Consider the following 82,769-nt stretch of genomic DNA (forward strand, 5'->3'; position numbering starts at 1 on the left):
AGGGCACATCCGCTGTCCCATCATCGTGTGCAGATCGCTTTCTGGGATCTGGAGGAAGCCGGCCTGCTGGGTTCGCACGCCTACGTCACCACGCCTGGCCGCGAGAAACCCGCGCTGTATGTCAACTTCGACGTGTTCGGTTGGGGCGACACGCTGTGGATGATGTCGCCGCAGGCGGACACCCCGCTGATCGCCGCACTGCGCAAGGGCAGCGAAGCCCGGCAACTCGGTTTCCAGCCGGGCGAGCACTATCCGCCGACCGATCACCTTGCCTTCCTGAAGCAGGAATGGCCCGCCGTGTCCTTTTCGCTGGTGGGTGGCGGCGAGATTGATCCGATTCTCGCCGTGTTCGCCGGCAAGGCGCCGGCAACCCCGCCGAAGGTGATGCAGGTAATCCACAGCCCCCGCGATACGGTGGCCGAACTCGACGACGAACGCGTGGACGATGCCCTGGACGTCATCGAACAGGGCCTGCGCGATTGGGATGCGAAGGCGCACTGAAACAGGCGGCATCGAACCCGGACATGGCCGGGGCGGAATGCGAGAACCGCCCTGGCTTTCCGGACGGCGACGGTGTCGGGCTCGCGACTGACCGCCAGGCACCTGCGTTGCCGCAGGCGTTGGGCTCTCTCGTGGCTTCCAGGTCATCAACCGGTCCGGAAAACGTGCCGGGATGGTCGGCACGAGCCACTGTCTGGAAGTTATACGCAGCCTGACGCGAAGGAGGCGTGTAGAGAAGCCCCGCCACACATCGTGGGAACTGCTACCAAAGGCCAAGGCGTTTCTTTGCACGGAGATGACATGGCTGTCGCTAGCCTGTCGGCAACCGATGCTGCCCAGCCGCACCATGATGACGCTCGACCTCCCCCACTCGCCCGGTCATGACGGCAGCTTCCTGCTGTCGATCAACGAATCCGAACCACTGCACTTCCCCTCCCGCATCTCGGCGCTCACCTATGCCAGCAAACTGGCATGGCAACGCGAGCAGCAAGGCCTGGACTACGCGATCAACGTCGAAGGCGGAGACGGCAAATGGCGCCTGTTTCATGGCTTCCGCAGATTGCGGGCCTGATACGGGTCGCGGGATATCGGATTTTTCCTACAGCAGGTCGGGCGGTGCACCGACTGACGTATCGCCTTGGGCCCGGCATTCTGGACGCGTTCCCGGAAGCACGCCCTGCGACGGTCAGGATGACCGCTCTGCAAAGGAAACGGGCGCCGCCTTGAGCAAGCGGAAGCGGCCCGGGAACCTCCCCCTTCAAGGTCCGGCCTGGATGGTGCCGGACCTTTCTTTTTTTGGCTGTCCCTTTCGAGGTTCGGCCGCGTAGACGTCCGAAAACGGTGAGTCGGCCGTTGCCTGACATGGCAGCATCTCCCTGACCCCGCCAGGACTTCCAGCATGCCCACCTTCCCCGAACGCACCGCCCTGTTTCGCCAGTTGCATGCCAATGACCTGCTGCTTCTTGCCAATGCGTGGGATGCTGGTACCGCGCGACTGATCGAGTCGCTGGGCGCATCCGCCAGCGCCACCACCAGTGCCGGCCTGGCTTGGGCGCAAGGCTATCCGGATGGCGATCGGCTGCCGGTATCGCGTCTGTTCGAAAGCATCACCGCGATCACCCGCGTCCTGCATACACCGCTGACCGTCGACATCGAAGGGGGGTATTCGGACGAACCCGACACCGTCGCCGACACCGTTCTTCAACTGGTGCAACAGGGCGTCTCCGGCATCAACCTCGAAGATGGCGGCGACGATCCCGGCCTGCTGTGCGCCAAGATCTCACGCATCCGCGAACGCTGCCGGGATGCGGGCGTGGACGTATTCATCAACGCACGCACCGACGTCTACCTGCGCCGGCTTGCGCCCGCGGGCGCGGACAGTGTGCGGGAAACGCTGCAACGGGCCGGGCGCTATCGCCAGGCGGGCACAGATGGCCTGTTCGTGCCCGGCGTGGTCGAAGAATCCGAGATTGCGGCCATTGCCGAGGCCGCCGGGTTGCCATTGAACATCCTGTGGCGGGCATCGTTGCCGGATCGCGGCCGCCTGCGCCAACTGGGCGTACGCCGGCTCAGCGCAGGCTCGTTCCTGGCCGAATCAACGGCCGGACATCTGCGACATCACGCGCAGGCATTCCTCGGCGAGGGGCCAGGCCTGCCGGCGGATCCCCGGGCGATGAGCTACGGCGAACTCAACGCGCTGTTCGCTTCCGTCTGAATCCGGCGCCGTCAGCCACCGCCCAGGCACTCCACCAGGAAGTCGACGGTGGCGCGCACGCCCGGCAGCTGTCCACGCCGGTGCGGCATCACCAGCGTGGTGGTGACGCGACCCGCATGCCATCCGGGCAGCACCCGGCGAAGCCGGCCATCGGCCTGTTCCTGCCGGCACAGTGATTCCGGCAGGCAGGCGATGCCCAGGCCCGCGATCGCAGCGGCCTTCAGTACCTGCGATTCGTTGGCGACCAGGCGCGGCGGCGGCGGTGCGACCTGCGCGACATCGGCCTCCGCGTCTTCCCGCGCCAGCGTCCAGCGCGTGATGCCGGATCCGGTCCAAAGGCCGGCATGCTGCTCGAGCACCTGCGGCGCGGCAGGCTCACCGGCGCTTTCCAGATAGCCGGGAGATGCCACCAGCACGATGCTTTCCTGGCGCACCCGCCGCTGCACCAGCTCCGAATCGGGCAAGGGCGCGAAGTGGCTGCGCACGGCGATGTCATAGCCTTCCTGGAGGACGTCGACGAACCGGTCGGTCACATCCAATTGCACGCGCAGGCGCGGAAATCGTTGCGCCAGACGCGGCAGGTGGGGCGCCAGTTGGTCCTGCGCCACCGGCACCGAGGCGGTGACGCGCACAGCGCCGCTGGGCTCGGCGACCCGTTGGCGCACCGCATCCTGCGCCGCCTCCGCCTCGATGATGGAGGCACGCGCATGTTCGTAGAAATCACGACCCACGTCGGTCAGGGTGAAACTGCGTGAACTGCGATGAATCAACCGCGCCTGCAGCGCTTCCTCCAGTTCGGCCACCCGCTTGCTCAGGGTCGATTTGGGCAGGCCCAACCGACGCGATGCCGGCGCGAAGCCACCGTGCTCCACGGCGGCGACAAAGAACACGAGGTCGTTGAGGTTGATCACACAAAAGTCCATGAATGTGGACGATGAGTCGCCATTTTGCCGACTACACGAACAAAGTCCACAGATTTACTGTTTCTCCACCGGCCGGTTTCCTCCCTTTCGACTTCCACAGGACTTTTCGATGAACACCACCACCCTGCTGTACGGCGTCCCCTCCGGCTGTTCCTTCGGCTCCATCGTCGCCCTGGAATGGCTCGGCCTGCCCTATCGGCTGAGTCGCATCGCCATGCCCGAAGCGGTGACCAGCGACGACTATCGCCGTCTCAATCCCGTCGCCGAGACGCCGACCCTGATCACCGGGGGCGGGGAAACCATCAGCGAGAGCATGGCCATCCTCAATCATCTGGGCGCGCGTGGCGTCGGCACCGGATTGGCGTTTGCCCAGGGCACGCCCGATTTCGATCGTCTCAACCAGATGCTGGCCTTCCTCAACACCACCTTCTTCAATGCCTTCAGCCCCCTGTGGCACGCCCTGGAACACGGCAGCGAGGGCACCGAAAAGCAGGTACTCACCGAATACGGGCGCGGCAAGGTCGAACGCGCGCACGCCGTGCTGGAACAATTGCTCGGTGATCATCCGTGGCTGCTGGGTGAGCAGCGCACGCTGGCCGACGCCTACTTCATCGGCATCGCCCGCTGGACCCGCTACCACGACGTGGCCGACCGCCGCGACTATCCGAACCTGCAACGCCTGTTCGAAAAACTGGAGACGGATCCGGCGGTGATCTTCGCGCACGCCATCGAAGCCGAACGCCCGGCCGTATCCGCGGGGGGGTTCCTTGGGCACGTCTCCTTGCAGGATGTACTGGCCCCCTTCCGCACAGCCGCCTGAGGCGGCGCAAGAACCGGAGAGTCCGGACGGGGCGCCATGGACACACTGGCGCCTCTTCCCCACCAGGACGATCCATGAAGATTCTGCAAGACAAGATCGCCATCGTCACCGGCGCCAGTTCCGGCATCGGCCAGGCCAGTGCACGGCTGTTCGCGCAGGAGGGTGCCCGGCTCGTCGTGGTTGCGCGCGGCGAAGAACGACTGCACGCGCTGGCGGCGGAGCTCAACCGGAACGGGGGCGAAGCCGTCGCCATCGTTGGCGATGTGCGTGACGAGGATTGCGCGCGGCTGGCGGTGCAGGCGGCCATCGAACACTTCGGGGGTCTGGACATCGCCTTCAACAACGCCGGCACGCTCGGTGAAATGGGCCCCACGCCGGAAGTTTCCACCGCGGGGTGGCGGGAGACCCTGGACGTCAACCTGACCAGTGCCTTCCTCGCCGCCAAGCATCAGTTGCCGGCCATGCGTGCCCGCGGCGGCGGTTCGCTCATTTTCACATCCACCTTCGTCGGACATACCGTCGGCCTGCCCGGTGCCGCCGCCTACGCCGCCAGCAAGGCCGGTCTGCTCGGCTTGACCCGGGCACTGGCCGCGGAATTCGGTGCCGAAGGCATCCGGGTCAACGCCCTGCTTCCAGGTGGGACCGACACCCCCCTGGCGCGGGCGATGAACGGCACGCCCGATGCCTGGGCCTTCGTCGAAAACCTGCATGCGCTCAAGCGCATTGCAACGCCGGAGGAACAGGCGCGCTCGGCGCTGTATCTGGCGTCGGACGCCTCTTCCTTCACCACCGGCACCGCGTTGCTGGTCGATGGCGGCGTGTCGATCACCCGCATGTAACCACGACACGCTCGTATGCCCTCGCCTCCCCGCATGCCGCGCGCTACAGTGGCGGCGGGGAATTCACCGCCGGCTCGCCGGCAGATTCGAGGGGACTACGATGAAGACGATCATCGCCTGCGGTGCGGGCGTGGCACTGTGTCTGGCATGCCTGTCCGCACCGGCGCAGGAAGTGGAACTGACGCCGGAGCAGCAGACCCTGATGCGGGCGGCCCAGAACGTCACCACCCGGACGGAAACCGTCACCCGGATCCTCGAATACTGCATGCGCCAGGATGACGGTTTCGCCCAGTCCGGGCTGGACAGCCTGCGCGCCTGGCGGGCACGCAACCAGGCCTACGTGGATCTGGGCCCGGCGCTGCGCGAGGAGGTCTACACGCTGGGCATCCGCCAGTTCGGCATGAGTCGCCAGGAAACCGAAGACGCGCTGATGAGCGCCGTGCAGGAAGTCGCCGGCACGTTCGCCGAGGAACTCGACAAGGTGGATGATGCCGCCCGCCGCCGTCACGCCTGCGACACCTATGCGGCGAAGATACGCGATGGTGAACTGGACATCGGTTTCGAGCGCCCCGAGGTCAAGGCGATGCTTGACGCCCGCCTGGACCAGGCGCGCATACGCTAGCCAACGACCGCGTCCGCGGACGGTGACGCCAGCCACGCGCCCAGCTTGTCCAATCCGACTTCGGTGCCCTCGCGGCGCTCGCCGTGATCGGCGTAGCCGTCCAGGAACACCACCTGCTCGGTAAACGACATCAGGGTGCCGCCGGCATCCGGCTGGAACGCCACCGTGACCAGCGATACCGAGATGCGCCGTTCTCCCAGCAGCAATTCGTACGCGTAAACGATGCGCCGTTCCGGCACGATGTCGAGGAAGTGCGCACGGAACACATGTGCGAGGCCATCGCCATCGCTGACTTCGTTGTACTCGCTGCCACCGACCCGGAAATCCAGCGTGTAGCCGGCATTGCGCCAGTCGTCATGGCAGGAGAACCAGGCCTGCTTGGCCTCGGCCCGCGACCAGGCGGCGAAAACCCGCGCGGGGGCGGCCTGCAGTTTGCGGTCGATGCGGAAGCTGGTGTGGACTTCGGAAGGCGTGGAAACGGCATTCATGGACCTTGCTTCTTGAAGGGGATCACGCGCTGCCCTCCCGCTCGCCGCCGTCGCTGGCGGCCAGGAAGGCTTCAAGATGATCGAAGCGTCGTCGCCAGGTGCGTTCGCGTTCGGCAGCCCAGGCCTCGACCCGGGCAAGCGCGCCGGGCACCAGTTGGAACGTACGTACCCGTCCCTGCTTCTCCGAGTTCACCAGTCCGCCACGCTCCAGCACCGCCAGATGCTTGACCACCGACGGCATCGCCAATTCCAGCGGCCGCGCCAGCTCCGACACCGACGCCGGGCCCTGGCTGAGCTGGTCGATCATGCGCCTCCGGCTGCCGTCCGAAAGCGCATGGAACAAGGCGTCCAGGCGCGCCTGTTGCGAGTCGCGCATGGTCAACCCTCCGCAGGCGCGAGCAGATGTTCGGGCATCGCGTCGCGGTACGGGAAGAGATGGAAATAGGGCCGCGCCTCGTCATAGGTGCGCCGCACCGACGGGCACGCCATCAAGCGATCGAAGTAGCGGATCAGATGGCCGTATTCGCGCGGGAAGGGCCGCACGATGCCCGCGTAGAACAGGGCCGGTGCCGCCGCGCAATCAGCCAGCGAGAACATGTCCGCCACTACCCATTCACGGCCGGCCAGCCGGGTTTCCAGCATCGCGTAGGCGGTATCGAGCGTGGCCGCGGCTTCGGCGACGCCACGCGGGTCGCGCTCATGCTCGCCGCGCAGCCGGTCGCCGACGAACTTCTGCATCGGCTGCTGCACGTACAGATCGAAGAAGCGATCCCACAGGCGGGTTTCCCGCGCGGCGTCCGGATCCGCGGGAACCAGCCGGGCCTGACCGGGATAGTGCTGGTCCAGGTACTCGATGATGATGGTCGACTCGGGCACCACCGCACCGCGCCGCACATCATGGAGCACCGGCATTTTCCCGACCGGCCAGATGTCCAGCAGCGGCTCGCGCGAAGCGGAGTTGCCCGGCTCGACCAGTTCACCGCGAAAACCGTTTCCCTGCTGGTACAGGGCGATGAGGACCTTGTGGCAGAACGAAGCGAGCGGGTGGTAGTACAGCAGCAGATCCATCGGTTTTCTCCCTGACCTGACGGGCACAATAGTTTCCCGAATGGATAAGTATTAGATCGCCCGCGCGACCGGCGCAAGTGCCCGCTCCCCGCACCGTCCGGTTGGTCATCGTGGCGGTGCCCTTTGTCCCACCCCCGTTGCCCGGCAATGCGCCGCCACCGATCGTCATCGGCATCCTCCGTACTGGCCCGGACCACCTCATGCGCACGCTGCTGAACGGCTATCCCTGGATTCACCCGGAAACCTCGCTGCACGTCCTGCGCATGCTGACGGCGGTGTTGTTCATGGCCCATGCGGCCGTGCGCATCACCAACGGCACCATCCCGCGCTTCGCCGAGTTCATGGAACTCCAGGGCTTTCCACACGGCGCCGTCTGGGTGTGGACCATCACCCTCTACGAACTCACCGCCGGAACCCTGTTGATACTCAACATCGGCGTGCGCTGGGCGGCTTCGGGCCTGGCGCTGATCGCCGCCGTCGGCATCCTCCTCATCCACTGGAGGAACGGCTGGTTCGTCGGCGAACACGGCGTGGGCGGCAGCGAATACAGCGTGGCCCTGCTGGCGATGCTGCTCGTGGTGGCGGCACACGATGCGCACCGGCGGTTCGCCAAGCCGGCGACAGGGCCACAGATGGCGAATACGGCTGCCCCCGCCTTCGTCCGCCTGGAGGGCACCGATTGAATCCGGTCCCCGCCGCGATAGCGCGCTAGCCCGCGGTCGGGATGCCGCGCCGGATCAGGGCATGAACCTGATCGCGGTAGTTGCGCCCGCTGACCAAGCGGCGCCCGGTATGCAGATCCAGGCGATAGCGGCCCGAGCCCATCGACATGATTTCGCGGATCGCGCCGGTGCGCACGATGGTGGAACGATGCACGCGCAGGAACGCCGTCGTGTCCAGTTCCGCCTCGAAGGAAGCGAGGGTGCGCCGCAAGGTATAGCGTCCCTGCTGGCAATCGACATCCAGATAGTTGCCTTGGGCCTCGACGACATTGATCTGGCTTTCCGGCACCAGTTGCACCCTCTGCCCGACCTGCAGCGGTATGCGACGCACGCCCTCGTCAGCGGCTGCGGTCTGCAGGCCCTGCAACGCCAACCGTTCACGCAGCCGCTCCACGGTCTGCTGCAGGCGCTCGGCCGACAATGGCTTCAGCAGGTAGTCCACCGCCCGCGCGTCGAACGCACGGGCGCCGTGCTCGTGGTAGGCGGTGACGAACACCACCAGCGGCACCGGGCCACGCCATTGCGCGAGCGCGGAAAATCCGTCGCCGCCCGGCATTTCGATGTCGAGGAACAGCACATCGAGCGCATCGCCACGGGCCGCCTCGAGCAGTTCCTCCACGTCCACGCATTCGGCGACCACGGTGATGCCGGTTCCGGCGACCTTTTCGAGCAGCCGGCGCAAGCGCGCGCGCGACAGCGGCTCGTCATCCACGATGGCGGCCTTCAGGCTCACGCCACCCGCTCCAGCGGCCGCGTCACCGATGGAGACACGGGTACCGGCAACGGAATCTCCAGCTCCACGACATAGCGATCCGCCGTGACCTCCGGTTGCAGCAGTCGTGCCCGCGGGCCATGCAGCAGTTGCAACCGGCCGGATACGCTGCGCAGGCCCACGCCGTTGCCCGCCACGGTACCCGCGCCCGGCTCGGCGCTGTTCTCCACCGCCAACCGCAGCAGACCGTCGGCCAGCCGCGCCCGTATCAGCAGCCAGCCCGGCGACTTGCGACGGGCGATGCCATGGACGATCGCGTTCTCCACCAGCGGCTGCAGGATGAGTACGGGCACCGGGACATCCAGGCATCCGGCGTCGATTTCGCGGCGTACCTGCAGGCGGCTGGTCAGACGGATCTTCTCGATCATCAGGTAGTGATCGACCACCGCCAATTCGTCCCGCAACGAACGCTCCTGCACTTCATCCTGTTTCAATCCATCGCGCAGCAAAGCCGACAGGGAAACCAGCATGCGGTCGGCCAGATCGCGATCCACATGGACCATTTCAGCCACCGAGTTCAGTGCATTGAACAGGAAGTGCGGATTGACCTGGGCGCGGAGCGCTTCGAGCCGGGTGGACACCAGGCTCTTCTCGATGTCGGCGATGCGCTTCTCGCGTTCGCGCGCACGCTCGTAGTAGACGAAGGCGTGCGCCACGCCGATCACGGTCCATGCCGTCATCAGGTTGTTGCGGATGCTGGTGATCACGACTTCCCCGAAACCCGGCAGGACGTCGTACCACTGGAAAACGGGATCGGTCAGGTAAACATAGGCGGCTTTCAGCACGATGATCGCCGCGACGCCCAGCGACTGGACGCCCAGCGCCCGCAGCACCGAACCACGCTCGATCGGGAACCGCCGGACCAGCCACAGGATGCCCAGGCTGAAAGGCACCCAGGTCATCCAGCCACCGAAACTGAAATGCAGTGCGCGCGACCAGGCGATGGGTTTGCCGTCGGTATCGCCCATGGCCACGACCTGGCTGGCGAACATCACCGAGTAGGCGGTCCACCAAAGGAGGACCATCCAGACGATCAGGGGAATCTTGAAGGGGCGCTTGTCCACGGGCGCCACCCTACCGCTCCTCCGCGATGCCGTACAGGCATCCAGCGGCTTTTTTTCCAGTCGTGGCGCGGCCGTGGCGTTCGTCACGCGCCCGGTGCCGTTCGTCACAGCCTAATGGCGGTCATGTGCCGGCGACGAAAAAGATGTGTGCGCTCCCGCCGGGCGGACAAGGCCAGGAAGCCTAGGCTTCCGCGCACGGACGACGGCTTCCACCACGAGAGGATCCCATGGCACACAGACTTCTTTCCCTGCTTCCCCTGGCCCTGGCGGGCGCGACCTCGGTCGCGTGGGCCGGCGAATGCGAGGATAATTTCAGCAAGTCCGGCAGCGTGTTCTCCGGGGCCGACTTCTCCAGCAAGGTGACGGTATCCGATCTGTCCGTGGCCGATGCGATGGGCCAGATCCGCGGCATCATGATCGCCGAGAAGATGGACGTGATCACCGAGGACGCGGGCACCGGCACCATGCTGGTGGAACAGCGCTCGACCAACTTCACCCGCGCCGTCCCCACCCTGATCAACGTCAGCCAGGAAGGCAACGCGGCAGTGGTGGAGATGACAGTCAAGACCGAGAAGGGGCAGTTCGCCAAGGCCGATTCGATGCGCCCGTACATGTGCCAGCTCATGGCCAAGATCAAGGGCGGCAAGGAAGGCAGGACCGCCGGCGCGCAGGGCGCACGCACGCAGAACGTGGCGGATACCACGTTCAAGGATGTGTACGTCTTCTCCCGCGAGATCGCCCGCGAAGCCAAGGGCAATTCGCTGGTGGTGAACGCCCGCCACAAGGGCCGCAAATACAGCCTGAAGGGACGTGTCGACTACATCCAGGAAGATGGGGCCGAGTACAACGTTTCCTTCGATATTCCCGACGAGAGCGAAGTGCTGATCAAGGTCCCCGGTGACGACCAGCCGCGCGTGGGCGTGGCCTGTCTGTTCAACGCCAACCAGCTCGCCAACGTATTGACCTTCCGCAAGGGCGACTACGCGACCTTCACCGGCAGCTTTCATCGCTACGATGATTTCAAGCGGATGCTGTGGCTGGAGAACTGCGTACAGAGCAAGAAGAAAAAGTAGGCGCCGGCGGCTCCATGCGATGGCCCACCTTCGTGGGGTGGCTCGGGGATGGCTGTGTGAGACGTTCCCGTGAACACCCCACCTGCGCGGTGACCTTGCATGCCGCCGGATTGTGTCGATTTCTCAGCGCTCTTCCCAGGCAAAGTCGTAGAACACCCTGAACCCGTTCCCGTCGATGTCCTGGGCGTGGAACTCGTAGAGCTTGAAAGGCATCGCCTCGGGAGGAGCCGCGATCCTGGCGCCGGCCGCGACCCATTCCCCGTACAGCGCGTCGACTTCGGCGCGGTCGGCAAGATTCAGCCAGAGGACCACCGGTCCACTGGCACCGCGGCCAGACCGGTACTCGGCGCTCGCCATGAACACGCGGGCGGCGCCACGTGAAAGGCCCGCCAGGCCGAGTTGCTCATCCGACCAGTCGATCATGAAGCCGAGCTGGTCCCGATAGTAGGCCAAAGCCCGCGTCAAATCGGCGACGGGAATTTCAGGACAGACGGGTGGAAACTGCATGGTTCGAGCCTCCCTGACGGTGGCATCGCGTGACCCCCTGGAGACGGCGTTCGGCACTGCGGTGCCCACTGCCACAGGGTGGGAAAAACATCGGCCAAAGCGCGGGAGCGATGCCTGCCCCGCGATGCCGTTGCGGACCATGGTTGGCGGAGAGAGTGGGATTCGAACCCACGGAAGGTTTGACCCTTCGCCGGTTTTCAAGACCGGTGCCTTAAACCGCTCGGCCATCTCTCCATTGTGTTTTCATACCGCGCCGACGTCGCGCGTTGATTCGATCGTCGACCTGCGGGCAATGCGCGGACGCGGGATCGTCCGGCGCGCATTTTCGCATGAAGCCGACCCGCGTGCTTACGAGGCCTTCTTGACCCTGGCGGCCTTGGCGTTGTCCAGGGCCAGTTCCAACGCTTTTTCCGCGGCCTCGGTGCACTTGCCGCCACAGTCCAGGCGCGAGGCTTCGATCTGCTGGGGCAGGTGTTCGGCCAGGAAATCGATGAACACCCGCACCGCCGGCAACAGGCCACGGCGGGAGGCGAACACCGCGTGGCAGATGCCCTGCGGCAGCGACCATTCCGGCAGCACCACTTCCAGTTCGCCCTTGCGCACGGCTTCGGCGCAGACGGTTTCCGGCAACAGAGTGATGCCGTAACCGTCCTTTGCCATTGCCTGCAGCAGCGGGAAGTCGAACCCGGCCAGGCGCGGCTGCAGTTCGACACGGCGCACTTCGCCGTTGGGACCGTGCAGTTCCCAGCGCTGGCGCGCCTCGTCCTCGCTGATGCTCAGGGTGACGTGTTCGGCCAGATCTTCCGGCGCCTGCGGGCGGCCGGCGCGATTGAGGTACTTGGGGCTGGCGACCAGCAACTCCTGGATCTGGCCGAAGCTGCGCATCACCAGACTGCCGTCGTCGTCGAGCTTCGCGCGCACGCGCAGGGCCACGTCGTAACCTTCGTTGATGATGTCGACGCGCCGGTTGTTGACGTGCAGTTGCAGGCGCACCTTCGGATACTTGTCGAGGAACTTCGGCAGGATCTTCGGCAACTGCATCTGCGCCACCGCCACCGGCACGCTCACCCGCACCACGCCGCGCGGTTCGGCGCTGAGGCGATCGACCACTTCGCGCGCGGCCTGCGCTTCGGCCAGCATCGTCTGCGCGTGCCGGTGCACGCTCATGCCGACATCGGTGACCGCGAAACGGCGGGTGGAGCGTTGCAGCAGGCGCACGCCCAGATCGGTTTCCAGCTGGCTGATGCGCCGGCTCAGGCGCGACTTGGGAATGCCCAGCGCGCGTTCGGCCGCGGCGAAGCCGCCATGGTCGACCACCATGGCGAAGTAATAGAGGTCGTTGAGGTCGTGCTGCATGACTATAGTTCCATTATCAGAACAATCAGTGATATTAGACCAGCTTTATCCTATTTACGCAACAACCCAAGATGGCACCCAACGCGGCACGGCCGCATTTGCCGGACAAGGCCATCATGAAACTATTGCACATCGACAGCAGCGCGCTGGCCGACAACTCGGTCACCCGCCAACTCACCGCCGCCATCGTAGCCCGTTGGCAGGACGAGGTGCCCGGTCTGAAGGTCACCTACCGGGATCTGGACGCCGAACCCCTGCCCCATCTGACCGGGCCGGTGCTGGCCAAGGTCGATCCCGCGGTCGCCGAGGCCTCCGAGGAGACCCTGCGGCAGTTCCTGGACGCCGACGTCGTGGTGATCGGAGCGCCGATGTACAACTTCGGCATCCCCTCCACCCTCAAGTCCTGGATTGACCGGGTCGCGGTGGCCGGACGCACGTTCCGCTACACCGAAAAGGGCCCGGAAGGACTGGCCGGCAACAAGCAGGTGATCATCGCCAGCGGTCGCGGCGGCATCCATTCCGGCGCCGCCAGCGACTTCCAGGAGCCCTATCTCAAGTTCGTACTGGGCTTCATGGGCATCACCGACGTTGAGTTCGTCCGTGCCGAAGGCGTGAACTACTCACCGCAGCATCGCGTCGATGCGATGGCCAGCGCGTTGGCTTCGATCCCGGTTCCGCAGCGCCTTGCGGCGTAAGCGCGCAGTCTTTCTTGCATTCCCGCAGTTCCTTCCCGGGGCCCGCGCAAGCGGGCCCTTTTTGTCCGTGTCTGCCGGTCCGCGACGCCGGCGCCATCGCGTAGCTATGCTTGAGTGCTCCTGACAGCCACTTTGACCATGCCTGCCACCCAGAAGCCCGCGCGCCGCGTTTCCCGCCCGGCCACCATCCCCGCACCGGTCGATATCGAACAGGCGCTGGCGATGCTTCGGCAACAGGCCAGTCCGGCCCATCGCGATGGGCTCGCCCGCTTCGGCATTCCCGACGATCACGCCCTCGGCGTGCCGATGGCGAAGATCCAGGCGATCGGCAAACACATCGGCCGCCAGCCTGCGCTGGCTCCCGCCCTGTGGGACAGCGGCGTGTACGAGGCGCGTCAGCTGGTCGCTTTCGTCGCGGATCCTTCGCAATTGAGCGCCGCGCAGATGGATCGCTGGTGCCGGGACTTTGACAACTGGGCACTCTGCGACACTCTGTGCTTCCACCTGTTCGATCGCACGCCGCATGCCTGGCGCAAGGTGACGCAGTGGAGTGGCCGGCGCGGCGAATTCGAAAAACGGGCGGCGTTTGCCGTGCTCGCCGGCCTGGCGGTCCATGACAAACGGGCGCCCGACGGGGTATTCGCCGAGGGACTGCACCTGGTCGAGGCCGCCGCCGCCGATCCGCGCAACTTCGTCAGGAAAGCGGTCAGCTGGGCGTTGCGGGCCATCGGCCAGCGTCGCGTGGGACTGCACGCCACGGCGGTGGCGCTGGCACGCCGGTTGGCGGCGTCCGAAAACGCCACGGAGCGCTGGGTCGGCAAGGACGCACTGCGTGATCTGACACGTCCGCAGGTGGTGGAGCGGTTGGCGCGGCACTGAGTGGCGGTGTGCAGGCCAGCCGGCCAGAAGCAAATCCCCTCGGTCCCCCTTCTCCGGAAGGGGAGGCGTGGAGCCGGGCTTGCCCGGTCACGGCAGCACGGCCGATCGGGACGAATCCGGACGACTCGGATGGCCGAAATCGGACAGGAGACAGCGGAGCAAACTCCGCTCTATGGGATGGCGCCGCGCGCGCCGATCAGGCGATGCGGTCGACGCCGCCCATGTAGGGACGCAGCACTTCGGGCACGGTGATCGAACCGTCGGCGTTCTGGTAGTTCTCCATCACCGCGATCAGCGCGCGGCCCACGGCGGTGCCGGAACCGTTGAGGGTATGCACCGGCTCCGGCTTGCCGGTCGCCGGGTTGCGCCAGCGCGCCTGCATGCGGCGGGCCTGGAAATCCTCGCAGTTGGAGCACGAGGAAATCTCGCGGTAGGTCTGCTGCGACGGCAGCCAGACTTCCAGGTCGTAGGTCTTGGTGGCGGAAAACCCCATGTCGCCCGAGCACAGCAACATGCGGCGATACGGCAGGCCCAGCTTCTCCAGCACCACTTCGGCGCTGCGGGTCATGCGCTCGTGCTCGTCGTAGCTTTCCGCCGGGCGCGCGATCGAGACCAGTTCAACCTTCTCGAACTGGTGCTGGCGGATGAAGCCGCGCACGTCGCGGCCGCTGCTGCCGGCCTCGGAGCGGAAGCACGGCGAATGCGCGGTCATGCGCAGCGGCAGGCGCGCGTCGTCGACGATTTCGTCGCGGACGATGTTGGTCAGCGAGATCTCCGAGGTGGAGATCAGGTAGCGCTTGTGCTCGCCCAGTTGGGTGCTGAACATGTCCTCTTCGAACTTGGGCAGCTGGCCGGTGCCGTACAGGCTCTCGGCGTTGACGAGCAGCGGCACATTGGTTTCTTCGTAACCGTGTTCGCCGGTATGCAGGTCGAGCATGAACTGCGCCAGCGCGCGATGCAGGCGGGCCAGTTGGCCGCGCAGCACGGTGAAGCGCGCGCCGGAGATCTTCGCGGCGGTGTCGCCGTCCAGCCAACCATGACGGGCGCCGAGTTCGACGTGGTCCTTGACCGGGAAATCGAACACCGGCTGGTCGCCCCAGCGGTGTTGCTCGACGTTCTGGCTCTCGTCGCTGCCGTTCGGGACGCTGGCATGCGGGAGATTGGGAATGCCCAGCGCGATCGCCTCGATCTCGCCGCGGATTTCCTCCAGTTTCACTTCCGAAGCCTTGAGCTCGTCGCCGAAACCGGCCACTTCGGCCATCAGCGCGGACACGTCCTCGCCCTTGGCCTTGGCCTTGGCCTGGCCAATCGCCTTGGAGCGGGTATTGCGCAGGTTCTGCAGTTCCTCGGTGCGCTTCTGGATCTGCTTGCGCGCCGACTCCAGTTCGGCCAGCCGGGACACGTCCAGGTCGAAACCCCGGCTGTCCTTGAGGCGTTGGGCGAGTTCGGCGGTCTGGGTGCGAAGCAGGGCGGGATCGAGCATGGGATTCGGAGCGGATATGCGGCAGGACGCCGATTATCGCCTTTTATGCGCCGCGATGCCTCGCGGCATTCACCCCGGGCGTGTCAGAATCGGCGCAGCCACCACGGTGCCCTCCATGTCCGCCTCCCGCGAATCCCCGGATTCCGAACTCGTGTTCCGCCTGCCCCGTCGCACTCTGCGCATTGCCGGCATCGCCTTCGGTGCCGGGCTGCTGCTGTTCGCAATCGTCTGGCTGGCCGGCCGCGGTGACGATGGTTTCTACCAGCCAGAAGCCTCGGTCGAGGGCAACAAGCCGGTGGTGGAGGCATTGCCCGAGCCCCTGCCCGCGCGCGGCGGCGCCAGCGGCCTGGAGGAGCCCAGCCAGGCGGGCAACGAGCGTCCGCAACTGGTGGAACAGGCGCCGATGCCGGCGCCGATCGAAGAAGTTCCGGCCCCCGCGGCCCCCACCGCGCCCGATGCGCCGGCGGCGGCTCCCGCTGCCGGCGTCGCCCTGGCGCCCGGTGACCAGCCGGTGCCAATCGCCGGCCAGACACCGCCTCCCGACTACCCCGCCGCCGCCCTGCGTCGCGGCGACGCGGGCACGGTCATGGTGCGGGTCCAGGTCGGTGCGGACGGCGTGCCGACCGACGTGTCCATCGAGGCCCGCAGCGGTTCGCGTGATCTTGATCGCGCGGCGCTCGACGCGGTCCGCCGTTGGCGTTTCAATCCGGCCCAGCGCGATGGCCAGCCGGTGGCGTCCAGCGTGGTCGTGCCCATCGATTTCAATCTGCAACAATGAGCCCGCAACTGGCGCGCAGCTGAACCGGCGGCGCGCCAGCTGAATCGCGACTTTCCCGCTCCGTGCGCTTTTACCGGCCACTCACGCGATGCCAACAAACCTCCGTGCAAGACTCGATGCCAACGCAGCAACGCGTGGACGAGGAGGTTTTCCATGGCGCAGACACATCCCCAGCCCGAATGGAGTCCTGCCGATACGGCCGATGCATCGCCGCCGCGGGAGAAGAACGCATCCCTGCTCCTGCTCTGGTTGATCGCCCTGATCGCGGTGGTCGCGGCAGGACTGGCCTGGTACAAGCAGCACCAGCCCTCATCATTGCCGTTGGAAAGCGCGGCGCCGCCAGTGACCGCACCGGTGGTCACGCCTGAGGAGAGCGGGCAGGTCACGGCAACGCGTGCCGAGAAAGCGCGTGCCGAGACCCGTCGCACCCCGACCGCCTCGGCGCAACGCCAGGTCCGTTCGCAGGCACCGCGCCTGCTGGCCGGCAACCGGTCACCGCAATACCCGGCCACCGCGCTGCGTGCCGGCATCGGTGGCACGGTCATGGTTCGCGCCGAACTGGATGCCAGCGGCCAGCCGATCGATGTGGACGTGATTCGCCGCAGCGGCAACCGCGATCTGGATCGCGCCGCCGTGCAGGCCGTGCGCAAATGGCGCTTCGAGCCGGCGATGCGCAACGGCAAGGGTGTCGCCAGCACGGTGCAGGTGCCGGTGGATTTCAAGCCGATTTAAGTCCAGCCTGAAACCGGAATCGAAAAAGGGAGGCCGGGGACGGCTTCCCTTTTTTGTTCTTCCTTCCTTGTGGGAGCGACGTCAGTCGCGACCGTCGTCCATCAGGCTCGGGGATGATTTCAATCGCGACTCACGTCGCTCCCACAGGTATCGCTCATGCGGACCGCAAGGCGAAGCCGGCGCCGGTGGCCAGGGTGTCGAAGCCGGGGAACGAGGTGGCGACGTTGGCGATGTCGCCGACGCGCACTTCGCCGCCGCTGCGCTGGCCGGCGACCGCGAAGGACATGGCGATACGGTGATCGCCGTGGCTGTCGATGCGGCCGCTCTGCATTGCGCCCGGATGGATCGTGCCGCCGTCCGGTGTTTCATCCACCTGCAGACCCAGGGTGCGCAGGCCAGCGGCCATCGTGGCGAGTCGATCGGATTCCTTCACCCGCAGTTCGGCGGCGCCGCGCACCACGGTAGGACCTTCGGCGCAGGCCGCGGCCACGAACAGCGCCGGGAACTCGTCGATCATGTCCGGCACCAGCGCTTCGGGCACCTCGATGCCGCGCAGGGGCGCATGCCTGACCACCAGATCGGCGACCGGTTCGCCGCCCTGCTCCGCCCGGTTCTCCTCGCGGATGTCCGCGCCCATCAGGCGCAGCGCGGCCAGCAGGCCGGTACGGCGTGGATTGAGTCCGACCGCGCGCAGACGCAGTTCCGAACCGGGCACGATGCTGGCGGCGACCAGGAAGAACGCCGCGGAGGAGAAATCCGCCGGCACCACGACATCGGTCGCGCGCAGGCGCTGGCCACCGCGCAGGCGGGCGTGACCGGGGGAGAACTCGATGTCGGCGCCGAAGGCGGCCAGCATGCGCTCGGTGTAGTCGCGGGTGGGATGCGGTTCGTGGACGATGGTCTCACCCTGCGCGTACAGGCCCGCCAGCAACACCGCCGATTTCACCTGCGCGCTGGCGACTTCCAGTGTGTAGTCGATGCCGTGCAGCGGTTGGCCGCCGTGGATGCGCAATGGCGGCAGGCCACCTTCCTGCGTATCGATGCGCGCGCCCATCCGCGCCAGCGGCCCGGTGATGCGGCGCATCGGCCGGCGCGACAGCGATTCATCGCCGATCAGCATGCTGTCGAACGGCTGCGCCGCCAGCAGGCCGGCCAGCAGGCGCATGCCGGTGCCGGCGTTGCCGCAATCGAGTTCACCGGTCGCGGCCTTCAGTCCGTCCACGCCCACGCCATGCACGATGCGGCGCGACGGCGACGGGGTTTCGATGTGCACGCCGAGTTTCTGGAAGATCGCGGCGGTGGCGCGGGTGTCCTCGCCCTCCAGGAAACCGTCAATCTGCGAGACGCCGTCGGCCAACGCGGCGAACATCACCGCGCGATGCGATACCGACTTGTCGCCGGGAATGGTCAGCTCGCCGCGCAGCGGCTGTCCGGGGGAAGCAATCCAGTCGTTCATTTGCAGGGAATGGGGAATGGGGAATGGAGAATCGAAAGAGCGACATCACGTGGAACGAAGGGCACCCGGCAAAGGTGAATCTGTCAGCTTGGACGATTCCCCATTCCCGATTCCCCATTCCCGTATCAGGGCACCGCCACCGGGTAGGAGCCGAGGACCTTGATCTGGGCGGAATGCGCCTTGAGCTCGGCCAGTGCCTGTTTCATGCCTTCATCGTCGACGTGGCCGGCCAGATCGATGAAGAAGCCGTACTCCCACTTCGCGTGGTGCGACGGGCGCGATTCGATCCGGTTCATGCTGATGCCGTGGCGCGCGAACGGGCTGAGCACGTCGAACAACGCGCCCGGCTTGTCGTGGATGAAGACCAGCACCGAGGTGCGGTCATGGCCGGACGGCGGGAAGATGCTGCGGCCGATGACCAGGAACCGGGTGGTGTTGTCCTTGTCGTCCTGGATCGAGCTCATCACGACCTTCTTCAGGCCGTAGACATGACCGGCGCTTTCGCCGGCGATGCAGGCGGCGTCATCGGAGTTGCGCGCGCGGCGCGCGCCCTCGGCGTTGCTGGACACCGGAATCTTCTCGACCTTGGGCAGGTTGGCACGCAGCCAGCCGGCGGTCTGGGCGAAGGATTGCGGATGTCCGTAGATGCGCTCGATGTCGTCGATGCGGCCGGTGCGCGAAAGCAGGAACTGATGCACGCGCAACTCGACTTCGCCGCAGATCTTCAGGTTGGACGTAAGGAACATGTCCAGGGTCACCTGGATGGTGCCCTGCCCCGAGTTCTCCACCGGCACCACGCCGAAATCGGCGTTGCCGCTCTCCACTTCCTGGAACACTTCCTCGATGCTCGCCAGCGGCAGGCCATGCGCCGAACGGCCGAAGTGCTTGAGCACGGCCTGCTGGCTGAAGGTGCCTTCCGGTCCGAGGAAGCCGATCTTCAACGGCTCCTGCTGGGCCAGGCAGGCGGACATGATTTCGCGGAACACATGCACCAGCACTTCGTCGCTGAGCGGGCCCTCGTTGCGATCCACCACCATGCGCAACACCTGCGCCTCGCGCTCGGGGCGGTAGTAGTCCACCGCCGCGGCCAGCTTGCCCTTGGCCTTGCCGACCTGGTGGGCGAAGCGCGCGCGCTCGGCGATCAATTCCTGGATATGACGATCGATCCCGTCGATCTTGGCGCGCACATCGGCTAGCACCGGCGCGGCGATGGCGGGCGCGGCGGCCTTGCCGCGGGCGGGCGGCTTGGCGGTTTTGCCGGTGGTTTTCCTGGGCTTTTCGGCCATTTGTCTGTTCCTTGAAATTCCTGGCAGGAGCGACGTCAGTCGCGACTGACGTCGCTCCTGCCTTGATGTCATTCAACCATTGCGCTGCTGGAAGTCGCGCATGAAATCCGCCAACGCCTGCGCGCCGGCCAGCGGCATGGCGTTGTACAGCGAGGCGCGGATGCCGCCGACCGCCTTGTGCCCCTTCAGCGCCAGCAGGCCGGCCTGTTTCGACTCGCTGACGAAGCGCGCGGTCAGTTCCTCGTCCGGCAGGAAGAACGGGATGTTCATCCGCGAACGCACCGCCTTCGCCACCTCGTTGCGGTAGAAGCCGCCGGAGCCGTCGATGGCCTGATAGACCAGCGTCGACTTGGCCGCGTTGCGGCGGGCGAACTCGGCGACGCCGCCTTCGTCCAGCATCCACTTCACGGTCAGGCCCAGCAGGTACCAGTTCCAGGTCGGCGGCGTGTTGAGCATCGAATCGCGGGCGGCATGCGAGCGGTAGTCGAAGATGTCGGCGCGTGGCTGGCCGGCGCGTTCCAGCAGATCGCGGCGGACGATGACCACCGAGATGCCGACCGGGCCAAGATTCTTCTGGGCGCCGGCGTAGATGAGGCCGAACTTCGAGACATCGAGCGGCTCGGCGGCGATGTTGGAGCTGAAGTCGGCGAACAGCGGCACTGCGCCCACGTCCGGCACGTCGCGGAATTCGAGGCCGTGGATGGTCTCGTTGGCGGTGATGTGCACGTAGGCGGCATCGGCGCTCAGGCGCCACTCACCGCGTGCCGGGATATCGCGGAATCCGCCCGGCTCGCCGTCGGCGGCGACGTTGGCGGCCACGTACGGTTTGGCCTGCTTGATCGCGGTCTTGCCCCAGTGGCCGCTGACCACGTAGTCGGCGGCCTGCCCCGGGGCGGCGAAGTTCAGCGGCAGCAGCGCCTGCTGGGTGGTGGCGCCGCCGGACAGGAACAGCACCGCGTACTCGTCTGGGATGGACAGCAAGGTCCGCAGATCCGCCTCGGCCCGTGCGGCCACGGCGATGAAATCCGCGCTGCGGTGGCTGATCTCGACGATGGACGCGCCGACGCCGTTCCATTCCAGCATCTCGGCCTGGGCCTGCCGCAATACCGGTTCGGGAAGGGTGGCGGGACCGGCACTGAAGTTGTACGCGCGCGTCATAAGGCACCTGAACGGGGAATCCGTAGTATGCCGCAGTGCATCAGTTGCAGGGGCAACCTTTGCCGCCGTTTTCCGGTGGCTTCATGCCGTTCGCGGCTGTCCGGCGTATAAACGGAGCGCGCGGTCGCGGGGAGCGGCACCCGATCACGCGAAACCTTCCGACCGGTCCGCGCCTCTGTCTTGTATCCACGACTGCCGCTTGGAGTCTCCCATGTCCCTCCGGGATGCCCTCAGGATTCCCGCCTCCCAGATCACCGACGAGGCGGTCTACCGCCAGCGCCGCGACCTCCTGCGCGCCCTCGCGCTCGGGCCGGCCATCGCCCTGGCCGGCTGTGCCGACGCGGAGCCGCCGGCCCCTCCCCGGGCCGCGATCACCCCCGAACAGGCCCGGTCCGGCTTCCGGACCGACGAACCGCTGACCCGCTATGACGACGTCACCACCTACAACAACTTCTACGAGTTCGGCACCGGCAAGGCCGACCCGTCCACCGCCCGCAAGACCCTGCGCACCTCGCCCTGGTCGGTGGTGGTCGGCGGCGAGTGCGAGCGTCCGGGCAAGCTGGCACTGGACGATCTGCTCAAGGGCCTGACACCGGAGGAGCGCGTCTACCGGCTGCGCTGCGTGGAAGGCTGGTCGATGGTGATCCCGTGGCTGGGCGTACCCCTCGGCGCGGTGCTGAAGAAATTCGCGCCGACCTCCAAGGCGCGCTACGTCGCCTTCACCACCCTGGCCGATCCGGTGCAGATGCCCGGCATCCGTTATCGCTCCATCGAATGGCCGTACAAGGAAGGCCTGCGCATCGACGAGGCGATGCACCCGCTGACCCTGCTCGCCACCGGCCTGTACGGCAAGCCGCTGCCGCAGCAGAACGGCGCGCCGCTGCGGCTGGTGGTGCCGTGGAAATACGGCTTCAAGAGCATCAAGTCGATCGTGGCGATCACCTTCGTGGAGAAGATGCCGGAGACGGCCTGGCATGAACTGCAGCCTTCGGAATATGGCTTCTTCTCCAACGTCAATCCGGCCGTCGATCACCCGCGCTGGAGCCAGAAAACCGAACGCCGCATCGCCGGCTCGACCAACCGGGTGTTCGCCGAACGCATTCCTACCCGGTTGTTCAACGGCTATGGTCCCCAGGTCGCCTCGATGTACGCGGGGCTGGATCTGAAGAAGTGGTATTGAATTGATATGCGGCTGAAAGACGCCAGACGGATTGGCGACGGTTCCGGTTCTCCCCTCCCGCGGAGCCGGCCGGCGCGGGTGTTCGCGCTGGCGGTACGAACGCGGGCCGGAACCCGTCGCGCGGCATGAACCGGGCCAGGCGTGCTTCCAATCCGCGGATGGCCAAGGCGCTGGTGCATGCGCTGGCGCTGACCCCGCTGGCGATTCTGGCCTGGCAGTTCTGGTCGGTGCTGCACACCGGCAGCGACGCGCTCGGCGCGGATCCGGTCGCGGAGGTCGAGCACCGCACGGGACTGTGGGCACTGCGGATGCTGATGATCACCCTGGCCATCACCCCGCTGCGCCAACTGACCGGGCAATCGGTGCTGATCCGGTTCCGGCGCATGCTGGGCCTGTATGCGTTTTTCTACGCCTGCCTGCACCTGGCCAGCTATCTGGTGCTCGACCTGCAGGGCTACTGGACGCAGATATTCGAGGAGATCGCCAAGCGTCCGTACATCACCGTGGGATTCACCGCCTGGCTGCTGCTGGTTCCGCTGGCGGTGACGTCCACCCAGGGCTGGATCCGGCGCCTGGGCCGGCGTTGGGGCCAGCTGCACAAGGCGATCTACGCGGTCGGCGTGCTGGCCGTGCTGCATTTCTGGTGGCTGGTGAAATCGGACATCCGCGAACCGCTGCTCTACGCCGCCATCCTGGCCGTGCTGCTGGGCTGGCGGCTCGCCAGGCGCCTCAACCGGAACCGAACAGCAGCAACGCGCTGAGCGCTGCCGCCAGCAGCAGCGCCGCCAGCAGCAGCCAGGGCCAGCGCCGCACATTGCCCGCGCGCCGGGGCTCGGGTGATTCGGATTCGGTAGGAGCCATCGGTTCGCCACCGGCTTCGCCCAGCAGGGCATCCGCGCGGGTCCAGGGCACTTCGACCACGAAACGATGCTGCGCGTCGAACACCAGTTGATCGCCGGCCACCAACAGGGCATCGCGCGTCGCCACACCGTTCACCAGGCTGCCTTCGGTCGAACCGAGGTCACGCAGCGAGACCCGGTCGCCCTGGATCTCCAGTTGCGCATGGCGCTCGGCAAAGACGGGCTCGTCCACCCGGATCGCCGCCTCGCGGGCGCGCCCGACCAGCACCGGCCGCAGCAGCGGAATGCTGCGGCCGTGGTACTTGCCGCCCACGCCGCGCAGGATGATGCGTGGATCCGGGGGCGCCGGTACTGGTTCAGGCCCGCGTTCGGGCGGCAGGTGCTCGGCCTGGACCAGCAGCTCCACGCCATCCACGTAGATGCTGTCACCGGCGCGCAGCAGCGCCATCCGCAGGATCGGGCGCCCGTTCACATGCACGCCGCGCATGCCGGTCGGAACCTGCAGCCAGAGGCCGCGGCGATCCACGCAGATGCGCACCAGCAGCGCGCCCTGCAGTTGATCGCCGACGCCGACGTGACCGGAAGCCTCGCGCACGATCCGGTGCACGCCCATCGAAAGGGGGCGATCCGGTTGCGCGCGGTTTGAAAAATGAAGTCGCAGGTTTTCCACCGGCGGCAGACTAGCGCAGCCGGGGCCACGACATCCAGCCTGATCAGCATCGACCTGCTTGCGAATGTGAACGGCTTGCGGACAATAGGTGGCCTTTCCGGAGAGAACGCCATGGCCACCATCGACATCGTCCACGACCACAGCAAGACCCCGGCGCAGGCGAGGAAGGCGGTCGAGGACGTGGCGCGCAAACTGGCCGAGCGCTTCGACATGGACTACGCCTGGGATGGCGACACCATGAACTTCCGCCGCTCCGGCGTCGATGGTCATATCGCGCTGCTGCCGAGCCAGTTGCGGGTCACCGCGGATCTGGGCTTCCTGCTGTCGGCGATGAGGGGACCGATCGAATCGGAGATCCGGCGCGTGCTGGGCGAGAAGTTCGCCTGAGGCAAGCGCGCTTTTCCCTGTGGGAGCGACGCAAGTCGCGAACGCACGATTTCCGCACGTATCAGGTACGAAAAGCCTCGCGACTTGCGTCGCTCCCACAAGTCGGGTCCTGGGCAAACGGCGTGGGGTCGTCGGCGAACAGCCGCCGCGAGACTTCGCGTTCGGCCTGTTCGATGTCACGGACAAACGCCTTTCCGTCTCCCAGTGCCGAGAACGCGGCGAAGCCGCGTTCCAGGAAACCCTGCAGTTCGCCCAGCCCGGTCGCCTTGGCCGGGCCCCGCGAGAGTTTGAGCAGGGTCAGCACACCCGGCATCTTCACCGCCCGCGCCAGCCCCACGCCCAGTTCCGCGATCAGATCGATCTGGCGGGCGCGCAGGCGCCGGTGCCCGACCTGCCGGTAGGCCTGTCCGTACAGGGCTTCGTCCAGCCGCTTGCGGCGTGGCGCGAGCGAGGCCAGTGCCTCGGCCATGCGCAGATCCAGGGCATGGGTCAGCGCCCCCAGTTCGATGGCGTCGTCGACCGTCTCCAGCACCGCGGCGGGCAGCAGCCGCTGCATCATCGGGACCACCTTGGCGACATTGGCGTCGCGGCGGCTGAAGTCCTGATCGCCGTAGACGTCGGTGAGGAAGAACATCGCCGCGCCCCGGCGGCGCGGATCGGCGAGGAAATGGCCGAAGCTCTGCTCCAGCCGCGCCGCCTGCCAGCGCCGCAGCTCCGGGAGCCAGGCCAGCCGGTTGCGCGGCTCGCCAAGGGGATCGTGCAGGGCCTGGTGGCAGGCCAGGCGACGGCCAAGCCGATCGCCGATGGAAGAAGGACGGGCCATGAACCGGATGATCCGGGGCCGCCCGGCCCGCCGCAAGCGCCCCCGCCGGTCGGCTACACTCGGCGCATCGTCCTGTGCGGGAACCGCATGCTCTCCATCCACAGTGCCCGCAAGCGCGGTGATGGCGGCCGGATCGGCCTGGCCATCGCCGGTGGCGGCCCCATCGGCGGCATGTACGAACTGGGCGCCCTGCGCGCCATGGACGAGGCCCTGGACGGACTGGATCTGACCCGGCTGGATTGCTACGTGGGCGTAAGCTCCGGCGCGTTCCTGGCCGCCGGGCTGGCCAACCGGATGAGTACCGCGGAGATCTGCCGGATCTTCATCACCGGCACCAGCGACGACGCCGAATTCCGGCCCGAGACTTTCCTGCGCCCCAACGTCAACGAGTATCTGCGTCGGCTGGCCAGCCTGCCCGGCCTGTACGCGCAATGGGCCCAGCGCCTGCTGCGCAATCCCGGCAAGGCGGTGCGCTGGTCGGATCTGATCCTGCGTTTCGGCGGGCTGGTGCCCACCGGCCTGTTCGACAACGCCGGCGTCGAGGACTTCCTCCGCGACGTGTTCAGTCGGCGCGGCCGCAGCAATGATTTCCGCACCCTGGGGGCGGATCTGTTCGTGGTGGCGGTGGACCTGGACACCGGCGAGGCGGTCCGTTTCGGCGAACGCGGTTGGGACGACGTGCCGATCTCGCAGGCCGTACAGGCCAGCGCGGCGCTACCCGGCCTGTACCCGCCGGTGGAAATCCGTGGTCGTCATTTCCTCGACGGCGCGCTGCGCCGGACCATGCATGCCTCGACGGTGCTGGATCGCGACATCGACCTGATGATCGGCATCAACCCGCTGGTGCCGTTCGACGCCACCCGCGCGGCCCCGCAGGCCGACGAGGCCGAGCAGGTCGGACTGGTCAGCGGCGGCCTGCCGGCGGTGTTGTCGCAGACGCTGCGCACCCTGTTGCAGTCGCGCATGCAGATCGGCCTAGAAAAATACCCGCTGCGCTACCCGGACATCGATCAACTGGTGTTCGAACCCAATGCCAGCGACAGCGAACTGTTCTTCACCAACTTGTTCAGTTTTTCCTCGCGCCACCGGGTCTGCCAGTTGGCCTACCGCAACACCCTGGCGGACCTGCGCCGGCGCGCGCCGGTGCTGGGCCCGATGCTGGCCGCGCACGGCATCCGCCTGCGCCACGACATCATCGATGATCCGCAACGCTCCATCCTGGATGGCCTGGACATCACGCCGCGCATGACCGACGCCACGGCGCGGTTGCGGCGTGCGCTGGACGATGTGGATCAGTGGATCGCCACGCACCGCGCCGCACGCGTCTGAACCCCGCTGCCGCGCTGGTGTGAAAACTCTAGACGTGGCCGCGATTCTGGACCACGTCCCTTTCCTCCCTTGACGGAATCCCATGGCTACCCTGAAGAAATCCGCCCGCAAGAAGTCCGCCCCGTCCGCCCAGCAGGACAATCTGCAGGCGCAGGCGCAACGCCTCTCGAAGAATCTCAGCGAGTCCGCGCAGCAGGTCTGGCTGGCGGGTGTCGGCGCGTTCGGCCGCGCGCAGGCCGAAGGCAGCAAGTTGTTCGAGACCCTGGTCAAGGAAGGGCTGTCGCTGGAGCAGACCACCCGCAAGCTGGCCGGCGGCCGGGTCGAAGCGGTGCGCGACGCGGTCGAAAGCACGGTCGGTCAGGCCCGTGAACGCGCGTCCGATACCTGGGACCGGCTGGAGAAGGTGTTCGAGGATCGCGTGCAGCGCGCACTGCGTCGGCTGGAAGTGCCGAGCCGCGAGGATCTCGGTGCATTGATCGACCGTGTCGATGCGCTCAATGCCGAACTGCGCCGTCTGGGGGGCGTGCCTTCCGCGCGCACGCCGGCCCGCACGAAGGCCGCGCCCGCGGTGAAGAAAGCCTCCGCGAAGAAAGCGCCCGCCAAGCGCGCCGCCACCGCCGCCAAGCGCACCACGACGAAGCGCGCGACAAAGAAAAACAGCGACTGAACGCACCTCGCCGGTGCAACCGGAATTCGATCGAATTTCTTGTTGCAAGGCAACATGGATCGCGCAACAATCAGTCCGGGCCCGCCAGTCCACACGAAGTACGTATGCTCCCCTCCCCTTACGACTTCGGACTGGCGGGCCTTTTCGTGTCCGGCGACCGCCGAAGTTCCCGCGTTCTTCCCGCGCCCCCGCCATGCCGTGCCGCGCTGTACTGGTTTTCCTGACAGCGAATTGCCCACCGCTTGGTTAGAATCCGCGAACTCCAAAAACCTATTACGCGGTACTCATGCTCTTCTGGCTGTCTGGACTGGCCGTTGCCCTGCTGACCGGCGTGGCCGTCAGTGCCTATCTATGGTGGATCCGCCGCCGCAACGATGAAATCGCGGCGGGCCTGCATGCCCTGTCCGGCTTGCGCTGGCGTGAATTTTCCCGGCTGGTGCTCAGCGCGCTCGAACGCCGCGGCATGGTCGTGGTCGCCGCCGCGCCGGACGAAACCCGGGATCCGCGCGGCATCTTTCCGCTGACCCGGGATGGCCAGCGATGGCTGCTGTCGTGCAAGCACGGTTCGGCCTACCGCATCGGCGCGGCCCCGGTGGAGGAACTGGCCGCCAGTGTCCGCCTGGGCAATGCCACCGGCGGCATCCTCGCCACCGAGGGGCAACTGGAGCAGGAAGGCCGCGTCGCGGCCCAGGGACACAACATCGAGGTGCTGGACGGCCCGCGCCTGTGGACCGAGCTGGCGCCGCTGGTCGAGACCGACCTGCGCGAGCAGATCGTCGGACAGGCCGCCGCCCGCGCCAAGCGCCATATCGCCATCGGCTGGCTGGGCAGCATCACGCTCGGCGCCCTGATGGCGACCACCCTGGCCAATTCCGGGTTCGGCGCGGCCGACTCGACCGCGACCATCGCCCCGCCACCGCTGAAACCGGCCGGCGCGTCCGCCAGCGCCGACGTGGTGGCCTACCGCGAGCCCACGGAAGCCGAACTCCAGGAACAGCGCCTGGCGGTATCACGCGCGCTCTCGGGCACGCCGGGCGTGGTCCGCGGCGTCTGGCAGACCCGGCTGACCCTGTCCGTGGACTACCAGGGCGATGAAACCGCGATCTGGCCGCGGATCTGCCAGCAGGTCGAACTGTATCCGGCCCTGCGCACGGTCCGCGTGCAGCTCAATCCTCCGGCCGGCAGCAAGGAGCCGGTACGCTGGCGGCAATGCAAGACGATCTGACGCCCTACCAGCGCATCGGCGGCGAAGCGGGCGTACGCCGGTTGACCCGGCGGATGTATGCGCTGATGGACACCCTGCCGGAAGCCAAGGCGGTGCGCGCGATCCATCCGCCGGAACTGGCGGACAGTGAGCAGAAGCTGTTCGAGTTCCTGAGTGGCTGGCTGGGTGGCCCGCCGCTGTTCACCGAACGCCGGGGCGCACCGATGCTGCGCGCCCGTCATCTGCCGTTCGCGATCGGGATGGACGAGGCCAGCGGTTGGCTGGCGTGTTTCCAGCAGGCGATGCAGGAGACGGTGGAGGATGCGGAGCTGCAGGAGTTCCTGTGGAGCCGGATCGAGCCGCTGGCGTTGCATATGCGGAATCGGCAGATGTTGCCGACGGGGTGGACGGGGGCCTGAACATGGCTTGCCGTGTGTAGATCTCGGTTTGCTCCTCTGCTGTTGTCTTTCTCTTCTGGGCGCTGACGCGCGGGTCGCTGTCGGTTCTTACCGATGGCGCGCCAGCGCCTACTACCTCTCAAACCCCAAGAGATATCAGGAGTAGCGGAGCAAACTCCGCTCTACCAATGCACACCCCGCATCAGCGCCGCGAAAGCGATCTGTTCCTGGCTCGGCGCCGCCTCCTTGAGCGCCTGCCTATCCCCCTTGGCCGCCGCCGAATCCGGGAACAGCTCGAACGCCGTGCTCATGATCACCTCGTACGCCTTCGGTGCCACCGCATTGACCAGCGCGGCGAAAATGCCCAGGCGGGTCGCGATGCGGCTGGGTTTCTCGATGATGCCCTTCACCACCAGATCCGCCGCCTCGTCGGGGGTCAGCGTCGGCACGCTGTCATACATCTTGGTCGGGGCGATCATCGGGGTCTTCACCAGTGGCATGTTGATCGTGGTGAAGCTGATGCCCTTGCCCGACAGCTCGCCCTGCGTGCAGCGGCTGAACGCATCCAGCGCCGCCTTGGAGGCGACGTAGGCCGAGAAGCGCGGCGAATTGGCCAGCACGCCGATCGAACTGATGTTGATGATGTGGCCCTTGCGGCGATGGGTCATGCCCGGCAGGAAGCCCATGATCAGGCGCAGGCTGCCGAAGTAATTCAGCTGCATGGTCCGTTCGAAATCGTGGAAGCGGTCGTAGCTGAGCTCGATCGAGCGGCGGATGGAACGCCCTGCGTTGTTGATCAGCACGTCAACGTGGCCATGTTCGTCCAGCACCTGCCGGATCAGGCGGTCGCAGTCGGCCATGTCCGCCAGATCCGCGGTATAGGCGAACACCTTGCCGCCCTTGGCTTTCATGTCGTCGCGCGCCTTGAACAGTTCCTCCTCGCCGCGGGCCACGATCACCGTCACCGCGCCGGCCTCGGCCACGCGCTGGGCGGTGGACAGACCGATGCCGGAGGAACCGCCGGTGATGACCACGACCTTGTTGCGCACCTTGCCCTTGAGCGAGCGGTCCACGAACAGGTCCGGGTCCAGATGCCGTTCCCAGTAGTCCCAAAGTCGCCAGGCGTACTCGTCCAGGCGCGGCACCGCGATGTTCGTGCCCTTGAGCGCACGCTCGGTCTCGCGGCTGTCGAAACGGGTCGGATAGGTGATGAACTTGAGGACTTCCTTCGGAATCTTGAAGTCGCGCAGCAGCATGCCGATGAAGCGCCGCACCGGCGGCAGGTTGCCGACCGCCGCGCGGATGCCGCTGGGCACGAAGGCGAACATGCGCGCGTCCAGCCGCATGGTCATCTCCGGCGCGTGGCCGGCGCGGCAGAAGGTGTTGAGCACCTCGCCCACCCGCATCGGCTCCGGGTCGGTCAGGTGGAAAGTGTGGCCGTCCAGCTTGGGCTTGTGGGCGATGTGGTCCATCGCGTCGGCCACGAAATCCACCGGCACGATGTTGATGCGGCCGCCTTCGATGCCGAGCACCGGCACCCATTGCGGCAGCAGCTCCCGCAGTTTCTTGATCAGGGTGAAGAAGTAGTACGGGCCGTCGATCTTGTCGATTTCGCCGGTTTTCGAGTGCCCGACCACCATGCCCGGCCGGTAGATGCGCCATTTGAAGCGGGTTTCCCGCCGCACCATCGCCTCGGAATCGTGTTTGGTCCGCAGGTAGGGATCGTCCAGGCCCTCGGCTTCCTCGAACATGTCCTCGCGGAAGATGCCGGGATACAGGCCAGCCGCGGCGATCGAACTGGTGTGGTGGAACAGCGGCGCCTTCAGCGCGGCCGCCAGGTCCAGCGCATGCCGGGTACCGTCGATGTTGGCAGCCTGCTGGGCCTCCACGCCTGCGGTCAGATCATAGACCGCGGCCAGGTGGAAGAAATGCTTGATCTTGCCGCTCAGGTTGCGCAGCTGGGCGGGGGTCAACCCGCAGCGCGGCTTGGTCATGTCGCCCGCCACCGCCACCACCCGCTTCGGATCCCAGCCGGATTTCCTGGCGATGGCGTCGTATTTCTTCTGCGAATCCTTGCGCACCAGCACGTACACCGTGCCGCTCCGCTTGAGCAGGTTGGAAACCAGATAGCGGCCGATGAATCCGGTGGCGCCGGTGACGAAGTAGCTCATGGATACCGTCCCGTGTAGGCGGGCAGGCCCTCCGCCTGCCCTGCGCGCTAACTTGCCAGAGCCGTTTGGGTTCCACAATCCCGCCCCGATTGACCGGTCATGCCCCGCGTGGTGTGATGCCGGCACTATTGGGAGGTAGTCCTCATGTCCGATCTGAATTCCGCTTTCGAACAGGCTTCCCGCGACATCCAGGGCCTGGCCGAACGCCCCGACAACGAAACCCTGCTGCGCCTGTACGCGCTGTACAAGCAGGGTTCGGAGGGCGATGTGAAGGGCGACAAGCCCGGTTTCTTCGATTTCGTGGGCACCGCCAAGTACGAAGCGTGGGCCAAGCTCAAGGGCACCGCCCCCGGGGACGCGCAGAAGAAGTACGTGGACCTGGTGAAGAAGCTGACCGCCTGAAGCCGTGGCGCGCGACACCCGCCAGCGCATCCTGGATGCGTCTCTCGCGATGTTCAACGTGCAGGGCGAGCCGCACGTCACCACCAACCACATCGCCGATGAGCTGGAGATCAGCCCGGGCAACCTGTACTACCACTTCCGCAACAAGGACGACATCATCGAGCAGCTGTTCGCCCGCTACGAGGAGCGGATGGACGTCGCCCTCACCGCGCCGGTGGACCGGTTGCCGGGACTGGAGGACATCTGGCTGCAGTTGCATCTGGTGTTCGAGTGCATCTGGGACTACCGCTTCCTGTACCGGGATCTGGTCGAGATCCTGAGCCGCAACCGGCGCCTGCGAATCCGCTTCGCGCGTTTGCTCAAGCGCGCCGACGACAGCGCGCACGCGGTGATGCGGGGACTCGGCCAGGCCGGGGTGATGCGTGCGTCGGCGGCGGAACTGGCGGCGACGGCGACCAACATCCTGGTGGTGGCGACGTTCTGGCTGAATTACGCGGCGGCGCGGGGGGACAAGGATGAGCAGGTCGCGATCCGGCACGGCATCGTGCAGGTGATGATGCTGGTGGCGCCGTTCCTGCGGGATGCGGAGCGGGTGCATCTGAATACGTTGACGACGGCTTACGTCGATTGAGTGTTTAGCGGGGTTGGTTTCGCTGCGTTCGGCTTTTTTACCGAATTAGCTGTTGGGCGCTGACGCGGGGTTGCCATCGGTGAAAACCAATAACCCCACCGCGCAAGCGCCCGAAGAGACGAGGTCATGGCGTCGGCTCTTCACCTGCGGACCACATCCGCACCGGTGGCGCCTGTAGGCAAACCCGCAGGCGCCGCGCAGGACGCTCGGCATTTTGGCAAGCGCCCATAGATCAAAGACAATGCAATGAGCCGCGAAGCAAGACCCGCCTTACTGAATCAAGCCCGCTTGCGCCCCGCAGCCTTTCGCGCAACACCCACCCGCTTCCGCGGCGCCGGTCGAGCCTGCTTCGCGGCCGCCGGCTTGCGGCGTCCCTTCGGCGCCAGCTTGGAACCCAATCCCAACTTGTCCAATACCGGCGCCAACCGCGTTTCGACATCCGCGCCGAACCGGCCAACCCCCGCCTCGCCCTGCGCCCGCACATCCCGCAACGTGGCCTGTGCCCGCTGCACGATGCGTTCAATGTCCTGCTTCGCCGTCGTCAGACGCTGGGCGCCGCGGCGGCGCGCGATCGCGATCACGCCGAGGCCGGCGAGCCAGACATGGCGGAGGTTCGGTTCCGGGGCCTTGGCCCGCGGGGTGGTCTTCTTCCTGGCAGTCATGGGGACTCCTCGACGCCGGCCACGGTGGCAGGCTTCCGGCAACGATGCTGAAGCCGCGGCATCGAGCAAACACACTAGCGGCGCGGGGCTTGTCAGCGGCAATGGCTGCGGCCATGCTCATTCGAACCAACCAGGGAGGTATGGCATGGCAGGCAAACAGGCGAAATGGGCAGCGTTTCCGTTGGACGCCAAGGCGTTCGGCTACGCCGGTGATGCGCTGAAGAAGGCCTGGCCCGCGCTGCACGCCGGCGATGCCGAGCCCTACCCCGACGCCAAGCGCACCCAGGCGCTGATCGAAGCGGCCGGAAAGGCGGCCAAAGGCCAGGATGCCGCGGGGCTGGCGACCACATTGCAGGACGCCTGGCGAGCCTTCCATCGCGGCGACTTCCAGGCGGCGTTCGAGGCTGGCCAGGCGCTCGGGCCGCTGGGCGCCTCGGTGGCGGTCAAGGCGCTGGGTATCCATGCGACCTATCTGGTTGATGACGAGGACGAGAAACTCAAACGCTTCGAGCACGCCGCCAAACTGGCCGAGGCCGCGGTCAAGGCATTGCCGGACGAGGCCAACAGCCACTACCGCCATGCCTTCGCGCTGGGCCGCTACAGCCAGGGCCTGAGCATCGTCAAGGCGCTCAAGCAGGGCATCGCCGGCAAGGTGCGCGAAGCGCTGGAGGCCACCCTGGAACTGGCGCCCAAGCATGCCGAGGCGCATACCGCGCTGGCGCTGTACCACGCCGAGATCATCGACAAGATCGGCGCGATGATTGGTGGATTGACCTATGGCGCCAAGGCCGCCGAGGCCGAATCGCACATCAAGACCGCGTTGAAGCTGACGCCCGATTCGCCCATCGCCCATGTCGAGCACGCCAACGTGCTTTTGTTGCTGTACGGCGACAAGAAGGAAGACGCGGCGGCGGCGGCATTCGAGAAGGCCGGCAAGCTGAAACCGCGCGACGCCATGGAGGCCCTCGATGCCCGACATGCGAACGAGCAGCTCGAATAAGTTTCTGGCGCTGGCGCTGCTGCTGGCTTGCACCAGCGAAGCGGCGCGGGCGCAACAGCATCCCGCCACGCCTGTGCCGCCCTCACCCGCGGTCGCGCCGACCGTGGCGCCGGCCACGGATGCTGCCCGGGACTCCCGCGCCGATGGCGACGATCCGCTGTTCGATGCCCTCACCTGCCGGAGCGGTCCGGAGGTCGCGCGCCTGCTGGCGCGTCTTCGCCGCGATCGTCCCGATGATTTCGTGCAGACCGAGCGGCAATATTCAGATCCGCCAATGGATCTGTATCGGCTGGAAGTTCCGGTGCAGGCCTGGGGCCAGCAGAGCGATGCGGTGGTCATCACCGCCAACCGCGTGCTGATGGTGGTGGACGGCAGCGCCGACGAGGTCGCCCGCGCACTCGAAGCCAGCCTCGCCGGCAGCGAGGCGCCCCTGTCCGGGCCGCTTGACGATCAACACGCACTGGTCCTGTACACCGAGGAACGCCCGGGGCTGCAGCAGCGCGTGCTGATCGGCTGCGAGTATCGGCTGCCGGAACTGTCGCTGCTGGACGATCCGGACGACGCCTGGCGCAAGGCGCCCATTCCCGGAGCTCCGTAGAGCCGGGCTTGCCCGGCTGCGGCCGCTTCCATACCGATACATCCCGCGGCGAAGCGAACTCCGCGCTACGCGCTGCGCGCGGTTCCGCGGATATCGATATCCCTCCGCAAAGCCGGGCTTGCCCGGCTGCGGGGCTTCCACACCTGGAATTTCCCGACGACGGAGCGGGTTCCGCCCTAGGGCGGAGACGGATGGTTTCCGCCCCTAAAGTTCCGCCGAGACCTGCCGAATAAGGCGCGCGCCGCGCGCCAGGGCCTGGCCTTTTCCACACGGAATTTCAATCCCGGGACTAAAGGTTTCCGGGGCAACGCCGTTATCCCTTTCGCAAGCAGAGGGCGACTAGCCAACAAACCAACAAACCGGCAGCACCCTCTTTCCATCAACGCCGGGACCCAAATAAGAGGAGACGACCCATGGCACAGGTAATCAACACCAATACGATGTCGCTGAACGCTCAGCGCAATCTGAGCACCAGCGGTACTTCACTGGCCACCACCATCCAGCGGCTTTCTTCCGGCCTGCGCATCAACAGCGCCAAGGACGACGCCGCCGGTCTGGCCATCTCGGAACGCTTCAGCACCCAGATCCGGGGCCTGGACGTGGCCGTGCGCAATGCCAACGACGGCATCTCGCTGGCCCAGGTCGCGGAAGGTTCGCTGAGCGAAATCGGCAACAACCTGCAGCGCATCCGCGAGCTGGCCGTGCAGTCGGCCAACGCCTCCAACTCCTCGACCGACCGCGCCGCGCTGAATGCGGAAGTCAAGCAGCTGACCGCGGAAATCGATCGCGTCGCCAAGCAGGCCGACTTCAACGGCACCAAGCTGCTGGACGGCACCTTCACCAGCCAGTTGTTCCAGGTCGGCGCCAACGCCGGCCAGGCCATCGCCATCGACAAGGTGGTCGACGCCCGCTCGCAGACGCTGGGCGGCGTGCAGTTCGCCAACGTCTACGTGGGTACCGCGCTGGACAACGCCGGCACCGCGGCGGTCAATGAGGACCTGGCCACCGCCGACACCGTGTTCTCGCAGTTGCAGCTGACGGTGACCCCGCCGGGCGGCGGCGCCGCCAGCACGGTCAACATCGGTGCGTTCGAAGTGAAGGCCGGCCAATCCATCTCCCAGGCGACGGCCGCGGCCGTCAACGCCAAGCTGGGCGAAACCGGCGTCTACGCCGACGTGAAGTCCGGCGTGCTGAACCTGACCTCGGTCGAGGCCGGCCAGACCTTCGCCCTGGGCTTCGCCGGCCCGGCGGTGACCGGCGCCACCCCGGCGACCCTGGCCAACATCGGCCTGACCCAGACCAGCACCAACGGCGGCGCCCTGACCGGCGTCACCGGCAGCTTCGTCAAGGATCTGGACATCACCTCCTTCGCCGGCGCCCAGCAGGCACTGGAGATCGTCGACAAGGCGCTGACCGCGGTGAACGGCGCGCGCGCCGACCTGGGTGCCATCCAGAACCGCTTCACCTCGGTGGTCGCCAACCTGCAGACCAGCTCGGAAAACCTGGCCGCTTCGCGCAGCCGCATCCGCGACACGGACTTCGCCAAGGAAACCGCCGAACTGACCCGCACCCAGATCCTGCAGCAGGCCGGCACGGCCATGCTGGCCCAGGCCAACCAGGTGCCGCAGAACGTCCTGAGCCTGTTGCAACGTTAACCCTCGCGTCCCCGATGGCACGGCGGGGAATCGTTGAAAACTCGTTCCCCGTGCAGAGAACGCCCAAGGAGTCGAACTCATGGCACAAGTGATCAACACCAACACGATTTCGCTGAACGCCCAGCGCAACCTGGGCACCAGCGGATCCTCGTTGGCCACCACCATCCAGCGCCTGTCTTCCGGCCTGCGCATCAACAGCGCCAAGGACGACGCCGCCGGTCTGGCCATCTCGGAACGCTTCAGCACCCAGATCCGGGGCCTGGACGTGGCCGTGCGCAATGCCAACGACGGCATCTCGCTGGCCCAGGTCGCGGAAGGTTCGCTGACCGAAATCGGCAACAACCTGCAGCGCATCCGCGAACTGGCCGTGCAGTCCGCCAACGCGACCAACTCGTCGTCGGATCGCGCCGCGCTGAATGCGGAAGTCAAGCAGCTGACCTCGGAAATCGACCGCGTCGCCAAGCAGGCCGACTTCAACGGCAGCAAGCTGCTGGACGGTTCGTTCTCCAGCCAGCTGTTCCAGGTCGGCGCCAACGCCGGCCAGGCCATCGCCATCGACAAGGTCGTCAACGCCAAGGCCGAAGCGCTGGGCGGTTCGATGTTCGCCCAGGCCAGCTTCACCGCCACCGCCAGCGCCACCGCCGGCGCCGGCCCGTACAGCTATGACGCCGGCACCATCGCCGCGTTCACCGTGACCAACGGCGGCACCACCACCAGCTTCGCGGCCATCGACATCGCCGCCTCCGGCGCCACCTACGCGACCGCGGCCGAAGCGGCCACGGCCAGCCAGGTCGCCAAGGGCTCCGCGATCGCGGCCGCCGTGAACGCCAAGACCGGCGACACCGGCATCACCGCGGAAGTGAACACCACCACCGGTGCGGTTGCGTTCTCGTCCTGGAAGGAAGGCAAGGTGGGTGATCAGATCACCAGCACGCTGGCCGGCGGCACGCTGACCAACACCGCCATCGCCGCGACCGACTCCAAGTTCGTGGACGACCTGGACATCTCCACCTTCTCGGGTGCGCAGAAGGCGCTGCAGATCGTCGACAAGGCGCTGACCTCGGTCAACAGCGCGCGCGCCGACCTCGGTGCCATCCAGAACCGCTTCACCTCGGTGGTCGCCAACCTGCAGACCAGTTCGGAGAACCTGGCCGCCTCGCGCAGCCGCATCCGCGATACGGACTTCGCCAAGGAAACCGCCGAACTGACCCGCACCCAGATCCTGCAGCAGGCCGGCACGGCCATGCTGGCCCAGGCCAACCAGGTGCCGCAGAACGTCCTCAGCCTGCTCCGCTAATCACGGAGAACAAAGCCGGGGCGGACTCTTTCCCCGTCCGCCCCGGCCAGGCACCACTTTCGCCCTTCGCATCAACGCCAAAGGAAACCTCTCATGGCACAAGTCATCAACACCAATACGATCTCGTTGAACGCCCAGCGCAACCTGGGCACCAGCGGGTCCTCCCTGGCCACCACCATCCAGCGCCTGTCCTCCGGTCTGCGCATCAACAGCGCGCGCGACGACGCCGCCGGCCTGGCCATCTCGGAACGCTTCAGCACCCAGATCCGGGGCCTGGACGTGGCCGTGCGCAATGCCAACGACGGCATCTCGCTGGCCCAGGTCGCGGAAGGTTCGCTGACGGAAATCGGCAACAACCTGCAGCGCATCCGCGAACTGGCCGTGCAGTCGGCCAACGCGTCGAACTCCGGTTCCGACCGCGCGGCGCTGAACGCGGAAGTCAAGCAGCTGAGCGCGGAAATCGACCGCGTCGCCAAGCAGGCCGACTTCAACGGCACCAAGCTGCTGGACGGTTCGTTCTCCAGCCAGCTGTTCCAGGTCGGCGCCAACGCCGGCCAGGCCATCGCCATCGACAAGGTCGTCAACGCCAAGGCCGATGCGCTGGGCGGCGCCAAGTTCGACGCCAACGCCCTGACCCTGGCTGACCTGACCGCCAATGCCGCGGTCAAGATCACCGGCCTGAAGGTCAACGGTGTGAGCATCGACGAGGTCAACGTGGCCCAGGGCGCCAGCGGTGCGGAAACCGCCGCCTCCGCGCGCAGCGCGCTGGTCACCGCGATCAACGCCAAGATGGGCGAGACCGGCGTCTATGCCGAAGTCAACGGCACCACCGGCGTCACCCTGACCTCGGTCAAGGACAGCACCAACACCGACGGTTCGTTCAAGGCGATCACCGCCACGGTCGGCACCTGGACGGGCGTGAACGCGGCCGACTCGGGCCAGACCTACACGGCCAAGACCGCCGCGACCACCGCCGCCACCAACACCTTCGTGTCGGCCCTGGACATCTCGGGCTTCAAGGGTGCGCAGCAGGCGCTGGAAATCGTCGACAAGGCGCTGACCTCGGTCAACAGCGCGCGCGCCGACCTGGGTGCCATCCAGAACCGCTTCACCTCGGTGGTCGCCAACCTGCAGACCAGCTCGGAAAACCTGGCCGCTTCGCGCAGCCGCATCCGCGACACGGACTTCGCCAAGGAAACCGCCGAACTGACCCGCACCCAGATCCTGCAGCAGGCCGGCACGGCCATGCTGGCCCAGGCCAACCAGGTGCCGCAGAACGTCCTCAGCCTGCTGCGCTGATCGGTTTCGTCCGTTCCACTGTTTCAGCTTCCTGTCGCATACGGACGGATTCGTCTCCCTCCGTCTTGGCAGTACTCAAACCCCTTCCGGAAACGGGAGGGGTTTCTTTTTTTGGGGATTCGGGATTGGGGATTGGTTTGTGGGCGCTGGCGCGGGTTGCTGTCGGTGGTCACCGATGGTGCGCTCGCCGCGGGGCATTCTTTCTTTGCTTGTGCAAAGAAAGAATCCAAGAAAGCACACCCCGGTCCTCGCGCCCCAGCCGCTGCGCGGCCGGGGTCCGTGTCGCCGGCGGGAATTTTGGGACGGCACATCCTGTGCCGACCCAAAACGCCGCACATCCTTGTGCGGCGCCCTTCGGGTTTGCCCACCGCCGCCACCGCTGCGGAAGGGGGCCTCAAAAGCAAGGCAAAAGCTACAACGCCAGTCTGCTCAACGCAGAGCTCTTGCTGTTGTTCGTGCCTTTGCGTTTGCTCTTCGGGACCCCGTTCAGGCGTGGCAAGCGGGCCGGGTAAAACCCGCAGGGCGGCGCACAGGACGTGCGCCGTTTTCGGCAGGGGCAGGAGGCCCCTTCCGAAAATTCCCGGACCGATTGCGGACCCGGAGCGCACAGCGCGCAGGGCACGCCGCCCAGGGGTGTGCTTTCTTTTGGTTACTTTTCTTTGCACAAGCAAAGAAAAGTGACTCCCGCGGAAGGCGCACCATCGGTGACCACCGATAGCAATCCCGCGCCAGCGCCCAGAATCAGACCAGCCCGCCTCCGCGGGAGACCGATTCCGGCATGTGGCGAAGACGGAGCAGTCCACACCACGGCCCCAGTGGCACAAATCCTGCACTACACCGATCGTCCCGCATTTCTCGCCGACCAGGGCCCAAGCCCCGGCGGCGGGAGACGGAGAAATGCGGGCTAAAGATCGGCCTCCGGAGGCCGCTACCACTACACGGGCGACACCGCCATCCATCAGGGATGCCAGGGTCGCCCCGACGCCCGTTCCGGAACGGGCACGACAGGAGACCCTCGATGGCAGACTACTCGCTCGGTTATGGTGGCGTCGGCTCCGGCCTGGACATCACCGGCATGGTGGAGAAACTGGTGGCCGCGGACCGCAAGCCCGCCGACGCCCGTCTCAACCGCATCGAGTCGAGCGCCAAGTTCAAGATCTCCGCGCTGGGTACGGTCAGCTCCGCCTTCAGCACCCTGGAAACCGCGCTGAAGGCGCTCAAGGCCGCCGACGCCTTCGACAGCCGGACCAGCAAGGTCGGCACCGATACCGTGCTGGGCGCGACCGCCGGCAAGGGCACGCCCAGCGGCGAATACCGGATCGAAGTGCTGGACCTGGCGACCGCCAACAAATGGACCGCCAACCAGCCCGTCTCGGCCGAACAGACCTTCGGCGCCGGCAAACTGACGCTGACGGTCGGCGGCGAGACGCTCGACATCACCATCGCCGAGGGTTCCCGGCTCGTCGACGTGCGCAGCGCGATCAACGACGCCGCGCGCAGCAAGGGCGTGCAGGCCAGCGTGATCACCTCCAACGACGGTCTGTTCCTGTCGGTGGCCTCGGACAAGCCCGGTGCCGCCAACGGCATCTCGCTGGCCTTCAGCGAAGGCGGCGCGGATCTGCAGAACCTCGCCAGCAGCATGGTCGAACGGGTTGTCGCCGCGGATGCGCGGGTTTCCATCGACGGCCTGACCGTGACCGCCAGCAGCAACAAGATCACCGACGCCGTGCCCGGCCTGACCCTGGATCTGAAGACCAAGGGCACCAGTACCGTCACCATCTCCAGCGACGTGGCGGCCAGCCGCAAGCTGGTGCAGGACTTCGTGACCGCGTACAACGCGACGATCACCGCCATCAACAGTTCGACCAAGTACGACGCCGGCACCGACACCCCGTCGGCGCTGACCGGCGACGCGCAGATGCGCGGCATCGCCGGACAGATGCGCGGCGTGCTGGGCGATCTGCTCGGCAATCTCGCCCAGCAGGGCCTGGATGCCAAGACGCTGGGGCTGCAGACCAAGGGCTACCCGGCCTCGGACGGCAGCCTGACCCTGGACACCGCCAAGTTCGACGCGCTGATGACGTCGAATCCGGAAAAGGTGCGCGCGGCGTTCACCGGCGACAACGGGTTCGCCGGCAAGCTGCAGGCGACCGTCGCCACCTACATCGGCAAGGAAGGCTCGCTCACCCGCCGCACCGATGGCCTGACCGCCCAGATCAAGGACATCGGCAACCAGCGCAAGGCGCTGGACGCCCGCATGGAATCGGTCGGCAACCGCTACAAGGCGCAGTTCGTGGCGCTGGACAACATGATGTCGCGCATGAACAGCACCAGTTCTTACCTTTCGCAGCAACTTGCTTCCCTGGCCTCGCAGTGAGGCCACATCCGCGGAGGGATTTTCCGCGGAAGACCAGGAGATAGAAGGAATGTCAGCCCATTCTTACGCCGCGCAGTACCGCAACACGGGCCTCAGCAGCGCCGTGATGGAAGCCGATCCGCACCGCCTGGTGGCGTTGCTGCTGGCCGGCGCCTGCGATCGCATCCGGCTGGCGGAAGCCTGCATGGAGCACGGCGATCTGGCCCGCAAGGGCAAGGCGATCGGCGAGGTCTGCGCGATCATCGGCCACCTCAACGGTTCGCTGGATCACGAAGCGGGCGGCGAAATCGCCGGCAGCCTGTCGGCCCTGTACGACTATCTGCAGGGCCGCCTGATCGAGGCCAACCTGCACAACGACACCGACGCGCTGCGCGAGTCGCTGGAGCTGCTGGGTGAAATCGAGTCGGCCTGGAACGCCATCCCCGCCGAACAGCGACAGCGCCCGGCCGCGGTCCAGGGGGCCTGACATGCCGACGGTGTCGGTGGACACGTTGTTCGCGCAGTTGCAGGCCATGCACGACAGCCTGCAGAACGGCGATCTGGACACCGTGCAGGGCCTGCTGGAGCAGCACGACCAGGACGTCCGCGGCTTCATGCAGGGCCATGGCAGCCGCGACGCCGGCGCCGACACCCTCTCCAACCTGCTGTACGCGCAACTTCAGCTGCAGGATCGCCTGCGCGACGCGCGCGATGCCGCCGCCCGCAAGCTGCGCGAATCGCAGCAGGCCGAGCGCGCCGCGCGCGCCTATCTGTCGACACCGGGAGGTTGAGCCATGCCCACGCGCGTGCCCGTATTGAACCATCCGGCGGAAACCGAACTGTTCGGCGACGCGCTCACCTGCGAAGCCTGGCTGCCCGCCGGTTTCAACCCCGTCGAGCCGCAGCAACCGCCGGCCGCCGCCGAATCCCTGCTGCATGCACTGGCCGTGGCCGAAGACGCGCGCGGCGATGACGTCGATGATCGCAAGGGCGAACCGCCGGTGTCGTTCCAGCGCCTGGAAGCCAAGGTCGATCTGCTGATGAACCTGGTCGGCAAACTGGCCCGCCAGCGCGACGGCGCCCTGCCCCTGCGCGGCCTGCGCTGGTCGCACCTGGGCCTGCGCCTGGACGCCGCGCAATCGTTCGGCGTTTCGCAGGGTGATGCCGGCGTGGCGTTGCTCGAACCGGCCAGCTGGCTAAGCGATCACATCGAACTGCCGGCCCGGGTCCTGGCGATGTCCGCCACCGCCGATGGCCAGCATCACCTGTGGCTGCGCTTCGCGCCGCTCGGCGCCGGCCTGGCCGATGCGCTGGAACGGCATCTGTTCCGGCTGCACCGCCGCCAGATCGCCGAGGCGCGGCTGATGGCGCGTCAGGCCGACTGAACCTCATCACCGTCGCTCTCGTCCACTGGCCCGGAAGTCGGACGGGCCGCCACGACGCGGGACGAGGACGCTGACGGAAATCCGTCACCTTGGGACAAGCTTGTGTGACGAACTTCAAGCTTTGACGGCTTCGACACTTAAGTAACATTGGCGGGATCCCGGCGTGCCGCTATCGTGGCGCGACTCCTCCGAACGAGCCCTCCCCGTCCCGTGCGTGTCCTGATCGTTGATGACCATACCCTGGTGCGCGCCGGCATCGGCCGCCTGCTCCAGTCGATCGCGGATGTGGACGTGGTGGCCGAGGCCTCGGACGCGCAGCAGGCGCTGGACATGGCGGCGATCCACCGGCCCGACGTGATCCTGCTGGACCTGTCCCTGCCCGACCGCAGTGGCCTGGATCTGCTCAAGCCGCTGAAGGAATCGCTGCCGCAGACCAAGGTCGTGATCATGTCGATGCACAACGATCCCGGCCAGGTGCGCAGCGCGCTGGATCGCGGTTGCGCGGGCTTCGTGGTCAAGGAAGCCGCGCCGATGGAACTGGAACTGGCCCTGCGCGCCGCCGCCGCCGGCCAGGTGTTCCTGAGTCCGCAGGTGTCGTCGAAGATGCTGGCGCCGATGCTGGGCCAGGCCCGGCCTACCGGCATCGATGCGCTTTCGCCGCGCCAGCGCCAGATCCTGCGCAAGCTCGGCGGCGGCATGAGCAGCAAGGAAATCGCCGCCCACCTGGGCATCAGCGTCAAGACGGTGGAAACCCATCGCGCGCGCATGATGGAGTCGCTGGGCTGCCGGCGCGCCAACGACTTGCTGTTGCTGGCCGCGCGCCACCAGAACGATTTGGCCTGAGCCTTGCAGGACAGGGGGACGCCCGCCGTCCCCGCGGCGGCGTACCGTCACCGCCCTTCCCCGGATCCGCCCGCAACGCCTCCCCCGCCACCCACCTGACACCTTCCAGCGTCCAAAGTCCGGCGATGTCGGGGAAACCCCGACAGCGCGCTCGGGCATGCCCCGACCACAACCAGAAACGCCCTGATTCTTTTTCCGCCACGCGCGGCGCAAAGTTTCCCCACGACGTGAAATCCACGTGAACGTCGCATCGGGGCAACGGGGCAAATGGGGATTTAGGGATGAAGACGGGACTCACCACGCAGCTTGGTCAACAACTGCACCTGACGCCGCAGTTGCTGCAATCGATCCGGCTGCTGCAACTGGATGGCCTGCAACTGGAAATGGAAGTCCGCCGCGCGCTGGACGCCAACCCGCTGCTGGAACTGGAAGAGGAATCCACCACCGCCGAAGACCGCACCGACGCGGACGGCGCCCGCCTGGAAACCGCCGCCTTCGACGAACTGCCCGAAGCCTCGATGTGGGACGTGCATGGCGGCAGCTGGCAGGACGGTGACGAAGACCGCCTGCAACGCCTGGAAGACGCCGGCAGCACCGATCCGCAACTGCGCGCCCTGCAGGCGCTGGCGCTGGAACTGGATCCGGCCACGCTGGAAGTGGCCGCCTTCTGGCTGGAACACACCGATGAAGCCGGCTACCTGACCGCCGACGCGCAGGCGCTAGCCGCGCAGGCCGCCGAACGCTTCGCGGTGGACGCCGCCGACGCCGAAACCATCCGCCAGCGCATCCTGCACGGCGAATGCGCCGGTCTGGCCGCGCGGGATCTGCGCGAATGCCTGCGCGTGCAACTGGCCACCCTGCCCGGTCGCGTGCCGGCCCGCCACATCGCCGCCCGCATCCTCGACGAAGCGCTGGATCTGCTGGCCGCGCACGACGAAAACGCGCTGGCCGCGCGCCTGCACCTGGATCCGGAACAGATCCGCGAAGGCATCCGCGTGATCCTGTCGCTGCAGCCGCGTCCGGCCGAGGTCCTGCTGCCGGTGCCGGCCAGCCACATCGTGCCGGACGTGGTGGCCTGGCACGCCGACTGCGCCTGGCGAGTCGCGCTGAACCCGGCCACCACCCCGCGCCTGTCGGTGTCGCCGCTGCACGAACGCGCGCTGGATCAGCTGGACCCGAAGGCCGAACAGAACGAGGGCGCCCGCCGCCTGCGTGAACTGCTGCAGGAAGCCCGCTGGCTGACCCGCGGCCTGTCGATGCGCTACGAGACCCTGCTGCGCACCGCCCGCGCCATCGTCGAACGCCAGGCCGGCTTCCTTACCCAGGGCGACGAGGCGATGGCGCCACTGACCCTGAAGGAAATCGCCGACGAAATCGGCATGCACGAATCCACCATCTCGCGCATCACCACCGGCAAGTACATGCAGACCCCGCGCGGGACTTTCGAGCTGAAGCATTTCTTCGCGGTGCGGCTGGAAGGCGCCAGCGTGTCCGGTCCGGCCGTGCGCGCGATGGTGCGTCGGCTGATCGAGAACGAGCCGGCGCACAAGCCGCTGGCCGACGAGGCCATCGCCGGCCTGCTGGCCCGCCAGGGCATCCACATCGCCCGCCGCACCGTGGCCAAGTACCGCGAACAGCTGGACATCGCCTCCGCGCGCGACCGTCGGCGCGGTAACGTGTCGACCTTGGCCAGGGCCGGATAAGGAAGCACGCGCATGAACAAGATCACCGTACTGCTGGTCGACGACCACGAAGGCTTCATCAACGCGGCCATCCGCCACCTGCGCAAGCTGGATTGGCTGGAAGTCGTCGGCCGGGCCGGCAACGGCCTGGAGGCCATCGAGCGCTCCGAGACGCTGCGCCCGGACGTGGTGCTGATGGACCTGGCCATGCCCGAGATGGGCGGCCTGCAGGCCACCCGCCTGATCAAGACCCAGGACCAGGCCCCGTTCGTGGTCATCGCCAGCCATTTCGACGACGCCGAGCACCGCGAGCACGCCGCCCGCGCCGGCGCCGATGAATTCGTCAGCAAGCTTTCCTACATCCAGGAAGTGCTGCCCATCCTGGAAAAGTTCAGAGACAACCGCCATGAGTGAATCCCGAATCCTCGTCCTCGACGCCGACGCCGCCCGCGCGGTGCGGGTGACCGATCTGCTGGAGTTCATGGATCTGACCCCGCGCTGGGCCGCCGAGACCGGCGATGTCGACATCAACCGGCACCGCCCGCACGACTTCATGGCCGTGATCGTCGGCCGGATCGAGGAGAGCGCGGCGACCCGGGCGTTCTTCGCCTGGCTGGGCAACGTGCCGCTGCCGCCGCCGGTGCTGCTGCTGGACGGCGAACCGGCCACCTTCGCCAACGCCCACGGCCTGCATGAAGCCGGGGTCTGGCCGCTGGACACGCCGATCCGCCACAACCAGCTGGAAAGCTGCCTGCGCCGCGCCAGCCTCAAGCGCCTGGACACCGAGCACCAGGCCCAGACCGCGCAGGGCAACGGCCCGACCGGCAACAGCCAGGCGGTGGTGCGCCTGCGCCGGCTGATCGATCAGGTCGCGGCCTTCGACACCACCGTGCTGGTGCTGGGCGAATCCGGCACCGGCAAGGAAGTGGTGGCGCGCGCGGTCCACGAATACTCCCCGCGCCGCGATGGTCCGTTCGTGGCCATCAACTGCGGCGCGATTCCGCCGGATCTGCTGGAAAGCGAACTGTTCGGCCACGAGAAAGGCGCCTTCACCGGTGCGCTGAGCGCGCGCAAGGGCCGCTTCGAAATGGCCGAGGGCGGCACTCTGCTGCTGGACGAAATCGGCGACATGAGCCTGCCGATGCAGGTCAAGCTGCTGCGGGTGCTGCAGGAACGCAGCTTCGAACGCGTCGGCGGCAACCAGACCATCCGCTGCAACGTGCGGGTGATCGCCGCGACCCACCGCAACCTGGAAGATCGCATCGCCGAGGGCCACTTCCGCGAGGATCTGTTCTACCGCCTCAATGTGTTCCCGATCGAGATGCCCGCCCTGCGCGAGCGCCTGGACGATTTGCCGGCCCTGGTCACCACCCTGGCGATGCAGCTGGCGCGCACCGGCCGCGGCGAGGTGCGCTTCGCCGACGAGACCCTGCAGGCGCTGCGCGCCTACCCCTGGCCGGGCAACGTGCGCGAGCTGACCAACCTGGTCGAGCGCATGGCGGTGCTGCATCCCGGCGGCCTGGTCCGGGTCCAGGATCTGCCGCGCCGCTACCAGCCGGAAGACGGCGCCATCCCGGCGATGCCCGCGAGCGAGGCGCAGGCCGCGGCCGCGTCGAGCGCGCCCTCCCTCGCGACGGCCGCTGATGCTCCCGCCACGTTGGCGCAGGCTTCGGCCGACCGCCTGCCGGAAGACGGCATCGACCTGCGCGAGCACATCGCCCGGATCGAACTGAACCTGATCCGCGACGCCCTGGATCGCGCCGGCGGCGTGGTCGCCCACGCCGCCCAGCTGCTCGGCCTGCGCCGCACCACCCTGGTGGAAAAGCTGCGCAAGTACGGGGTGGAACGCGAGGACGCGCTGGCGACGGAAAACTGACAGGCCAGGCGCGGCGGTTGCGGCACGCATCTTGCACCGATAACCCCAGACACTCCGTCGAACGCCCGCGCCCATGTCCGATTCCGTCGCTTCCATCCTCTCCCAGATCCGCAGTTACCAGCACCAGCTGGGCACGCGCACGCTGGAGCCGGTGCAGAACCCGAACGCGGTCCAGTTCGGCCAGCCGGCGGTCAAGGCACCCAGCTTCGGCGAAACCCTGCAGAACGCCCTGCAGGGCGTGAACGATGCGCAGAAGACCGCGGGCGCGCTGTCGCAGGCGTTCGAACTCGGCGACCCGCGTGCGGATCTGGCGCGGGTGATGGTCGCCGCCCAGCAGTCGCAGGTCGCGTTCCGCGCCACCGTCGAAGTCCGCAACCGTCTCGTCCAGGCCTACCAGGACGTGATGAACATGCCGCTGTAACCCACTCGCCTCGCCTGAGCCCGAACGCACCGGAACCGCACGCCCATGGCCCTGACCCTGTCCAAGGAATCGCTGAAGGAATCGCTGAACGCCGAGAAGGCGGGCGCGGCGCTGTCGAAAATCCAGGACTTCCCGGTGTTCCGCCAGTTCGGCACGCTGCTGATGATCGCCGGCGCGGTCGCGGTCGGCCTGATGGTGTTCTTTTGGTCGCAGAAGCCCGACTTCACCCCGCTCTACACCGGCCTGGACGCCAAGGCCACCGCCGAAGCCACCGACCTGCTGCGCGCCGCGCAGATTCCGTTCCAGCTCGATCAGGCCAGCGGCGGCATTTCGGTGCCGGCGGAAAACCTGCACGACGCCCGCCTGAAGCTGGCGGGCTCCGGCCTGGCCGAGAACGGTCGCCTGGGTTTCGAGCTGATGGAACGCGATCCCGGTTTCGGCGTCAGCCAGTTCGTCGAGAACGCGCGCTACCAGCACGCGCTGGAGACCGAGCTGGTGCGCACCATCACCACCCTGCGCCCGGTCCGCGACGCGCGCGTGCACCTGGCCATTCCCAAGCCCTCCGCGTTCACCCGCCAGCGCGAGGTCGCCAGCGCCTCGGTGGTGCTGGACCTGCGCTCGGGCGCGATGCTGGAACGCAATCAGGTCGACGCCATCGTGCACCTGGTGTCCTCCAGCATTCCGGATCTGGCGCCGGAGCGGGTGACCGTGGTCGACCAGAGCGGCCGCATGCTGACCATCAGCGATCCCAACAGCGAGGCCGCGCTCAACGCCGCCCAGTTCGAGCGCGTGCGCAAGCTGGAGACCTCGCTCAACCAGCGCATCAAGGAATTGCTGGAACCGCTGACCGGCCCCGGCCGGGTCAACGCCGAAGTCGCGGTGGACATGGACTTCTCGGTGGTCGAGGAAGCGCGCGAGACCTTCGCCAACGATCCGGCCAAGGTGCGCAGCGAGCAGGTCAGCCAGAACACCGTCGCCCAGCCCGGTCCGGAAGGCGTGCCCGGCGCGACCAGCAATACCCCGCCCGGGCCGAACGCGGCCGCCGCGCCGAATCCCGCCGCGCCGGTGGAAACGGCCAGCAGCGCCACCCGCAATTTCGAGATGGACCGCACCCTGCAGCACACCCGCCAGCCCGCCGGCCGGGTCCGCCGGGTCACCGCCGCGGTGCTGGTCGATCACGTGCCGCGCGCCGGCGCCAACGGCAAGACCACGATGGTGCCGCTGGACGCGGCCACCCTCGCCCGGGTCGAATCACTGGTGAAGGAAGCGGTGGGTTTCGACACCACCCGTGGCGACTCGGTGTCGGTGATGAACGCGCCCTTCGTGCGCGAGCCGGTGCCGGTCGAGGACGTGCCGTTCTGGGACAGCCCGTGGCTGCAGAACCCGATGGTGCGCGACATCGCACGCTATGGCCTGGGCGCAATCGTGGTGCTGGCGCTGCTGTTCGGCGTGCTGCGTCCGGCGATGCGCCAGATCATCCACCCCCGCGCGAAGCGGGCCGCGCCCGACGCGGTCGACGTGAGCCTGGTCGACGACGGCGACGAGGATGCCCGCATCGTCGCCGCGCTGCGCCAGGATCACGCCGAGATCAGCGTGCCGCGCGCGCTGGCCTCGGACGCCTACGAGGATCGCCTGCGCCACGCCCGCGAGGCGGTGAAGAACGACTCCAAGCAGGTCGCGCAGGTGGTCAAGGACTGGGTGGCCAGCGATGACTAATCCGAACGTCTCCGACCTGACCGGCGTGCAGCGCGCCGCCGTCCTGCTGCTCTCGCTCGGCGAGCAGGACGCCGCCGAAGTGCTCAAGCACATGAACGCCAAGGAAGTGCAGAAGCTGGGCATCGCCATGGCCACCATCAGCGGCATCAGCCGCGAGCAGGTGCTGCAGGTGATGGACACCTTCAACCACTCGCTGGAAAAGCAGACCTCGCTGGGCATGGGCGCCGACGACTACGTGCGCAAGGTGCTGGTGCAGGCGCTGGGCGAGGACAAGGCTGGCAGCCTGATCGACCGCATCCTGCTGGGCCGCAACACCACCGGTCTGGATACCCTGAAGTGGATGGATCCGCGCGCCATCGCCGATCTGGTCCGCAACGAACATCCGCAGATCATCGCCATCGTGCTCTCGCACCTTGACGGCGACCAGGCGGCCGAAACCCTGAAGATGCTGCCCGAGCGCGCGCGCTCGGACGTGCTGCTGCGCATCGCCACCCTGGACGGCATCCCGCCCAACGCGCTCAACGAACTCAACGAGATCATGGAGCGCCAGTTCTCCGGCAACCAGAACCTCAAGTCCTCCACCATCGGCGGCATCAAGGTGGCGGCCAACATCCTCAACTTCATGGACAGCGGCCAGGACCAGACCATCCTGGGCGCGATCAACCAGATCGATTCCGAACTGGGCGCGCGCATCCAGGACCTGATGTTCGTGTTCGACAATCTGATCGACCTGGACGACCGCGAGCTGCAGGCCATGCTGCGCGAAGTGCCCAACGACCGCCTGGGCCTGGCCCTGCGCGGCGCCGACGCCAAGGTGCGCGAGAAGATCACCCGCAACATGTCCCAGCGCGCGGCCCAGATCCTGATGGAGGACATGGAAGCGCGCGGCCCGGTGCGGCTGTCCGACGTGGAAGGCGCACAGAAGGAAATCCTCGCCATCGTCCGCCGCCTCGCCGACCAGGGCGTCATTTCGCTCAACGCCAGCAGTGAGGAGATGGTATGAGCGATCCCGTGCGCTGGATGGCCCCGCCGCTGGACTTCGTGGCCCGCCGCGAACCCGCGACCGATGTGCCGGTGCTGCGTCCGCCGAGCCTGGAGGAAATCCAGGCCATCGAGGAAGCCGCCTACCGCGAGGGACTGGAACGCGGCCGCGCCGAAGGGCACGCCGAGGGTTTCGCCCAGGGCCAGACCGACGTGCGCCGGTTGACCGCGCAGATCGAGGGCATCCTGGACAACTTCTCGCGCCCGCTGGACCGGCTGGAGAACGAAGTGATGGGCGCGCTGTCGGAACTGGCGGTGCGCATCGCCGGCAGCCTGGTCGGCCGCGCTTACCAGGCCGACCCGATGCTGCTGTCTGAACTGGCCAGCGCCGCGCTCGACGCGGTCGGCGGCGCCAGCCGCGAGGTGGAACTGCGCCTGCATCCGGACGACATCGCCGCGCTGACGCCGGTGCTGTCGATGATGCCGTCCACCCGCCTGACCGCCGACACCTCGCTCAGCCGCGGCGACCTGCGCGTGCATGCCGAGAGCGTGCGCATCGACGGCACCCTGGAAGCGCGCCTGCGCGGCGCGCTGGAAAACGTGCTGCAACGCGGAGGCGCCCTCGGATGAGCGCGCAACCGCTGGAATGGCTGAATGCGCGCGACCTGCGGCTGGCCGCGCGACTGTCGCAGATCCGCCCCAACCTGGGCAGCCACGGCCTGATCCGCGAAGGCATCCTGCGCCGCGCGGTCGGCCTGACCCTGGAAGCCATCGGCTGCGAGGCGCCGCTGGGCGCCACCTGCAAGGTCGAAGTGGTCGACGGCGGCTGGGTCGATGCGGAGGTGGTCGGCTTCGCCGGCGAACGCACCTACCTGATGCCCAGCGCCGAACTGCACGGCCTGCTGCCGAATGCGCGGGTGGTGCCGTTGCGCCGCCGTGGCGGCGTGGAAGTCGGCGAAGGCCTGCTCGGCCGGGTCATCGATTCGGACGGCGTGCCGCTGGACGGACGCGGCCCGATCCGCGCCGAATCCACCGTGAGCCTGTCGGGCGTGGCGATCAATCCGCTCTCCCGCGAGCCCATCACCCAACCGCTGGACGTGGGCGTGCGCGCGATCAACGCGCTGCTGCCGATCGGCCGCGGCCAGCGCGTCGGCCTGTTCGCCGGCTCGGGCGTCGGCAAGTCGACCCTGCTGGGCATGATGACCCGCTACACCGCCGCCGACGTGATCGTGGTCGGCCTGATCGGCGAACGCGGCCGCGAAGTGCGCGACTTCGTCGAGAGCACGCTCGGCCCGGTGGGCCTGGCGCGCGCGGTGGTGGTCGCCAGTCCGGCCGACCGGCCGCCTCTGGCGCGCCTGCAGGGCGCCTATCGCGCCACCGCGATCGCCGAGTGGTTCCGCGATCAGGGACTGAACGTGCTGCTGCTGATGGATTCGCTGACCCGCTTCGCCCAGGCCCAGCGCGAAATCGGTCTGTCGGTGGGCGAGCCGCCGACGACCCGCGGTTACCCGCCCTCGGTGTTCGCGCGCCTGCCGGCGCTGGTCGAACGCGCCGGCAACGGTTCGGCCGGGCGCGGTTCCATCACCGCCTTCTACACGGTGCTGACCGAAGGCGACGATCCGCAGGATCCGATCGCCGACGCCGCCCGCGCGATCCTCGACGGCCACATCCTGCTCTCGCGCCGGGTCGCCGACAGCGGCCTGTACCCGGCCATCGATGTGGAATCCTCGGTCAGCCGCGTGGTCACCGAGATCGCCGACGAGACCTGGCGCGATCGCATCCGCAAACTCAAGCGACTGCTGTCGGCCTACACCAGCAACCGCGATCTGATCGCCATCGGCGCCTACCAGCGCGGCAGCGATCCGACCGTCGACGAGGCCCTGGAACGGTGGCCGGAGATCGTCGAGTTCCTCGGCCAGGACGTGGCCCGCTCGGCGGATCTGCGGGACAGCCGCGACGCGCTGGAGCAACTGGTCGAACGCAATGCGCAAGCCCGCAAGGAACCCTAAGCCATGATGCAATCCCGTCGAATCGATCCGCTGCTGCGCCGCGCCCAGGAGAAGGAAGACGCGGTCGCCCGCGATCTGGCCGAGCGCCAGCGCACCCTGGCGATGCACGAATCGCGGCTGGAGGAACTGCGTCGCTACGCCGACGAATACGCCGGCAGCCAGATGGCCGCGACCAGCCCCGCGCAGCTGGCCAACCGGCGGGCCTTCCTGGATCGCCTGGACAATGCGGTGCAGCAGCAGGCGCAGACCGTGGACCGCAGCCGCGCCAGCGTGGACATCGAGCGCGACCGCCTGCTGCTGGCCAGCCGCGACAAGCAGGTGCTGGAGCAGCTGGCCGCCAGCTACCGGGTGCAGGAACACCAGGTGGTCGAGCGCCGCAACCAGCGCGAGATGGATGACCTGGGCGCGCGCCGCGCCCGCCTGGCGGCGACGGCCGCCGCCGAGGAAACCGAGGAGAGCAAGTGAAGGCGGACGCTTCCGGATGGCTGTCCGGCATCGCGGGCAATCCGCCCGCCGGTGCTTCGGCGGCGAACGGTGCCCGCCCCGCCGGCGCGGAAGACCCGGCGCCCGCCTTCGATCGCCTGCTGCGGCGCGCATCATCGCCGCCGCGTTCCGAACGCACCACCGGTACCGAAACGCGTGACCGTGATGCCGCGCCCGCGCGGGAACGCGCGAAACCCGCCTCGACCGACACTTCCGCCACGCGCTCCCGCGATACGCGCACCGACGCCTCCAGGCGCGGCGATGTCGCCGCCAGCGACACCGCCGTCGACGAATCCCCCGTCGAACACGCATCGAAGCGGGAACCCGGCGAGAAAGCCGACGCCGCGGCGTGGCCGCCGGCGGGTCTCGTCCTGCCGATGATTCCGCCGCTTCCCGAAAACATGCCCGGGTCATCCGCCATTCCAGCCGTGGACGCCGCCGACGGCCTGTCCGCGTTGCCGCTGACGCTTTCCACCGGACCGCGCACGGCCGGCGGCGGCACGGCGCCGATCGGATTCACGCGCCTCGGGGAAGGCGTCTCCGGCGATGCCGCGACGCAGATGGACGCGACGCCCGCCGGTCCGCCGCCTTTCGGCGAAATCGTCGCCACCGCCGGCAACGCGTCGCGCGACGCCGCGCAACCGGCGCTCCCGGCCGCTACGGCGCCCGCCGCGCTCCCGCTGGCCGAGCTCGCGAACATCAGTGAACCGTTGCCGCCCGCCCTCGCCGCCGGTCTGGCCGCGCTCAAGGATCTGAGCGGCGACGCCGGCAACGACGCCGACGCGCCGACGCCCGTCTCCGCCTCGTTGCTCGGCGCGCCCGCGCCGGTGTCCGATCACGGCCTGGCCCGCACCGCCACGGTCAATCCGCTGGCGTCGATGACGCCGGATCTGCGCGGCGACCGCTTCGGTGACACCCTCGGCGCCCAGATGACCTGGATGGCCGAGCAGAAGATCGGCCATGCCCACATCCGGGTCAGTCCCGGCGATCTGGGCGCCATCGAGGTCAGCCTGCGGCTGGACGGCGATCGCGTGCATGCGGATTTCAGCAGCGCGCAGCCGGAAGTCCGGCAGGCGCTGCAGGACAGTCTGCCGCGCCTGCGCGAGATGCTGGGGCAGCAGGGATTCCAGTTGGCGCAGGCCGATGTGGGGCATCGCCAGCAGTCCTCTTCGCAGTCGTCGACGCCTTCGTCTTCGTCCGCGGGCGGACGGAGTGACGGGGGGGCGGCGGAGTCCGGACAGGGGGCGGTGACGACGACGGTGCGGACGTTGCGGGGGCTGGTGGACGCCTACGCGTGATCTGTTGGCTGGATCTTGGTTCAACCATTGCCGCGTGATCGTGTTGTCTTGGGGATGTTTTGTTTTCGGGCGCTGTCGCGGGAGTTTTCGTTGGTAGCCACCGATGGTGCGCTCGCCGCGGGGCGTCCCTTTCTTTGCTTGTGCAAAGAAAGGAACCAAAGAAACACACCCCTGGCGGCGTGCCCTGCGCTGCGCTCCGGGTCCGCAATCGGTCCGGGAATTTTCGGAAGGGGCCTCCTGCCCCTGCCGAAAACGGCGCACGTCCTGTGCGCCGCCCTGCGGGTTTTACCCGGCCCGCTTGCCACGCCTGAACGGGGCCCCGAAAAGCAAAGGCAAGGGCGAAGACAAGAACAACAACAACGGCTCAGCGGGCAATTGTCTGCTCCTGCTCTTCGCTTTGGCATTTGCTCTCGGGGCCCCTTCCGCAGCGGTGGCGACGGTGGGCAAACCCGCAGGGCGCCGCACAAGGATGTGCGGCGTTTTGGGTCGGCACAGGAGGTGCCGTCCCAAAATTCCCGCCGGCGACACGAACCCCGGCCGCGCAGCGGCTGGGGCGCGAAGGCCGGGGTGTGCTTTCTTTGGTTACTTTCTTTGCACAAGCAAAGAAAGTGACGCCTCGCGGCGAGCGCACCATGGCCGGCGGCCGATAGCGACGACGCGCACCAGCGCCCATTCGCCGTACCCAAACGAATCAACCGCCGGACAAATGGCGCGGTGGGCCAATGCCCATGAGGCCCTGTGGCACCCCGCCGGATTTCCGGCGCCCACGCGCCAGCCCCACGGCACACCCCTTGCATCCCCTCCCCCGTCCACCCAGGAGATGCCCCGCGTGCCCCCCGCCGAGAAACCCGACCCCAAGCTGCTCAAACCCGCGCCCAAGGCGGGCAAGCCCTGGCTGATCATCGGCCTGGTCGCGCTCATCGCCGCCGGCGCGGCCGGTGGCGGCGCCTGGTTCTTCGCCTCCCGCAACGCCACGCCCGCCAAGCCCGCAGCCAAGGCCGCGCCCGAAGCCTCCAAGGTCCCCGCCCCCGCGCAGTACTTCGCCCTGGAACCGCCCTTCGTGGTCAACCTGATCGGCTCGGCCGGCGGCGCCCGTTACCTGCAGGTCGAGGTGCAGCTGATGACCCGGGATCCGGAATCGCTCAAGGCCATCGAACTGCACGCCCCGGCCCTGCGCGCCAAGCTGCTGATGCTGTTCGCCCAGCAGAACGCCGAAGAGCTGATCACCCGCGCCGGCAAGGAGAAGCTGCAGGCGCAGGCGCTGGCCGAGGTGCGCAAGCTGATGAAGGCCGAGACCGGCAAGCCCGGCGCCGAGCAATTGCTGTTCACCAGTTTCGTGATGCAGTGAGGGAAAGCCCGCGATGATGAGCGACCTGCTTTCGCAAGACGAAATCGACGCCCTGCTGCATGGCGTCGATTCCGGCGCGATCGGCACCGACGAGCCGCCGCCGGATCCCGGCGTCGCCCGCCTGTACGACTTCGCCAGCCAGGACCGCATCGTCCGCGGCCGCCTGCCCACGCTGGAGATGATCAACGAGCGCTTCATCCGCACCTGGCGCATCGGCCTGTTCAACCTGCTGCGCCGCTCGGCCGACCTGTCGGTGCGCGGCATCGAGATGATCAAGTTCGGCGAGTACCTGCATTCGCTCTACGTGCCGACCAACCTCAACCTGATCCGGCTCAAGCCGCTGCGCGGCGTCGGCCTGATCGTGTTCGAGCCCAAGCTGGTCTACACGGTGGTGGACAACTTCTTCGGCGGTGACGGCCGCTACCCGGCCAAGATCGAGGGCCGCGAGTTCACCGCCACCGAGATGCGGGTCATCCACCTGCTGCTCAAGCAGACCTTCACCGATCTGATCGACGCCTGGGCACCGGTGATGCCGGTCGATTTCGAGTACATCAACTCGGAAGTCAATCCGCACTTCGCCAACATCGTCAGTCCGCGCGAGTACGTGGTGGTCAGCCGCTTCCACGTCGAACTCGACGGCGGCGGCGGTGATCTGCACATCACCCTGCCCTATTCCATGCTGGAGCCGATCCGCGAACTGCTCGACGCCGGCATCCAGTCCGACCGCGTGCATGACGACGACAGCTTCCGCGAAAGCGTCAACGATCTGCTGCGCGGCGCCGAGGTCACCCTGTCCAGCGTACTGGCCGAGAAGCGCATCAGCCTGCGCGATCTCACCCGCCTCAAGGTGGGCGACGTGCTGCCCATCGACCTGCCGCGCACGGTGCCGGTCTGCGTCGAACAGGTGCCGGTGTTCACCGGCGAGTTCGGCACTTCCAACGGCAACAACGCCGTGAAGATCCTCGCCCACCGTCCTCCCGGCGCGCTGGTCACGCCACCGCCCGCGGCCCCTTCGCTCGCCTCGACCGCTTCCGACATCGCCACCCAGGATTCCCAGCCATGAACCAACCCCTCTCCGAAGAAGCCGCCGCCGCGCAATTCGAGGCCCTGCAGGCCGACGCCGGACGCAGCCTCAGCGACATGAGCCTGGACGTCATCCTGGACGTGCCGGTGGTGCTGTCGCTGGAAGTCGGCCGCACCCGCATCCCGATCCGCAATCTGCTGCAGCTCAACCAGGGCTCGGTGGTGGAACTGGAGCGCGGCGCGGGCGAACCGCTGGACGTGCTCGTCAACGGCACCCTGATCGCCCACGGCGAAGTGGTGGTCGTCAACGAACGCTTCGGCGTGCGCCTGACCGATGTGGTCAGCCCCAGCGAACGCATCCGTCGCCTGCGTTGATGCCCATGTCGTTCGCGCTTCCCCTCCTCGCCGCGGCCGCCGCGCCCGCGCAGAAGATCGGCCACGCGGCGCCCGCGACGCCCGCGACGCCTGGCATCGGCGGCGCGCTGGTCGGGCTGATCCTGGTGCTGGGCCTGATCCTCGGTCTGGCCTGGCTGCTCAAGCGCCTGCCCGGCACCGGCCTGGGCCTGCGCCCGAACGATCAACTGCGGGTGGTCACCAGCCTGTCGGTCGGGACCAAGGAACGCCTGCTGGTGGTCGAAGTCGGCGGTGAACAGCTGTTGCTGGGTGTCAGCGCGGGGGGCATCGCCAACCTGCATCGCCTGCCCCAACCGCTGCCGCCGGTACCGGTACAGCCCCTGCCCAACTTCGCCGAACTGCTGGCCAAGCGCCTGCGCAAAGAGAAATGACGATGCGTCGCCTGTTGCCCTTCCTGCTCTGCCTGTGGCTGCTGGCCGCGCCCGTGCTGGCCTTCGCGCAGAACGCGCAGGCCGCCGCGACACCCGCGACGCCCGCCGCCGCGAACACCGCCGCGCCGTCCGCGCCCGCGACGCCGGGCAAGCCGACCCTGCCCTCGCTGCCGGACGTCAACGTCGGCCAGATCGGCGATCGCAACGTCAGCCTGCCGCTGCAGACGCTGCTGCTGATGACGGCGATCACCCTGATCCCGTCGATCCTGCTGGCGATGACCGCGTTCACCCGCATCATCATCGTGCTCGGCCTGCTGCGGCAGGCGCTGGGTACCGGCCAGACGCCCTCCAACCAGGTGCTGGTCGGCCTGGCGCTGTTCCTGACCATGCTGGTGATGATGCCGGTCGGCGAAAAGGCGTGGGCGCAGGGCATGGCCCCGTACCTGGACGGCCAGATCGATTTCTCCACCGCATGGACACTCACCACCGGGCCACTGCGCGACTTCATGCTGGCGCAGGTGCGCGAAACCGACCTGATGACCTTCGCCGGCATGGCCGGTCACGCCAGCTACGCGGGTCCGGCCGACGTGCCGTTCCCGATCGTGGTGGCCTCTTTTCTCACCAGCGAACTGAAGACCGCCTTCGAAATCGGCTTCCTGATTTTCATCCCGTTCGTGATCATCGACCTGGTGGTCGCCAGCGTGCTGATGTCGATGGGCATGATGATGCTCTCGCCGATGCTGGTCTCCGCCCCCTTCAAGATCCTGCTGTTCGTGCTGGTCGACGGCTGGGTGCTGATCGTCGGTTCGCTGGCGGCGAGTTTCAACTAGCCGGGAATGGGGAATCGGGAATGGAGAATCGTAACAGCGACTTCCCGGCGGCCCTGAGTTTCCTGCACTTCGATTCCCGATTCCCCATTCCCGATTCCCGATTCCCGTAGAAAATGACTCCCGAAACCGCTTTGACCGAACTGCGTGGTGGCCTCGAGATCGCGTTGTGGGTGGGAGGCCCGCTGTTGCTGGTGGTGCTGATCGTCGGCGTGGTCATCGGCGTGATCCAGGCGGCGACCCAGTTGAACGAACCCACCATCGCCTTCGTCGCCAAGGCCGTCGCGCTGACCGCGGCGCTGTTCGCCATGGGCGGCTATCTGATGGGCACGCTGGTGGAGTACACCACGGCGCTGTTCCAGCGGTTGCCGCACCTGATTGGGTGAGGCGATGACGGCGGTTGACCAGGCATCGCGGGGGAATCCCCCCCTGCCCCCCCTTCTGCAAAGGGGGGAATGTCCGGGTGCCGTCGTATTTCTTTCGCCAGGACGGCCCGCCGAGTGCGGTGATGAACCGGCGGGGCTGCGCGGATGAACGCCGCCACCCAGATGGTCATCGACGGGCAGCAGGCGTTTGGCCTGATCAACGCGCTGCTGTGGGTGATGCTGCGCACCGGCGCGATGCTGATGGCGATGCCGCTGGTCGGTACCCGCGCGGTGCCGGTGCGGGTGCGGGTGATCCTGGCCGGCGCGCTGTCACTGGCGCTGGCGCCGATGCTGCCGTCGCCGCCGACCCAGATTGCTTTCGATTCGATCAACGTGCTGACCGCCGCGCGCGAACTGGCGGTGGGCGCGTGCATCGGCTTCCTGCTGCGGTTGGCCTTCGAGGCCGGCGCGCTGGCGGGTGAACTGATTTCGCAGGGCACCGGTCTGGCCTTCGCGCAGATGTCCGACCCGCTGCGCGGCGTCAATTCCGGCGTGGTCGGCCAGTGGTTTTACCTGGCGTTCGGGCTGGTGTTCTTCACTCTCAACGGCCACCTCGCGCTGATCGCATTGCTGGTGGACAGCTATCACTCGCTGCCCATCGGCACCGCGCTGCCGGATCCGCAGGCGATGCTCCAGAGCGCACCGGCGTTCTTCATGCAGATCCTGCGCGCGGCGCTGAGCCTGGCGTTGCCGGTGATGGTGGCGATGCTGGCGGTGAATCTGGCCTTCGGCGTGCTGGGGCGCGCGGCGCCGGCGCTGAATCCGATCCAGTTGGGGTTGCCGACGGCGCTGTTGCTCGGATTGTTCCTGCTGGCGTTGTTGTCGGGGGAGCTGGGGCCGCCGGTGCAGCGCCTTTTCGATCAGACGTTCGACGCGGCGCGGCAGATCACGCCGTAGGGTGGCAAGGATCCACCGTTATCCTCGTTTTGCCTGCCTTCCCGCGTTCTTGAGCAAGACTTCCTCGCTGCTCTTACTCTACTGGGCGCTGACGCGCGGGCTGCTATCGGTTGGCGTAGATGGTGCGCTCGCCGCGAGGCCTTACTTTCTTTGCCTGTGCAAAGAAAGTAAGCAAAGAAAGCACACCCCGGTCCTCGCGCTCCAGCCGCTACGCGGCCGGGGTTCGTGTCGCCGGCGGGAATTTTGGGACGGCACCTCCTGTGCCGACCCAAAACGCCGCACATCCTTGTGCGGCGCCCTTCGGGTTTGCCCACCGGCGCCACCGCTGCGGATGGGCCCCAAGAGCAAAGACAAAGGCAAAGGCAACAACACCAGCGCACTCAATGCAGATCTCTTGCAGTTGCTGTTGCTGTTGCGTCTGCTCTTCGGGGCCCCGTTCAGGCGTGGCAAGCGGGCCGGGTAAAACCCGCAGGGCGGCGCACAGGACGTGCGCCGTTTTCGGCAGGGGCAGGATGCCCCTTCCGAAAATTCCCGGACTGATTGCGCACCCGGAGCGAAGCGCAGGGCACGCCGCCAGGGGTGTGTTTCTTTGGTTACTTTCTTTGCACAAGCAAAGAAGTGCTTCTCAACAGCCGAATGGCTGGTCAAGTGACGCCCCGCGGCGAGCGCGCAATCGGTGAGAACCGATAGCGACCAGCGCGACAGCGCCCACTACCACTACGATGACGAACGAAGAGCAAAAGAAAAAAACGGAGCCAAAGCCACAGCAGCCGAGCAGGCTCGCGCTCTACGCTTCGGATCGCCCGGACGCCCGCGTTCTGCTCACATCCGGACACGATGACAAGGCGAGCCCCTACACCGCCGCCTTGCGCAACAACGCGGCATCCTCGCTACGCAAATCGCGCTCCCGCCCGATCAGATGCACATCGTTCAAGCAGGGCCGCGAAAGCCGATGCACCCGCACCCGCGCGCGGTATGCGCTTCCCAACGCCGAATCCAGCGGCACGACCGACCAACCCCGTCCCTGCGCCACGCTTTCCAGCGCCTCCTCCAGCTCGTCGAAATGATCGCTGCGCTGCCAGCGCGCCGGCAGCGGCAATCGCTGGCTCTCGAACCAGCGGAAGAACACGTACTCGAACTCCTCGTAGGTCACGAACGGCAGCGCCGCGATATCCGCCGCGCGCGGCGTCGCACGGCGTGTCTTCGGCCCGACCAGCGCCAGTTCCTCGCTGCCCAGCGGCACCGAGGCGATCCCCGTGGTCACCAGCGGGCGGTAGCTCACGCCCAGCGCCACCCGTCCGGTTTCCAGCAAGGCCAGCACCTGGCTGGCGGTGCGGAACAGCACTTCCAGTGGACGCCCTTCGGGCAGCAGCGTCAGCAGGCGCGGCACCAACCGATAGCGACCGAAGCCGGACACGCAGGCGATCCGCAGCGGCTCGGCGCCCACGTCCTCGCGCACGTTTTCCCAGGCCTGGCCCAGATCCAGGTAGGCGCGTTCGATGGAGGCCGCCAGCACCCGACCGCGCGGCGTCAGCACCAGCCGGCTGCCGTTGCGGCGGAACAACGGCGTGCCGAGCTGGCCTTCGAGCTGTTGCAGGTCGTAGGTCACCGCCGACGGTGACTTGTGCAACGCGCGGGCGGCGGCATTGACGCCGCCTTCGGCGACCACGGTGCGGAACACGGCGAGGCGACGGAAATCGGGAAGCATCGGCCGGCGGGAAGCGGGAGGAACGCCGATGGTAAGCCGTGGGCGATCATTCCATGTCATCGAATGGCGGCGCCGGGATTTGAAATGGCCGGCGGCGTCCGGGCGGCCTAGGCTGACACCATCTCCTTCGCCGGAAAAACCACCATGCGACTCCTGTCCGCCGTCCTGTTGCTGGCTGCGCTGCTGCCTGGCATCCCCGCCGCTTCGGCCGCCAATCCCGCCGCTTCCACCCGCGACAGCGGCGATGCCGCCCACCTGTTCGGCTACTGGCCCAAGCCCGGCCAGCGTGCCGCGTTCGACGAAGGCTACCGCCGGCACCTGGTCTGGCACCGGCAGACCGGGGATCCGCTGGTGTGGTACGGCTGGTACGTCAGCGACGGCCAGCGCGCCGGCATGTTCGTCGACGGCAGTTTCGGCGCGCCGTTCGCCGCGTTTGATCGACGCGTCGATCCGGCCGGCGACGGCGCCGACGCCGCGCGCAACGTCACTCCGTTCGTGGAACCGGCGCTGCGCGCCAGTTACCGGTTGCGGCGGGACCTGAGCAGCGGCTTTCCGCTGGAACGCTGGCAGCCTTCGCCGCGGCTGCTGGTCACCCGCTATGTGGTGCGGCCGGGCGCCCGCGCCGCGTTCGAACGGGCGGTGCGGATCGCCCGCGCGGCGCTGCCGGCCGACGCGCCCGCGCACAGCTGGTACGAGCCGGTCAGCGGCGACGCACCCGGCTATCTGCATCTGGTCGCGCTGCGCGGATGGCAGGACCACGACCGCACCGGTGGCGCCAGCCTGGAAGCCGGGCTCGCCGCATCCGCCGATCCGCAGGCGGTCGATGCCGCTGCCGCGCTGGTCACGGCCGTCGTGTCGGCGGACACCGAAACCTGGGAATACCGCGCCGATCTGAGCCTGATCCCGGCCCGCTGAATGCCCCACCCTCCTGTGGGAGCGACGTGAGTCGCGAAGAGCCGCCGGAATCCCGAATCGCGACTCACGTCGCTCCCACAGAGCGGTCCATCCTGGGTGCCGGGATGTCGGGGTTCCGGTCGCGACCGACGTCGCTCCTGCAGGCGTTGCCCGGCGGTCCGGCAACGGTTCCTTGACGGGATTCACCCGAAGTCGGAATTCCGGCACTAGACTTGCATCGGGAAAGACGACGAAATCACGATGCGGGCGCCATCGGGCGCCAGACTTGACCGGGATGACCCCCAAGAACCGCGACATCCGCCTGGAACTGATCACCCTGTTGGGCGTGACCACGACCGTGGTGATCGCCGCGTTCGCGATCTACCGGCTGGTGCACGGCGATCTGACCGCGCTGCTGGTGGACGCGCTCATCGCCGGCGCCATCCTCGGGGTGGTGATTTACGCCCGCGCCAGCGGCAACAGCCAGCGCGCCGGCAACCTGCTGTGCGTGCTCAATTCCTGCGGTTGCCTGCTGGCGGTCGCCTTGATCGGCCCGATTGCCCTGACCTGGCTGTACCTGGTGCTGTTGACCAACTTCTTCCTGGCCGACCGCCGGCTGGCGCTGGGGGCCGGGCTCGCCATGCTGGTGGCGCTGTGCGTGCTGCCCGGAATTTTCCCCGACGTGTTCCACGCGATCTCCACCCTGGTGACGGCGGCGCTGACCGCGCTGTTCTCCTACATCTTCGCCACCCGCAGCCAGGACGACCGGGTCGAGCTGCAGGAACTGGCCTCGCTGGATGCGCTGACCAACGTTCCCAACCGCCGGATGATGGAACGCGCCTTGACCCACGCGGTCGAGCAGCAGGCATTGGGCCGGGCACGATATGGCCTGATCGTGCTGGATCTGGACCGTTTCAAGGAGGTCAACGACCTCTACGGCCACGCGGCCGGTGACGACGCCATCGCCAACCTGGCCTCGATCCTGCGTTTCGAGATGCGAAAGGACGATCAGGTGTTCCGGTTCGGCGGCGAGGAGTTCGTGGTGCTGCTGCAGGCCGGCAACCGCGACGAGTTGGAAGCGGCCACGGAGCGCCTGCGCAAGGCGGTGCGCGCTTCGTTGCGCGGGCCGGGTGGGCGCATCACCATTTCCCTGGGCGGTGCCCTGCTTGGCCACGAGCGCGATTGGCATGATTGGTTCTCGCATGCGGACGCGGCGCTGTACCGGGCCAAGTCCAACGGGCGCGACAATTACGTGATTGCCGAAGATCTGTTCTGAGTCGGTATCCGTACGAGGTTAGCGGCGCTGACGCATGAGGTTTTTGTACTTTTCTGGCGCTGGCGCGCGTCATTGCTAGCGGTTGTCACGGATGGCGCGCTCGCCGCGGGGCGTCACTTTCTTTGCTTGTGCAAAGAAAGTAACCAAAGAAAGCACACCCCGGCCTTCGCGCCCCAGCCGCTACGCGGCCGGGGTTCGTGTCGCCGGCGGTAATTTTGGGACGGCACATCCTGTGCCGACCCAAAACGCCGCACATCCTTGTGCGGCGCCCTTCGGGTTTGCCCACCGCCGCCACCGCTGCGGAAGGGGGCCCGAGAGCAAATACCAAAGCAAAAAGCAGGAGCAGGCAACTCCCGTTGGAGCTGTTGCTGTTGCTGTTGCTGTTGTTCTTGCCTTTGCTTTTCGGGGACCCCGTTCAGGCGTGGCAAGCGGGCCGGGTAAAACCCGCAGGGCGGCGCACAGGACGTGCGCCGTTTTCGGCAGGGGCAGGAGGCCCCTTCCGAAAATTCCCGGACCGATTGCGGACCCGGAGCGCACAGCGCGCAGGGCACGCCGCCCAGGGGTGTGCTTTCTTTTGGTTACTTTTCTTTGCACAAGCAAAGAAAAGTGACTCCCGCGGAAGGCGCGTAGACATCCCGTGCCCGCGGGGCATCGCGCACCAGCGCCCCGAAAGCGGCCAAACGCCCCTCCCACCAGACAAAGCCGGATCCCCCCCGACACGGACGCCCGCCCGGTTTCCGTCACCCGACTGGAACGGGACTTGCACCAACACCGCCAAATCTCCCTGACGCACCCCCATGTCCGAGCAGGACGAAAGCGGCGAACGCACCGAACAACCCAGTGAAAAACGCCTGCGCGAGGCCCGCGAACAGGGCAACATCCCGCGCTCGCGCGAACTGGCGACCGCGGCGGTGTTCGGTGCCGGCGTGGTCGCTCTGCTGACGATGTCGGCGCCGCTGGCACGCGGCTCGCTGGGCTGGATGAAGATCGCGCTCAGCCCGGATCCCCAACTGTTCAAGCACCCGGACCAGTTGTTTGGCCACGTCGGCGCGCTGCTGCTGCAACTGCTGTGGGTGGTGCTGCCGATGGTCGTCCTGTGCCTGCTGGCCGGCTTCATCGGCCCGGTGCTGATGGGCGGGCTGCGTTTTTCCGGCAAGGCCCTGACGCCGGACCTGAAGCGGCTCAGCCCGATGGCCGGCCTCAAGCGCCTGTACGGCGCCGAGAGCGTGGCCGAGTTGCTGAAGTCGCTGCTGCGGGTCGCCTTCGTCGGCCTGGCCGCCGGCCTGAGCCTGAAGCTGGGCCTGAACGCCCTGCGCGAGCTGCTGACCATGCCGCTGGAACAGGCCGTGCGCACCGGCATGGGCTTCGCTGGCAGCCTGCTGCTGGCCTGCGCCGGCGCGCTGGCGCTGCTGGCCGCCATCGACGCGCCGTACCAGAAATGGAACTGGATGCGGAAGCTGAAGATGACCCGCCAGGAACTGCGCGAGGAATTGAAGGAAAGCGAGGGCCGGCCGGAAGTGAAGGGCCGCATCCGCCAGATGCAGCACCAGCTGTCGCAGCGCCGGATGATCGAGGAGGTACCGACCGCCGACGTGATCGTGGTCAACCCGACCCATTACGCGGTCGCGTTGAAGTACGAGGCCGGCCAGATGGGTGCGCCGCGGGTGGTCGCCAAGGGCGTGGACGAAATCGCCCTGCGCATCCGCGAGGTCGCCGAGGCCCACCGGGTCGCCATCGTGTCGGCGCCGCCACTGGCACGCGCCTTGTATCGCGAAGGGCAACTCGGTCGGGAGATCCCCGTGAGACTGTATACCGCCGTCGCCCAGATCCTGTCCTACGTCTACCAGTTGCGCGCCTGGCGCGACGGCACCGTGGCCGAGCATCCGGATCCGCCGGCGGTGGACGTGGATGAAGGCAAGCCGGCATGAGCGCGGTGCCCAGCCCCACTTCCCGGATGATGGAAATGCTGCGCCACGGCCTGGGCGCGCCGCTGATCGTCCTGGCGATGCTGGCGATGGTGATCGTCCCGCTGGCGCCGCCGGTGCTGGACGCGCTCTTCAGCTTCAACATCGCCATCTCGCTGGTGGTGCTGCTGGCGGTGGTCTACGTGCGCCGCCCGCTCGACTTCACCATCTTCCCGATCGTGCTGCTGATGACCACGATGCTGCGGCTGGCGCTCAACGTGGCCTCCACCCGCGTGGTGCTGCTGCACGGCCAGGACGGCCATGGCGCCGCCGGCAAGGTGATCGAGGCATTCGGCGAGTTCGTGGTCGGCGGCAACTTCGCGGTCGGCCTGGTGGTGTTCGCGATCCTGACCATCATCAACTTCGTGGTCATCACCAAGGGCGCCGGGCGCATCTCGGAAGTGTCGGCGCGCTTCATCCTGGACGCGATGCCCGGCAAGCAGATGGCGATCGACGCCGACCTCAACGCCGGCCTGCTGACCCGCGAGGAGGCCAAGGCCCGGCGCGAGGAAGTCCGCGAGGAAGCCGACTTCTACGGTGCGATGGACGGCGCCAGCAAGTTCATCCGCGGCGACGCCATCGCCGGCATCCTGATCCTCTTCATCAACCTGGTCGGCGGCCTGGCGATCGGCGTGCTCCAGCACGGCCTGCCGGTCGGCGAGGCGGCCAAGATCTACACCCTGCTGTCGATCGGCGACGGCCTGGTGGCGCAGTTGCCGGCCCTGCTGGTGTCCTCGGCGGTGGCGATGCTGGTCACCCGCGCCTCGCGCGCGCAGGACATGGGCAACGCGATGGTTGGCCAGGTATTCGGCCAGCACAAGGCGCTGGCGGTGGCCGCCAGCCTGATCGGCGTGGTCGGGCTGGTGCCGGGCATGCCCAATGTCGTGTTTTTGACGCTGGCCGCGGTGCTGGGCTACATCGCCTGGAAGCTGTGGAAAAAGCAGCAACCCGGCGCCGGCGGTGAAAGCGGCGCGGCCGCCGATCCCGCCCTGCCCGCGCCATCCAATCCGCAGGCCGAACTGACCTGGGACGAGGTGCGTCCGGTGGATCCGCTCGGCCTGGAAGTGGGCTACCGGCTGATTCCGCTGGTGGACAAGGCGCAGGGCGGCGAATTGATGTCGCGGATCAAGGCCGTGCGCCGCAAGCTCACCCAGGACCTGGGTTTCCTGGTGCCGCCGGTGCACATCCGCGACAACCTGGAACTGCCCTCGAATGGCTATCGCCTGCTGGTGCACGGCGTGCCGGTCGCCACCGCCGAGATCCATCCGGACCGCGAACTGGCGCTGGATCCCGGCGGCGCGTTCGGCGCCCTCGACGGCATCCCCGGCCGGGATCCGGCGTTCGGACTGGACGCGACCTGGATCACGCCCGGCCAGCATGCGATGGCCGAATCGCTGGGCTACACGGTGGTCGACGCCTCCACCGTGGTCGCCACCCACCTCTCGCACCTGGTCCGCGAACACGCGCCGGAGCTGCTGGGCCATGAGGAAGTGCAGCAACTGCTCGCCAACCTCGGCAAGACCGCGCCCAAGCTGGTCGAGGACCTGACCCCCAAGACCCTCACCCTGTCGACCGTGGTGCGGGTGCTGCAGAACCTGCTGATCGAGCGCGTGCCGATCCGCCAGTTGCGCCGGATCGTGGAAGCGCTGGTCGAGTTCGGCCCGCAGAACCCGGATCCGGCCGCGCTCACCGCCGCCGTGCGCACCTCGCTGGGCCGTTTCATCGTCCAGGAAATCTCCGGCATGGCGCCGGAGCTTCCCGTCTATACCCTGGCGCCGCAACTGGAACGTGTCTTGCAGGACAGCGTGCAGGGCACCGGCGCCGCGCTGGAACCCGGCCTGGCCGAACGGCTCCACCAGAGCCTGGCCGACTGCGTCGCCCAGCAGGACGCGCGCAGCGAGCCGGCGGTGGTGCTGGTCCCCGGCGGCGTCCGCGCCGCGCTGGCCCGGCTGGTCCGCCACAGCGTGCCCACGCTGTCGGTCCTGTCCTACAGCGAAGTGCCGGAGGACAAGCGGTTGAAGCTGGTGGGGACGATTAGTTGATGGGTTCGGGAATGGGGAATGGGGAATCGCAACAGCGGATTCCCATTGCGGAGACAGACGATGAAACGAATACGACACAGCGATGAGAACCCCGGCCGCGTCAGCGCCGAGGATTCCCCGATTCCCCATTCCCGATTCCCCATTCCCGGCCTCATCCCATGAAAATCAAACGTTTCGTCGCTCCCGACATGCGCACCGCCTTCGCGCTGGTCCGGCAGGAGCAGGGCCCGGACGCGGTCATCCTCTCCAACCGCATGACCGACGATGGCGTCGAGATCGTGGCGGCCTCCAATTACGACGAGACGCTGGTGCAGCGGACGCTCGAAGCGATGCGCCCGGCCGCGCCGGCCGAGCCGGCCCCGCCCGTCCCGTCATTCGCGCGTGGCGCCCAGGCGCAGACGCGCGGTGAGCAGACCCGCAATGAATCGTCCGCGCTGTCGCCGGCCGAAGCCGCCGCCGCCTACTTCAGCCGGATGACCGCGGCGCCGGCGACGAACGACCCGCAGTCGCCTCCCGCGCCGACCGCCGCGATGGAACCGGAACGTCCGGCTCCCGCCACCTTCGCGGTGGATCCGCACTCCTTCGCCGCGCGCCTGGCCGCCAGCCTGCCGCCGGTGCCGATGGAAGCGCCCGAACCCGCGACGGTGTCCGTCGCGGCGCCGGCGGAAGCCCCCACCGCACCGACCCTGAGCGTGGTCGCCGACAACGCCGCGCGCGCGCGCGCCGAGGACGAGCAGTTGGTGCAGATGCGCGCCGAACTGGCGGCGATGCGCGAGATGATCGAAGGCGAGATGCATCGCCTCACCGACGAGCGCCTGCGTGGCTCGCCGGTGCGCGCGCAGGCGATGGACCTGCTGGACGACTACGGTTTCGATGCGGGCATCACCCGTGATGTCGCCCTGCAGATTCCCGCCGACACCGAACTGCACCGTGGACGCGGCCTGATGCTGGGCCTGCTGTCGCGCAAGCTGCCGATCCTGCCCCAGGATCCGTTGGAACAGGGTGGCGTGATCGCCCTGGTCGGCCCCACCGGCGCCGGCAAGACCACCACCATCGCCAAGCTGGCCGCGGCCTACGCCGATCGCCACAATCCGCGCGACGTGGCTCTGGTCACCACCGATACCGTGCGCGTGGGCGGCCGCGAACAGTTGCACAGCTACGGCCGTCAGCTCGGCATCGCCGTGCACGAGGCCGACAGCGATGTGCGCCTGGCCCAGACCCTGGAGCGCCTGCGCGACTACAAGCTCGTGCTGATCGACACCGCCGGCATGGGCCAGCGCGATCGCAACCTGGTCGGCCAGCTCAACTGGCTGCGCGCCGCCGGACAGGTGCACACCCTGCTGGTGCTGCCGGCCAATTCGCATTTCGGCGATCTGGACGAAGTGGTCCGCCGCTTCAGCGGCGCCCAGCCGCACGGCGTGGTGCTGACCAAGGTGGACGAGACCGGGCGGCTCGGCAGCGCGCTGTCCGTCATTGTCGATCACCAGTTGCCGATGGCCTGGATCACCGACGGCCAGCGCGTGCCGGACGATCTGCACCGCGCCAGCGCGCCCAACCTGGTCCTGCGCCTGGACCAGCTGCGCCGCGAAGCCGACGAACCCAGCCACGCGGAGACCATCCATGTCGCATGAACACCTGCTGCAGACCAATCCGCGCAGCACCCCGCCGCTGACCGGCGCCTTCCATCCGGTCCGCGTGATCGCGGTGACCGGCGGCAAGGGCGGCGTCGGCAAGACCAATGTGTCGGTCAATCTGGCCGCGTCGCTGGCCGAGATGGGCAAGCGCACCCTGCTGATGGACGCCGACCTGGGCCTGGCCAATGTCGACGTGCTGCTCGGCCTGACCCCCAAGTACACCCTGGCCGATCTGGTCGCGCAGCGCTGCCAGCTGGAGGACGTGCTGCTGGAAGGTCCGGAGGGCCTGCTGATCGTCCCCGCCTCGTCGGGTTTCCGGCACATGGCCGAACTCTCGCCGGCCGAACATGTCGGCCTGGTCAACGTGTTCTCGGAACTGCAGCGCGCCCTCGACGTGATGGTGGTCGATACCGCCGCCGGCATCACCGACAGCGTGCTGACCTTCTGCCAGGCCGCGCAGGACACGGTGGTGGTGGTCTGCGATGAGCCGGCCTCGATCACCGACGCCTACGCCCTGGTCAAGGTGCTCTCGCGCGAGCGCGGCGTGGACCGCGTGCACGTGATCGCCAACATGGTCCGTGATCCCAACGAAGGCCGGAAGCTGTACGAGAAGCTGGCCCGCGTATGCGAGCGCTTCCTCGGCGATGTCGCCCTGCACTATCTGGGCGCGGTGCCGCAGGACGACTGGTTGCGTCGCGCGGTGCAGCGCCAGCAGGCCGTCGTCAAGGCGTACCCGGGCAGTCCGTCGGCGCGCGCCATCAACGAAATCGCCCGGGTCACCGCGCGCTGGCAGCCGCCGACCGGGGCACGCGGCAATGTCGAATTCTTCGTCGAACGCATGATCAACCGGAGCGTGCCTGCATGAGTACCGGCGCCGCCCAATACCGTGCCGTCCAGAAAGCGGCGGCCACCGATTTCGTCACGACGCACGCGGACCTGGTCCGCCGCATCGCCCATCACCTGGCCGCGCGCCTGCCCGCCAGCGTGGAGATCGACGATCTGATCCAGGCCGGCATGATCGGCCTGCTCGAAGCCTCGCGCAGTTACGACGCCGAACAGGGCGCCTCGTTCGAGACTTTCGCCTCGATCCGCATCCGCGGCTCGATGATCGACGAGATCCGCCGTGGCGACTGGGTACCCCGCTCGGTGCACCGGCGCGCCCGCCAGGCCGCCGCCACCGTGCGCGAAATCGAACAGCGCACCGGCCGCGCCGCCATCGCCACCGAGGTCGCGTCGGCGATGGAGATGCCGCTGCCCGAATACCTGCGCCTGCTGGAGGACGCCGCCCGCGGCCAGGTGCTGAGCCTGGAATCGCACATCGAGGATCACGGCGAACCGCAGACCGTGGTCAGCGGCGGTCCCAACCCGCAGCAGCAGCTGGAACGCAGCGAGTTCCGCCAGTCGCTGATCAAGGCCATCGGCCAGCTGCCCGAGCGCGAACAGCTGGTGCTGTCCATGTATTACGAGCAGGAACTCAACCTGAAGGAAATCGGCGCGGTCCTCGGCGTCAGCGAGTCGCGTGTCTGCCAGATCCACGGCCAGGCCATGCTGCGCCTGCGTGGCCGGCTGAACGTGTTCGAGAGCGTGGACGCCGGGCTGGAGGATTGAGTCGGGATTGGGGATTGGGGATTCGGGATTGGAAGAGCCCCCTTGACCAGCCATTTGGCTGTTGAAAGCGGAAAAGGGGGCGGGCGCCCGCGGAGCGGGCGACGGGGGATTGACCCGCCATTCGGCGGTTGAAAAGCGCTTGCTGTTGGCGCCAAGAGCAAATCCCCCTCAATCCCCCTTTTGCAAAGGGGGAGGCAAAGCCCCGTTTTTGCAAATCCCGAATCCCCAATCCCCGCCTCCCCCCAATCCCGGCCAAAAGTTTTCCCGCCGCCTGCCGATAAGGCTCTCGAGCCCCCTTTACCCTGCTGCACCCGGAGCCCTTCGTGACAGCCAACAAGAACATGCGGATCCTGATCGTGGACGACTTCTCGACGATGCGCCGCATCATCAAGAACCTCCTCAACGATCTGGGCTATACCAATACCGCCGAGGCCGACGACGGCTCCAGCGCGCTGACCGCGCTGGCCCAGGGCAGTTTCGACTTCGTGGTCACCGACTGGAACATGCCGGGCATGACCGGCATCGAACTGCTCAAGGCGATCCGCGCCGACGACCGCTTCAAGACCCTGCCGGTGCTGATGGTCACCGCCGAGGCCAAACGCGAGCAAATCATCGAGGCGGCGCAGAACGGCGTGAACGGCTACATCATCAAGCCGTTCACCGCGCAGACCCTGGAAGAAAAGCTCGGCAAGATCTTCGAACGTCTCGGGGCCGCGGCCTGATGGCTGCGGTCATGGAAGCCGGCAGCGCCCGCGCCGCGCTGGTCGAACGCCTGCAGCACGCACTGGATGCGCTGGAACAGGGCGACGAGGCCGGCTGGCGGCGCGAGCTGGACACCATCGCGGCCTGGCGCACGCAGCCGATGATGCAGGGGCTGGGCCGATTGGCCCGCGAACTCGCGCAGACCCTCGGCGAACTGCCGCCCACCCACGGCGCGGGCGACCTCGACGACGCCTGCGCGCGCCTGGACCATGTGGTCGCGATGACCGAGCAGGCCAGCCACAAGACCCTCGACCTGGCCGAGCAGTGCCGCGAGCTGGCCGACCAGCTCAAGGCGACGACGCTGAGCGGCGAACAGACCCGGGTGGTGGACCAGATCCGCGCCGGCCTGTCGGAAATGGCGCTCGCGCAGAGCTATCAGGATCTCACCGGCCAGATCATCCGCCGGGTCGCGGGCATCGTCCGCCGCGTGCACGAAGGCTTCGGCGAACTCGGCCTGCCGCCGCCGGAAAAGAAAAAAGACGATGGCCTCGCCGGCCCCGCCGTCGCCGGCCTGGACAAGAACGCCTTCTCGCAGGACGACGCCGACGATCTGCTGTCGGGGCTGGGCCTCTAGCCGTCCGCCCGCGCCTCCCTGCCGAACCCGAGCCGAACCATGTCCGCCGTCACTCCCGAAATCGCCGCCGACTTCCTCATCGAAGCCCAGGAAATCCTGGATCGCCTCGGCGAGCAGCTGGTGACGCTGGAACAGGATCCCGGCGACAGCGAACAGCTCAACGCGGTGTTCCGCGGCTTCCACACGCTCAAGGGCGGCGCCGGCTTCCTCGGCATCCAGGCGATGGTGCACCTGTGCCATGCCGCCGAGGAGGCGCTGGGCATGGTCCGCGCCGGCAAGGCGACCCTGGAAGCGGATCATTTCGATGCCGCCCAGCAATCGCTGGACTGGCTGCAGCGCATGCTCGACGCCGTCGGCGCCGGCGAGGAGCCGCCGCACGCGCCCGCCGCGCTGATTGCCCAGTTCAATGTCGACACCGGCGGCGCGCCGGTGGCGAAAACCGCGCCGGTGGCGGCGTCGCATCCGGCCGTCGCGGCCGTCGGTGATCTGATCACCGACGACGAATTCGAAGCCCTGCTCGACCAGCTCCACGGCGGTGGCACGCCGGCGGCCCCGGCCGCGCCAGCGCCCGGCGCCGGCGATCTGATCAGCGAGGACGAATTCGAAGCGCTGCTGGATCAGCTGCACGGCGGCGCCGCGCCCGGCACCACCTCCGCGCCACCGGCGGCCCCCGTGGCTCCCGCCGCGCCGCGACCCGCCGCTCCCGCCGCACCACCGCGGCCGGCCGCGCGCGCGGGCGAGGCCGAGCAGACCATCCGCGTGGACACCAAGCGGCTGGACGCCATCGTCAATCTGGTCGGCGAACTGGTGCTCTCGCGCAACCGTCTCAAGACCCTGCGCGCGCGCCTGCGCGACGAGGAACTGGACCGCGCGGTCAGTGGCCTGGACATCGCCACCGCGCGTCTGCAGAACGCGGTCATGCGCACCCGCATGCAGCCGGTCGGCAAGGTGTTCTCGCGCTTTCCCAAGGTCGCGCGCGACGTGGCCCGTTCCCTCAAGAAGGAAGTGGACCTCGAACTGATCGGCGCGGACACCGAACTGGATCGCAACCTGGTCGAAGCGTTGTCCGATCCGCTGGTGCACCTGGTCCGGAACGCCATCGACCATGGCATCGAACTCCCCGACCTGCGCGAGGCCACCGGCAAGCCGCGCAGCGGCCAGGTGAGGCTGGCGGCGCAACAGGAAGGCGACTACGTCACCATCGAGATCCGCGACGACGGCGCCGGCATCGATCCGGAGCGGCTGCGCGACAAGGCGCTGGAAAAAGGCCTGATCGAACCGGAAGCCGCCGCCCGCCTGTCGCACGACGAATGCCTGCATCTGATCTTCCTGCCGGGCTTCTCCACCAAGGCCGAGATCACCGATATCTCGGGGCGTGGCGTCGGCATGGATGTGGTGCAGTCGCGCATCCGCGAACTCAGCGGGCAGATCCAGATCCATTCGCAGCTGGGCCGCGGCAGCCGCTTCCTGATCCGGGTGCCGCTGACCCTGGCGATCCTGCCGACCCTGCTGGTGCAGGCCGGCGAGCCGGTCTACGCGCTGCCGCTGGCGCGGGTGATGGAGGTGCTGCACGCGCCGGCCTCCAGCCTGCGCTGGTTCGACGGCCAGGCCGTGCTGGACCGGCAATCGAACACCCTGCCGCTGGTCGATCTGCGCCGCTGGCTGGGTGTGGAAGCGATCAAGGCGCCGCTGCTGACCATCGTGGTGCTGCAGATGGGTGATCAGCGATTCGGCCTGGTGGTCGACCAGGTGCGCGGGCGCGAGGAAGTGGTGATCAAGCCGCTGCCGCGCGCGGTGCGCGGCCTGCGCGGCTACGCCGGCGCCACCCTGATCGGCGATGGCCGCATGGCCCTGATCCTGGATGTCGATGGCCTGCGCGAAGCGGCGGCGTAACCGTTCCGCGCCCGGCTCCCGGGTTTCCGCGTCCGCGGAAGATGACCGTCGCATGACCCTGTGACCGCGGTCGCGACCCACGCCTCCCGCCCGTCCCCCGTCTCAAGTCCGGGCCGCCACCGCCGATACCACTGCATATGGACATCTTCAGCCTCATCGGTCTCATCCTCGCCCTGGTCGCCCTCGTCGGCGGCAGCATCCTCAAGGGCGCCGGCGTGTCGTCGCTGTGGTCCTCGGCGGCCTTCGTCATCGTCATCCTGGGCACCGTCGCCGCGATCCTGGTGCACACGCCGCCGGCGGTGTTCAAGCGCGCCGTGTCCATCGCCCGCTGGGTGATCCGCCCGCCGGGCGCGAACCACGATGGTCTGGTCGCGCAGATCGTCGAGTGGAGCAACATCGCCCGCAAGCAGGGCCTGCTGGGGCTCGAGCCGCTGGTCAACGAACAGAGCGATCCGTTCCTGAAGAAGGGCCTGCAGATGCTGGTCGACGGCCTGGAGCCGGAAGCGATCCGGCACATGCTGGAAATCGATCTCAACAGCCAGGAGCACCAGGATCTGGCCGCCGCCAAGGTGTTCGAGGCGATGGGCATCTATGCGCCCACCCTGGGCATCATCGGCGCGGTGTTCGGCCTGATCGCGGTGATGAAGAACCTGGCCGATCCGAGCAAGCTGGGCCACGGCATCGCCGCCGCGTTCACCGCGACCATCTACGGCATCGCCTCGGCCAACCTGTTCTTCCTTCCGGTCGCCAGCAAACTCAAGAGCGTCATCGGCGGGCAGAGCCGCGAGCGCGAGATGATCATCGAGGGCCTGATCGCGATCGCCCAGGGCGAGAATCCGCGCAACATCGAATCCAAGCTGGCCGGCTTCCTGCACTGATCGGGCACCCGCATGGCACGCCGGAAATCCCATGAGGAACACGTCAACCACGAGGCCTGGGCCATCCCCTATGCCGATCTGATGACGTTGCTGCTGGCCTTCTTCGTGGTCATGTACGCCATCTCCACTCTCAACGAGGGCAAGTACCGGGTGATGGCCGACGCGCTCACCGCCGCGTTCGGCGGCGCGCCGCGCACCATCAATCCGGTCCAGGTCGGCAACCACCAGTTGCAGGGCGCCGATTTCGATCGGCCCTCGCCGATCAAGTCCGGCGCCAAGCAGGGCCCGTCCGCGCCCTCGCCCGCGCCCAATGTCACCCTGCTGGCGGCGATGGCCTCGCAGATGAACATGAGCGTGGACGCCAAGGGCATGCAGAACGCCCACCAGCAACTGGACACCATCGCCGACAACATCGAGAAGGCGCTGGCGCCCCTGGTCGATCAGAAGCTGGTGGTGGTGCGCCGCGCCGAGCTCTGGCTGGAAGTGCAGATCAACAGCGACATCCTGTTCGCCACCGGCTCCGCCGCGCTGGAACCGGCCGCACAGAGCACCGTGTCCAGCCTGGCCGACGTGCTGGCCGGCGTGCCCAACGGCGTGCGCGTGGAAGGCTATACCGATGACCGGCCGATCCGCACCTTCCAGTTCCCGTCCAATTGGGAACTGTCGGCGGCGCGCGCGGCCAGCGTGGTGCACCTGTTCGTGCGCGACGGCATCCCGCCGGAGCGGCTGGCGATGATCGGCTACGGCGAGTTCCGCCCCATCGGCGACAACGCCACCGCGGAAGGCCGCAACAGCAACCGCCGGGTGTTGCTGGTGATCCTGGCCAGCGAAGGCGAGCACGCGCCGGGCGGTTCGCTGCCTGCGATTGCGGCCTCACCCGCGCCGCCGGCGATCACGCCGGCGCCGGCTGAAATACTGACGCCCGCCACGGCCGCCGATGCCGATGCGCTGGCGCACACCCTTGAAGGAGGATCGAACTGATGCGCGTGTGGGCAATCGCCAACCAGAAGGGCGGCGTGGGCAAGACCACCACCACCCTGGCGCTGGGACGCGGCCTGGCGATGCGCGGCCAGCGCGTCCTGCTGATGGACCTGGATCCGCATTCCTCGCTGACCCGCGCCTTCGGCGTGCCGGCCGAACCGGCACCGGCCGGCGTACTGGATCTGTTCGATCAGGCCGCGGTGGAACTGGCGCCGCTGGTGCGCGAGACCGGCATCGAGAACCTGTCCTTCGTCGCCGCGCAGACCGCGCTCGCCACGCTGGAACGCCGCAGCGCCACCCAGCCCGGACTGGGCCTGGCACTGGCCAACGCGCTCGCGCGCGGCGGCCAGGACTACGACTACGTGCTGTTCGACTGTCCGCCCACGCTGGGCCTTCTGATGGTCAACGCGCTGGCCGCGGCCGATCGCGTGATCATCCCGACCCAGACCGAGCCGCTGGCGCTGCACGGCCTGAACGGCATGTGCCGGACCGTGGACATGATCGAACGTTCGCGCCGCCGCCCGCTGCCGGCCTCGGTGCTGCCGACCCTGCACGACAAGCGCACCCGCACCGGCAACGACACTCTGCGGCAGATGCAGGAAACCCATGGCGATCGCGTGTGGGACGACGCCATTCCCAACGACACCCGCATCTGCAGCGTCGACGAACTGGTCAAGCCGCTGTCGGCCAGCCAGTACCCGGGACGCGGCCTGTCCGCCTACCGCCGCGCGCTCGACTGGCTGTTGAGCAGCGACCGCGTGCAGATGGAGCAGGCCGCGTGAACGCGCAGCCGGCGCTGGACGACTACCTGCGGGATCTGCTGGGCGCGGACATCGCGCCGGCGCCCGCGCCGGTCGCCGCCGTGCCGGCCACGCCGTTGCAGGTGGTGCCAATCGCGCTCGACACCGCGCGGGCGGCGGCCGACGCATCGCCCGCGCCTGCCCCCCCGGTCCTCGCGCTGGCGGTTTCCTCCGGCGAATCGATGACCCCGGCCGAAGCGTTCGATGCCGCGCACGAGGAAGTGCTGGAACGCCTGCTCGCGACCACCCGGGGCATCGCGGTGGCCGACGATCCCGAGGCGATCCTGGCGCTGCGGCAGATGGAAGCCGCACCGCTTCCGACGCCCGCGGCGGATCCGCGGGAAATCCCGATCACCGCGGTGGCCGCCGCCTCCACCGAACCCATGCCCATTCCAGAGAACGGGGAGATCCCGATGACACCCGTGGAGGCGCTCCCCGCGAAGCTCACGGCGCCGGCCGGCGATCTGATCACGGACGACGAATTCGAATCCCTGCTCGATCACCTTCATGGCGGCGCCGCGCCCGGCGCGCGCGCGCCGGAAATCGCGCCCGAGCCGGTTCCACCGTCGCCCGCCGTCGTCGCTGAAACCCCGATCAAACCGGTTCCGCCGCCGCAACCGACACCCGTCGTTCCGGTCACCGCGCCCGCCGCCATTCCGGCGTACGCCAAACCGGTATTCGACATGCTGCAGCGCCGCCGCCAGGACGATGACCTGCCGGCCAGTTCCCCGCACGGCGAACGCCGCCGCGCCAGCGATCGCAGCACCCGCTGGCTGCGGATGCGCTGCGACGAGCAGCACTACGCGCTGGAACTGCTGAAGGTGCAGGAAGTGGTGCTGCCGACCACCCTGTTGCCGCTGCGCGGGGCGGCCCCGCACATGCTGGGCGTGATGAACCTGCGCGGCCAGGTGGTGCCGGTACTCGACCTCGGCCTGTACCTGGGTCGCGCCGCGATCACGCCGGACAGCCACGTCCGCATCGTGGTGCTGGAGGAAAACGGCGAAATCCTCGGCCTGCGCGTGTCGGCGGTGGAAGACGTCACCTCGTTGACCGAACACCAGATCGAGCCCCCCGACAACACCCGCATGTGCCGCATCACCCATCCGCTGTTTCGCGGCGTGGCGCGCCTGTCCGGACGCACGGTCATCCTGCTGGATGCCTCGGAGTTGCTGAAGTAAGGCGGAGATTCGGGATTCGGGAAAGCTGAGCATTTCCTCCCCCTTCGAAAGAGGGGGACCGAGGGGGATTTGCTTTTCGCGCCAAAAGCAAACGCTTTTCAACCGCCGAATGGCGGGTCAATCCCCCGTCGACCGCCGCGCGCCCGCTCCCTTTTCCGCTTTCAAGAGCCGAATGGCTGATCACGGGGGCCATGTCCGTTCCCCCGGCACATGGAGCGGGATTCCCCCCAAGCCGCGACGCACTTCCCACTTCTTCACGCGTCCGCTCAAGACCTGCCCGGTCCGGCCGATACCACGCAGGAACCGACCCATCGGAGCGATGATGAGCGCAGTACCCCTGGGCGCGGACCTCGGCATCGAGGCCGCCAGCGATCTGAAGCAGCAACTGGCGCCGCACCTGGCCCAGCCGCAGCCCCTGCTGCTGGATGCCGGGACCGTGCAGCGCGTGCATACCGCCAGCCTGCAGGTGCTGTGCACCTTTTTCCGCGAACGCGAGCAGGCCGGTCACGCCACCGCCTTCGCCGGCAGCAGCGCCGCCTTCCGCGACGCCGCGCGCCTGCTGGGACTGGCCGACCGCCTGGGTCTTTCCCCTTCCGACAACAACGATTCGAAAACTGTGGAGAACGCCGCATGAGCGCACGTATTTTGGTGGTGGACGATTCGGCCTCGATGCGCCAGATGGTCGCCTTCGCCCTGAGTTCCGCCGGATACGCCGTGGACGAGGCCGAGGATGGCCAGGTCGCACTGGGACGCGCGCAGGGACAGCGCTTCAACGCCGTGGTCACCGACGTCAACATGCCCAACATGGACGGCATCGCGCTGATCCGCGCGCTGCGCGGGCTGCCGGACTACAAGTTCACCCCGCTGCTGATGCTCACCACCGAATCGGCCGCCGACAAGAAGGCCGAGGGCAAGGCCGCCGGCGCGACCGGCTGGCTGGTCAAGCCGTTCAATCCCGAACAGCTGGTCGCCACCATCCAGAAAGTCCTGGGCTGATCCGCCCTCTTCCATCCTTTCCTGACGCCGCCCGGGTTCCGCACCGATGAACATGGACATGCAACGCTTCCACGCCACCTTCTTCGAGGAAAGCCGCGAAGGGCTGGAAGCGATGGAAGCGGGCCTGCTGCAACTGGAACAGGGCAATCGCGACGGCGAGTTGATCAACTCGATCTTCCGCGCCGCGCACTCCATCAAGGGCGGCGCGGCCACGTTCGGCTTCGACGCGGTCGCCGGCCTGACCCACGTGCTGGAAACCCTGCTGGATGAACTGCGCGCCGGCAAGCGCGAGGTCGCCACGCCCGCCATCGACGCGATGCTGGCGTCGGTGGACGTGCTGCGCAGCCTGCTGGCCGAGGCCGAGCACGGCCAGCCCGCCGATCCCGCGGCGGTGAAGGAGGTGCACGCGCGCCTGACCGCGGTGCTGTCCGGCGACGGCGCCGTGGCCGCGACGAGCGCACCGGCGGCGAACGACGCCGCGCCGGAAGGCTGGCGCATCGGCTTCACCCCGGCGCCCTCGCTGTTCATGACCGGCAACGATCCGCTGCGGATCCTGCGCGAACTGGAACACCTGGCGCCGCTGGAAGTCGCCTGCCGGCTGGACCGCCTGCCCGGCTTCGAACAGATGGATCCGCTGGAAGCCTACCTGGCCTGGGATCTGGGCCTGCTCGGCGCCGTGCCGCGCAGCGCCGTAGAGGAAGCCTTCGCCTGGGTCGCCGACGACTGCGAACTGGACATCCAGCCCATCCCCGCCGCGATCGCCGCGCCGCCCGCGCCGGTGGAGGCGATCACGCTCGCCACCGGCGGTGGCGCGTCCACCGCGCCCGCACAGGGCGGCAGCGACACCGCCGAGAGTTCGATCCGTGTCAGCGTCGACAAGATCGACGGCCTGATCAACCTGGTCGGCGAACTGGTGATCACCCAGGCCATGCTCAAGCAGGTCTCCGGGCTGCTGGATCCGGCGCAGTGCGAGCGCCTGTTCGCCGGCCTGGATCTGCTGGAACGCAATACCCGCGATCTGCAGGAAGCGGTGATCGGCGTGCGCATGCTGCCGGTGGACGCGGTGTTCCGCCGCTTCCCGCGCCTGGTACGGGATCTCTCTTCGCGGCTGGGCAAGCAGGTTCGCCTGCGCACGATTGGCGAGGGCACCGAACTGGACAAGGGCCTGATCGAACGCATCGCCGATCCGCTGGTGCACCTGGTGCGCAACGCGATCGATCACGGCCTGGAAATGCCCGATACCCGCCGCGCTTCGGGCAAGGACGAAACCGGCACGATCACGCTGGCGGCCTCGCACCAGGGCGGGCACATCGTCATCGAGGTCAGCGACGACGGCCACGGCCTGAACCGCGAACGCATTCTCGCCAAGGCCGCCGAGCGCGGCCTGAACGTGCCCGACAATCCGTCCGATTCGCAGGTCTGGGATCTGATCTTCCAGCCCGGCTTCTCGACCGCCGAAGCGGTCACCGATCTGTCCGGCCGCGGCGTCGGCATGGACGTGGTCCGCCGCAACATCCAGGCGCTGGGTGGCGAAGTGCAACTGGAAAGCAGCGCCGGCCACGGCACCCGCGTGGTGATCCGGCTTCCGCTGACCCTGGCCATCCTCGACGGCATGACCGTGGCGGTCGGCGACGAGACCCTGATCCTGCCGCTGGGCTACGTGCTGGAAGCACTGCAGCCGCAGGCCGATGACGTGCGCACGCTGGGCGGCGAAGGCCGCGTATTGCGCGTGCGCGGCGAGTACCTGCCGCTGCTTTCGCTCAACCAGTTCTATCGCTACGGCCACGCCCGCACCGCGCAGCCGCTGGTGGTGGTGGTCGAGGGCGACGGCCAGAAACTGGCCCTGGAAGTGGATGAGCTGCTCGGCCAGCAGCAGGTCGTGGTCAAGAACCTCGAGAACAACTATCGGCGCGTGGACGGGATCTCCGGCGCCACCATCCTGGGCGACGGCCGCGTCGCCCTCATCGTCGACGTGGGCGGACTGGTGCGATCGCTGCGGATGCCGCAAGCCGCCTGATCGCCCGCCTCATTCCATTTTCCACCCCGCATCCGCGCGCGACCGCCCCGGCGGCCGTGCGCGCCCTGCGTACGCCATTACTTCACGCCATGACATCCGTCCCGATCACCCGTCTCCGCCTTGCCCTGCTCCCCCTGCTGGCGGCCTCCGCGCTGCCGGCGCTCGCCGTCGAAGGCGATGCCGGCATCCAGCCCAAAGCCTGGCCACCGCGCCTCGTGTTCGCCAACGGCACCGAGCTCGCCGCCACCGGCAACTATGCCTATGACGTGAACCGCTTCGATGGCGATGGCTACGGCACCGCGGCCACCACGCTGGAGGACGACGAGGACTTCCGCCGCAAGGAGTTCGGTTTCACCCTCAAGCGCAAGGGTGTGTACGACCTCGCCGCCAGCTACGACTTCCAGTCCGATACCTGGATGGACGTGGCGCTGCGCGTGGAGACCAAGGCGCTGTTCGGCCGCGACGCCGGCAAACTGCGGCTGGGCCAGTTCAAGTTGCCGGTGGGCTTCGAGGGCTACACCTCCACCCGCGCCGGCAGCTTCCTGGAGAACTCGCTGCCGACCCAGGCGTTCTACGAGAGCCGCCGCGTCGGTGCCGAATGGGCGTTCGAGCGTTCCGCCTACCTGTGGAACATCGGCTACTTCTTCGGCAACGATCTGCAGGGCAACAATCCGGGCACCACTCTCGCTGGCCGTGTCGCCTGGACGCCGCGCAAGCAGGCCGGGCACGTGCTGCACCTGGGTCTGTCGGCGTCGGAAGAACACCCGCACAGCGAAGTAAATGGACGCGGCCAGACCGTCCTGCCCGGCGTGCGCTGGCGCGCCCGTCCGGAAGCGGCGCTCACCGATGCGCGGCTGGTCGATTCCGGCAGCCTGAACCGGGTGGATCGCATCCGCCGCGAGGGCGTGGAAGCGCTCTGGGTCGAGGGGGCGTGGTCGCTGCAGGGCGAGTATCTGCGCCAGGACACCACCCGCGAGGCCGGCCTTCCCGGCTACTCGGCCGATGGCTGGTACGTCGCCGGCAGCTGGCTGCTCACCGGCGAATCGCGGACCTACAGCGCCGGCAACGTCGCCAATCCGGTGCCCGCGCACGCGTACGGCGCCTGGGAACTGCTGCTGCGCCACAGCCGCATCGATCTGGACGACGGCGGCATCCGCGGTGGCCGCGAGAACAACTGGACACTGGGCGTGAACGCCTATCTCAACCGCTACTTCCGGTTGCAGGCCAACCTGACCCGGGTTGACGCCACCCGCGCGGGCCGGCGCGCCGATCCGCGGGTACTGCAGCTGCGCGCCCAGTTCTACTTCTGAGCATCCAACATCATCGGTGACCGGGTCGGCGCCACCGCCACGACCCGGATCACGATTCCACGCCGGGCCTCGCCCCGGGTTCCCACGCGGCGTCAAGTTCGACGCGCCGCCGCCGCTAGTAACGACATCTAGCCGTGGCGTGACATTCCGTCATCGCCGCATGGCCACACGGGGAGGCCATGCGCACCGTTCTTCCTGGAGAGAAGCAAGCAATGAACTGGTTCCGCAATCTGCCGATCGCACGCAAACTGGCGGTGGCCTTCACCGTCACCGTGATCCTCACCATCCTGCTGGGCGCGCTGTCGCTGTGGCGGCTGTCGGTGGCCAACGCGCAGATGCGCGCGGTCAACGAGAACTGGATGCCCGCGGTCCAGCACCTGGGCGAAATGCGCTCCCAGCTCGGCGAATTCCGCACCTATGAGCAGTCGCAGCTGACCAAGCAGGGCCAGGCCGAGGAAATCGCGGACTACGAGAAGAAGCTGGTCGACACCCGCAAGCTGATCGATACCGAGGAAGCGGCCTACAATGCCATCCCGACCCAGTCCTCGGCCAAGGAAGAGGCGATCTACGAGAAGGTGAAGAAGTCGCGGGCCGCGTACTTCGAGGCGCACGACCGCATCTCCGCCGCGGTGATGGCCGACGATTTCGCCACCGCCCAGGCGATTTCCAGCGACGAGTCGCGCTTCCTGCGCCGCGAACTGTTCAACCAGCTCAAGGCGCTGTCCCAGTACAACGTGGACAACCTCGCCAGCGAAGTCGCCGCTTCCGAGCGCGCCTATTCGCGCACCGTGCTGGCGATGTGCATCGGCCTGGGCGCGGCGGTGCTGCTGGCGGTGTTCCTGGGCATCGCCATCACCCGTTCGATCACCGGCCCGCTTGGCCAGGTGGTGCGCGCGGTCAACGCGGTCTCGCGCGGTGACCTGTCGGTGAAGGTCGAGCGGGGCCACCAGGATGAGCTGGGCCAGATGCTCGCCTCCACCGACGAAATGATGAAGATGCTGCGGCGCTTCTCCGACGAGACCCAGCACATGGTCCGCATGCACGCCGGCGAGAACATCTCGCAGCGGGTGGCGGAGGATTTCCCGGGTGTCTACGGCGAACTGGCGCGCGGCATCAACACGATGATGTTCGAGCACCTGGACGCCATCGTCGACGCCATCGCCATCCTCAACCGCTACGCGGTGGGCGATCTCTCGCAGGACGCGCGTCGCCTGCCCGGCCAGCGCGCCCTGCTGCACGAATCAATGGATCGCGCCAAGGCCAGCCTGTCGGCGATCAATGGCGAGATCAAGCGCCTGGCCGCCGCGGCCGCGGTCGGCGATTTCACCCAGCGCGGCGACGCGCAGCGCTTCGAGCATGATTTCCGGCTGATGATCGATGGCCTGAACGCGATGATGACGGTCAGCGACACCAACCTGGGCCAGCTGTCGCAGCTGCTCCAGGCCATCGCCCGCGGCGACCTCACCACCCGCATGGACGGCGACTTCCACGGCGTGTTCGCCCGCATGCGCGACGACGCCAACGCCACCGTCGCCCAGCTCACCGACATCGTCTCGCGCATCCAGGACGCCTCCACCGCCATCAACACCGCCGCCGGCGAAATCGCCTCCGGCAACGCCGACCTGTCCCGCCGCACCGAGCAGCAGGCCGCCAACCTGGAAGAAACCGCGGCGTCGATGGAGGAACTGACCTCCACCGTCCGCCAGAACGCCGACTCGGCCCGCCAGGCC

84 protein-coding genes and 1 tRNA gene (1 of these 85 cut by a window edge) are annotated in these 82,769 nt (G+C 67.7%); 67 read left to right on the forward strand and 18 right to left on the reverse strand.

Annotated features, from left to right (window positions below):
• The 3 genes from AC3DEZ_RS13230 to AC3DEZ_RS13240 all read left to right on the forward strand — a co-directional run.
• A protein-coding gene (locus AC3DEZ_RS13230; protein WP_488388631.1) for a M28 family metallopeptidase crosses the window boundary here: on the forward strand, window positions 1–501 show its 3' portion. Its footprint begins 372 nt before the window's first position; only the last 501 of its 873 coding nucleotides appear in the window; its start codon lies beyond the left edge, outside the window; the stop codon is at window positions 499–501.
• 346 nt (window positions 502–847) lie between these two features.
• Complete coding sequence (locus tag AC3DEZ_RS13235; protein ID WP_488388632.1) at window positions 848–1,072, forward strand: hypothetical protein; 225 nt, start codon at window positions 848–850, stop codon at window positions 1,070–1,072.
• 327 nt (window positions 1,073–1,399) lie between these two features.
• Window positions 1,400–2,215, forward strand: a complete 816-nt coding sequence (locus tag AC3DEZ_RS13240) for an isocitrate lyase/PEP mutase family protein (RefSeq protein WP_488388633.1) — start codon at window positions 1,400–1,402, stop codon at window positions 2,213–2,215.
• Between the two features lie 11 nt (window positions 2,216–2,226).
• Here the strand turns inward: AC3DEZ_RS13240 and AC3DEZ_RS13245 are convergent, their stop codons facing one another.
• Window positions 2,227–3,126 (reverse strand): LysR substrate-binding domain-containing protein, encoded by a 900-nt coding sequence (locus tag AC3DEZ_RS13245; protein WP_488388634.1) that lies wholly within the window; start codon window positions 3,124–3,126, stop codon window positions 2,227–2,229.
• 121 nt (window positions 3,127–3,247) lie between these two features.
• On the opposite strand from AC3DEZ_RS13245, the gene AC3DEZ_RS13250 reads away from it, so the two are divergent.
• The 3 genes from AC3DEZ_RS13250 to AC3DEZ_RS13260 all read left to right on the forward strand — a co-directional run bounded on the left by AC3DEZ_RS13250 (window position 3,248) and on the right by AC3DEZ_RS13260 (window position 5,419).
• Window positions 3,248–3,958: a glutathione S-transferase family protein gene (locus AC3DEZ_RS13250; protein WP_488388635.1), complete on the forward strand. Its 711-nt coding sequence runs from the start codon at window positions 3,248–3,250 to the stop codon at window positions 3,956–3,958.
• 74 nt (window positions 3,959–4,032) lie between these two features.
• Window positions 4,033–4,797, forward strand: coding sequence for an SDR family oxidoreductase (locus AC3DEZ_RS13255; RefSeq protein WP_488388636.1), 765 nt, complete (start codon window positions 4,033–4,035; stop codon window positions 4,795–4,797).
• A gap of 100 nt (window positions 4,798–4,897) precedes the next feature.
• Complete coding sequence (locus AC3DEZ_RS13260; protein ID WP_488388637.1) at window positions 4,898–5,419, forward strand: hypothetical protein; 522 nt, start codon at window positions 4,898–4,900, stop codon at window positions 5,417–5,419.
• Here the strand turns inward: AC3DEZ_RS13260 and AC3DEZ_RS13265 are convergent.
• The 3 genes from AC3DEZ_RS13265 to AC3DEZ_RS13275 are packed head-to-tail and all read right to left on the reverse strand — an operon-like array spanning window position 5,416 to window position 6,975.
• On the reverse strand, window positions 5,416–5,907 hold the full coding sequence (locus tag AC3DEZ_RS13265; protein WP_488388638.1) for an SRPBCC family protein: 492 nt from the start codon (window positions 5,905–5,907) through the stop codon (window positions 5,416–5,418). The genes AC3DEZ_RS13260 and AC3DEZ_RS13265 overlap by 4 nt on opposite strands.
• Before the next feature lie 22 nt (window positions 5,908–5,929).
• On the reverse strand, window positions 5,930–6,283 hold the full coding sequence (locus tag AC3DEZ_RS13270; protein ID WP_488388639.1) for an ArsR/SmtB family transcription factor: 354 nt from the start codon (window positions 6,281–6,283) through the stop codon (window positions 5,930–5,932).
• A gap of 2 nt (window positions 6,284–6,285) precedes the next feature.
• Complete coding sequence (locus AC3DEZ_RS13275) at window positions 6,286–6,975, reverse strand: glutathione S-transferase family protein (protein ID WP_488388640.1); 690 nt, start codon at window positions 6,973–6,975, stop codon at window positions 6,286–6,288.
• 200 nt (window positions 6,976–7,175) lie between these two features.
• Between AC3DEZ_RS13275 and AC3DEZ_RS13280 the strand changes: the two genes are divergently transcribed.
• The gene (locus AC3DEZ_RS13280) at window positions 7,176–7,658 is read left to right on the forward strand and encodes a DoxX family protein (protein WP_488388641.1); all 483 of its coding nucleotides are present in this window, start codon (window positions 7,176–7,178) and stop codon (window positions 7,656–7,658) included.
• A 25-nt stretch (window positions 7,659–7,683) separates the two neighbouring features.
• Here the strand turns inward: AC3DEZ_RS13280 and AC3DEZ_RS13285 are convergent, their stop codons facing one another.
• Together AC3DEZ_RS13285 and AC3DEZ_RS13290 are read right to left on the reverse strand one after the other, a co-directional pair.
• Entirely contained in the window at window positions 7,684–8,430 is a 747-nt protein-coding gene (locus AC3DEZ_RS13285; protein WP_488388642.1) for a LytR/AlgR family response regulator transcription factor, read from the reverse strand.
• Window positions 8,427–9,533 (reverse strand): sensor histidine kinase, encoded by a 1,107-nt coding sequence (locus tag AC3DEZ_RS13290; RefSeq protein ID WP_488388643.1) that lies wholly within the window; start codon window positions 9,531–9,533, stop codon window positions 8,427–8,429. The genes AC3DEZ_RS13285 and AC3DEZ_RS13290 overlap by 4 nt, the downstream gene beginning before the upstream one ends.
• Before the next feature lie 227 nt (window positions 9,534–9,760).
• Between AC3DEZ_RS13290 and AC3DEZ_RS13295 the strand changes: the two genes are divergently transcribed.
• Window positions 9,761–10,606, forward strand: a complete 846-nt coding sequence (locus AC3DEZ_RS13295; protein ID WP_488388644.1) for a hypothetical protein — start codon at window positions 9,761–9,763, stop codon at window positions 10,604–10,606.
• Window positions 10,607–10,729: 123 nt separating this feature from the next.
• Here the strand turns inward: AC3DEZ_RS13295 and AC3DEZ_RS13300 are convergent, their stop codons facing one another.
• The 3 genes from AC3DEZ_RS13300 to AC3DEZ_RS13310 form a co-directional block, all read right to left on the reverse strand.
• Entirely contained in the window at window positions 10,730–11,113 is a 384-nt protein-coding gene (locus tag AC3DEZ_RS13300; protein ID WP_488388645.1) for a VOC family protein, read from the reverse strand.
• Between the two features lie 144 nt (window positions 11,114–11,257).
• Window positions 11,258–11,347: transfer RNA gene (locus AC3DEZ_RS13305), tRNA-Ser, on the reverse strand.
• Window positions 11,348–11,461: 114 nt separating this feature from the next.
• A complete protein-coding gene (locus AC3DEZ_RS13310; RefSeq protein ID WP_447102392.1) occupies window positions 11,462–12,469 on the reverse strand; it encodes a LysR family transcriptional regulator in 1,008 nt (335 codons plus the stop codon).
• A 116-nt stretch (window positions 12,470–12,585) separates the two neighbouring features.
• On the opposite strand from AC3DEZ_RS13310, the gene AC3DEZ_RS13315 reads away from it, so the two are divergent.
• Together AC3DEZ_RS13315 and AC3DEZ_RS13320 are read left to right on the forward strand one after the other, a co-directional pair.
• Complete coding sequence (locus AC3DEZ_RS13315) at window positions 12,586–13,164, forward strand: FMN-dependent NADH-azoreductase (RefSeq protein ID WP_488388646.1); 579 nt, start codon at window positions 12,586–12,588, stop codon at window positions 13,162–13,164.
• Window positions 13,165–13,302: 138 nt separating this feature from the next.
• On the forward strand, window positions 13,303–14,043 hold the full coding sequence (locus AC3DEZ_RS13320) for a DNA alkylation repair protein (protein WP_488388647.1): 741 nt from the start codon (window positions 13,303–13,305) through the stop codon (window positions 14,041–14,043).
• Between the two features lie 196 nt (window positions 14,044–14,239).
• Here AC3DEZ_RS13320 and serS read toward each other — a convergent pair whose 3' ends face one another.
• Entirely contained in the window at window positions 14,240–15,526 is a 1,287-nt protein-coding gene (gene serS, locus AC3DEZ_RS13325; RefSeq protein ID WP_488388648.1) for a serine--tRNA ligase, read from the reverse strand.
• Between the two features lie 115 nt (window positions 15,527–15,641).
• Here serS and AC3DEZ_RS13330 point away from each other — a divergent pair, with 115 nt between their 5' ends.
• Window positions 15,642–16,304, forward strand: coding sequence for an energy transducer TonB (locus AC3DEZ_RS13330; RefSeq protein WP_488388649.1), 663 nt, complete (start codon window positions 15,642–15,644; stop codon window positions 16,302–16,304).
• 153 nt (window positions 16,305–16,457) lie between these two features.
• A complete protein-coding gene (locus AC3DEZ_RS13335; protein WP_488388650.1) occupies window positions 16,458–17,036 on the forward strand; it encodes an energy transducer TonB in 579 nt (192 codons plus the stop codon).
• 154 nt (window positions 17,037–17,190) lie between these two features.
• Here AC3DEZ_RS13335 and aroA read toward each other — a convergent pair whose 3' ends face one another.
• The 3 genes from aroA to serC form a co-directional block, all read right to left on the reverse strand.
• Entirely contained in the window at window positions 17,191–18,492 is a 1,302-nt protein-coding gene (aroA, locus tag AC3DEZ_RS13340) for a 3-phosphoshikimate 1-carboxyvinyltransferase (protein WP_488388651.1), read from the reverse strand.
• Window positions 18,493–18,617: 125 nt separating this feature from the next.
• Window positions 18,618–19,778, reverse strand: a complete 1,161-nt coding sequence (gene pheA, locus AC3DEZ_RS13345) for a prephenate dehydratase (RefSeq protein WP_488388652.1) — start codon at window positions 19,776–19,778, stop codon at window positions 18,618–18,620.
• Window positions 19,779–19,850: 72 nt separating this feature from the next.
• Window positions 19,851–20,936: a 3-phosphoserine/phosphohydroxythreonine transaminase gene (serC, locus tag AC3DEZ_RS13350; protein ID WP_488388653.1), complete on the reverse strand. Its 1,086-nt coding sequence runs from the start codon at window positions 20,934–20,936 to the stop codon at window positions 19,851–19,853.
• Between the two features lie 211 nt (window positions 20,937–21,147).
• On the opposite strand from serC, the gene msrP reads away from it, so the two are divergent.
• On the forward strand, window positions 21,148–22,116 hold the full coding sequence (gene msrP / locus AC3DEZ_RS13355) for a protein-methionine-sulfoxide reductase catalytic subunit MsrP (protein ID WP_488388654.1): 969 nt from the start codon (window positions 21,148–21,150) through the stop codon (window positions 22,114–22,116).
• 158 nt (window positions 22,117–22,274) lie between these two features.
• A complete protein-coding gene (msrQ, locus tag AC3DEZ_RS13360) occupies window positions 22,275–22,877 on the forward strand; it encodes a protein-methionine-sulfoxide reductase heme-binding subunit MsrQ (protein WP_488388696.1) in 603 nt (200 codons plus the stop codon).
• Here msrQ and AC3DEZ_RS13365 read toward each other — a convergent pair.
• Complete coding sequence (locus tag AC3DEZ_RS13365) at window positions 22,846–23,646, reverse strand: FHA domain-containing protein (protein ID WP_488388655.1); 801 nt, start codon at window positions 23,644–23,646, stop codon at window positions 22,846–22,848. The genes msrQ and AC3DEZ_RS13365 overlap by 32 nt on opposite strands.
• Before the next feature lie 111 nt (window positions 23,647–23,757).
• Between AC3DEZ_RS13365 and AC3DEZ_RS13370 the strand changes: the two genes are divergently transcribed.
• Complete coding sequence (locus AC3DEZ_RS13370) at window positions 23,758–24,033, forward strand: polyhydroxyalkanoic acid system family protein (RefSeq protein WP_447102404.1); 276 nt, start codon at window positions 23,758–23,760, stop codon at window positions 24,031–24,033.
• 61 nt (window positions 24,034–24,094) lie between these two features.
• On the opposite strand, the gene AC3DEZ_RS13375 is transcribed toward AC3DEZ_RS13370, so the two are convergent.
• Window positions 24,095–24,856 (reverse strand): DUF8198 family protein, encoded by a 762-nt coding sequence (locus tag AC3DEZ_RS13375; protein WP_488388656.1) that lies wholly within the window; start codon window positions 24,854–24,856, stop codon window positions 24,095–24,097.
• Between the two features lie 87 nt (window positions 24,857–24,943).
• Here AC3DEZ_RS13375 and AC3DEZ_RS13380 point away from each other — a divergent pair, with 87 nt between their 5' ends.
• The 4 genes from AC3DEZ_RS13380 (at window position 24,944) to AC3DEZ_RS13395 (ending at window position 28,475) form a co-directional block, all read left to right on the forward strand.
• Complete coding sequence (locus tag AC3DEZ_RS13380) at window positions 24,944–26,185, forward strand: patatin-like phospholipase family protein (RefSeq protein WP_447102406.1); 1,242 nt, start codon at window positions 24,944–24,946, stop codon at window positions 26,183–26,185.
• A gap of 82 nt (window positions 26,186–26,267) precedes the next feature.
• Window positions 26,268–26,852, forward strand: a complete 585-nt coding sequence (locus tag AC3DEZ_RS13385; RefSeq protein WP_488388657.1) for a phasin family protein — start codon at window positions 26,268–26,270, stop codon at window positions 26,850–26,852.
• A gap of 286 nt (window positions 26,853–27,138) precedes the next feature.
• Window positions 27,139–28,077, forward strand: a complete 939-nt coding sequence (locus AC3DEZ_RS13390; RefSeq protein WP_488388658.1) for a restriction endonuclease — start codon at window positions 27,139–27,141, stop codon at window positions 28,075–28,077.
• On the forward strand, window positions 28,062–28,475 hold the full coding sequence (locus AC3DEZ_RS13395; protein ID WP_488388659.1) for a group II truncated hemoglobin: 414 nt from the start codon (window positions 28,062–28,064) through the stop codon (window positions 28,473–28,475). Before AC3DEZ_RS13390 ends, AC3DEZ_RS13395 begins: the two co-directional genes overlap by 16 nt.
• A 161-nt stretch (window positions 28,476–28,636) precedes the next feature.
• Here the strand turns inward: AC3DEZ_RS13395 and AC3DEZ_RS13400 are convergent, their stop codons facing one another.
• Entirely contained in the window at window positions 28,637–30,625 is a 1,989-nt protein-coding gene (locus tag AC3DEZ_RS13400) for an SDR family oxidoreductase (protein ID WP_488388660.1), read from the reverse strand.
• A 144-nt stretch (window positions 30,626–30,769) separates the two neighbouring features.
• Between AC3DEZ_RS13400 and AC3DEZ_RS13405 the strand changes: the two genes are divergently transcribed.
• Window positions 30,770–31,027, forward strand: a complete 258-nt coding sequence (locus AC3DEZ_RS13405) for an acyl-CoA-binding protein (RefSeq protein WP_141452611.1) — start codon at window positions 30,770–30,772, stop codon at window positions 31,025–31,027.
• A 4-nt stretch (window positions 31,028–31,031) separates the two neighbouring features.
• On the forward strand, window positions 31,032–31,658 hold the full coding sequence (locus tag AC3DEZ_RS13410; RefSeq protein WP_447102412.1) for a TetR/AcrR family transcriptional regulator: 627 nt from the start codon (window positions 31,032–31,034) through the stop codon (window positions 31,656–31,658).
• Window positions 31,659–31,936: 278 nt separating this feature from the next.
• Here AC3DEZ_RS13410 and AC3DEZ_RS13415 read toward each other — a convergent pair whose 3' ends face one another.
• The gene (locus AC3DEZ_RS13415) at window positions 31,937–32,320 is read right to left on the reverse strand and encodes a hypothetical protein (protein ID WP_488388661.1); all 384 of its coding nucleotides are present in this window, start codon (window positions 32,318–32,320) and stop codon (window positions 31,937–31,939) included.
• A gap of 145 nt (window positions 32,321–32,465) precedes the next feature.
• Between AC3DEZ_RS13415 and AC3DEZ_RS13420 the strand changes: the two genes are divergently transcribed.
• The 27 genes from AC3DEZ_RS13420 to fliR all read left to right on the forward strand — a co-directional run bounded on the left by AC3DEZ_RS13420 (window position 32,466) and on the right by fliR (window position 58,524).
• Window positions 32,466–33,320: a hypothetical protein gene (locus AC3DEZ_RS13420; RefSeq protein WP_488388662.1), complete on the forward strand. Its 855-nt coding sequence runs from the start codon at window positions 32,466–32,468 to the stop codon at window positions 33,318–33,320.
• On the forward strand, window positions 33,298–33,918 hold the full coding sequence (locus tag AC3DEZ_RS13425; protein ID WP_488388663.1) for a hypothetical protein: 621 nt from the start codon (window positions 33,298–33,300) through the stop codon (window positions 33,916–33,918). Before AC3DEZ_RS13420 ends, AC3DEZ_RS13425 begins: the two co-directional genes overlap by 23 nt.
• Before the next feature lie 413 nt (window positions 33,919–34,331).
• Window positions 34,332–35,573 (forward strand): flagellin, encoded by a 1,242-nt coding sequence (locus tag AC3DEZ_RS13430; RefSeq protein ID WP_488388664.1) that lies wholly within the window; start codon window positions 34,332–34,334, stop codon window positions 35,571–35,573.
• A gap of 79 nt (window positions 35,574–35,652) precedes the next feature.
• A complete protein-coding gene (locus AC3DEZ_RS13435) occupies window positions 35,653–36,870 on the forward strand; it encodes a flagellin (protein WP_447102417.1) in 1,218 nt (405 codons plus the stop codon).
• Between the two features lie 93 nt (window positions 36,871–36,963).
• Window positions 36,964–38,169 carry a flagellin gene (locus AC3DEZ_RS13440; RefSeq protein WP_447102418.1) on the forward strand — a complete coding sequence of 402 codons (1,206 nt, stop codon included), beginning with the start codon at window positions 36,964–36,966 and terminating at the stop codon, window positions 38,167–38,169.
• A 1,018-nt stretch (window positions 38,170–39,187) separates the two neighbouring features.
• A complete protein-coding gene (gene fliD, locus AC3DEZ_RS13445) occupies window positions 39,188–40,546 on the forward strand; it encodes a flagellar filament capping protein FliD (RefSeq protein WP_488388665.1) in 1,359 nt (452 codons plus the stop codon).
• A gap of 49 nt (window positions 40,547–40,595) precedes the next feature.
• Window positions 40,596–41,012, forward strand: a complete 417-nt coding sequence (gene fliS / locus AC3DEZ_RS13450) for a flagellar export chaperone FliS (RefSeq protein WP_488388666.1) — start codon at window positions 40,596–40,598, stop codon at window positions 41,010–41,012.
• 1 nt (window position 41,013) lies between these two features.
• Complete coding sequence (locus AC3DEZ_RS13455) at window positions 41,014–41,316, forward strand: hypothetical protein (RefSeq protein ID WP_488388667.1); 303 nt, start codon at window positions 41,014–41,016, stop codon at window positions 41,314–41,316.
• A gap of 3 nt (window positions 41,317–41,319) precedes the next feature.
• Window positions 41,320–41,910 (forward strand): PilZ domain-containing protein, encoded by a 591-nt coding sequence (locus AC3DEZ_RS13460; RefSeq protein WP_488388668.1) that lies wholly within the window; start codon window positions 41,320–41,322, stop codon window positions 41,908–41,910.
• 210 nt (window positions 41,911–42,120) lie between these two features.
• Window positions 42,121–42,753 carry a response regulator gene (locus tag AC3DEZ_RS13465; RefSeq protein WP_141452599.1) on the forward strand — a complete coding sequence of 211 codons (633 nt, stop codon included), beginning with the start codon at window positions 42,121–42,123 and terminating at the stop codon, window positions 42,751–42,753.
• A 281-nt stretch (window positions 42,754–43,034) separates the two neighbouring features.
• Window positions 43,035–44,456, forward strand: coding sequence for an RNA polymerase factor sigma-54 (rpoN, locus tag AC3DEZ_RS13470; RefSeq protein WP_488388669.1), 1,422 nt, complete (start codon window positions 43,035–43,037; stop codon window positions 44,454–44,456).
• Window positions 44,457–44,468: 12 nt separating this feature from the next.
• A complete protein-coding gene (locus AC3DEZ_RS13475) occupies window positions 44,469–44,849 on the forward strand; it encodes a response regulator (protein WP_447102424.1) in 381 nt (126 codons plus the stop codon).
• A complete protein-coding gene (locus AC3DEZ_RS13480) occupies window positions 44,842–46,311 on the forward strand; it encodes a sigma-54 dependent transcriptional regulator (protein ID WP_488388670.1) in 1,470 nt (489 codons plus the stop codon). The genes AC3DEZ_RS13475 and AC3DEZ_RS13480 overlap by 8 nt, the downstream gene beginning before the upstream one ends.
• A gap of 73 nt (window positions 46,312–46,384) precedes the next feature.
• The gene (gene fliE, locus AC3DEZ_RS13485; protein WP_295382278.1) at window positions 46,385–46,732 is read left to right on the forward strand and encodes a flagellar hook-basal body complex protein FliE; all 348 of its coding nucleotides are present in this window, start codon (window positions 46,385–46,387) and stop codon (window positions 46,730–46,732) included.
• A gap of 45 nt (window positions 46,733–46,777) precedes the next feature.
• Window positions 46,778–48,448, forward strand: a complete 1,671-nt coding sequence (gene fliF / locus AC3DEZ_RS13490) for a flagellar basal-body MS-ring/collar protein FliF (RefSeq protein WP_488388671.1) — start codon at window positions 46,778–46,780, stop codon at window positions 48,446–48,448.
• Between the two features lie 16 nt (window positions 48,449–48,464).
• On the forward strand, window positions 48,465–49,451 hold the full coding sequence (fliG, locus tag AC3DEZ_RS13495; RefSeq protein WP_440469439.1) for a flagellar motor switch protein FliG: 987 nt from the start codon (window positions 48,465–48,467) through the stop codon (window positions 49,449–49,451).
• Window positions 49,448–50,059: a FliH/SctL family protein gene (locus tag AC3DEZ_RS13500; protein WP_488388672.1), complete on the forward strand. Its 612-nt coding sequence runs from the start codon at window positions 49,448–49,450 to the stop codon at window positions 50,057–50,059. The genes fliG and AC3DEZ_RS13500 overlap by 4 nt, the downstream gene beginning before the upstream one ends.
• Window positions 50,056–51,438 carry a flagellar protein export ATPase FliI gene (gene fliI, locus AC3DEZ_RS13505; RefSeq protein WP_488388673.1) on the forward strand — a complete coding sequence of 461 codons (1,383 nt, stop codon included), beginning with the start codon at window positions 50,056–50,058 and terminating at the stop codon, window positions 51,436–51,438. The genes AC3DEZ_RS13500 and fliI overlap by 4 nt, the downstream gene beginning before the upstream one ends.
• Window positions 51,439–51,441: 3 nt before the next feature.
• On the forward strand, window positions 51,442–51,903 hold the full coding sequence (gene fliJ, locus AC3DEZ_RS13510; RefSeq protein ID WP_447102431.1) for a flagellar export protein FliJ: 462 nt from the start codon (window positions 51,442–51,444) through the stop codon (window positions 51,901–51,903).
• Window positions 51,900–53,219: a flagellar hook-length control protein FliK gene (locus AC3DEZ_RS13515; RefSeq protein ID WP_488388674.1), complete on the forward strand. Its 1,320-nt coding sequence runs from the start codon at window positions 51,900–51,902 to the stop codon at window positions 53,217–53,219. Before fliJ ends, AC3DEZ_RS13515 begins: the two co-directional genes overlap by 4 nt.
• 820 nt (window positions 53,220–54,039) lie before the next feature.
• Window positions 54,040–54,567, forward strand: coding sequence for a flagellar basal body-associated FliL family protein (locus tag AC3DEZ_RS13520; RefSeq protein WP_488388675.1), 528 nt, complete (start codon window positions 54,040–54,042; stop codon window positions 54,565–54,567).
• A 16-nt stretch (window positions 54,568–54,583) separates the two neighbouring features.
• Complete coding sequence (gene fliM / locus AC3DEZ_RS13525) at window positions 54,584–55,630, forward strand: flagellar motor switch protein FliM (protein ID WP_447102434.1); 1,047 nt, start codon at window positions 54,584–54,586, stop codon at window positions 55,628–55,630.
• Window positions 55,627–55,965 carry a flagellar motor switch protein FliN gene (fliN, locus tag AC3DEZ_RS13530; protein WP_488388676.1) on the forward strand — a complete coding sequence of 113 codons (339 nt, stop codon included), beginning with the start codon at window positions 55,627–55,629 and terminating at the stop codon, window positions 55,963–55,965. Before fliM ends, fliN begins: the two co-directional genes overlap by 4 nt.
• 5 nt (window positions 55,966–55,970) lie before the next feature.
• Window positions 55,971–56,375, forward strand: coding sequence for a flagellar biosynthetic protein FliO (gene fliO / locus AC3DEZ_RS13535; RefSeq protein ID WP_488388677.1), 405 nt, complete (start codon window positions 55,971–55,973; stop codon window positions 56,373–56,375).
• Complete coding sequence (gene fliP, locus AC3DEZ_RS13540) at window positions 56,372–57,205, forward strand: flagellar type III secretion system pore protein FliP (protein ID WP_488388678.1); 834 nt, start codon at window positions 56,372–56,374, stop codon at window positions 57,203–57,205. The genes fliO and fliP overlap by 4 nt, the downstream gene beginning before the upstream one ends.
• A gap of 113 nt (window positions 57,206–57,318) precedes the next feature.
• Window positions 57,319–57,588 (forward strand): flagellar biosynthetic protein FliQ, encoded by a 270-nt coding sequence (locus AC3DEZ_RS13545; protein WP_488388679.1) that lies wholly within the window; start codon window positions 57,319–57,321, stop codon window positions 57,586–57,588.
• 144 nt (window positions 57,589–57,732) lie between these two features.
• Window positions 57,733–58,524, forward strand: coding sequence for a flagellar biosynthetic protein FliR (fliR, locus tag AC3DEZ_RS13550; RefSeq protein WP_488388680.1), 792 nt, complete (start codon window positions 57,733–57,735; stop codon window positions 58,522–58,524).
• 853 nt (window positions 58,525–59,377) lie between these two features.
• Here fliR and AC3DEZ_RS13555 read toward each other — a convergent pair.
• On the reverse strand, window positions 59,378–60,232 hold the full coding sequence (locus tag AC3DEZ_RS13555; protein ID WP_488388681.1) for a LysR family transcriptional regulator: 855 nt from the start codon (window positions 60,230–60,232) through the stop codon (window positions 59,378–59,380).
• Between the two features lie 144 nt (window positions 60,233–60,376).
• On the opposite strand from AC3DEZ_RS13555, the gene AC3DEZ_RS13560 reads away from it, so the two are divergent.
• From AC3DEZ_RS13560 to AC3DEZ_RS13650, 19 genes are all read left to right on the forward strand, one after another.
• Window positions 60,377–61,147, forward strand: coding sequence for a hypothetical protein (locus tag AC3DEZ_RS13560; RefSeq protein ID WP_488388682.1), 771 nt, complete (start codon window positions 60,377–60,379; stop codon window positions 61,145–61,147).
• Between the two features lie 274 nt (window positions 61,148–61,421).
• The gene (locus tag AC3DEZ_RS13565) at window positions 61,422–62,402 is read left to right on the forward strand and encodes a GGDEF domain-containing protein (protein ID WP_488388683.1); all 981 of its coding nucleotides are present in this window, start codon (window positions 61,422–61,424) and stop codon (window positions 62,400–62,402) included.
• 797 nt (window positions 62,403–63,199) lie between these two features.
• On the forward strand, window positions 63,200–64,330 hold the full coding sequence (flhB, locus tag AC3DEZ_RS13570) for a flagellar biosynthesis protein FlhB (RefSeq protein ID WP_447102442.1): 1,131 nt from the start codon (window positions 63,200–63,202) through the stop codon (window positions 64,328–64,330).
• On the forward strand, window positions 64,327–66,408 hold the full coding sequence (flhA, locus tag AC3DEZ_RS13575; protein WP_447102443.1) for a flagellar biosynthesis protein FlhA: 2,082 nt from the start codon (window positions 64,327–64,329) through the stop codon (window positions 66,406–66,408). The genes flhB and flhA overlap by 4 nt, the downstream gene beginning before the upstream one ends.
• Before the next feature lie 158 nt (window positions 66,409–66,566).
• Entirely contained in the window at window positions 66,567–68,039 is a 1,473-nt protein-coding gene (gene flhF / locus AC3DEZ_RS13580) for a flagellar biosynthesis GTPase FlhF (protein ID WP_488388684.1), read from the forward strand.
• Window positions 68,029–68,907, forward strand: coding sequence for a MinD/ParA family protein (locus AC3DEZ_RS13585; protein ID WP_447102445.1), 879 nt, complete (start codon window positions 68,029–68,031; stop codon window positions 68,905–68,907). The genes flhF and AC3DEZ_RS13585 overlap by 11 nt, the downstream gene beginning before the upstream one ends.
• Complete coding sequence (locus tag AC3DEZ_RS13590; RefSeq protein WP_447102446.1) at window positions 68,904–69,650, forward strand: RNA polymerase sigma factor FliA; 747 nt, start codon at window positions 68,904–68,906, stop codon at window positions 69,648–69,650. The genes AC3DEZ_RS13585 and AC3DEZ_RS13590 overlap by 4 nt, the downstream gene beginning before the upstream one ends.
• Window positions 69,651–69,991: 341 nt before the next feature.
• On the forward strand, window positions 69,992–70,372 hold the full coding sequence (gene cheY, locus AC3DEZ_RS13595) for a chemotaxis response regulator CheY (RefSeq protein ID WP_141452861.1): 381 nt from the start codon (window positions 69,992–69,994) through the stop codon (window positions 70,370–70,372).
• Window positions 70,372–70,986 carry a protein phosphatase CheZ gene (locus AC3DEZ_RS13600; RefSeq protein ID WP_447102447.1) on the forward strand — a complete coding sequence of 205 codons (615 nt, stop codon included), beginning with the start codon at window positions 70,372–70,374 and terminating at the stop codon, window positions 70,984–70,986. Before cheY ends, AC3DEZ_RS13600 begins: the two co-directional genes overlap by 1 nt.
• 39 nt (window positions 70,987–71,025) lie before the next feature.
• Complete coding sequence (locus AC3DEZ_RS13605; protein ID WP_488388685.1) at window positions 71,026–72,879, forward strand: chemotaxis protein CheA; 1,854 nt, start codon at window positions 71,026–71,028, stop codon at window positions 72,877–72,879.
• 137 nt (window positions 72,880–73,016) lie between these two features.
• Entirely contained in the window at window positions 73,017–73,757 is a 741-nt protein-coding gene (locus AC3DEZ_RS13610) for a flagellar motor protein (RefSeq protein WP_447102449.1), read from the forward strand.
• A 12-nt stretch (window positions 73,758–73,769) separates the two neighbouring features.
• Window positions 73,770–74,738 carry a flagellar motor protein MotD gene (gene motD / locus AC3DEZ_RS13615; RefSeq protein ID WP_488388686.1) on the forward strand — a complete coding sequence of 323 codons (969 nt, stop codon included), beginning with the start codon at window positions 73,770–73,772 and terminating at the stop codon, window positions 74,736–74,738.
• Window positions 74,738–75,520, forward strand: coding sequence for a ParA family protein (locus tag AC3DEZ_RS13620; RefSeq protein ID WP_488388687.1), 783 nt, complete (start codon window positions 74,738–74,740; stop codon window positions 75,518–75,520). Before motD ends, AC3DEZ_RS13620 begins: the two co-directional genes overlap by 1 nt.
• Window positions 75,517–76,716: a chemotaxis protein CheW gene (locus AC3DEZ_RS13625; RefSeq protein WP_488388688.1), complete on the forward strand. Its 1,200-nt coding sequence runs from the start codon at window positions 75,517–75,519 to the stop codon at window positions 76,714–76,716. The genes AC3DEZ_RS13620 and AC3DEZ_RS13625 overlap by 4 nt, the downstream gene beginning before the upstream one ends.
• Window positions 76,717–77,038: 322 nt before the next feature.
• Window positions 77,039–77,350 carry an STAS domain-containing protein gene (locus tag AC3DEZ_RS13630; protein ID WP_488388689.1) on the forward strand — a complete coding sequence of 104 codons (312 nt, stop codon included), beginning with the start codon at window positions 77,039–77,041 and terminating at the stop codon, window positions 77,348–77,350.
• Window positions 77,347–77,712, forward strand: coding sequence for a response regulator (locus AC3DEZ_RS13635; protein WP_141452570.1), 366 nt, complete (start codon window positions 77,347–77,349; stop codon window positions 77,710–77,712). Before AC3DEZ_RS13630 ends, AC3DEZ_RS13635 begins: the two co-directional genes overlap by 4 nt.
• Window positions 77,713–77,758: 46 nt before the next feature.
• Window positions 77,759–79,729 (forward strand): chemotaxis protein CheA, encoded by a 1,971-nt coding sequence (locus AC3DEZ_RS13640; protein WP_488388690.1) that lies wholly within the window; start codon window positions 77,759–77,761, stop codon window positions 79,727–79,729.
• Between the two features lie 89 nt (window positions 79,730–79,818).
• Window positions 79,819–81,039: an OprO/OprP family phosphate-selective porin gene (locus AC3DEZ_RS13645; RefSeq protein ID WP_488388691.1), complete on the forward strand. Its 1,221-nt coding sequence runs from the start codon at window positions 79,819–79,821 to the stop codon at window positions 81,037–81,039.
• A gap of 212 nt (window positions 81,040–81,251) precedes the next feature.
• On the forward strand, window positions 81,252–82,769 hold a 1,518-nt coding region (locus tag AC3DEZ_RS13650), incomplete at its 3' end, for an MCP four helix bundle domain-containing protein (RefSeq protein ID WP_488388692.1).

This window comes from Pseudoxanthomonas sp. 134C1, from assembly GCF_057773065.1.

Coding starts and splice junctions, on each gene's coding strand:
- AC3DEZ_RS13235 (WP_488388632.1), top strand. CDS start 848: ATGATGACGCTCGACCTCCCCCACTCGCCCGGTCATGACGGCAGCTTC.
- AC3DEZ_RS13240 (WP_488388633.1), top strand. CDS start 1,400: ATGCCCACCTTCCCCGAACGCACCGCCCTGTTTCGCCAGTTGCATGCC.
- AC3DEZ_RS13250 (WP_488388635.1), top strand. CDS start 3,248: ATGAACACCACCACCCTGCTGTACGGCGTCCCCTCCGGCTGTTCCTTC.
- AC3DEZ_RS13255 (WP_488388636.1), top strand. CDS start 4,033: ATGAAGATTCTGCAAGACAAGATCGCCATCGTCACCGGCGCCAGTTCC.
- AC3DEZ_RS13260 (WP_488388637.1), top strand. CDS start 4,898: ATGAAGACGATCATCGCCTGCGGTGCGGGCGTGGCACTGTGTCTGGCA.
- AC3DEZ_RS13265 (WP_488388638.1), bottom strand. CDS start 5,907: ATGAATGCCGTTTCCACGCCTTCCGAAGTCCACACCAGCTTCCGCATC.
- AC3DEZ_RS13270 (WP_488388639.1), bottom strand. CDS start 6,283: ATGCGCGACTCGCAACAGGCGCGCCTGGACGCCTTGTTCCATGCGCTT.
- AC3DEZ_RS13275 (WP_488388640.1), bottom strand. CDS start 6,975: ATGGATCTGCTGCTGTACTACCACCCGCTCGCTTCGTTCTGCCACAAG.
- AC3DEZ_RS13280 (WP_488388641.1), top strand. CDS start 7,176: ATGCGCACGCTGCTGAACGGCTATCCCTGGATTCACCCGGAAACCTCG.
- AC3DEZ_RS13295 (WP_488388644.1), top strand. CDS start 9,761: ATGGCACACAGACTTCTTTCCCTGCTTCCCCTGGCCCTGGCGGGCGCG.
- AC3DEZ_RS13300 (WP_488388645.1), bottom strand. CDS start 11,113: ATGCAGTTTCCACCCGTCTGTCCTGAAATTCCCGTCGCCGATTTGACG.
- AC3DEZ_RS13310 (WP_447102392.1), bottom strand. CDS start 12,469: ATGCAGCACGACCTCAACGACCTCTATTACTTCGCCATGGTGGTCGAC.
- AC3DEZ_RS13315 (WP_488388646.1), top strand. CDS start 12,586: ATGAAACTATTGCACATCGACAGCAGCGCGCTGGCCGACAACTCGGTC.
- AC3DEZ_RS13320 (WP_488388647.1), top strand. CDS start 13,303: ATGCCTGCCACCCAGAAGCCCGCGCGCCGCGTTTCCCGCCCGGCCACC.
- serS (WP_488388648.1), bottom strand. CDS start 15,526: ATGCTCGATCCCGCCCTGCTTCGCACCCAGACCGCCGAACTCGCCCAA.
- AC3DEZ_RS13330 (WP_488388649.1), top strand. CDS start 15,642: ATGTCCGCCTCCCGCGAATCCCCGGATTCCGAACTCGTGTTCCGCCTG.
- AC3DEZ_RS13335 (WP_488388650.1), top strand. CDS start 16,458: ATGGCGCAGACACATCCCCAGCCCGAATGGAGTCCTGCCGATACGGCC.
- aroA (WP_488388651.1), bottom strand. CDS start 18,492: ATGAACGACTGGATTGCTTCCCCCGGACAGCCGCTGCGCGGCGAGCTG.
- pheA (WP_488388652.1), bottom strand. CDS start 19,778: ATGGCCGAAAAGCCCAGGAAAACCACCGGCAAAACCGCCAAGCCGCCC.
- serC (WP_488388653.1), bottom strand. CDS start 20,936: ATGACGCGCGCGTACAACTTCAGTGCCGGTCCCGCCACCCTTCCCGAA.
- msrP (WP_488388654.1), top strand. CDS start 21,148: ATGTCCCTCCGGGATGCCCTCAGGATTCCCGCCTCCCAGATCACCGAC.
- msrQ (WP_488388696.1), top strand. CDS start 22,275: ATGGCCAAGGCGCTGGTGCATGCGCTGGCGCTGACCCCGCTGGCGATT.
- AC3DEZ_RS13370 (WP_447102404.1), top strand. CDS start 23,758: ATGGCCACCATCGACATCGTCCACGACCACAGCAAGACCCCGGCGCAG.
- AC3DEZ_RS13375 (WP_488388656.1), bottom strand. CDS start 24,856: ATGGCCCGTCCTTCTTCCATCGGCGATCGGCTTGGCCGTCGCCTGGCC.
- AC3DEZ_RS13380 (WP_447102406.1), top strand. CDS start 24,944: ATGCTCTCCATCCACAGTGCCCGCAAGCGCGGTGATGGCGGCCGGATC.
- AC3DEZ_RS13385 (WP_488388657.1), top strand. CDS start 26,268: ATGGCTACCCTGAAGAAATCCGCCCGCAAGAAGTCCGCCCCGTCCGCC.
- AC3DEZ_RS13390 (WP_488388658.1), top strand. CDS start 27,139: ATGCTCTTCTGGCTGTCTGGACTGGCCGTTGCCCTGCTGACCGGCGTG.
- AC3DEZ_RS13395 (WP_488388659.1), top strand. CDS start 28,062: ATGCAAGACGATCTGACGCCCTACCAGCGCATCGGCGGCGAAGCGGGC.
- AC3DEZ_RS13400 (WP_488388660.1), bottom strand. CDS start 30,625: ATGAGCTACTTCGTCACCGGCGCCACCGGATTCATCGGCCGCTATCTG.
- AC3DEZ_RS13405 (WP_141452611.1), top strand. CDS start 30,770: ATGTCCGATCTGAATTCCGCTTTCGAACAGGCTTCCCGCGACATCCAG.
- AC3DEZ_RS13415 (WP_488388661.1), bottom strand. CDS start 32,320: ATGACTGCCAGGAAGAAGACCACCCCGCGGGCCAAGGCCCCGGAACCG.
- AC3DEZ_RS13420 (WP_488388662.1), top strand. CDS start 32,466: ATGGCAGGCAAACAGGCGAAATGGGCAGCGTTTCCGTTGGACGCCAAG.
- AC3DEZ_RS13425 (WP_488388663.1), top strand. CDS start 33,298: ATGCGAACGAGCAGCTCGAATAAGTTTCTGGCGCTGGCGCTGCTGCTG.
- AC3DEZ_RS13430 (WP_488388664.1), top strand. CDS start 34,332: ATGGCACAGGTAATCAACACCAATACGATGTCGCTGAACGCTCAGCGC.
- AC3DEZ_RS13435 (WP_447102417.1), top strand. CDS start 35,653: ATGGCACAAGTGATCAACACCAACACGATTTCGCTGAACGCCCAGCGC.
- AC3DEZ_RS13440 (WP_447102418.1), top strand. CDS start 36,964: ATGGCACAAGTCATCAACACCAATACGATCTCGTTGAACGCCCAGCGC.
- fliD (WP_488388665.1), top strand. CDS start 39,188: ATGGCAGACTACTCGCTCGGTTATGGTGGCGTCGGCTCCGGCCTGGAC.
- fliS (WP_488388666.1), top strand. CDS start 40,596: ATGTCAGCCCATTCTTACGCCGCGCAGTACCGCAACACGGGCCTCAGC.
- AC3DEZ_RS13455 (WP_488388667.1), top strand. CDS start 41,014: ATGCCGACGGTGTCGGTGGACACGTTGTTCGCGCAGTTGCAGGCCATG.
- AC3DEZ_RS13460 (WP_488388668.1), top strand. CDS start 41,320: ATGCCCACGCGCGTGCCCGTATTGAACCATCCGGCGGAAACCGAACTG.
- rpoN (WP_488388669.1), top strand. CDS start 43,035: ATGAAGACGGGACTCACCACGCAGCTTGGTCAACAACTGCACCTGACG.
- AC3DEZ_RS13475 (WP_447102424.1), top strand. CDS start 44,469: ATGAACAAGATCACCGTACTGCTGGTCGACGACCACGAAGGCTTCATC.
- AC3DEZ_RS13480 (WP_488388670.1), top strand. CDS start 44,842: ATGAGTGAATCCCGAATCCTCGTCCTCGACGCCGACGCCGCCCGCGCG.
- fliE (WP_295382278.1), top strand. CDS start 46,385: ATGTCCGATTCCGTCGCTTCCATCCTCTCCCAGATCCGCAGTTACCAG.
- fliF (WP_488388671.1), top strand. CDS start 46,778: ATGGCCCTGACCCTGTCCAAGGAATCGCTGAAGGAATCGCTGAACGCC.
- AC3DEZ_RS13500 (WP_488388672.1), top strand. CDS start 49,448: ATGAGCGATCCCGTGCGCTGGATGGCCCCGCCGCTGGACTTCGTGGCC.
- fliI (WP_488388673.1), top strand. CDS start 50,056: ATGAGCGCGCAACCGCTGGAATGGCTGAATGCGCGCGACCTGCGGCTG.
- fliJ (WP_447102431.1), top strand. CDS start 51,442: ATGATGCAATCCCGTCGAATCGATCCGCTGCTGCGCCGCGCCCAGGAG.
- AC3DEZ_RS13520 (WP_488388675.1), top strand. CDS start 54,040: ATGCCCCGCGTGCCCCCCGCCGAGAAACCCGACCCCAAGCTGCTCAAA.
- fliM (WP_447102434.1), top strand. CDS start 54,584: ATGAGCGACCTGCTTTCGCAAGACGAAATCGACGCCCTGCTGCATGGC.
- fliN (WP_488388676.1), top strand. CDS start 55,627: ATGAACCAACCCCTCTCCGAAGAAGCCGCCGCCGCGCAATTCGAGGCC.
- fliO (WP_488388677.1), top strand. CDS start 55,971: ATGTCGTTCGCGCTTCCCCTCCTCGCCGCGGCCGCCGCGCCCGCGCAG.
- fliP (WP_488388678.1), top strand. CDS start 56,372: ATGACGATGCGTCGCCTGTTGCCCTTCCTGCTCTGCCTGTGGCTGCTG.
- AC3DEZ_RS13545 (WP_488388679.1), top strand. CDS start 57,319: ATGACTCCCGAAACCGCTTTGACCGAACTGCGTGGTGGCCTCGAGATC.
- fliR (WP_488388680.1), top strand. CDS start 57,733: ATGAACGCCGCCACCCAGATGGTCATCGACGGGCAGCAGGCGTTTGGC.
- AC3DEZ_RS13555 (WP_488388681.1), bottom strand. CDS start 60,232: ATGCTTCCCGATTTCCGTCGCCTCGCCGTGTTCCGCACCGTGGTCGCC.
- AC3DEZ_RS13560 (WP_488388682.1), top strand. CDS start 60,377: ATGCGACTCCTGTCCGCCGTCCTGTTGCTGGCTGCGCTGCTGCCTGGC.
- AC3DEZ_RS13565 (WP_488388683.1), top strand. CDS start 61,422: ATGACCCCCAAGAACCGCGACATCCGCCTGGAACTGATCACCCTGTTG.
- flhB (WP_447102442.1), top strand. CDS start 63,200: ATGTCCGAGCAGGACGAAAGCGGCGAACGCACCGAACAACCCAGTGAA.
- flhA (WP_447102443.1), top strand. CDS start 64,327: ATGAGCGCGGTGCCCAGCCCCACTTCCCGGATGATGGAAATGCTGCGC.
- flhF (WP_488388684.1), top strand. CDS start 66,567: ATGAAAATCAAACGTTTCGTCGCTCCCGACATGCGCACCGCCTTCGCG.
- AC3DEZ_RS13585 (WP_447102445.1), top strand. CDS start 68,029: ATGTCGCATGAACACCTGCTGCAGACCAATCCGCGCAGCACCCCGCCG.
- AC3DEZ_RS13590 (WP_447102446.1), top strand. CDS start 68,904: ATGAGTACCGGCGCCGCCCAATACCGTGCCGTCCAGAAAGCGGCGGCC.
- cheY (WP_141452861.1), top strand. CDS start 69,992: ATGCGGATCCTGATCGTGGACGACTTCTCGACGATGCGCCGCATCATC.
- AC3DEZ_RS13600 (WP_447102447.1), top strand. CDS start 70,372: ATGGCTGCGGTCATGGAAGCCGGCAGCGCCCGCGCCGCGCTGGTCGAA.
- AC3DEZ_RS13605 (WP_488388685.1), top strand. CDS start 71,026: ATGTCCGCCGTCACTCCCGAAATCGCCGCCGACTTCCTCATCGAAGCC.
- AC3DEZ_RS13610 (WP_447102449.1), top strand. CDS start 73,017: ATGGACATCTTCAGCCTCATCGGTCTCATCCTCGCCCTGGTCGCCCTC.
- motD (WP_488388686.1), top strand. CDS start 73,770: ATGGCACGCCGGAAATCCCATGAGGAACACGTCAACCACGAGGCCTGG.
- AC3DEZ_RS13620 (WP_488388687.1), top strand. CDS start 74,738: ATGCGCGTGTGGGCAATCGCCAACCAGAAGGGCGGCGTGGGCAAGACC.
- AC3DEZ_RS13630 (WP_488388689.1), top strand. CDS start 77,039: ATGAGCGCAGTACCCCTGGGCGCGGACCTCGGCATCGAGGCCGCCAGC.
- AC3DEZ_RS13635 (WP_141452570.1), top strand. CDS start 77,347: ATGAGCGCACGTATTTTGGTGGTGGACGATTCGGCCTCGATGCGCCAG.
- AC3DEZ_RS13640 (WP_488388690.1), top strand. CDS start 77,759: ATGAACATGGACATGCAACGCTTCCACGCCACCTTCTTCGAGGAAAGC.
- AC3DEZ_RS13645 (WP_488388691.1), top strand. CDS start 79,819: ATGACATCCGTCCCGATCACCCGTCTCCGCCTTGCCCTGCTCCCCCTG.